This is a genomic window from Pseudoalteromonas sp. SWXJ133 (genome assembly GCF_015864365.1).
GTDB lineage: Bacteria > Pseudomonadota > Gammaproteobacteria > Enterobacterales > Alteromonadaceae > Pseudoalteromonas > Pseudoalteromonas arctica.
Map to the genome: position 1 here is coordinate 1 of NZ_JADYXJ010000018.1, position 91,640 is coordinate 91,640.

At 39.4% G+C, this 91,640-nt stretch carries 78 protein-coding genes; 46 read left to right on the top strand and 32 right to left on the bottom strand.

What is annotated here, in order from left to right; all coding sequences use genetic code 11:
• Nucleotides 1-192: 192 nt before the first annotated feature.
• From I6F40_RS13255 to I6F40_RS13270, 4 genes are all read right to left on the bottom strand, one after another.
• Nucleotides 193-693 (bottom strand): RDD family protein, encoded by a 501-nt coding sequence (locus I6F40_RS13255; RefSeq protein WP_166378172.1) that lies wholly within the window; start codon nucleotides 691-693, stop codon nucleotides 193-195.
• Nucleotides 694-864: 171 nt separating this feature from the next.
• On the bottom strand, nucleotides 865-1,629 hold the full coding sequence (locus tag I6F40_RS13260) for a DUF6515 family protein (protein ID WP_024589716.1): 765 nt from the start codon (nucleotides 1,627-1,629) through the stop codon (nucleotides 865-867).
• A 380-nt stretch (nucleotides 1,630-2,009) separates the two neighbouring features.
• The gene (locus I6F40_RS13265; RefSeq protein WP_166378170.1) at nucleotides 2,010-2,267 is read right to left on the bottom strand and encodes a hypothetical protein; all 258 of its coding nucleotides are present in this window, start codon (nucleotides 2,265-2,267) and stop codon (nucleotides 2,010-2,012) included.
• A 377-nt stretch (nucleotides 2,268-2,644) separates the two neighbouring features.
• The gene (locus I6F40_RS13270) at nucleotides 2,645-3,784 is read right to left on the bottom strand and encodes an alkene reductase (protein ID WP_166378168.1); all 1,140 of its coding nucleotides are present in this window, start codon (nucleotides 3,782-3,784) and stop codon (nucleotides 2,645-2,647) included.
• Nucleotides 3,785-3,864: 80 nt separating this feature from the next.
• Here I6F40_RS13270 and I6F40_RS13275 point away from each other — a divergent pair, with 80 nt between their 5' ends.
• Complete coding sequence (locus I6F40_RS13275) at nucleotides 3,865-4,782, top strand: LysR family transcriptional regulator (RefSeq protein WP_197152594.1); 918 nt, start codon at nucleotides 3,865-3,867, stop codon at nucleotides 4,780-4,782.
• Here I6F40_RS13275 and I6F40_RS13280 read toward each other — a convergent pair.
• From I6F40_RS13280 to I6F40_RS13290, 3 genes are read right to left on the bottom strand one after another with little or no spacing between them, the layout of a single operon-like run.
• Nucleotides 4,777-5,847: a cytochrome-c peroxidase gene (locus tag I6F40_RS13280; protein ID WP_166378166.1), complete on the bottom strand. Its 1,071-nt coding sequence runs from the start codon at nucleotides 5,845-5,847 to the stop codon at nucleotides 4,777-4,779. The genes I6F40_RS13275 and I6F40_RS13280 overlap by 6 nt on opposite strands.
• On the bottom strand, nucleotides 5,840-8,518 hold the full coding sequence (locus I6F40_RS13285) for a TonB-dependent receptor plug domain-containing protein (protein ID WP_166378165.1): 2,679 nt from the start codon (nucleotides 8,516-8,518) through the stop codon (nucleotides 5,840-5,842). The genes I6F40_RS13280 and I6F40_RS13285 overlap by 8 nt, the downstream gene beginning before the upstream one ends.
• Nucleotides 8,519-8,531: 13 nt before the next feature.
• Nucleotides 8,532-11,276, bottom strand: coding sequence for an Ig-like domain-containing protein (locus I6F40_RS13290; protein ID WP_197193047.1), 2,745 nt, complete (start codon nucleotides 11,274-11,276; stop codon nucleotides 8,532-8,534).
• 406 nt (nucleotides 11,277-11,682) lie between these two features.
• Here I6F40_RS13290 and I6F40_RS13295 point away from each other — a divergent pair, with 406 nt between their 5' ends.
• Genes I6F40_RS13295 through I6F40_RS13315 form a run of 6 tightly spaced genes read left to right on the top strand, consistent with a single transcriptional unit; the run spans nucleotide 11,683 to nucleotide 19,338 of the window.
• Nucleotides 11,683-12,795 (top strand): TolC family protein, encoded by a 1,113-nt coding sequence (locus I6F40_RS13295; RefSeq protein ID WP_269435499.1) that lies wholly within the window; start codon nucleotides 11,683-11,685, stop codon nucleotides 12,793-12,795.
• Between the two features lie 46 nt (nucleotides 12,796-12,841).
• On the top strand, nucleotides 12,842-13,045 hold the full coding sequence (locus I6F40_RS19820; protein ID WP_331460309.1) for a TolC family protein: 204 nt from the start codon (nucleotides 12,842-12,844) through the stop codon (nucleotides 13,043-13,045).
• Nucleotides 13,042-14,178 carry an efflux RND transporter periplasmic adaptor subunit gene (locus tag I6F40_RS13300; protein ID WP_197193048.1) on the top strand — a complete coding sequence of 379 codons (1,137 nt, stop codon included), beginning with the start codon at nucleotides 13,042-13,044 and terminating at the stop codon, nucleotides 14,176-14,178. The genes I6F40_RS19820 and I6F40_RS13300 overlap by 4 nt, the downstream gene beginning before the upstream one ends.
• Entirely contained in the window at nucleotides 14,178-17,366 is a 3,189-nt protein-coding gene (locus tag I6F40_RS13305) for an efflux RND transporter permease subunit (protein ID WP_197193049.1), read from the top strand. The genes I6F40_RS13300 and I6F40_RS13305 overlap by 1 nt, the downstream gene beginning before the upstream one ends.
• Nucleotides 17,366-18,049, top strand: a complete 684-nt coding sequence (locus tag I6F40_RS13310; protein WP_166378157.1) for a response regulator transcription factor — start codon at nucleotides 17,366-17,368, stop codon at nucleotides 18,047-18,049. The genes I6F40_RS13305 and I6F40_RS13310 overlap by 1 nt, the downstream gene beginning before the upstream one ends.
• Nucleotides 18,046-19,338: a sensor histidine kinase gene (locus I6F40_RS13315; protein ID WP_197193050.1), complete on the top strand. Its 1,293-nt coding sequence runs from the start codon at nucleotides 18,046-18,048 to the stop codon at nucleotides 19,336-19,338. Before I6F40_RS13310 ends, I6F40_RS13315 begins: the two co-directional genes overlap by 4 nt.
• 346 nt (nucleotides 19,339-19,684) lie before the next feature.
• On the opposite strand, the gene I6F40_RS13320 is transcribed toward I6F40_RS13315, so the two are convergent.
• The 3 genes from I6F40_RS13320 to I6F40_RS13330 form a co-directional block, all read right to left on the bottom strand.
• Nucleotides 19,685-19,918, bottom strand: a complete 234-nt coding sequence (locus tag I6F40_RS13320) for a hypothetical protein (RefSeq protein WP_166378154.1) — start codon at nucleotides 19,916-19,918, stop codon at nucleotides 19,685-19,687.
• 215 nt (nucleotides 19,919-20,133) lie between these two features.
• Complete coding sequence (locus I6F40_RS13325; protein ID WP_166378152.1) at nucleotides 20,134-20,991, bottom strand: MBL fold metallo-hydrolase; 858 nt, start codon at nucleotides 20,989-20,991, stop codon at nucleotides 20,134-20,136.
• A gap of 201 nt (nucleotides 20,992-21,192) precedes the next feature.
• Entirely contained in the window at nucleotides 21,193-23,076 is a 1,884-nt protein-coding gene (locus I6F40_RS13330; protein WP_166378150.1) for a propionyl-CoA synthetase, read from the bottom strand.
• A 186-nt stretch (nucleotides 23,077-23,262) separates the two neighbouring features.
• On the opposite strand from I6F40_RS13330, the gene I6F40_RS13335 reads away from it, so the two are divergent.
• Nucleotides 23,263-23,664 (top strand): nucleotide triphosphate diphosphatase NUDT15, encoded by a 402-nt coding sequence (locus I6F40_RS13335; protein ID WP_024589726.1) that lies wholly within the window; start codon nucleotides 23,263-23,265, stop codon nucleotides 23,662-23,664.
• On the opposite strand, the gene I6F40_RS13340 is transcribed toward I6F40_RS13335, so the two are convergent.
• A complete protein-coding gene (locus I6F40_RS13340) occupies nucleotides 23,665-24,762 on the bottom strand; it encodes a polysaccharide lyase family 7 protein (RefSeq protein WP_166378148.1) in 1,098 nt (365 codons plus the stop codon). It abuts the gene before it with no gap.
• Between the two features lie 630 nt (nucleotides 24,763-25,392).
• On the opposite strand from I6F40_RS13340, the gene I6F40_RS13345 reads away from it, so the two are divergent.
• A complete protein-coding gene (locus tag I6F40_RS13345) occupies nucleotides 25,393-26,580 on the top strand; it encodes a GGDEF domain-containing protein (RefSeq protein ID WP_166378147.1) in 1,188 nt (395 codons plus the stop codon).
• Between the two features lie 17 nt (nucleotides 26,581-26,597).
• On the opposite strand, the gene I6F40_RS13350 is transcribed toward I6F40_RS13345, so the two are convergent.
• Nucleotides 26,598-27,596 (bottom strand): AraC family transcriptional regulator, encoded by a 999-nt coding sequence (locus I6F40_RS13350; protein ID WP_166378145.1) that lies wholly within the window; start codon nucleotides 27,594-27,596, stop codon nucleotides 26,598-26,600.
• Between the two features lie 97 nt (nucleotides 27,597-27,693).
• On the opposite strand from I6F40_RS13350, the gene I6F40_RS13355 reads away from it, so the two are divergent.
• Entirely contained in the window at nucleotides 27,694-28,140 is a 447-nt protein-coding gene (locus tag I6F40_RS13355) for an SRPBCC family protein (protein ID WP_121955073.1), read from the top strand.
• Nucleotides 28,137-28,958, top strand: coding sequence for a sterol desaturase family protein (locus I6F40_RS13360; protein WP_166378143.1), 822 nt, complete (start codon nucleotides 28,137-28,139; stop codon nucleotides 28,956-28,958). The genes I6F40_RS13355 and I6F40_RS13360 overlap by 4 nt, the downstream gene beginning before the upstream one ends.
• A gap of 11 nt (nucleotides 28,959-28,969) precedes the next feature.
• Here the strand turns inward: I6F40_RS13360 and I6F40_RS13365 are convergent, their stop codons facing one another.
• The 4 genes from I6F40_RS13365 to I6F40_RS13380 form a co-directional block, all read right to left on the bottom strand.
• The gene (locus I6F40_RS13365; protein WP_166378141.1) at nucleotides 28,970-30,808 is read right to left on the bottom strand and encodes an Lnb N-terminal periplasmic domain-containing protein; all 1,839 of its coding nucleotides are present in this window, start codon (nucleotides 30,806-30,808) and stop codon (nucleotides 28,970-28,972) included.
• Nucleotides 30,809-30,887: 79 nt separating this feature from the next.
• Complete coding sequence (locus I6F40_RS13370) at nucleotides 30,888-31,370, bottom strand: DUF3015 domain-containing protein (RefSeq protein ID WP_024589733.1); 483 nt, start codon at nucleotides 31,368-31,370, stop codon at nucleotides 30,888-30,890.
• A 168-nt stretch (nucleotides 31,371-31,538) separates the two neighbouring features.
• Entirely contained in the window at nucleotides 31,539-31,928 is a 390-nt protein-coding gene (locus I6F40_RS13375) for a hypothetical protein (RefSeq protein ID WP_166378139.1), read from the bottom strand.
• Nucleotides 31,925-32,230 (bottom strand): hypothetical protein, encoded by a 306-nt coding sequence (locus tag I6F40_RS13380; RefSeq protein WP_166378174.1) that lies wholly within the window; start codon nucleotides 32,228-32,230, stop codon nucleotides 31,925-31,927. The genes I6F40_RS13375 and I6F40_RS13380 overlap by 4 nt, the downstream gene beginning before the upstream one ends.
• A gap of 273 nt (nucleotides 32,231-32,503) precedes the next feature.
• Between I6F40_RS13380 and I6F40_RS13385 the strand changes: the two genes are divergently transcribed.
• Entirely contained in the window at nucleotides 32,504-32,923 is a 420-nt protein-coding gene (locus I6F40_RS13385; protein WP_166378138.1) for a VOC family protein, read from the top strand.
• Between the two features lie 149 nt (nucleotides 32,924-33,072).
• Here the strand turns inward: I6F40_RS13385 and I6F40_RS13390 are convergent, their stop codons facing one another.
• The gene (locus I6F40_RS13390) at nucleotides 33,073-36,513 is read right to left on the bottom strand and encodes a PAS domain-containing hybrid sensor histidine kinase/response regulator (protein WP_166378136.1); all 3,441 of its coding nucleotides are present in this window, start codon (nucleotides 36,511-36,513) and stop codon (nucleotides 33,073-33,075) included.
• Between the two features lie 414 nt (nucleotides 36,514-36,927).
• Between I6F40_RS13390 and I6F40_RS13395 the strand changes: the two genes are divergently transcribed.
• The 12 genes from I6F40_RS13395 (at nucleotide 36,928) to I6F40_RS13450 (ending at nucleotide 50,979) form a co-directional block, all read left to right on the top strand.
• Nucleotides 36,928-37,191: a DUF4212 domain-containing protein gene (locus tag I6F40_RS13395; RefSeq protein ID WP_007377498.1), complete on the top strand. Its 264-nt coding sequence runs from the start codon at nucleotides 36,928-36,930 to the stop codon at nucleotides 37,189-37,191.
• A 10-nt stretch (nucleotides 37,192-37,201) separates the two neighbouring features.
• Nucleotides 37,202-38,926 (top strand): sodium:solute symporter family protein, encoded by a 1,725-nt coding sequence (locus I6F40_RS13400; RefSeq protein ID WP_166378134.1) that lies wholly within the window; start codon nucleotides 37,202-37,204, stop codon nucleotides 38,924-38,926.
• A 125-nt stretch (nucleotides 38,927-39,051) separates the two neighbouring features.
• The gene (locus I6F40_RS13405; protein ID WP_166378132.1) at nucleotides 39,052-40,890 is read left to right on the top strand and encodes a DUF294 nucleotidyltransferase-like domain-containing protein; all 1,839 of its coding nucleotides are present in this window, start codon (nucleotides 39,052-39,054) and stop codon (nucleotides 40,888-40,890) included.
• A 15-nt stretch (nucleotides 40,891-40,905) separates the two neighbouring features.
• Entirely contained in the window at nucleotides 40,906-41,529 is a 624-nt protein-coding gene (locus I6F40_RS13410; RefSeq protein WP_166378130.1) for a 3'-5' exonuclease, read from the top strand.
• 139 nt (nucleotides 41,530-41,668) lie between these two features.
• Nucleotides 41,669-42,397 carry an SIMPL domain-containing protein gene (locus I6F40_RS13415; RefSeq protein ID WP_166378128.1) on the top strand — a complete coding sequence of 243 codons (729 nt, stop codon included), beginning with the start codon at nucleotides 41,669-41,671 and terminating at the stop codon, nucleotides 42,395-42,397.
• 79 nt (nucleotides 42,398-42,476) lie between these two features.
• The gene (locus tag I6F40_RS13420) at nucleotides 42,477-43,139 is read left to right on the top strand and encodes a peroxiredoxin-like family protein (RefSeq protein ID WP_197193051.1); all 663 of its coding nucleotides are present in this window, start codon (nucleotides 42,477-42,479) and stop codon (nucleotides 43,137-43,139) included.
• A gap of 178 nt (nucleotides 43,140-43,317) precedes the next feature.
• Entirely contained in the window at nucleotides 43,318-44,334 is a 1,017-nt protein-coding gene (epd, locus tag I6F40_RS13425) for an erythrose-4-phosphate dehydrogenase (RefSeq protein ID WP_002961528.1), read from the top strand.
• Nucleotides 44,335-44,398: 64 nt separating this feature from the next.
• A complete protein-coding gene (locus I6F40_RS13430) occupies nucleotides 44,399-45,574 on the top strand; it encodes a phosphoglycerate kinase (protein ID WP_166378124.1) in 1,176 nt (391 codons plus the stop codon).
• A gap of 201 nt (nucleotides 45,575-45,775) precedes the next feature.
• Nucleotides 45,776-46,840, top strand: a complete 1,065-nt coding sequence (gene fba / locus I6F40_RS13435) for a class II fructose-bisphosphate aldolase (protein ID WP_007377491.1) — start codon at nucleotides 45,776-45,778, stop codon at nucleotides 46,838-46,840.
• A gap of 992 nt (nucleotides 46,841-47,832) precedes the next feature.
• Nucleotides 47,833-48,522, top strand: coding sequence for a phosphate regulon transcriptional regulator PhoB (gene phoB / locus I6F40_RS13440; RefSeq protein WP_006791869.1), 690 nt, complete (start codon nucleotides 47,833-47,835; stop codon nucleotides 48,520-48,522).
• Between the two features lie 65 nt (nucleotides 48,523-48,587).
• A complete protein-coding gene (gene phoR, locus I6F40_RS13445) occupies nucleotides 48,588-49,895 on the top strand; it encodes a phosphate regulon sensor histidine kinase PhoR (RefSeq protein WP_007587170.1) in 1,308 nt (435 codons plus the stop codon).
• A 115-nt stretch (nucleotides 49,896-50,010) separates the two neighbouring features.
• Nucleotides 50,011-50,979: a PstS family phosphate ABC transporter substrate-binding protein gene (locus tag I6F40_RS13450; protein ID WP_010554592.1), complete on the top strand. Its 969-nt coding sequence runs from the start codon at nucleotides 50,011-50,013 to the stop codon at nucleotides 50,977-50,979.
• Between the two features lie 70 nt (nucleotides 50,980-51,049).
• Here I6F40_RS13450 and I6F40_RS13455 read toward each other — a convergent pair whose 3' ends face one another.
• The 8 genes from I6F40_RS13455 to sfsA all read right to left on the bottom strand — a co-directional run bounded on the left by I6F40_RS13455 (nucleotide 51,050) and on the right by sfsA (nucleotide 57,487).
• Entirely contained in the window at nucleotides 51,050-51,286 is a 237-nt protein-coding gene (locus I6F40_RS13455) for a hypothetical protein (RefSeq protein ID WP_007587168.1), read from the bottom strand.
• A gap of 33 nt (nucleotides 51,287-51,319) precedes the next feature.
• On the bottom strand, nucleotides 51,320-52,168 hold the full coding sequence (gene panC / locus I6F40_RS13460; protein ID WP_007587167.1) for a pantoate--beta-alanine ligase: 849 nt from the start codon (nucleotides 52,166-52,168) through the stop codon (nucleotides 51,320-51,322).
• Nucleotides 52,168-52,962, bottom strand: coding sequence for a 3-methyl-2-oxobutanoate hydroxymethyltransferase (panB, locus tag I6F40_RS13465; protein WP_007587166.1), 795 nt, complete (start codon nucleotides 52,960-52,962; stop codon nucleotides 52,168-52,170). Before panB ends, panC begins: the two co-directional genes overlap by 1 nt.
• Nucleotides 52,963-52,992: 30 nt before the next feature.
• Nucleotides 52,993-53,478: a 2-amino-4-hydroxy-6-hydroxymethyldihydropteridine diphosphokinase gene (folK, locus tag I6F40_RS13470; protein ID WP_007587165.1), complete on the bottom strand. Its 486-nt coding sequence runs from the start codon at nucleotides 53,476-53,478 to the stop codon at nucleotides 52,993-52,995.
• 4 nt (nucleotides 53,479-53,482) lie between these two features.
• Nucleotides 53,483-54,964 (bottom strand): polynucleotide adenylyltransferase PcnB, encoded by a 1,482-nt coding sequence (pcnB, locus tag I6F40_RS13475; RefSeq protein ID WP_007587164.1) that lies wholly within the window; start codon nucleotides 54,962-54,964, stop codon nucleotides 53,483-53,485.
• A 78-nt stretch (nucleotides 54,965-55,042) separates the two neighbouring features.
• Nucleotides 55,043-55,987 (bottom strand): tRNA glutamyl-Q(34) synthetase GluQRS, encoded by a 945-nt coding sequence (gene gluQRS / locus I6F40_RS13480; protein ID WP_166378122.1) that lies wholly within the window; start codon nucleotides 55,985-55,987, stop codon nucleotides 55,043-55,045.
• A gap of 20 nt (nucleotides 55,988-56,007) precedes the next feature.
• On the bottom strand, nucleotides 56,008-56,451 hold the full coding sequence (gene dksA / locus I6F40_RS13485) for an RNA polymerase-binding protein DksA (RefSeq protein ID WP_024611520.1): 444 nt from the start codon (nucleotides 56,449-56,451) through the stop codon (nucleotides 56,008-56,010).
• Nucleotides 56,452-56,767: 316 nt separating this feature from the next.
• Nucleotides 56,768-57,487, bottom strand: a complete 720-nt coding sequence (sfsA, locus tag I6F40_RS13490) for a DNA/RNA nuclease SfsA (RefSeq protein WP_024593694.1) — start codon at nucleotides 57,485-57,487, stop codon at nucleotides 56,768-56,770.
• Nucleotides 57,488-57,610: 123 nt separating this feature from the next.
• On the opposite strand from sfsA, the gene pepB reads away from it, so the two are divergent.
• Both pepB and I6F40_RS13500 read left to right on the top strand, forming a co-directional pair.
• A complete protein-coding gene (pepB, locus tag I6F40_RS13495) occupies nucleotides 57,611-58,906 on the top strand; it encodes an aminopeptidase PepB (RefSeq protein ID WP_024589754.1) in 1,296 nt (431 codons plus the stop codon).
• 183 nt (nucleotides 58,907-59,089) lie between these two features.
• A complete protein-coding gene (locus tag I6F40_RS13500) occupies nucleotides 59,090-59,656 on the top strand; it encodes a phosphoribosyltransferase (protein WP_007377478.1) in 567 nt (188 codons plus the stop codon).
• Between the two features lie 47 nt (nucleotides 59,657-59,703).
• On the opposite strand, the gene I6F40_RS13505 is transcribed toward I6F40_RS13500, so the two are convergent.
• Nucleotides 59,704-60,360, bottom strand: coding sequence for a Crp/Fnr family transcriptional regulator (locus I6F40_RS13505; protein ID WP_002962665.1), 657 nt, complete (start codon nucleotides 60,358-60,360; stop codon nucleotides 59,704-59,706).
• Between the two features lie 288 nt (nucleotides 60,361-60,648).
• Here I6F40_RS13505 and I6F40_RS13510 point away from each other — a divergent pair, with 288 nt between their 5' ends.
• On the top strand, nucleotides 60,649-60,885 hold the full coding sequence (locus tag I6F40_RS13510) for a YgjV family protein (RefSeq protein ID WP_002962663.1): 237 nt from the start codon (nucleotides 60,649-60,651) through the stop codon (nucleotides 60,883-60,885).
• 376 nt (nucleotides 60,886-61,261) lie between these two features.
• Here the strand turns inward: I6F40_RS13510 and rdgC are convergent, their stop codons facing one another.
• Entirely contained in the window at nucleotides 61,262-62,179 is a 918-nt protein-coding gene (gene rdgC / locus I6F40_RS13515; RefSeq protein ID WP_007587156.1) for a recombination-associated protein RdgC, read from the bottom strand.
• Nucleotides 62,180-62,547: 368 nt separating this feature from the next.
• The gene (locus I6F40_RS13520) at nucleotides 62,548-64,317 is read right to left on the bottom strand and encodes a sensor histidine kinase (RefSeq protein ID WP_166378121.1); all 1,770 of its coding nucleotides are present in this window, start codon (nucleotides 64,315-64,317) and stop codon (nucleotides 62,548-62,550) included.
• Between the two features lie 364 nt (nucleotides 64,318-64,681).
• On the opposite strand from I6F40_RS13520, the gene I6F40_RS13525 reads away from it, so the two are divergent.
• The 14 genes from I6F40_RS13525 to I6F40_RS13590 all read left to right on the top strand — a co-directional run bounded on the left by I6F40_RS13525 (nucleotide 64,682) and on the right by I6F40_RS13590 (nucleotide 80,748).
• Nucleotides 64,682-65,050, top strand: a complete 369-nt coding sequence (locus I6F40_RS13525) for a response regulator (protein ID WP_166378119.1) — start codon at nucleotides 64,682-64,684, stop codon at nucleotides 65,048-65,050.
• Nucleotides 65,051-65,278: 228 nt separating this feature from the next.
• A complete protein-coding gene (thrA, locus tag I6F40_RS13530; protein WP_197193052.1) occupies nucleotides 65,279-67,696 on the top strand; it encodes a bifunctional aspartate kinase/homoserine dehydrogenase I in 2,418 nt (805 codons plus the stop codon).
• Nucleotides 67,697-67,705: 9 nt separating this feature from the next.
• Entirely contained in the window at nucleotides 67,706-68,641 is a 936-nt protein-coding gene (gene thrB, locus I6F40_RS13535; RefSeq protein WP_197193053.1) for a homoserine kinase, read from the top strand.
• An 11-nt stretch (nucleotides 68,642-68,652) separates the two neighbouring features.
• Nucleotides 68,653-69,936, top strand: a complete 1,284-nt coding sequence (gene thrC, locus I6F40_RS13540; RefSeq protein WP_197193054.1) for a threonine synthase — start codon at nucleotides 68,653-68,655, stop codon at nucleotides 69,934-69,936.
• A gap of 269 nt (nucleotides 69,937-70,205) precedes the next feature.
• Complete coding sequence (gene glyA, locus I6F40_RS13545; RefSeq protein ID WP_024593690.1) at nucleotides 70,206-71,462, top strand: serine hydroxymethyltransferase; 1,257 nt, start codon at nucleotides 70,206-70,208, stop codon at nucleotides 71,460-71,462.
• Between the two features lie 104 nt (nucleotides 71,463-71,566).
• On the top strand, nucleotides 71,567-72,016 hold the full coding sequence (nrdR, locus tag I6F40_RS13550; protein WP_002961761.1) for a transcriptional regulator NrdR: 450 nt from the start codon (nucleotides 71,567-71,569) through the stop codon (nucleotides 72,014-72,016).
• Nucleotides 72,017-72,182: 166 nt separating this feature from the next.
• Complete coding sequence (gene ribD, locus I6F40_RS13555; RefSeq protein ID WP_197193055.1) at nucleotides 72,183-73,307, top strand: bifunctional diaminohydroxyphosphoribosylaminopyrimidine deaminase/5-amino-6-(5-phosphoribosylamino)uracil reductase RibD; 1,125 nt, start codon at nucleotides 72,183-72,185, stop codon at nucleotides 73,305-73,307.
• 26 nt (nucleotides 73,308-73,333) lie between these two features.
• Nucleotides 73,334-73,987 (top strand): riboflavin synthase, encoded by a 654-nt coding sequence (locus I6F40_RS13560; RefSeq protein WP_197193056.1) that lies wholly within the window; start codon nucleotides 73,334-73,336, stop codon nucleotides 73,985-73,987.
• A gap of 29 nt (nucleotides 73,988-74,016) precedes the next feature.
• Nucleotides 74,017-75,129 carry a bifunctional 3,4-dihydroxy-2-butanone-4-phosphate synthase/GTP cyclohydrolase II gene (gene ribBA, locus I6F40_RS13565; RefSeq protein ID WP_010554580.1) on the top strand — a complete coding sequence of 371 codons (1,113 nt, stop codon included), beginning with the start codon at nucleotides 74,017-74,019 and terminating at the stop codon, nucleotides 75,127-75,129.
• A gap of 100 nt (nucleotides 75,130-75,229) precedes the next feature.
• Nucleotides 75,230-75,694 (top strand): 6,7-dimethyl-8-ribityllumazine synthase, encoded by a 465-nt coding sequence (gene ribH / locus I6F40_RS13570; RefSeq protein WP_007587130.1) that lies wholly within the window; start codon nucleotides 75,230-75,232, stop codon nucleotides 75,692-75,694.
• A 15-nt stretch (nucleotides 75,695-75,709) separates the two neighbouring features.
• The gene (gene nusB, locus I6F40_RS13575) at nucleotides 75,710-76,120 is read left to right on the top strand and encodes a transcription antitermination factor NusB (RefSeq protein ID WP_007587129.1); all 411 of its coding nucleotides are present in this window, start codon (nucleotides 75,710-75,712) and stop codon (nucleotides 76,118-76,120) included.
• Nucleotides 76,121-76,166: 46 nt separating this feature from the next.
• A complete protein-coding gene (gene thiL / locus I6F40_RS13580) occupies nucleotides 76,167-77,141 on the top strand; it encodes a thiamine-phosphate kinase (protein ID WP_007587128.1) in 975 nt (324 codons plus the stop codon).
• Nucleotides 77,138-77,623, top strand: a complete 486-nt coding sequence (locus I6F40_RS13585; RefSeq protein ID WP_197193057.1) for a phosphatidylglycerophosphatase A family protein — start codon at nucleotides 77,138-77,140, stop codon at nucleotides 77,621-77,623. Before thiL ends, I6F40_RS13585 begins: the two co-directional genes overlap by 4 nt.
• A 38-nt stretch (nucleotides 77,624-77,661) precedes the next feature.
• Entirely contained in the window at nucleotides 77,662-80,748 is a 3,087-nt protein-coding gene (locus I6F40_RS13590; RefSeq protein ID WP_166378108.1) for a ligand-binding sensor domain-containing diguanylate cyclase, read from the top strand.
• A 73-nt stretch (nucleotides 80,749-80,821) separates the two neighbouring features.
• Here the strand turns inward: I6F40_RS13590 and dxs are convergent, their stop codons facing one another.
• The 3 genes from dxs to I6F40_RS13605 form a co-directional block, all read right to left on the bottom strand.
• Complete coding sequence (gene dxs, locus I6F40_RS13595; RefSeq protein ID WP_197193058.1) at nucleotides 80,822-82,684, bottom strand: 1-deoxy-D-xylulose-5-phosphate synthase; 1,863 nt, start codon at nucleotides 82,682-82,684, stop codon at nucleotides 80,822-80,824.
• 105 nt (nucleotides 82,685-82,789) lie between these two features.
• Complete coding sequence (gene ispA / locus I6F40_RS13600) at nucleotides 82,790-83,677, bottom strand: (2E,6E)-farnesyl diphosphate synthase (protein ID WP_166378104.1); 888 nt, start codon at nucleotides 83,675-83,677, stop codon at nucleotides 82,790-82,792.
• A gap of 2 nt (nucleotides 83,678-83,679) precedes the next feature.
• Complete coding sequence (locus I6F40_RS13605) at nucleotides 83,680-83,922, bottom strand: exodeoxyribonuclease VII small subunit (RefSeq protein ID WP_166378102.1); 243 nt, start codon at nucleotides 83,920-83,922, stop codon at nucleotides 83,680-83,682.
• Between the two features lie 321 nt (nucleotides 83,923-84,243).
• On the opposite strand from I6F40_RS13605, the gene pomA reads away from it, so the two are divergent.
• The 4 genes from pomA to I6F40_RS13625 all read left to right on the top strand — a co-directional run bounded on the left by pomA (nucleotide 84,244) and on the right by I6F40_RS13625 (nucleotide 88,714).
• The gene (gene pomA, locus I6F40_RS13610) at nucleotides 84,244-85,011 is read left to right on the top strand and encodes a flagellar motor protein PomA (RefSeq protein ID WP_166378100.1); all 768 of its coding nucleotides are present in this window, start codon (nucleotides 84,244-84,246) and stop codon (nucleotides 85,009-85,011) included.
• A 2-nt stretch (nucleotides 85,012-85,013) separates the two neighbouring features.
• Nucleotides 85,014-85,934 carry a flagellar motor protein MotB gene (locus tag I6F40_RS13615; RefSeq protein WP_166378098.1) on the top strand — a complete coding sequence of 307 codons (921 nt, stop codon included), beginning with the start codon at nucleotides 85,014-85,016 and terminating at the stop codon, nucleotides 85,932-85,934.
• A 283-nt stretch (nucleotides 85,935-86,217) separates the two neighbouring features.
• Complete coding sequence (locus I6F40_RS13620) at nucleotides 86,218-86,703, top strand: hypothetical protein (protein WP_166378096.1); 486 nt, start codon at nucleotides 86,218-86,220, stop codon at nucleotides 86,701-86,703.
• 70 nt (nucleotides 86,704-86,773) lie between these two features.
• Nucleotides 86,774-88,714, top strand: a complete 1,941-nt coding sequence (locus tag I6F40_RS13625) for a DNA topoisomerase III (RefSeq protein WP_197193059.1) — start codon at nucleotides 86,774-86,776, stop codon at nucleotides 88,712-88,714.
• A gap of 93 nt (nucleotides 88,715-88,807) precedes the next feature.
• On the opposite strand, the gene I6F40_RS13630 is transcribed toward I6F40_RS13625, so the two are convergent.
• Complete coding sequence (locus I6F40_RS13630) at nucleotides 88,808-90,118, bottom strand: M20 metallopeptidase family protein (protein ID WP_197193060.1); 1,311 nt, start codon at nucleotides 90,116-90,118, stop codon at nucleotides 88,808-88,810.
• A gap of 111 nt (nucleotides 90,119-90,229) precedes the next feature.
• On the opposite strand from I6F40_RS13630, the gene I6F40_RS13635 reads away from it, so the two are divergent.
• Nucleotides 90,230-91,087: a tetratricopeptide repeat protein gene (locus tag I6F40_RS13635; protein WP_010554572.1), complete on the top strand. Its 858-nt coding sequence runs from the start codon at nucleotides 90,230-90,232 to the stop codon at nucleotides 91,085-91,087.
• Nucleotides 91,088-91,640 lie beyond the last annotated feature (553 nt).

The window sequence follows — 91,640 nt, forward strand, 5'->3', positions numbered from 1 at the left end:
AATATTACCGGAGAAAAGAAAGCGAAAAGCTTATCCGCGAACGGTGCTCGCAAAGACACAAAAATATCCAGTTAGGTATAAACGAAAAAACACCACTCGTTCTTAAACGAGTGGTGTTAGACCACTGGTCACCCTTTTTGCTTTTTAACTACTGCTTAATTACCGCTTAACTCACGATTTGAAAAGTTGGTATTAATCAAGCTCACTATAAATACGTCTGTTTTCTTCTTTAGTAAGTGCAATAACTTCTGTTTTAGAGATGTAATCTTGCAGTGCTTTTTTGTTTTTAAAATCTACTAACACCACCAAATTACCTAAACCGAGTAAAGCGCTAACGCTGCGGATAATTGATTGCGGCCAGCTAATTAAATTACCCTCAAGAGTTTGTACTTTTAAACGCCATGCACGCATGCCAATGGTTTGCCCGCTTTTAGTCCAAAAGTAGCCAAAAAATACTAAGGTAACAATAATTAAAAGAGCGGTACGAATACCCGAAAGAAGATTTGAGTTCTGAATAAAGGCAGATACATCCTCTGTGCCATTTAAACTAATTACATCGAGAGAAATAAGCCCTTGAACGGCAAATAAATACAGCACTACAGTTAACATCGCAAACGCAATAATGGCTAACGTATCGTAAACTAACGACGCAAAACGGCGCCAAAAACCAGCACGTGGAAACTCATCCGACATAAATACACTCTCACTATTAATATGCGAGCTAGTTTAGCAAAAAAGCTTACAAATACTAAGACATGTTAATGCTTAGAGAGGGAATTGATTTTATTGCTTTAAGTTATTACCTACAGGGGAAATGAAAAAGACCCTGCTATTGGTAGCAAGGTCTTTTAATTTATAGCGGATTTAACCTAGCTTGATAGCAAGGTATTTGATGTCGTCACCACTTATTTGCGGTAAAAAATAAATATCGCCGTATTTAAAATACTGCTGCGAGTTAATTATTACGGCCTGTGCTGCCTGAGGCAATGAATCGTAAGTTTGGCCCAAGCTATAATCATTCACATTCCCCACTTTTATTGCCTGATTAAGACGGGTTGGTGGCTCATCAACCACTGTATAACCGTCATTATTTGCGACGTAATACACGTTTTGATATGTGTAGTAGGTGGTATTGTGATGCTTAAAATGCCTGTAATTTCTTGGTAGCGTATTTATACGCAGGCCTCTAGGTGGCGTAACTACATGGTAGCCTCTTTTAGCTTTACGGTAGTAAAGGCCGTCGTTAAACGTAAACGAAATACCATTAAATCTAATCGATGCGCTATTGCGTGGTAAATGGTTTATAAATCGATTTTGTCTGTAAGCGACTGAATTATTATGGTTTGTTAAGTAGTTATATTTGCGCTGGTTGTAGCGGTATTGTTCACGCTTTTCCTGCTTGTACTTAGCAAGTTTACGTTTTTCTTGTTTACGGTCTTCTCGTTTTTCTTTTTTATGCTCAATACGCTGCTTTTTTTCATGGCGGCGTTCATCGCGTTTATATTCAACACGTTTGTCGTGGTCACGTTTAAAGCTTTTATCATTCTCTCGCTCGTTTTGTGCTCCAAGCGCAGAGCCTGATACTGCGCCAATGGCGAGCAGTGCAGGTAGTAAAAAAGTAAGTTTCATAGTATTGCCTCGTTTATGTTTTTACATAACTGGGTTCAATACTAGCGGTTCAAACTGAATGTTAACTGACATACAACAGCAAACGGAGCTATGCTTACAGCTTTTTACATTTTACTGACGGTTCTTGACATAATCTCTAGTTTTTGACGATTTTTAAGGGTAATTCTGTTCTTTTTAAGGGGGGGGGTATTACGAGAGATATTTTAATAATATTGCTATTAAATTATGTGTTTGGACTTTTTTGTTGTGCTTAGAAAACGTTATTTCCGTGCATTTTAGATGGGAAAATACCAATAATAGAGTTTAAATAGTGTAAAAAGCTAAGTTTGCGGCGCGTTGTTTATTGCCGCAAACATGACTTTATATTTTAAAGTACGCATTTATCTTTTAATAAATTTAAGGTTAGGGTGATACGTTATGACATTAACTTTAACAAATGCTGTGTTATTAACGTTTCTTTTAACAACTTTAACGGGAACGTACTTGATTACCTTAGTCTGGTTAATTTTTTTCAGTTCTCGTTTTAGCTGAACCTTTTTATATTCTTGCTTTGTATATCTATCATGTGGTGCTGCAAATGCAGAACTAGATAAAGTGCCAATAACTAATAGTGCAGGTAGTATAAATGTAAGTTTCATAATATTGCCTCGTTTGTGGTTAACATGGCTAGTATTGACGTTTGAAACTGAATGCCAACTGCATATAGGGGCAACTGTAGGGAGGCTTTACACCCTTTTACTTATCTTTACTATTCTTGACGCTAATACCAATCCGCAGTAATACTTAATCAATTTGAGAGATTCAATCTAACGCTAACTCTATTAAAAAATGACTGATATATGGCTGCATAAATGCAGAAGGTAGGGCAATGAAAGAGCAATTGTCGAGAACAATTAATAACAAATTCAGCAGTGTTATCAACACCTTTTCTTACTTCAAAACAGGCAGCTTAATTAAGCTACCTGGTATAAAACCGTATTGGTTCTATACCAATTCCATATATCGTTTAGGTTGACTACTTTTGATAAAAAGGATAATCGCTATAACCTACTTCAGTACCGCCATACATAGTGGCTGCATCGGCCTCGTTAAACGTCCAATTATTCGCTATACGCTCTGGTAAATCAGGGTTAGCTATAAATGGGCGACCAAATGCAAATAAGTCACCGTAACCTTCACCTAAAATACGCACCGCTTTTTCTACTGTGTATTTACCAGCATAAATAATGCGACCTGAAAATTCAGCTCGTACTGCTTTATAAAATTCTTGTGGTAAATCAGGAGCATTTTCCCAATCAGCTTCCGCTATTGATAAGTAAGCAATGCCAGCTTGCTCAAGCACTTTAACGGCTTGTACATAAGTATGATGAGGGTTTGATTCAACAAGTCCTAGATACACTCGTGTTTCATCTGTGCTTTCAAATAAAGGAGCAAAGCGAACACCTAAACGATCAGAGCCTACAACGTCACTTACCGCTTCAACTATCTCTTTTAAAAAGCGCAGACGATTATTAAGCGTTCCACCGTATTGATCGTCACGGTTATTAGTATGTTCAGAAATAAACTGATTAACTAAATACCCGTTAGCACAATGAAGCTCTACGCCATCAAAGCCTGCTTCTAGAGCATTACGTGCAGCTTGCGCATACATGTTTACCAGCTCGCCAACCTCAGTAGTACTTAGTGCACGGGGGGCACTTGGGTCAGCCAATGCGCCTTCACCAGGTGCGGTTTCAATAAATACTTTTACATTGTCAGCAATAATATCTGAAGGGCCAACCGGTTTACCTGAATTTGGTTGTAGCGTGGTGTGCGATACGCGCCCTACATGCCAAAGCTGAGCAAAAATAACACCTCTTTTAGCGTGTACCGCGTGTGTTACTTTTTTCCAGCCTTCAATTTGTGCTTGCGAGTGAATACCTGGGGTCCAAGCGTAACCTTGTCCACGAGGTTCTATTTGTGTGCCTTCGGTAACCATAAAACCAGCCGATGCGCGCTGTGCATAATACTCAGCCATTAATTCATTAGGAATATTGCCAGGCTGAGTACTACGAGAGCGAGTAAGAGGTGGCATCACAATACGGTTTTTAAGTGTAAAAGGGCCAAGCTCAATTGGTGAGAATAAAGGGGCGGTATTAACTAATTCTGATTTCATTTTAAATTCTCTTATAAAGCAAACAAAGGCTTAAATAGTGGTTAAGCAACATTGGCAGCATAGAGATTTAAAGATACAATTTGAAACAACACTTTTTTGTGCAGCATACAATTATGAATGGTATTAGTCGGCTCGATATAAAACAGTTAAGAGTACTCAGTAGCTTATTAGAATTGCAAAATCTTTCGCAAGTAGCCAAAAAAATGGGGTTAACGCAACAAGCTATTAGTGAGCAACTACGAAAACTACGAGACTTATTTGACGATCGCTTGTTTATTCGCCAAGGTAATAACATGGTTGCTACTCCTAAAGCGCAAGGACTCAAGGCGCCTGTTAATCATATTTTAAAGCAATTAGAATCGTTACTAGAGCCCGAGCTGTTTAGTCCGCAAACTTATAAAGGTGTGTTTACCATAAGCGCAACCGACTACGCCACGCAGGCTTTACTACCGCAATTATTTAATATTACCCGCCGCGAAGCGCCAGGTTTAAAGCTGATTGTGCGCGACTTTGCATCCGACAACGTTAATCAACTTATAACGGCCGGTGAGCTTGATTTGCTGATAAGCTTTCCAGAATTTATACCCGACAACCTTTCTTATATCACTTTGTTTGAAGAACAGCATTTGTGTATTACCGGTATAGGTAATACTACTTACACTGAGCCTTTGAGTTTGGCGCAATTTGCAAAGCATTCACAGCTAGTGGTGTCGCCATCGCGCGCTAATTTGCGTGGTTCGCACGATCAGTGGTTTGAAAGCCAAGGGCTAAAACGTAATATTGTAATGTCGGTACCGAGTTTTTCAGCAGTGCCCGACATTTTACATACTACTGATATGCTCGCGTTTTACCCATCAAGATTATTACCAAACAGCAAAGTTAAACAGCTAAAAATAGAAGCTCTGCCTCCTACCTTTAAAGTAATAGCCGCATGGCATCCTCGTACCAATAACAGCCCAATCCATAAATGGTTGATAGAGCAGCTGCAAAACTTATAAAATTCTTAGAAATGCAACGAGATCTAAACGCTCTTGCTTAGTTAATTTTAATGGTTTTAGTAGTTTCGTCGTTTTAGGAAAATGAGGATCGTTTAACTGGGTTTTTCTGGGCTTAGGTCTTGCTCCACCATGGTTGTACATGCTTACTATGCCCAGTAGATCATCAAAAAGCCCATTGTGCATCCAAGGAAATGTTTGTGTTAAACCAAGTAGAGAATGGGTTCTAAATAACCCTATATCACTTGGATTATTTGTAAAATTAAACCGGCCTTTATCTTCAAAACTACGGCCGTAGTAATGAAGGCCAGTGCCATGAAATTGGTTGTCACTTAATAGTGCGCCATTGTGGCAAGTCATACATTTTGCTTTGGTTCTAAATAAATGTAATCCGTTTAATTCACTATCTGATAAGCGTCTAACCGCTTTTTTTGGATTACTCTGAACCTCATTAATAAATGATTTAAAACGAGTATTAGGTGCAATGAGTGTTCGCTCAAATGCAACGAGGGCTTCTGCCATTTGTGCCATGGAGAGCGTATTTGAATTAAAAGCACTTTTATTAAATGCCGTATAGCTTTTATCTTTATTGACCCGCATTAAAGCTTTTTGTGGATCTAAGTCCATTTCAATTGGATTGCTAATGGGCATAAGTGCTTGTTGCTCAGCTGTTTTAGCGCGACCATCCCAAAAAAAACTTTGCCACTGATCTATACCAAAAATTGCAGGGGTATTACGGGTGCCCACTTGATCATTTATACCGATTGCAGTGGCACGACCATCATGAAAACCCTTATCTCGTTCATGACAACTTGCACAGCTTACGGTTTTATCGCGTGAAAGCTGTGTATCATGAAAAAGCTTATTGCCAAGTGCAACGTGCTCTGCCGGTGGAGTGGCTATTGGCAATAGCGAAAGAGGCTCAACTATACGTCCGTCACTGGTTTGAATTGGGGGCCAATTTACTTGGCTCTTACTATACAAACCACGTAGCTCTTTGTCGCTGTATTGTTGAGCGTGCATACTAAGGGGGAGTAATAATGTTATTAAACCAAGTAGCTTAATCATATTTATAAGTTACTCCAAGCCAAAACATTCGGCCAGGCTCAATGCCCGCGGCTCCTTCGTTTACATTGTAAGTGCGTGCGTTTAAAAGGTTAGATACATCAGCGCGTATTTCTACGTTGTGTTTTTCACTAATTTTAGGATTATATCGTAAGCTTAAACCGACCATAGTACGGGCGCGAATAACGCGTTGCTCATAAATATCCACCAAAGTAGATGTAATAGGGCAACTTATACAGCTCTTGTCTAGCTCAACGCTTTCACTTGCGCCTGTGCTAACAGCTGTATCAAAGCTGCCACTATAGGTAATGTTCAAGCCTGTACTAAGTGAATCAAGCCAGTCAACATTCCAACCCATAGCACCGGTTACGGGAGTTCCAAAATTGGTGCGAATTTGAGATAACTGGCTAAGTGTAACGAGCTCACCTTCCTCTTTAGCATTAACGTAATAAACTAGCTCATCGAGAGGGGTGTTATTTGCGGTTGCATTGTAACTGTCGTTTGACACTTTATTTTGCGCATATGAAGCATTTGCCCAGAGTGAATGTGCTTTAAATTGTGCACTCCATGCAATCGAGTAACGCTCAGAGCTACCTGTACCGCTGTTTGTTATTTCAATATATTTGAAGCCATCTTCACTTGGCGTATCAGCAGTTGAGCGAGACAATTGTTGATGCTTTTTCCGTTTTACATACTTAAGTGAAAAGTTACCAATTTTTTCAAATGAGTGAGCTATACCAAAAGCTAACTCGTCATCAAAAGGTGTTTGCACATCGTTAAAACGATATTTAAATGCGCCAGTGTAATTAGAGGGTAACCAGCCTTGTAAGTAGCCGTTTTCGATAGGGCGGTATTCGTTATACGAAAAGCTTTGTTGCTCTTTTATTTTATAACCAATAATTCCTGAATCATAATAACGGTTTACGCCTGCGCTTATTATTGTACGTCCATCATTAAACACATCGTAACCAAGCGAAATACGCGGGGCTAAGTTATGATTTTTTAAAAAATCATCATAGTTATAGCGTATTCCTAAGTTAATATTTACATGACCAAGCGTTAAATGATCGGTCATATATAAAGCGCTACGGTTAAGTCCTACATTTATATATTCAGCAGGTGTAACTTTACGACCATTAAAATACTGTGCAGTACTTACAATGTTATCGCTATAAGCTGCAATATGTTCAGGGTTATTAAAATCAATACTCCTTCCCAATTGCTCGGTAAGTTGCTCTATAGAAATAGCAGATTCAAGCGATTGGCAATCAAGCGTGTAACCGCTGCAATTAAGTGGTGCACTGGCGCTTGACCAAATAATAGGAGAGTCGTATGTGTAACTATTTTGAAAACGTTCACGTTTCACTTCTTGGTGTATAAGCTCTATACCAGCTTTAATATTGTGCTCTACACTCAAAAATTTAAACGTATTAAAATCGAGAGTGTTTTTCCAACTAGTGGTCAACTGTGTGTTATCGATCGCCCCATATCCACCTTGCTTTGAGTAACGCGTATTAGATAATCCTTGGTCCGCAAATTCTCCCCATTGCTTTCCTTTTGCCTGCAACCAATTATAAAAGTGATCTGGGGACTCTCGACTGCTATCGCTTAAATTTACATTAAGGTTACTGTGCCATGTAGCAAAGCTTAAATTTTCTGTTAACGATATTACGCCGCCCACTGCTCCACCTTCTAAGTGAAAGTTACTGTCTTTGGTATCAACAATAAAGTTATCAACTTCGTAAGGGGCGTACATTAAACTAATATCAAGCTGATCGACCCAGCCATTTTTGTATCCATATTTAACTAATGCATTAATATTTCGGCGACTTTGCGTTTTTGGTTGACCCAGTGAAAAATCACTAATGTCGCTGGTAAGGTAATTAACGCTTACCATAAGTCCGTGGCGTTCATTGAGTTGTTTATTGGCGCTCAATGAGTAACTTATTTTTTTAAACTCAGGGGCTTCTAGCGCTTCATCATCAACATTTCGTTGTCCAGACTCTTCATCAGCTTTAAGAAAATGGTATTCTCCCCAGCTACTTTGATTCCCACGCACACCAAAGCTAAAGCTGTCTTTTGCAAAAGCACTTTTGGTTTTAGCATCAACAATCCCGCCTGAAAAACCACCAAATTCGGCTGGAATGTTATGGTCGTACACGGTTATTGATTCAACAATATCTGAATTTACATTCATGCTTTGCACACCGCCCGACACATCATTACTGGTAGCTGTAACTCGCGTAGCACTGGCGGGATCAATACGGTTGTTGTAGTTCATGCCATCAATCGAAAACCCTGTTTGCCAAGGTTGCGCGCCAGAAATAGATATTTCGGGTGCGCTAATTTCAGCCAAGCTTTCAATACTAAAAGCGTCGTTACTGAGTTGTACTCCAGGAAGGAGGGCAATTAACTCATTTATATCCCCATTACCTTTAGCGGTCGAGGTTATAAAGTTACGGTCGAGGTATGAGCGACCAATTACTTCAGGCACTTCAATACCTATGTACTGACCTTTTACTTCTATGTGTTCTAAGGCTTCACAACGTTTTTTTTCTTCATTTTGTAAAGTACTGCATATGGGTTTTGACTGGTCGGTCTGCTCTTGCTCGTTCGCTGCATAAGCGTTTTGGGTAAGCAAAAGCAGACACGCTAAGGTGCTAGGTGTCTGCATTTAAATCTCTTAATTAATTACCAAGTGGAGTACTGTCTTCGCTATCAATAATGCCGTCATTGTCGGCATCTTGATCGGCTATTAAACCTGAGGCTGTTATGTCGTCTTCGCTTACATTTGGTAGGAAAAAGTTAGGAAGTCCGTCGTGATCGGTATCTACACTGGCAACTGCTTTTTCTCTAAAGTCATCACGGGCAGCTATTAAACTTGCCATTTCAGTATAAAGGTTGAGTTTATCTGCTGAGCCATTTACGCTATTTTCAATTAACGAAATTGCTTTAGCATTATCACCAAGAAGCACATGAGCAGAAACTAAGTCCATCATATTACTTTGTAATGCGGTGTCTGAAAGCGCAGTAATGCGTTCCTCTAAAGTATTAATTAACGTAGACGTTGGTGCTTTAAATCCTTGGTATTTAGCTTCATAGTCATTAATGTTTTGAGCATTAGCCCCCATAGATGACAACGCACTGTAAATAGTGAAATACCCAGTTTTAGGCGCTTCAATATCTAAAATATACTCTTTTAAAAGCTCAACTAGATCGGTTAATTGGTTGCTATCAAACTCTGAAATTAAAGGCGTAATTTCTTCAACCGATAAAGTAAATGTGTCTAATGCTTGTGTTGAATAACCCGCATCAATCATAAAACCAAGTGTTTCTAAGCGGTTCTCAAAGCGATCTTCAGGGGTTTCTAGTTCTGATATATAGTTAAGTAATTGCGTATATATAGCTGGGATATCATTCGTTGAGCCAGATCGAGTTAGCGTCATTATTACATTGCTATGAACTGAAATTTGGCTGCTAGATGAGAGTGTTTGTAGCTCACCGCTTTGTAGTTTTTCGAGCATAGTAATGCACTTTTCAGCTTGAACTTTTTCATCCATACCAACGCGACCGCTTATTTCAACAAAAGCAGAGCAGCCTCTAAAACCAGTAAGATACGTTGCATAACTCTCGGCTTGTATGTACTCATCTGAAATAAGTAAATCACCGGCATAATTCATTACTTGTTGAGCTAAATCATTTCGATTAAATTGGCTCAAAATAAGTGCAGTACCAGGTAAGTTTGTAGTATCGGTTAACCCCTGAAATAGCACGTTATATTCATCTTTATCTTTAAAAGGTTGAGCAACTTCATCGAGTACTGTTGTGGTATCTTCGCCTGCTAATAAACGCTGCGCCACAATAAATGAAACCATTGAGCGTTGTGCAAATGATTGCTCCCACTCAGATGTAATTAGTTCATATGCAGGGTTTTGAGTTGTGTCGTACAGCGCCTCGATAAGTGTAGCCAAATTACTTAGTGCATACGGGTAGTAGCTAAGAGTTGCTTGTGAATAAGGTGAGGCAGCATAATTATAATTACTATCGAAATTAGTAATACCATAAAGAGCGAGTGCTTTATTAGTATATTCACGGGCAAGTTCTAACTGATTAGTTTGTAATAAAAACTCTGCCGACCATGCTAAATATAGTATACGAGAGCGGTGAGTTGGCTCTCCTTTATAATCACCATTTTTTGCTATTACGTAGCCTGTTTTATTACTTAATTGAGCGAACGATTTGGCGAATAACTTTGCAGTTTCTAAGTTTTCAGCAGTGGGTGTCGCTGCATATGATTCAAGAGTTGAGCTTGCAGCACTTGAAAATGCAGTAATAAAGTACCCAAATGTAGTTGTAAACTCATCCTGTGCTGCGTTTAATGCATAGCCTTCAATTTGTTCAATTAAGCTAGTTGCTTGCGACAGTTGTAATGCATCTAAATAGTCTCGTGTAATAGTTAACAACCAAGATGCATCATTTCTGTCTATATTATCCAATCCTTTTTCAGCAAGGTATTGGTTATAAGATGTTAAAGCTAGCTCTCTATATTCTATAGCTTGCTCAGAGCGATTAATCGTATCCAGTGCACTGGCTACTTTTAGAAGCCCATCGGCATAGGCTGTTTGCTCATTAATGAGTAATAAATACTCTTGTGCGGTAGTTAAAAAACCAGCGCGCGCATAAGCTGCAGCTTGAGTTTGATAAATACTATAACGAGATAGTTCATCGTTAATATTTTCTGTTATTAAATCGGCTTGTTTTAAATGAGACTTATCTGAGCTGTAGTAGTAGTTACGTTTGTCTTCATTTGTTACATAAGAGGGGCTAAGTGAAATAGTCGCAGTTAATGGCTCACTTATAATGCCGTCGGTATAACTAACGGTAAATTCATCATTTTGCGTAGTGAGTGTTTGTGCCTCATAGCTAAATTCACCAGTTTCACTATTTATAGATATTACACCACTACTTGGCGGTGTAAGTAGCGTAATGCTCACTGCATCGCCATCAACATCACTAGTATTTATTTTACCTACACTTGTTGTTGAGGTAGTAAATGTAACATTAGTTGTTGAAATAGTAGGTGCATCATTAATGTTTTCAATAATAAAACGTACAACAACATCAGCGCTTAAACTGCCGTCACTTGCTGAAATAGTCGTGCTATCTTCACCAAAAAAATCAGCGTGTGGTGTGTAAGTAAATTCACCATTAGCCTCTAATGTAATAATGCCGTTACTTGGCGATTGCGCCAAAGTATAACTAAGCGGGTCGTCGTCAGTGGCTGAAACCTGTCCTGAAAAAGCGGTATCTTCATTAAGCGTAAAACTTAAATTTGATTGGGTAAATAATGGTGCACTGTTGCCCGAGCCGCTTCCACAACCTGCTAAAGCGAGTGCGCATAAAATAGGGGTAAATTTAATAAGTCTGTTCATTATTGTTAATATTAGAAGTTAATAATGTTGCGAATGATAACGCATATCAATTGTGTTTCACAGTTCAAGGTCGGTATTTATGTTAAAAATAAGAATGTTACCTTTAACTAATCAAGGGTTTAAAAAGTAAAGAGACGTTAAAGCAGAAAGGTGTATAGCTAATGTAAATATTTTAAGTTCAGCTAAAAAGTATTTATATACTTAACTAATGAAAGCTTTTCTCATTATTAAATGTAGGGGCTGAACAAAATTACCACCTATAAAATAGCTTAAAATATGAGTTTGCATCGGCTTAGTATTTTTAATAAATTTATTAATCAAAATTAAATAGGTTAATGCCATTTAACCTCTCCTTAACCCTCGACCGAATAAGCTATGTGCAATGGTATGAATTAGGCATAGTTAAATGGTTTATTTTAAAAAGCACTCAACCGGTTTTTTACTTGCACTTAGTTGCACACTTGCTGCATGCAGTAGTCAGCCAAGCTATCAAGGTAATAGTACTGAGCAGTCGCTAAAGCAACATGCAAACTGGCAGTACACGCAAAGTAACGCACAGCAAGTAAATTACATTACCGATTTGGTGAATATAGAAGGGCTTGATTCGCTTATTGATCAAGCTGTTACTAATAACCCATCGTTTAATCAAGTGCATGTTGCATTAAAACTAGCTTATGCGCAGCGTGATGTAACCGCTGCAAGTCAGTGGTTTAGTGTAGATGCAGGATTTGACGCGCAGCGCAGTAAAACCGAAGGTACGCAATACAGCTCATCAGTAGGTATAAGCTGGGAAGCCGATATATGGCAAAAAATTGCTGACAACGTAGCCGCGCAAGATATGACTATTGCCAGTAATCAAGCTACTTATCAAGGCGCTAAAGACACATTAGTAGCGAGTGTTATTCGTACTTATTTAAATATTATTTTGCAGCAAAATTTGCTCGATATAGAGCAGCAACGTTTAGTTGTTTTACAAAATAATGAGCAAAGTATTGTAGAGCGCTACCAATATGGGTTAGGTGATTTAGAAGCGCTTGATACCGCCCGTACTAGCACGGCATCTACCCGCGCGACCATTGCCGATTATCAAGAGCAAATAGCAAAAGCAAAGCGTGCTTTAATGCTAATTGTAGGCACTGATAAACTTCAAAACCTGCCAAGTAAATTAACACTGCCAAGCGTTATTGAGCCATTAAGTACATTACCAGAGCAAGATTTGGCACGCCGACCTGACTTACAAAGTGCCTATTACAACATTCAGGCAAAGCATTACTTGGTTGATGTATCGTACAAAGAGCTACTACCGAGTATTTCGCTTTCGGCATCACTGAGTGATTTAGCAAGCACGCCAAGCCAAGCATTATTAACTAGCCCTGTGTGGAGTTTATTGGGGAGTTTAAGTGCCCCTTTATTTGAAGGTGGAGCACTGCGTGCGCAAGTTGATATTGCAAAATTAAATGCCGAGCAAGCGTTTTGGCAGTACCAAGATACGCTGCTAAGTGCGGTAAACGAAGTTTGAAAATGCACTCGGGCAGGAGCAATCATTAACCGAGCAACAACTGCAAATTAGCAATGCACTTGCCAGCGCTCAACGCAGCTTTAGTAACTATCAAAGTAAGTATCAACAAGGTTTGGTTGATATTTTAGATTTGCTAACAGTGCAACAAAAAGTATACGACCTGCAAGCCCAGCTTAGCCAAATAAACTACACCCTTTTAACTAACCGCATAGATTTAGGCCTCGCTTTGGGCCTTGGAGTATCGTCATGAAAATTTCGCCAACACCGGTTGTTGTAACGCTTGTTGCTATTGTTTGTATAGGGCTTGCTATTATGTATAACGGTCAAAAAATGGCTGAACAAGCAAATAGCCCACAACCTCCCGCTATTGCCCCAAATGTATCGGTAATTAATGCAGTTCCGAGCACTTATCAGGCTTATGTTAGTGGGCATGGTGAAGCTAAAGCGCATTGGTCACTTAGCTTAAAAGCACAAGTTAAAGGCGAAGTAACCAGTATGAGCGAGCAATTTGCGACCGGTAACTTAATAACTAAAGGGCAGGTGTTTGCACAAATAGATAATACAGAATACTTACAAGCTCTAGCTAGCGCAAAAGCAACATTGGCTGATGCAAAACTAGCACTGCAAGAAGAACAAGATTTAGGTGAGCAGGCAAAACGTGAATGGGAACGCTCAGGTGTTACGCAAGCACCAAGCTCGCCGCTTGTATTTAGAACGCTGCAATTAGAAGCCGCGCAAGCTACGCTCGATAAAGCACAATATGCACTTAAAACCGCACAGCGTGATGTAAATAACACCCAGTTAAGTGCACCATTTGACGCTGTTATTTTATCGCGCGATATAGATTTAGGTACTTATGTAGGTATTGGCGATACGCTTGCCACGCTAAACAGTACCGACAAAATAGAAATAACCGTGCCGCTTTCATTAAGCCAGTGGCAAAACTTAGCAAATAATAAATCAGGCGAGGTTATTTTAAGTGATGTAACCACTAATACTAAATGGAATGGTTATATTGCACGTTTTGAGCAACACCTCGATGACAGTTCGCGTCAGCGCAGCGTAATTGTCGCCTTAGATAAACCGTTTGAGCAAGCAACGCCGTTATTGCCAGGCACATTTTTAGCGGTAGAAATTGCCGGTAAGCAGTTAAGTAACGTAATTAAATTACCTGCTTCTGCGGTATCTCAAGATGGTTCAATTTGGTACGTAAATGATCAAAACAACTTAGTAAGCATACAAGCCAATAAAGTATTTGAGCGTGGTGATTACGTATATATTTCGCCAGTTGCAGAGCAAAGTACTTTAAAAGTAGTAACGCGCCCATTAGTAAGTTACCTAAGCGATATGAAAGTAAATCCAATTGTTGAGGAGATACAATAATGAGCCCTCATCAAGCACCTCAATCACCCAGTAATAATAACCCGCTGCACGGTATTATTAACTGGTTTGCAAATAACTCTGTTGCCGCTAACTTATTGTTAGTTAGTGTGATTGTAATGGGTATTATGTCGCTTACGACTTTACGTAAAGAGGCATTTCCGAGTTTAGAGCCAGATACTATTTCGGTATCGGTGGTTTATGACAGTGGCGATGCATTGCAAGCCGAAGAAGGAATAGCGTTAAAAATTGAAGAAGCGCTCGAAACCGTATCGGGTATTAAACGTATTACCTCTACATCCGATGCTAGCGGCAGCCATGTAAGCATTGAAAAAAGTACTGATTACTCACTCGATGAGTTACTTGTTGACGTTAAAAACCAAGTTGACGCTATTAATAACTTTCCGGCAGATGCCGAGCAACCTGTTATTGATAAAGCCCGTAGGCAAGATCATGCATTAACGCTGCAACTTTTTGGGGATGCCGATCGCCATATATTACAAAACCTGGGCGAAAAACTTAAAGCCGATTTATTAGCGCAATCAGGCATTAGCGACGTAGCGCAGTCGGGTGTGATTGACCCGATGATGTCCATAGAAATCGACGAAGGTAAACTCCAAGCCTATGGCTTAAGTATTAGCGATATAAGCGAGGTCATTAATAATGAGTCATCAAGCCCGCTTTCGACTAGTTTGCGCGATAGCAGTAAAATTATACGCTTAAAAGCCGCCGATCAAGCTTACTGGCAGCGCGACTTTGCCAATATTGTATTGTTGAGTACTGCATCAGGTACACAAATTAAGTTAGGCGATGTAGCAACCGTTACCGACTCATTTGCCGAAGATAGCAACTCATTAAGCCGTTATAACCAACAAAATGCCGTAGGCGTTGAAATTTTAATGGGCGATAGCAGCGATATAACTACCATTGTTGAGCAAGCTAATAGCGTAATAGATAAATGGCACGAAAGCGGTTTATTACCCCAAAATGTAGAGCTTGAAAGCTGGCACGACAAAAGCACCATGATCACCGAACGTTTATCGCTACTTACTAAAAATGCCGTGACCGGTATAATTATGGTGTTTGTAATACTTGCCATATTTTTAAACGTACGCGTAGCGCTGTGGGTGGCTGGTGGCTTGCCGTTTGTATTTTTTGGCACCCTTTATTTTATGACCGATGGCTACACCGCACTGACCATAAACGAAATGACCACCTTTGGCTTTATTATGGCGCTGGGCATAGTGGTAGACGATGCCGTTGTTGTAGGCGAGAGTATTTACACCACACGTAAAAAGCATGGCGATACACTAAATAATACGGTTTTAGGCACCATGAAGGTTGCTGTGCCAACAATATTTGGGGTGTTAACCACCGTTGCCGCGTTTGTGGCGCTTTCGAATGTGTCAGGCAACTTAGGTAAAATTTACTCTCAATTTGCTACCGTAGTGACCATTTGTTTACTGCTTTCGGTTGTTGAATCAAAACTTATTTTACCATCGCATTTAGCCCACATTAGTACTAAACGCCAAGTTAAAAAAGGCTTAGGAGGTCTGTGGTCAAAAATACAACATGGTGCTGATAGTGGCTTAAACTGGTTTAGTAAAAACATTTACTGCAAGGTTATTGAATTTTCACTGCGCTTTAGATACGCCGTAGTCGCTGCGTTTATCGCCTTTTTTATATTAGTTATTGGCATGCCAATGACAGGCACAGTAAAGGTTGGTTTCTTCCCAAGTATTGCAGGCGACACCGTAACAGCCGATTTAGTTATGCAAAACGACGCTGCTTATGGGCAAACAAACACAAATTTACTAACGCTTGAGCAAAGTGCATTACAAGCAGAGCAAAACTTAATGACCAAGTTGAGCTCTGACAAAAGCGAAATAACCAGCCTACAAGTCATTAGTAGTAGCGACACCAGCGGTGAAGTAAGCGTTGAGCTATTAAACGAAGGCGCTTTTACAGCAAGCGAATTTGCTCAAGAGTGGCAGCGCGTAGCAGGTAGCCTTGAGGGCAGTAAAAAATTACAAATATTAGCCACGCGTAAAATGGTCGATAACTTTAAAGTTGAGCTTAAAGCGTGGGACGACGAAACCGTAATGGCGGCGGGCGCACTATTTAAGGAGCGCTTACAAAATACCGCAGGCGTTAACGGAATAGACGACAACTTAAACCCAGGTCAGCCACAGCTTAAATTTACCCTAAATGCACAAGGGCGTGCACTTGGAATGGATACAGCCAGTTTATCAAAGCAAGTACTTCAAGCCTTTGGTGGTGCAGTTGTACAGCGCTACCAACGTAATAAAGACGAAGTTAAAGTGCGTGTACGCTACCCAGAAGATGCTCGTAAAACACCTGCGGATATAATGCAGTCGCGTATTCGCCTGCCTGATGGCACCGTTGTACCGCTAGTAAACGTAGCCACAGTAAGCAGTGAATATCAGCAAGATGAAATAACCCGCATTGATGGACTACGTGCAATTTATTTAAGCGCACAAGTAGATAAAAACGTGATTGCTCCAAACGAGTTAGTTGCTAATTTAAAGCGCGACTTAATTCCTGAGTTAACACAGCAATTTCCTAACTTAAGTGTGTATTTTGCAGGAGAGGCAGAGCAACAAAGCGAAACCACCAGCTCAATGAGTACTATGTTTGTAGCGGCTTTATTAGTTATTTACGTGTTGCTGGCTATTCCGCTTAAATCGTACATTCAACCAGTACTAATCATGGTGGCAATTCCGTTTGGCATTGTGGGCGCTATTTTAGGACATTGGTGGAACGACTTAACCATTAGTATATTGTCATTAAATGGTATTTTGGCGCTCAGTGGCGTAGTTGTAAACGACAGCCTATTACTTGTTTCACGCTTTAACGAACTAGTAAAAGAAGAGGGCATGAGCACACACGATGCCATAGTTGAGTCGTGTACGAGTCGTTTGCGTGCGGTATTACTTACCTCAATTACAACTTACGCAGGCTTAGTGCCGCTACTTAGCGAAACCTCAATGCAGGCACAGTTTTTAATTCCTGCTGCGGCATCACTTGGCTACGGTATTTTGTTTGCTACGGTTATTACCTTAATACTTATACCGGCATTATTGATGATTCAAACCGATGCTAAACGCGGTATTGATGCTGTGCTAAAATCGCTAGGTGCTAAAAATAAAACGCAGGAAACAGCCTCTTAATGATAAACGTACTACTGGTTGAAGACGACATAGACTTGGCAACCACCATTGTTGATTATCTCGAAATTGAGTCAATAGAGTGTGACCATGCAAGCAATGGCGTAATGGGTTTAAATTTAATAGAACGTAATCAATATCAAATGATTATATTAGATGTAAACATGCCCAAAATGGACGGTTTAACCATGTGTAAAACATTGCGTGAGCAAGGCATTGATATACCAGTATTAATGCTGACAGCGCGCGATAGCCTCGACAATAAGCTTGAGGGGTTTGCAGCCGGTAGTGACGACTATTTAGTAAAACCATTTGCTATGAAAGAGCTAGTAGCGCGGGTTCAAGTATTAGCAAAGCGTAAAAGTGGAGAGGTAAAGCGACTTACATTTGCTAACTTAACACTTAATTTAACCGCGCATACAGCAACAGTGGCAGAGCACAGTTTAAAGTTATCACCCATTACTTTTAAGTTATTAGAAGTGCTTGTACGAGAGCAGCAAAAACCGGTAACCCGACAGGTAATTATGCAAGCAATATGGGGCGACGATCAGCCAGACAGCAATAGCTTAAAAGTGCATATTCATCATTTGCGCAAACAGCTAGAGCAAGCGCATTGCCAAGCCGTACTTGAAACAATACCCAGTGTAGGGTTTGCGCTAAAATTAAAAAATGAGACACAAGCATGAAAATTAGACCCAGCCTGAGGTTGTATTTTTTTGCCACCGTGGTGCTTTTAAGTTCATTAATGGCAATTGGCTTTTCGTTTTTAAGTGTTAATTATTTTATTGATGGCTTAGACCGAGGGTTAAACGGAGTTATGTTTGAGCTTTCGCAAACCACTGAGATTGAAGATGGGCAGCTAAAAAATATTGTTGGATTTAATGTGGCGAGCCGTTGGGAAGACATGCCAGAAATAATACAGCAAAAATTTGAAGTAGCGCCAAATGAAGCCGGTGTACTACAAAAAGTGAAAGATAATACCTCGTTGTTTACCATGCCTGCAGACTTGTTTTTTGTTGTTTACTATCAAAACCCAAATGGCGAGGCGCGTTATATATCGCGCATTATGCTTGAAAAAAATCGCCCTAAAAGAATGGGAAGTGTAAAACCAATACACCGCATGACATTGATAGCCATTACTGGTTTTGCAGCCATTGCCTTATTTACCTTCTTTTTGTTTATGGTAATGAAAAAAATAGCCAAGCCAGTAGAGTCACTACGTGGTTGGGCTAAGTCGTTAAATCAAAAGAATTTACAAAACACGCCGCCCGATTTTACCTATAACGAACTAAATACCTTGGCAACGTTAATACGCAGTAGCTTACTTTCAGCTCACGACAGCCTTGAGCGAGAACAGCGCTTTTTAAGTTATGCGAGCCACGAGTTACGTACACCAATTTCGGTTATTCGCAGCAACGTTGAGTTACTTAACCGTTTAAGCGAAAAAGCACCTTTAAGCGATAAACAACACCTTACACTGCAGCGAATAGAGCGCGCCGGTTTAACCATGAGCGATTTAACCGAGACGTTATTGTGGCTTAGCAGAAATGACGACCAGCAAAGTTCACCAGAGCCTGTAAACCTAGCCGAAAAAATAACGACCTTGGGTAACGAACTCGACTATTTACTCAATTCAAAACAAGTTGATGTACTTATAAATACCGATAACCAAAATACGACTATTAATACCGAAGCCACTGCATGCCACATTGTGCTTACTAACTTAATACGTAATGCGTATCAGCATACGCAACAAGGGCAAGTGCGAATTACTCAGCAGGGCAGCCGTGTGATTATAGTAAATAGCAGCGAACAAACTGATACGTCACACGCGACTAATAACACAAACAAGCCTGCCAATATTGGCTACGGTTTAGGGTTGGAGTTAAGCGAAAAAATAATAAAACGACACGGTTGGGTATACGAAGTAAACGACATGCCTGGGCGTTATGAAGTGGTGGTCGATTTTAGTTAATACGCTTTTTTTAATACTTAACCTGAACTCTGGTTAAGAGATTTACTAACATATTGAATCATAGTGATATTTAAATTTATATTCTCTAGCCAGAAATTTTCAGTGAAAACAAGGCGAATTTACGCGTCAATAGCTGGTCTATTGCAAGTAAATTCAACGCAGTTATCGCTGAAAATAGCTGCTTGAGATAGATTTATTATCCAGAGTTTAGGTTACTTGGATTTGAAATATAAAAACCGCACTAAGGCACTTTTAAAAAAGCTTTAGCGCGGTTTTTTATATTCAAAAATATTTAATTTAACGCTGAGAATATAGAAACTTAGTGATTTATTTAGCAAAGTATCTGTTAACGAGCCTTGCAATGCCAATGATCATCGTGTTTAGTGCAGGCTTGTTTTGTGGGCTTGGCTTTTACGATAATAATGTTTGGAGAGTTGTGCTCAGTTACTAAAACAGGCGTAACTACTTTAACTGCTTTTTTATGTGGTTTATGCGCACTGGGACCATGTTGATATACAGTGCAGCCGCTCATAATAAGCGCGGTCGTCATTACTAAAACTATTTTTAAAGATAAGTTCATGTTTATTAGTCCTATGTAGCTTAATACAAAGCCTAGGATAAACTTTTTTTTGTATAGTGCTGTAAGCAAACGTAAGGATATTGTAAAGGTGGTTTATATGGCTTTTGATATCATTTAACTAATTAATAGGTACATTGGTACTGCGTTAAATACGCCAATACCAATGCTTATAATATTGAGTTTAGAGCTCAGAGCTTAGTCCGCTGAGTTCAAGCTTATAAATCGCTGCGCCAACCCATACCAGACTCTTCCATTAAACGCTCGTACACGCCTTCTATGTTAAGTGGTAACCATGCATCAAACTGTTTAAAGTCACTAAATTGGTCTAATTTTACATTTTGTTTAATTTCGTCAAGCGTATTACCGGCTAAAACGCCTGCTGTTACTTGGCTATACAAAAGCTCTAAATAACTTAAGTAACGTGCTACATCGGCTTTATTACCCATATCGGCATGTCCGCCTACAAAAGTATTAAAGTCGTATTTGAATACCGCTTGGGTTGAGTTAATCATGCCTTGAATATCGTAACTCCACAGTTTTTGCCACGGCATTCTACCAATAACAATCCAATCAACCACAAACAACGTTTTTTGCTTTTCGAATAATATACTAACCGAACCACGACCATCGTTTGGACCATGGTAGTTAAGCTTTACTGTTGAATCACCAAGAGTAAGTAGTAGCTCGTCATCAAAAGCAAGGCTGGGCATTACCGTTTTCATTTTTGTGTTTTTAATATCTTGCGCAGCGAGTTTATGCGCTACAAACGTGGTGTGCGGGCTTTTAAATACCTCAGCGCCGTAAATATGATCGCTGTGATTATGGCTATAAATTACATACTTTACCGGTACGTTAAAGCGGGTTTTAATTTGCTCACTTAACCAGGTGGCGGCTTTTTTATTAAGTGGGTCGGTAACAATTGCGCCCTCAGGAGTGATTAAAAATACTGAGCGGTGTCTGTCGTCTATAAAGCGGTGTAAGCCGTCCCCTAAGTCTTCTATTTCATAGGCTTGTGTGGCAAAGCCTATAAATAATAAGGCTGTAGTTAATAGTTTTTGTAGCAAGCGGGGCATACACCATTCCTTTTAAAATTGATTAAATTAATAACGCTATTAAAAGAAGAAAGCATAAAGCTGTAAAAAATTTCAGTTGCTAGTTAAATTAAAACTTAAAACTTAAAACTTAAACCTAAGCCTAAACCTAAGTAAAAGGATCAAATATGAGGATGAAATAAAAAGCCATTATAAAAATGGCTTTAGATAGGTTGGTTGGGTTTATCTTTGTGTTAGTTGTTGGTTTATTTCTTCAAAGATACTTGCATCATCTATGGTTGAAGGTATTTGTAGCTCTTCGCCATCAACTAGTTGACGTAAATTTTTACGCAGTATTTTACCCGAGCGGGTTTTGGGCAACCTATCTACGCTAACTATATTTTTAAGACACGCAATCGCGCCAATTTGATTACGAACACTTAAAACAAGCGCTTGCTCTACGTCGGTACTTGAGCCTATAAAATCATTTTTGAGCACGATCATTCCCATAGGGAGTTGCCCTTTTAGGGGATCGTTCACACCAAAAACAGCGCATTCGGCAACAGCAGGGTGCGCGGCTACTATCTCTTCCATTTCGCCAGTAGAAAGCCTATGCCCTGCTACATTTATAACGTCGTCGGTTCTGCCCATAATAAATAGGTAGCCGTCTTCATCAATATAACCACCATCGCCAGATAAATAATAACCTTCGTATTCATTTAGGTAGCTTGCTTTAAAGCGCGGGGTATCTTGCCAAATTGTTGGTAGGCAACCCGGTGGAAGTGGCAGTTTAATTACCACGGCGCCTTGCTCGTTAGCTGCGCATTCATTGCCATCCATATCTAATATTCGCACGTCAAAACCTGGAGTAGGCACGGTAGAGCTGCCAGGTTTTGTTGCTAAGTACTCAAGCCCTACAGGGTTACAAGCAATAGCCCAGCCAGTTTCGGTTTGCCACCAATGATCGAGCACTGGCAGTTTGGTTTTTTCTTTAAGCCACTCATAAGTGGGAGGATCTAACCGCTCGCCAGCTAAAAATAAACGTTTTAAGCTTGAGGTATCGTATTGATTAAAACCATCGGCATTTGGATCTTCTTTTTTAATTGCTCTAAAGGCGGTGGGGGCACTAAATAATGCATTTACTTTATATTCTTCAACCACGCGCCAAAATGCACTGGCGTCGGGGGTTTTAACCGGTTTACCTTCATATAATACGGTCGCGCAGCGATACATTAGCGGCGCGTAAACTATATAAGAGTGCCCAACTACCCAGCCAATGTCAGACGCTGCCCAAAATACGTCGCCGGGCTTCATACCATAAACGGTTGCCATGCTGTACTGCATTGCCACTGCGTGACCACCATTTTCGCGCACTACGCCTTTGGGTGTGCCTGTCGTGCCTGAGGTATATAAAATATAAAGCGGATCGTTACCATTTACAGGCACCGGATCTGCGATTGCAGCTGTTTGCATTGCCTGAGTCCAATCTATGTCTCGTTTAGGCTTAAGAGTGGCGGTTACTTGTGGACGCTGATAAATAACGCAGTGTTCTACTTTGTGCGTAGCTAAGTCTATTGCGTTATCAATAAGTGGTTTGTATTCAATAACGCTGTTTACTTCAACACCGCATGAGGCGCTAAGTATAAGCTTGGGCTTGGCATCATCAATGCGTACAGCTAATTCGTGTGCAGCAAACCCACCAAATACCACAGAATGAATAGCACCAAGGCGAGCACACGCCAACATACCAATAACCGCTTGTGGGATCATTGGCATATAAATAACAACGCGATCGCCTTTTGTAACACCTAACGATTGTATTACGCCTGCAAATTTAGCAACTTCTTGTTGTAGTTGTGAGTAGCTATAAGTTTGCTTTGTATTAGTGACTGGAGAGTCGTAAATAAGTGCAGTTTGCTCGCCAAATCCGGCAATAACGTGTTGGTCTAGTGCTAAAAAACTGGTGTTTAATTGCCCGTCGCTAAACCAATGGGAAAGCCCATCGTCGTCTTGTGTGTATGCTTTTGTGGGAGCTTTGTACCACGGAATATTTTTACTTTGTTCGAGCCAAAATTGGGCTGGGTTTTGCTTAAAGGCATTATATTGCTGTTGATATTCGCCTGACATGTAAGGCTCCTGAAACTAAATTTGTGTGTGAGAGACCTTACAAAATGTAGGCTTTTTTTAGCAAGCAAGCTATTCGACCTTGGTCGGCTAAAAGTTAATCAATACACTGGTTTTAAAAATACAAAATTGACAATACAAAGCGTGTGGTTCAGCATGGCGGGCAGTAAAAACAAGAGAAAACACGATATGAGTAACGTAGTAAGAGTAGGGGTTGCGGTTATCATAAAGCATCAAAACACAATTTTACTAGGTGAGCGCATTGGCGCGCATGGTGCTAATACATGGGCAACACCTGGTGGACATTTAGAGTTTGGTGAAAGTGTTGAGCAATGTGCAATACGAGAAGTGTTTGAAGAAACAGGTTTAAAGGTAAGTAAAATTACTAAGCTTGATTTTACCAATGATATTTTTACAGCAGAGAACAAACACTATATTACGTTGTATGTAAAAGCTGACTTTGAAGGCGGAGAGCCTGAACTTAAAGAGCCTAATAAATGTTTAAAGTGGCGCTGGTGCGATATTAATAATCTACCAACGCCACTGTTTACATCACTAAAAAATTACTTATCTGAGGCTGTACTAGCCTAGTTATTTTGTTGGCTTAGTCGCTGGGCTTAATTCTAGTTTACTAAAGCTTACTTGAGCGTAATCGCCATTTTGTTTATCTGTAGTCCAATCGCCAGTACCTAAACATGCGGCATACCAACGACCTGGGGCGTCTTTGGTACTACATTGATTGTATGCACCGGCTTTGAAGTAATTAGAATCACCAGCATAACCAAGGGGATGATCTTTTTTGTCTACTTTGCCATAAGCATCAACGTTATTAGCAAGATTTATCGAGTAATTTACGTCTGGCTTACCTTCTGCAGTGAACGTTAGATACATTGTATTTTTATATACATTTACTGTGTAGCTAAAATCTTCACCTAACGCAATACCTTCAGAACCAGGTTCATTAGGATTTTCCCATGTGTTACCCCATACAGGGTAAGCAATGTCTGTACGGTCAGGATCTGCTTTTGGTAAGTTTCGCTCGTAGTTCCAAAATACAGAGCCTGTTTTATGGTTTGGCCATTTCTTATAGTATATTTTAAGTGGTTCATTACCCCAGCCAAATCCAGAATTTTCTGCGACAAGAGCTTTGTTCTTTTCTGCATGTATTTGCCCAACTACAACAGAAAATGCAGCATCTCTATCTGAGTTTTTAGCTCTTAATGCAACATGGTCTACTTTTAATGTAGCCTGCATTTTTCCGCCTTCAGCACCAAACTTTTCAGCTAAAGGATGAGCAGTCAACGCAAAGTTATTACCCGGGTTATTTGTTTTAATTTTAGTATTTGATCCCCGGATCATTTGTCTCAATTCGCTACGGGTATTGGTAGAGTTAGCGCTTGTAAGTGCTTTATTAGGGGAGGTAAATACCATGTAGCCTTTTTCATCAAGATAGAAAAAATCAGGATGTGCGTAAGTCTGAATTTCTGCTACATCTATTTCATCAATTTTACCGTCGTTGTTTAAATCTACTGGTACATTTATTTTCCAGTGAGATAAATCAAATTTAGTTGCAGGTACTGGCGCATTGCTTTGCTGATTATTACTTGGAGTACTTGTACAAGCTGTAAAAAATAAAGGCGTGATAACGGCTAGAGCCGTAAGTTTAAATTTAGATGTATTTTTTGTCATTATTGTCTCTGTGTGATGAAGTAAAAATTGTACGGTTCTGGCATCGCTCAATCTCAATCTAGCATACCAATTTAACAATTAAAACTTACCAATTAGTGATTTTAATTATTTTTTAATTGTATTTTTGTTATACCAATTTTCTTGGTGTGTTGTTTTACGGTTTTTATGAAAGTGTTTTCGGTATGAGTTTTTACATGCTTGGCTATCCACTTACTCATGTTTAGCGTGAGCTTAGGAACAAAGATATAGCTTGTTCCTTGGGTTGTTTTTAGTTTTGTAGTTTGCTTTTAGAGTTAATAAAAGTAATTAAATAGTCACTGCCGTGAATAACTAATATTGAAGTTTTTGCAAGTAGCTAATGCTGCTAATTGGCGCTTATAGTTTATTGGGTTATGTGAACGGCCCGTCATTTTTTATTTTATGAGTGCGTAGAGAAAACCGGGCCATGTTCGAAATTTAAACTAAGTATGAAATTACTCTTAATAAAATTTAGAAATATCATAATTTTTTCTTCAAAATCAAATCCTAAAGTATGTGTTTTTGTTTTTAGTTTAATATAAAAGTAGAAAAAAATATTCATATCAATACAATAATGTATCTATTTTTCGGTTAGTGTTGTTGGAGTTTCAGTTGTTGGATTTTAAAGGGATTAAGTCTACTTTTTTAAGCGCTCTTGGTATTTCAGGTCTTTTTTTTGGTTTAATACACTTTGAGGCTTTATGGCAAGACAAACTAACAATTATAAATTATTTAGTATTTCCCTTACTTATTATTACAGCTGTATTTGCAACTCAGTTTAATCGAAGTCGCATTGCTATTTTGTGTTTATTATGGGGACTATATTTAATAAGTGAGCACTCTACTTTTACGTGGTCTAAATGGTTGGTTGGTAACTCCCAGTGGCTACTTTTATGCGGAGCAAGTTTATTACTGCTGCTTGCATTCATGAAAGATAGGGCTATCTTCTCAGTACACACCCTTACTCGTGTCGTACTTATTGTTTTTTGTGGTGGGATTACGTTTGCTTGGCTTAAAGTAAGTGGTAGTTTTATAGAGTTATTTCCTAACACTGAAACATGGAAACAGATAACGCCATATATCCCAATTTTTTTGCCATTAAGAGTAATTGGAATTGTATTATTATGGCGAAGCTTACGAAATCATGACTTAACACAAACGATATTACTAGTAACTTTTGTTGTTTGGTATTTAAATCAACTTCATGTAATTACATTACCTTGGTCTGTTATTGCGGTTGCCATGTCATCTATATATTTGTTGGCGGTAAGTACAGATTCATATTATTTAGCATACAGAGACGATTTAACGAGCCTTCCTACACGTCGAGCTTTAAACCAACTCGCATTGTCTTTAGGAAGAAAATACACAGTTGCTATGCTTGATATCGATCATTTTAAAAAGTTCAATGATACTTACGGACATGACATTGGTGATCAAGTACTAAAATTAGTTGCAGCAAAAATGGCAGGTGTAAAAGGTGGTGGTAAAATTTATCGCTATGGGGGAGAGGAGTTTACGGTAGTATTTCCTCGTAAATCTATAGAGCAAGCAATCCCTGAATTAGATGCCTTGAGGGAAAGTATTGCAACCTATGACATGGTTATACGAAATCCTAAACGGACTGACAAAAATTCCAGAAAATCAAAAAAGCCCAGTGACTATAAAACAGTTAATGTTACTGTTTCTATCGGTGTAGCACAAAGAGAGCCTAAGCAAACTTTTGATCAAGCCTTAAAAAATGCTGATTTAGCTTTATATAGAGCTAAGAAAAATGGCCGTAATAATGTAAGCAAATAACTTAAGTCACTTAAATATTAAGTTTTTTCATTTAAATATTTACTCGGAGAATGGCCATACCATCGATAAAAAGCACGATTAAACGAACTTTGATCTTGAAAGCCTAAGATATCTGTCAGTTCTATTAAAGGTATATTGCCTATTAAAGTATCTGCACGTTTTTTTCGTTCTTTTTCAAGTAACTGAACAAAGGTTAAATCTTGCTGTTTTAAGCGTCGTTGTAGCGTTCGGGGTGTTAAATTAAGCGCATCAGCTATGCCTATTAGGTTGCAGTTTTGCAAAGTAGTTTTAGCTGTAAGTAACTGATTAACTTTATCGTCAATACACTGCTGGCTTTTAAAGTTAGAGAGTTGCTGCTCTGACAATTGCTTAAAAGTAGAATTAATAATGGCGTTATCGGTTTTAAAGGGCAGCGTCAAATAATCGCTCGGAAAGCTAATTTGATTATATTCAGCACTGCTTTTTACAGGGCATTTAAACCATGATTCAAGGGCGCGCCTTTGCGATGGCAACCAATTATAAGTGAAACTAATACTACTTGGCGAAAGCGTTAAATTTATTAACTGGCGAATAACACTTACCCACGCGGTCATGTTTCGTAAAACAACATGCTCATTACAACTTTGGTGAGCAACCCAACGAATAGTTGCTGTATCAGTATTTAGTTCAAACTTGGCTTTACCAATATCAGCCACCAAGCTGTCGTAGCTTAACAATGCTTTAATGGCACTGCTTAAGTTATCGCTTGATTCAATTAAGTAACCTAAAACGCCGTAGTCAGCAGTGCGAATTTGCTGACCTAGGGTAAAACCAAAAAGAGGATCGTTAAGTGTTTTTTTGCCATAAACTAATAAGGCATTGTAACTATTTAAACTAATACGCGGCGCTAATTGATGGGTACGCTGATTACTAAATTCGTCAAAGCTAATAGCGTGCAAAGCCGTTTTAGTACTAATGCCTTGCGCTTGTAAGTAATCAAGAATACTTGAAAAGTAATGATCAGCTAATGTGTGCATTTGTCATCTAAAGCTAAAAAATAGTCGTGTATTAGCAAGTTTGCCACGTTAAATTTTTATATGCTAGTTGAATGCCTAATAACCTCTTGCTGTAAAAATGATACTTATAACAATTAAACAAACGCTTAATGCACAGCCAAAGCAAATAATAAGCACACTATTGGATCATCAACAGTTGCATCGATTTTTTAATGCCAAATTTACGCTGCTACAAGCACAAGACGAAGGGCAAATAGAAGGCGGAAAAGGATCTGTTAGGCAAGTGAAAATAGGTAAAATAACTTTTTCAGAGCAAATAATCAGTGCCGATCAAAATCAGATCAGTTACCAAATAGTAGGCGATAAACCAGTAGCTAATCATCGAGGCGACATATACCTCAGTGCAAATAAAGACATCAATACTTTAGTTACCGAACTTAACTATTGCATAAGCTGCTCAGCTCCATGGTGGATGCCAAATGCATTACTTAAATATGTTATTACAAAAGATATAACCCAAGCGTTAAACAATTTAAATAATTATTTTTTGGCGGGTAAAGTATGAACTCAGAAATTATTTTGCTCGCTCTTAGCCCGTTATTTTTGATATTTGTTTGCTGTGAGTTTATTAAGTTTAAGTGCTATTACGACATAAAAGATAGCCTAGCAAATACAGTGTTAGCGCTATTACACCAAGGCGCAGATGCTATTGTGTTACTGCTGTTAATGCCTTTATTTAATTGGTTGTATGACTATAGATTGTTTGATATTGAAGTGAGTGTGTTAAGTATTGCATTTGCATTTTTACTACAAGATTTTTTATATTATTGGTTTCATAAAGCATCGCATCATGTTCATTGGCTGTGGGCCGCGCATGTGGTTCACCACAGCTCAACTAAAATGAATTTCACCACCGCATTTAGGCAAAGCTTAATGTACCCCGTAGCCGGTATGTGGGTGTTTTGGCTACCTATGATTTTAATTGGATTTGAACCGCTAACAGTATTTAGCGTGGTTGCATTAAATTTAGCGTATCAATTTTTTGTACATACTCAAATAGTGGGTAAGTTAGGCTGGTTTGAAAAAGTATTTAATACGCCTTCGCATCATCGAGTTCATCACGCAATAAATGCAGGCTACCTTGATAAAAACTTTGCTGGTGTACTTATTATTTGGGATAAGTTATTTGGCACCTTTGTAGAAGAAGATAAATCAAAGCCTTGTAAATACGGCATTATAGGGCAGCTTAATAGCAATAACCCAGTCGTTATTACGTTTCATCAGTGGGAGCACTTATTGAAAAGTGTTTATAAGGCATCGGGAATAAAAGCTAAATGTAGAGTGCTATTTGGCTACCCTACAAGTAGCATTAAATATAAATAATATTGAGAAAGTTAAAAGTAAAACTGCATAGCTAAACTCATTGATGAATTATGGCTATGCCATTGAGCATGCTGTACTTTGCTGCGCAGCGATACATTGCGAGAAACAGCGTAATTCCATGTTATAGCTATTTCGCTGTGCTTACTTGCTGCGTTATCAGTTAGCCATAATATATTGCCAGTTAAAGCGAGTTTATGGTTATTGTTTATTTGCCAAATTACACCGGCTTCGCTGCCTATTCCTGTACTAAGTTGGTCGGTTATATCGCCTGTATTTAGCTCAAATTGACCAAGAATATAGCCGTGTACATTATTAGGATCGCCATAAGATTTACCATAACCTCCTTTTGTAAAAAAGCGGCCTAAACGTTTATTGTCACTTGGTTGTCGGTCAAAGCCCATTTTAAAGTTCCACGACCAGCTATCAAATACGCGGTTATCGGGTGCAAGCGACATAGCATCTAATAAGTAAAAATGTTCAATATCTGCATTTCCTTCGTCAGTAATAGCGGCTTCCAAATCAAAAAAACTAATTTGTGCACCCGCTATAAAACCTTCAGGCCTATCTAGTAAGTCATGATACGCAAGCCTATAACCAAAATTTGTAAGGTTTGCTTGGTTATTATTTTGTACCCTACCTAGCGATACTTTAGAAGAACCATGACCTTGCTCTGGGGAAGCAATAGGGCGGTTTGGCTTAGTAAATGGCGAAGCTACATTATATTTGCTGCGCATTAGGAGTAGCTTAGTTAGTCGCGGGGCAATTTCTTTACGATTTAATGCTTTATCGTAAAATTCAAAATTTAACCATTCATACGCCATTTCTAATATAGCGACTAATTGCGACTGTGAGTAATTACGAGTATTGAGAGAGCCACCTTGCATTAACTCTCTTGCATCATCAAGTTGTTCGTCAGTCATTTGAGTAGAGTAATGGTATAGCTTAGTGCCAAAAGCAGGGCGGTAATTAGGTGTTTGTAATAAGTTGTTATTTCTTAGTACTGCAACGGTATCTGATGGAATAGCTTGCATATTAAATGACGATGTTAAATCAAGGTCCTCTTGTGCAAGTTGTAATAATGCAAGTAATTGGTAAGAGCAGTTTTCATCAATAAAAAAGTAATCGAATGTAGCTAATTGTAGCTCCCACAAGTGCAATAAAATAAGCTCTACCTGTAGCTCTGATAAATTAAGTTTGTATTCCCAAATATCACGAGATTCTAAATCATTATATTCGCGTACTTTTTTATAGTACGGCATAAGCGAAAACTTACCTGGGTAGCTGCCAATCAAGCCTTTTAGTGCATACATAGCTGCGTTATCTGAGCCGTCTGGCTCTGCTGCAAAATTAACGGCGAATGCGAGCAACTCTTTATGGCGAGTCTGATCTTTTGCATCAATACGAAGTAAAGTGTGGCCAAACATTGATGATGGGCTATTCATAAATGCAGTTGGAAAAACTAACGTAACCCCTTTAGGGTTTATTATTTTTTGCCACGCCTGTAGTTCTGGGCAATTAAGTTCGGGCCAGTTATTTTTAACTTTTGTTTTTAGCCATTTATAACGTGCAGGAAACTGACAACGATATTGTGCTGTTTTTGGGTGAGTATTTTTACCACTAAATGCGGCTATAGTGGCTTTTAGTTCGTCATATGGGCTTGTTTTACCTGAAGGAGATAAAAAAAACTCAGCACTGTCTACTTCACTTTTCCAATCACCTAATGTGGCCAAGCGGTAGTGACCTAATTTAAGCCAGTAAGGGTGTGTTGCTAATGTATTTGTTTCAATACTTTGAGCGTTTGAGTAAGTACTAAAAAGTGCGAGCAGTAAACCAAATAATATTTTTTTCATAATCACTAAATTACAAAAGCCGCTAGAGAAATACTCCAGCGGCTTTATTTATACGTATAAAACCGGCTAATTTAGCTGATTAAGAAAGAGTATAAGAAGCAAGTTGTGCGTTACTTGCAAGAACAGTGTTTAGGTTTTCTAAAACTGTTTGTGAAGTCACGTTTTCAGAAGTAAATACTGAAGAAAACTGTGCTTGAGCAAGCTTATTGAACGCTGCTTTATCTTGATCTGCAACACCCCAAGCTTCAGCTAGAGTAGCTAAAGTTTCGCCTTCACCTTTTGACATATCACGAGCAAGTTGCTCCATGTTACCGTCAATGAATAAAGCGATTTTTTCTGAAGAAGTTACTGTACCAGTACCATCACAACCAAGAGTACCAAAAGTGATACCAAAAGTTTGGTTACCAGATGTACCATTTGTTGTAGCGCCTAAAATTTTAACGCCTTTACCTTGCTGACCAGCAAATAACATAGAACCAAGACCACAACCAATATCTTGGTCAGCCATTGCGTTTGAGAAAGGAAGTAAAGATAGAGCTGCTACTGCGATTAGTTTTTTCATTTTCATAAATCCGTATATGATTGTCTTTATTTAGAGTAAATAAAGTTCACGGAAGATTTTAGCAGACTTGCAGAGAAAAGGAACAGGCTAAAATATGAATATTTTACACTCTAATTTTTAAATATATTAAAGTTAATGTCAGGATGAAAATTAGCCTAATTTCACTTTTTATTGAACTGGTGGCGGTTTTTTACTTCTTGGGGCGCCTAATAAAATACAAGTATGGCAAATGCATACAGATAAAAACGCACTAATACCCAATGCACCGCCATAACCGTCAAGTTTTGGTACAAGGAATTCAAATAATACTGAAAACAAAATAGATGAGCTTGCTACAGTATAAATACCAAATCGATGTGGGGCGCTCATACCTATGAATGTGCCGCCAAAAAATACAATTGCGTATAAATCGGGGTTTAAATTTAAGGCGCTAAAAATTAAATAAGCAATAATAGACAGTGAAGATGATGCTCTTATACCATCAAAGCGGCTATGTTTAGCTAAATAAAATGTTAAAAAAGCTCCAAGCAGTACAAGTAATGGATATTCAATACTCATAATACAATTCCTTTGGCTAATACAAAAAGTGCCACGCTTGCAAAAGCTACACTGCCAAGCTTGCCACCAAAACCTGTAAACATATTAATAGTAAGCACATACAAACTTGAGCCAATAAGCGAAATAATAGCAATTTCCCAGTAACTGGTAATTAAATGAGTTGAACACATACCTGCAAAGCTACCAGCATAAATTGCAGCATACGGATGGTTTTTATAATGTGCAGGAAAAGGAATAAACGAGCCAATAAGCCCCGTTAGCGCAGCAGAAATCACTAAAGGTAATGCAAAAGTAGTGTGCATAGCAAAGCAAGCTACAAAGCCTAAAAAGAAAGTGATGAATTTTAAAAATAAGAATTTAATCATAGCGGCGCATTTTAAACTAATCCTTTTGCGCTTTCTAATACTCTCTAACAAATAAATGTTATAAGTAATTACAAACTTTAAAAACGTGTTTTTTAAACGGCTTTTAGGTATTAAATATGCTTAATAGTGCCGCTGTTAATGTTCTATAAATCACAAGTTATGTATAATGGCGATAATTTAATGTATTAAAGTGTTAACCAAGGGTTATTTATGTCTAACTGTTTACATCTGGCTATTCCGGCTGGCAATTTAAAAGTGGCTAAAGCGTTTTATTGTGACGTACTAGGCTGTAAAACGGGCAACAGTGAAGAAGGTCGCTGGGTAGATATAGATTTTTGGGGTAATGAACTTACCTTACACCAAAGCGTTGAGCGCCTACCAACAGTTCGCCATGATGTAGATATGGGAGCTGTAGCAGTACCTCACTTTGGGATTCACTTATCTGAAGATGAATTTAACGGGTTAAAAAAACGTATTGAAGATGCGGGTATTGAATACCTAGATAAACCATACCGTCGTTTTATTGGTGATGAGTTTGAACAAGAAACGTTTTTTATTGAAGATCCAAATGGCAATGTGCTTGAAATGAAAACAATGGTAAACCCTGACGTTTTATTTAAAAAAGTATAAATATTACTTTGCTCATAAGGCTAAAAAGCCACCTTATTGAGTAATGTTGATTGTTTTCGATCGTTGTTCGACATTTCAAACTTTTTAAAGTAGGCCCTAACAATTGTTAGAGCCTACTTTTATATGCCTGTTAAAGCCAGCTACTGAAATTAAGTACTGTGGTTAAGTAGTGATTTTAGTTTGCCAGGCTTAATTGGCTTACTTAAATAATGAATATTAGCGGCTTTGGTTTCTTGTTTAAGCTCGGTGTCGCGCACTGCGGTAATTAAAATAGCGGGTACTTGGCTTTGCCAAATTTCGCGCAGGGTTTTAATTAGCGTTATCCCATCGCAATCACTACCTAATTGATAGTCCATTAAAATAACATCGGGTGCACCGTTTTCTTTAGCGTGCGCCAGTACATTATTTACATTATCAAATAGTGTGTAATTAGCTTGCCACTTTTTAAGTAAGCTTGCCATTGCTGCTAGGTTTTCAGGGTCGTCGTCTACGGCAACAATATTAATTGCTGCACGGTTTTCTATTAAGCTGTTTGTAGTACTTTTTTGTTGTACAAACTGCTCGTCTCCATAAGGTACTTCAATACTAAAACGGCTACCTTTATTAGGCTCAGAATGCACATCAAGCGGCAAACTTAATAAATCAGCCATACGTTTTACAACACCTAATCCTAAGCCTACGCCTTTGTTATCGCCCGACTCAACACGGTAAAAGTCGTTAAATATTTTAGCTTGCTCTACTTCGCTAATACCAGGGCCTGTATCCCATACTTCTATTCGTAAATTGTGTTTACGGTTTCTACAAGCAATTAATACACGGCCATTATCGGTGTATTTAACTGCATTAGAGACCAAGTTTTGAATAATTCGGCGTAAATAGGTTATATCGCTGTGCACAATTTGCTGGTGTGAACGCACACTAAGCTTAAGGCCTTTATCACTTGATAAAATAGCGTATTCACTTTGCAGTGGCGCTAAAATATCTTCAATATAAAAGTGGCGAGGGGTTGGGGTCATAGCGCCTTGTTCTAGCTTGGCTATTTCAAGTAGTGCCGACATTAAGTGCACGGTTGAATCGAGACTGTCGCCTAATTTTTCAAAGCTGTTTTGGTTAGTGCTGTCGAGTTGCTTTTCGTCAATGGCAGCAAGGTATAAACGTGCTGCGTTTAACGGCTGTAAAATGTCGTGGCTCGCCAGTGCTAAAAAGCGCGTTTTACTGTCGTTGGCTTGCTCTGCTTCTCGTTTTGCTAAAGTAAGTGCTTGCTCGGTTTGTACACGGCTATCTATTTGAGCTTGTAAGTCTCTATTAATGGTTTGCACTTCTTGAGTTCGCGCTTCTATGCGGTTTTCAAGATCCATGTTTACTTCTTCAAGCGCATTTTGCGTACTTATGTGATTGGTAATATCTGAAAAGCTGGTAACAAATCCGCCATCGGGCAGCGGATTACCAATCATTTCGTATACTTGGCCATTACGACGGTGGCGAATAAAGTGATGCGAGCTGCCGTATTTTAAATGCTGCACACGTTTTTCTACTTGGCGTTCTATTTCGCCAGGGCCACATTCACCTCGATTAGCGTTGTATCTAATAATATCTTCTATGGGTTGGCCTACTTCTAAAAATCCTTCAGGGTAGCCGAACATTTCGCTGTAGCGTTTATTCCAAGCTACTAGCTTTAAATCTTTATCGACAACTGAAATACCATGGCTTAAATTTTCGAGTGAGGTAAATAACAGATTTTGATTAAATTGCAGCGCTTGTGTGGTTTCGTCAAAAAAGTTTACAACTTCTTCAAACGCCATACGCTTACCCGACGATACCGTATGTATTAATGCTTGTGCGGAAGATGCGCCAAGCACGCCTGTTAACGCGCGTTCGCAGTAGGCTATAAATTCAGGCTCTGGGTGTGCGTTGTTATCGCTTAAGTGATGGGCGAGTGCGTAATGCGCCAATACTTGTTGGCTGCGCTGAATACCTAAAAAGGTTTGCAGTAGTATTTTAAAGTCGTAAACAGTGGCTTTTACGTCTTTATTTAAGCGCCTTGATAAAATAGCCTGATCTTTAGGGTTAACAAAAGCAGCTGCCTGAATCTTATCAATTAAGCGCTCCTCAGCCCCAAGTGAAAAACTAATATAACACCCAATATTGGCAAACAAAGCTATCAAGGTTCCACGCGTTATAAGCGTTTGTTGTAGCTCGCTATCAAGCGTTGCTCCGGCATCGAGTATTGGCAGCATTAAAAATAGTACCCAGCAAATAAAGCCCGCTACTAAACCTGCATAAACCCCATAAGCATGGCCTTTTCGCCAGTATAAACCGCCCACAATAGCGGGTAATAATTGAGTAACAAGTGAAAAAGCAACTAAGCCCATACTTGCCAGTGCGCTGCTATGGCCAAACCATTGCTGATAGAAATAGGCCAAAATTAATATGCCTGCAATAGCAAAGCGCCTTACAAGCAAAATACGAGACTTATAACTGGTGGTAATTAAGTTGCGTTTAAATTTACGACGTAGCATTAGGGGTAATACCACATCGTTTGAAATCATCGTGCTTAGCGTCAGTGTTGCTACCACTATCATTGCGGTGGCGGCCGATAGTCCACCTATAAATACAAAGGTGGTTAAAAAGGCGTTGTCGTTAATTAACGGTAGGGCAAGTACAAAGCTATCTGGCGAATAGCCGCTGCCAATTTCAGGATGAATTGCCGCAGTCGCAATAGGTAAAATCATTGCGGCAGTTAATAGTAAATACAGCGGAAAAGCCCAGCGAGCGGTAAGTAAGTGGCGTTTGTTTTGATTGTCGACCACGGTTACATGAAACTGGCGTGGTAAACATATAATAGCGGCCGCAGCCATTAAAGACTGGCCAATAAAGTTAAAACTAAAAAAGTTAAAGTCGCTCCAATGGGCCCAAATCGACTCGGTTACTTTATTTGAAGTAGGCTCTGGCATATTAAATAAGGTGTAAACAGCAAGGCTTGCTACAGCAATAAGTGCAATAAGTTTAATCATTGATTCAAACGCGACAGCAAGCATTAACCCAGAGCGATACTCTGTTACGTCCACTTTGCGGGTACCAAAAAATATTGCAAATAAGGCCATAATTAATGTTGCAGAAAGCGCGAGCATATCGCCTGATATTTTATTACTGTTTTGCAAAAGTAAAAAGCTGGTACTAAGCGCTTTTAATTGCAGTGCAATGTAGGGAATAGTCGCCAGTAAGGCGATTACAGTAACCATAATCGCGGTAGTTTGGCGTTTGCCGTAACGAGCTGAAATAAAGTCAGCAATAGTGGTTATGTTTTGTTTTTTGCTTACCAGTACCAGCTTACGTAAAAACCCTTGGCCGAATAAAAACAGCAGCGCAGGGCCCAATAATATTGGCAAATAACTCCAACTGCTGGTAGCGGCTGTACCCACTGAGCCGTAGTAAGTCCAAGAGGTACAGTAAATCCCAAGTGAGAGTGAATACACAAAAGGGTGATGGCTAATACGCTTTGCCAAAGGGGTTGTTTTATCGCCCCAATTGGCGAGCCAAAACAGCATACCTATATAACTTAAAGCAACAATAATGAGTACGGCAGTCATGTTGTTATTAAACCTTATTATTTTAAATAGTCCCTCAACCCTATGAGGGATTAACACAATACCAGAACTGAGGTTAAGTGTGAGGCTTGAATTTAAAATAAAACTTTCATTTTATTTCTATCTTATTGAATATTAATAACAAAAATAAAATCATCTCAAGCATTAGACTAATGTCGCATTAATAATCAACTTACCAATTTAATAGTAAAGCCAATTCAAAAAATTAAGCTAACCAATTGAAATAAAATGAAAATGTATAAAATACGTTTGAATGATAAATACAGTTTACGTAAACGTTAACAGGCTGTTACGACTATGGTCTCAATTCAATATGTAACCAGCGTTGCTAAATTGGTAAGCGAAGATAAAAAACCACTCATCGCGATATTGCGGTGCTTAAAGGGGAAAACAAAAATGGCTTTTAAAGATGAAGAACAAGCAAAAGCTTATTGGGCAGAAAACATTTCGCTGTTATTTAAACTGTTAGCAGTGTGGTTTATCGTGTCTTTCGGCTTTGGCATATTACTGGTTGATGTACTTAATGAAGTACGTTTTTTTGGGTTTAAACTTGGCTTCTGGTTCGCCCAGCAAGGCGCGATTTATACCTTTGTTGCTTTGATTTTTGTGTACGTTTTCAAAATGAATACGTTAGATAAAAAATACGGCGTAGACGAATAGGAGCTAAGCAATGGATGTTCAAACACTCACGTTTATAATTGTTGGTTTAAGCTTTGCGCTTTATATCGGCATAGCAATTTGGGCCCGTGCGGGTTCAACTAAAGAGTTTTATGTAGCAGGCGGCGGCGTACCTCCTCTTGCTAATGGTATGGCAACGGCTGCCGATTGGATGAGCGCCGCGTCGTTTATTTCAATGGCGGGTATTATTTCGTTTGCAGGTTACGATGGCAGTGTTTACTTAATGGGGTGGACAGGTGGTTATGTACTATTAGCCATGTGTTTAGCGCCTTACTTACGTAAATTCGGCAAGTTTACTGTGCCAGACTTTATTGGCGACCGTTACTATTCACGCACTGCGCGTTTAGTAGCAATTGTATGTGCCATATTCATTTGTTTTACTTACATTGCAGGGCAAATGCGTGGTGTAGGCGTCGTATTTTCACGCTTTTTAGAAGTAGAAATTGAAACCGGTGTTTACATTGGTATGGTGATTGTATTCTTTTATGCGGTACTTGGCGGCATGAAAGGCATTACCTACACACAAGTAGCGCAGTATTGTGTACTTGTATTTGCCTACCTTGTACCTGCTATTTTTATTTCGATGATGATGACGGGTCACTTCTTCCCACAAACCGGTTTTGGTGCCACATTAATTGGCAGCGACGGCGTGTACGTACTTGATAAATTAGACGGCTTAAGCGCTGAACTTGGTTTTGCGCAATATACCGAAGGCTCTAAGAGCATGATAGACGTGTTCGCTATTACTGGCGCGTTAATGGTAGGTACTGCTGGTTTACCACATGTAATTGTTCGCTTTTTCACTGTGCCTCGCGTAAAAGACACGCGTATTTCTGCAGCATGGACACTTGTGTTCATCGCGATTGTTTATACTACAGCACCTGCAGTTGCAGCTTTTGCTCGCGTAAACATGGTTGATACTATTAATGGTAAAGACGGTAGCGGTACAGCTTACGCAGAAGCACCAGGATGGATTAAAAACTGGGAACGCACAGGTTTAATTACATTTAATGATAAAAACGGCGATGGCAAAATGTTCTACACGGCGGGTAAAATCACCGATCCGAACAGTGCTAACGAAGTAAACGTAGACCGCGACATTATGGTATTAGCTAATCCAGAGATTGCTAACTTACCAGCATGGGTAATTGCACTTGTAGCTGCTGGTGGTATTGCCGCTGCACTTTCTACAACAGCAGGTTTACTACTGGTTATTTCGACCTCCGTTTCGCACGATTTACTCAAGCGAACCCTCAAGCCCGATATTACCGACAAGCAAGAGTTACTTGCAGCGAGGTTGGCAGCCATGGTCGCTATTGTTATCTCCGCGTACTTTGGTATTAACCCGCCTGGGTTTGTGGCATCGGTAGTGGCATTTGCATTCGGCTTGGCGGCAGCGAGTTTCTTCCCAGCAATTATTATGGGTATATTCTCTAAAACAATGAACCGCGAAGGCGCAATTGCAGGCATGGTAACGGGTATTGGCTTTACCGCTGCGTATATCATCTTCTTCAAGTTTGTTAGCCCAGAGCTAAACAGCCCTGAAAACTGGTTCTTAGGTATTTCGCCTGAAGGTATTGGCTTAATTGGTATGATTATTAACTTTGGAGTAGCTGCAATTGTTCTTAAGTTTACTAAACCTACACCGGTTGAAATTCAAGAAATGGTTGAAAGCATTCGTAACCCTAAAGGGTCTGCAGAAGCACACGACCACTAGGCTACAATTTATAGATATAGTTTACAAAACATAAAGCACCAAAAGCCCGACTTTAGTCGGGCTTTTTATTTGTTTAATAAATAAGTACATTAGATTGGTACATCATCATTTAAAGAGCGAATACAATGAGTGTAGAACAACAAGAAATAGCCCAATACGTTTGTCTGCAAGCGCCTTTTACACTGCTTGATAGCAGCGCATACGAATATTTTGTAAATCATCTTGATATTATTTACCTCACCCGCGAAAACCAAACTCAGTGGTTACAAAGTGAAAACCCTAAACTGTTTTTAATTCGCTCTGGTTTGTATGACCTAGTTGATGGCAAGGGCGATGTTGTTACACGCTTGGCGCAAGGTGATTATTTTGGTTTTCCGTCGCTGTTAACCGGCGAGGCAATTCAAAATAGGTTAGAAGTACAAAAAGAGGGCATTGTGTATATGCTCTCTCAAACGCACTTTGATTTTTTACGCAGAGAATATAAATTGTTTGAGCAATACTTTGTACGCGCTCATGCTAACCGGTTGTTGTCATCGCATTATAAAAGTAAAAACGATAGTTGGTCTGAGCGTAAAATATCAGAGCTGATGACCCGCACCGCCATTACGCTTACGCCCGATGCAAGTATTAGGCAAAGCGCTAAAAAAATGAAAGAGCATGGCGTGTCGTCAATAATGATAACGCAGCACGCGCACTTAGTAGGGGTGGTAACAGACCGCGATTTACGTAATCGAGTACTTGCCGACGAGGTAGATCCACAAGATGCAGTAAGCAGTATTATGACCGCCAAGCCCAAGTTTATATTTGAAAATAACCGGGTGTTTTCAGCGCTGCACTTAATGCTTAAATATAATATTCATCATTTGCCTGTGCTTGACGAAAGTCACAACCCGATAGGGATGATAACCAGCACCGATTTACTACGCCAACAAAAAAGCGACCCCGTACAGCTTATTGGGCGCATATATAAAGCGCATACTGTTACTGATTTAAAACGCTACGCTAAAGAAATTCCCGAACTTTTGCGTGGTTTTTCGTACAACATTGACGACATATCGCTAATTGGTAAATTACTCAGTGGTTTAACCGATGCGCTTACATCGCGCCTGATTCACTTATTTCAAGAAGAGCATGGCGCAGCGCCAACCAGCTTTAGTTTTATTTGCTTTGGCTCGCAAGCACGCGAAGAACAAACCCTGCATTCAGATCAAGACAACGGCTTGTTACTCCCTAACGACTTAACCACCGAGCAACACGCTTACTTTAAAAGTATGGGGGAGTTTGTATGTGAGAATTTAGTTGAGTGCGGCATTAGGCGTTGCCCAGGTAATATTATGGCAAGCAGTGATGAGTGCCGAATGAGCGTAAACGATTGGAGCGAGCGCTTTTTTAAATGGATAAAAAGCCCCACACCGAATGCAATGCTTAACTGTAAGATATTTTTTGACCTGCGATTTATTGAAGGTTCAAATGCTTTATATACCGCTTTTTGCGAGCAATTAATTCGTATATCGCGTAACGACTTATTCTATGCCGCAATGGCAACCGACATAAGCAGCAACAGCGTGCCAATTGGTTTATTTAATAAATTTAAAACCGAAAAAACAGATCAAAATAATAAATACATAGATTTAAAAAAACGTGGTGTCGTAATTATAAATGACATAGTGCGGTTATACGCTTTAAAAGCGGGTATTAGGCGCGCCAACACACAAGAGCGGTTGGATGCACTACTAAAACATAAACTGATCAGCAAAGAAGATATATACAACCTAAAAGACTGCTGGCGGTTCTTAACGCAGCTTCGTTTGAGTACACAAATAAACGAAGAGGGCTTACCGAGTAATTGCATTAACCCTAATAAATTAAACTCACTAGAGCGCCATCAACTAAAAGAAGCGTTTTACCTTGTTAAACAAGCGCAGCAAGCCGCCGCGTTTAAGTTTGCTCGCGGCAGTTTATAATGATGGATTACTAACATGGTAAAAAAGCTGCTCACTCGGTATTTAAAGCGCCGTAAATTACTAGGTAAAAATGCCTTACAACAACGTTATTTGGTGATTGATTTAGAGCTCACTGGGCTTGATGCAAAGCAGCACGAAATTGTATCGGTAGCGTGGGTGATAATAGATAACCAATGTATAAAAATGAGCGAGTCACAGCACATTATAAATAAAGACGTAAAAAGCCTTGAGCAAAGTCCTGTTTTTCATGGAATTAGCGATGATGCTATAACAAAAGGACAGAGCTTGTGCAGTATATTAACGCAATTGAGCTGCCATTTTAGCGACTGTATTTTAGTGTTTCATAATGCCATGCTCGATTGGGGGTTTTTAAAAATAGGGCTTAAAAATGCCAATATAACTATACGTCCTAAACTTATAATCGACACACTCCATATTGAACAAAAGCGCTTACTCCATCATTCAACTGAAATAAAACAAGACGATTTAACCCTTAATACATGCCGCACACGTTATGAGTTACCAAGCTATCATTGCCATCATGCACTGACCGATGCACAAGCCACCGCCGAGTTACTGCTAGCCCAGTGCCATCAAATAAGCCGTGGCAAAGAGTTAAAAGTAGCCGAGTTGACGTAGATTGGCTGTAGGCGGGGCTTTATGCCGCGCGAGATAAACTCCCGCCTACAGTAAAGGACAGTTTACTTTTATTGTTGTCCGTATAACTATAGGTACGGTTGCGTAATCATTATCTAACTAATCACTTCAAGGAACGATCATGAAGCTCATCACTACTATTTTCTTAACCTTATTCCCACTCATCACTTTTGCTAATTCAAGCTTACCTACAAGCCGTCAAATTTCGGTTCAAGGTAGTGCAGAGGTGCTTGCCAATCCTGATATCGCTAAAATACTATTTCAAATTATAAGTATTAAAAACGAACCTTTAGCAGCTAAGAACGATCTTGATAATAAAGTTAATTTACTAATTGACGGACTAAATCAATTTGAAATAACTGCCGATGATGTAGTTGCCTCAAGTGTTAAAGTTGAAAAAACGGGTATGGATTACATTGAAACAGGGCATCAAGCTCCCGCTGAATACGCAGCTATAAGGACCTTTGAAGTAACACTAAAAAATATTGAAAGAGTGAATGATTTAAGTGATTTTTTATTGAGTTTAAAAGTAAATGCGATTCAAAATACTGAGTTTTTATCTTCAAAAGCTGAGCTGTTACAAGCACAAGCTACACAACAAGCACTTAATAACGCAAAAGAAAAAGCAAATGTGCTTGCTAACTCCTTTGGTACAAAAGTGGGTGAAGTACGGACTATTAGCTCAACTCAAAAAAGCGTTTACAGTGGCTTTGGTGCAGCGGTTAAAAAAATAGATAGAGTAAATCCAATGAGCGATTCATTTCCTAAAGCTCGCAAAAATTATTTACAACAAACGGTAAGCTTTAAATCATCAATAAACGTGGTGTTTGATTTAGAGGTAAATGAATAAGCTAAAATTTTCATTCCAAATACACTTTCGTACTGTAAGCTGGCTTTAAGTTTTTGATTAATTTGAAGGTAACCATATTATGAGCGATGAAAATAACACGTTAAAAGCACAAACTGAGGCAAAAATAGCAGCAGGGCGTAAAGGTAATCCTGATTTTATGAAAGGTGTTGATGAAACGATTGCACAAGCAAAAGCGTTTCAACAAGGTGCTAATGCACTTGATTTAAACCAAATCGCACCAAGTTTTGAGTTACCAAATCAACATGGTCAATCGGTGCAGTTAACCGAGTTACTTGCTAAAGGGCCTGTACTTGTTACTTTTTATCGTGGAAGTTGGTGTCCGTACTGCAATTTACAGCTCAAAGCGCTTCAAGCACGTTTACCTGAAATTCACGAATTAGGCGCACAATTAGTGGCTATTAGCCCGCAAGTACCCGATGGCTCACTTAGTGATGATGAAATAAGTAAAATGGATTTTTTAGTGCTGAGTGATCAAAATGCGGATGTAGCAGCAAGCTACGGCGTAGCATGGCAAGTACCCACATTTTTACTAGAGCATATGCGAGTAGACAGAGGCCTAGATTTAGAGTCGGTTAACAATGGCAATAGTAGTGTTTTACCGATCCCTGCCACCTTTGTTTTAGATAAACAAGGTAAAGTGACTTGGCGTTATGTTGATGTTGATTATCGTACTCGTTCTGAGCCAGAAGATATAATTAACGCATTGAAAAATTTAGTATAAAAAACTTAATTTAAAAAGTCAGAACCATCGAAGAGCTTGCAATGCGTAAGCTCTTTAACCTTAATTTAAAGTTTCTAATGCTACCCTCTTATAATAATGCTCAAGGTCGATTACAATACAGCCATCTAAAAGGCGTATTGCCTTTATCTGCACGCTAAAAGAGTGGATTTTATATTTCATGGCAATCAAACTTGCAATTAATGGTTTTGGTCGTATTGGTCGAAATATTGTCCGCGCGTTATACGAGTCTGGTTTGAGCGACGATATAAAAATTGTTGCGATTAACGAACTTGCTGATCCTGAAGCTATTGCTCATTTATTAAAATACGACACATCCCACGGTCGTTTTTCTTTTCCTGTAAAACTTGGTGAAGACACCATTAGTGTTGCAGGCGATACCATTGCACTTTTTTGTGAAGAAAACCCAATTGAATTACCTTGGCAAACGCTCGATGTAGACGTTGTACTTGAATGTACGGGTGTTTATCACTCGCGTGAACATGCGCAGTTACATATTACTGCAGGCGCTAAAAAGGTGTTGTTTTCGCATCCGGCTGATAACGATGTTGATGCTACGATTGTGTATGGCATTAACGACGATGAGCTTAAAAGCGAGCACACAATTGTGTCTAACGGCTCGTGTACAACTAACTGTGTTGTGCCGGTTATTAAAGTATTAGATGATGCATTTGGTATTGAGTCGGGCGCTATTACAACTATTCATGCGTCGATGAACGATCAACAAGTGATTGATGGTTATCATCATGATTTACGCCGTACTCGCGCTGCAAGCCAATCAATTATTCCAGTTGATACAAAGCTCGCCCGTGGTATAGACCGTATTTTACCTAAATTTAAAGGCCGTTTTGAAGCCATCGCCGTACGTGTACCGACTATAAATGTCACGGCAATGGATTTAAGTGTAACGGTTAATACCGATGTAGATTTAAACGCAGTAAATAACGCACTTAAAGCACAAGCAAAAGACCGCTTAGAAGGTATTTTAAGTTATACCGAAGAGCCGCTTGTGTCGGTTGATTTTAATCACGACCCACATTCTTGTATTATTGATGGCACACAAACACGTGTTAGTCACAAACGACTGATAAAGTTATTAGTGTGGTGTGATAACGAATGGGGTTTTGCTAATCGTATGCTCGACACAGCGCGTGCTATGATGGCAGTGAATAAGTAATTTATTAATATAATAATTTTAAACGTATTTTTCAGGTTCAGTATCGTTAACTAAGGAGATGTTCATGTCGGTCATAAAAATGGCAGATTTAGATTTAAACGGCAAACGCGTATTAATTCGTGAAGATTTAAATGTACCAGTTAAAGCAGGTAAAGTGACGTCAGATGCGCGTATTCGTGCAGCACTACCTACTATTAAATTAGCGCTTGATATGGGTGCTAAAGTAATGGTTATGTCACACCTTGGCCGTCCTACGGAAGGGGAATACGATGAAGCGTTTTCGCTAGCACCTGTAGCTGATTACTTAAACGATGCCCTTGAGCAAACTGTACGTTTAGAAAAAGATTACCTAAACGGTGTTGATATTGCTGATAACGAAGTTGTTGTTTTTGAAAATGTGCGCTTTAACAAAGGCGAGAAGAAAAACGACGAAGCGTTATCTAAGCAACTTGCAGCACTGTGTGATGTATATGTAATGGATGCATTTGGTACGGCTCACCGTGCACAAGCATCTACGCATGGCGTTGGCTTATTTGCTGATGTGGCGTGTGCAGGTCCTTTATTATCGGCTGAACTAGAAGCGTTAGGCAAAGCACTTGATAACCCAGCTCGTCCATTAGTGGCGATTGTTGGTGGTTCTAAAGTTTCAACTAAGCTAACCGTTTTAGATTCACTTTCTAAAATTGTTGACCAATTAGTTACCGGTGGCGGTATTGCAAATACCTTTATTGCTGCATCAGGTAGCCCAGTTGGTAAATCGCTTTACGAACCAGATTTAATGGATGAAGCGAACCGTTTATGTGCTGCAGCGATTGCTAATAATGGTGAAATTCCGGTACCGACTGACGTAGTTGTTGGTAATGAGTTTTCTGAATCTGCTGTAGCTACGCTTAAAGATGTAAGCGAAGTAACAAGCGACGATATGATTTTTGATATTGGTCCTGATACAGCGAGCAAGCTTGCAAAAATTATTGCAAATGCGGGCACTGTTGTATGGAATGGCCCTGTTGGCGTGTTCGAGTTTGACCAGTTTGGTAATGGCACACGTGCTATTGCACAAGCAATTGCTAACTCAAATGCGTTTTCAATTGCTGGTGGTGGTGATACCTTAGCCGCAATTGATAAATACGGCATTGCCGATAAAGTTTCTTATATTTCTACTGGTGGTGGTGCGTTCTTAGAGTTTTTAGAAGGCAAAAAACTTCCAGCAGTTGAAATGCTAGAGTCGCGCGCTAAGTAATTTTAGTAGCGTAAGGTGAGGGGGTAATAGCCCTCACCGACAATTAATTATTAAATACCTCTCACCCTAATTTAATAGTTAATTTAGACGGAATATTACTGCAAAGCAGTGGTTTTTCGTGGCGTTGTTATAACGCCAAACTAACACATCCGTTCAAACTAGATGGTAGGGAACTACTGTCGATAAATTGGAGAATACCCAATGGCTTTAATCAGTATGCGACAACTTTTAGATCATGCAGCAGAGCATGGTTACGGCGTACCTGCTTTTAACGTTAACAATCAAGAGCAAATGCGCGCAATAATGGAAGCGGCTGACAAAACAAACAGCCCAGTAATCGTTCAGGGATCAGCTGGCGCACGTGCTTATGCTGGTGCTCCATTTATTCGTCATATGATTTTAGCAGCCGTTGAAGAATGGCCACATATCCCCGTTGTTATGCATCAAGATCACGGCACATCGCCAGGTGTATGTCAGCGTTCAATTCAGCTTGGTTTTTCATCAGTAATGATGGATGGCTCGTTAATGAGCGACGGTAAAACCCCTTCAAGCTACGAATACAATGTAGAAGTAACGCGCGAAACTGTTGCTATGGCTCATGCTTGTGGCGTATCGGTTGAAGGCGAGCTAGGTGTACTTGGTTCACTGGAAACAGGTGAAGCTGGCGAAGAAGATGGTGTTGGCGCTGAAGGTATACTAACCACTGAGCAAATGCTAACAGACCCTGAAGAAGCGGCTGACTTTGTAAATAAAACACATGTTGATGCACTTGCAATTGCCTGTGGTACTTCGCATGGAGCTTATAAATTTACTCGCCCACCAACAGATGACATTTTAGCGATTGACCGCATTAAAGCTATTCATGCACGTATTCCTAACACGCATTTAGTGATGCATGGTTCATCTTCAGTTCCACAAGAGTGGTTAGAAATTATTAATCAGTACGGTGGCGAAATTCCAGAAACTTATGGTGTGCCAGTTGAACAGATTGTTGAAGGCATTAAATTTGGTGTTCGTAAGGTAAATATTGATACCGATTTACGTTTGGCATCTACCGGTGCAATTCGCCGTCATATGGCGCTTAACCCATCTAACTTTGATCCACGTAAATACCTAGCTGAAGCTACAAAAGCAATGACAGAGATTTGTGTTGCGCGCTATAACTCGTTTGGTACTTCTGGTCAGGCTAGTAAAATTAAGCCAATTTCACTTGATGAAATGCACCTTAAATACTTAAGCGGCGAACTAGACCCTAAAATTAGATAATAGATCAATTTATAATTGATCATTATTAGGGCCTGTTTATCTTTCGAGGTTAAATTTGCAGCAGTATGTTTGGTATTTAGGCAAGGCAGAGCCTATGCAGTGTGGTTATTCCCCATAAATAGGCGATAACGTGGAATAAATGCCAAACATGCGCTGCCCGAAGGGTTCTGCCTAGGGGCAATTTACTCTTTGTTGCTCGGTTTTTACTTAGCCCGCTAGGTTACAAACCTCACGCCGCGATTAAATCGCCCCTAGATTGAACAAATTTTAATCCTGAAAGGTCAACAGGCCCTAAGCCAGTAACTTTGTTGCTGGCTTTTTTAATGTCAGCCCTTTTTATATTGTAGGTTACGGCTTCTATTGATCAGATCGCTGTACTATCAACGCCGTACTATGGGATCACGCATTTACTAACACAGCCTTTTCGGATCATTACTTTACTAAGCCAAATACACTTTAATGCTATTTTGGGCTCTGAGATAATTTGATCGTTATTTATTTGTATAAACAATCAACAACTTATGGCTTTGACTAGGTACAACTCTGATCTGAGAGTGGATCGGCTTGGTAAAAATATGATCCTTTATTTAGGGCTTAGTAAAATTTAGATCTATTTTTAAACGTATTGATTGTTACACAGGCGGGTTTATTGATTTTAAAATGGCTTTAAAGCTGCTTTTAAACGATCGATCTGTAAAAATGTCTTGGTTAGTAAAACAATGATCCCAACTAATTTTGTATTATTTAATGATTTAACTAGCGACAAAAAGCAGATAATTTCAAAAATTAGCTATTTTATAAATTTATCGTAAATCTCTTTTTATTACGTTAAATATTAAAAAGGTTTTAAAAATATGACGTTAATGAGGTTTTTTGTCACTAATTTGTGTTTTTTTTACCACCATTTTAATTTACACGTTACACTTTCATAAAAATGTCATACTTAGTCATAATAATGAAAACTAATTCGATAGCGTAAGAGATAAATTGGAATGTCACGTAAAGTACTAGTCGTAGATGACGAAGCTCCTATCAGGGAGATGTTGGTTTTTGTTTTAGAGCAAAATGGATTTCAAGCAATTGAAGCAGAAGATTACGACTCTGCTATTGCAGCTATGGTTGAACCTTACCCAGATATGGTTTTACTTGATTGGATGTTACCAGGTGGAAGCGGTATTCAAATTGCTAAAAAGTTTAAGCAAAACGAACACACCCGCCAAATCCCAATTATTATGCTTACAGCCCGCGGCGAAGAAGAAGACAAAGTACGTGGCCTTGAAGTAGGTGCTGACGATTACGTAACTAAGCCGTTTTCTCCTAAAGAGCTTATGGCACGTATTAAAGCGGTTATTCGCCGTGTATCGCCAACCTCATTAGAAGAAGCTATTGAAGTACATGGCCTGCGTTTAGACCCTATTTCGCATCGTGTTACCTCAGAAGGTAATGAGCTTGATATGGGGCCAACCGAATTCAGATTACTGCACTTTTTTATGACTCACCCAGAGCGTGTTTATAGCCGTGAACAACTGCTTGATCATGTATGGGGAACTAATGTTTACGTAGAAGATCGCACGGTTGATGTGCACATTCGTCGTCTGCGTAAAGCAATTGGCCCACTTGGACATGACCGTTTGGTGCAAACTGTACGTGGTGCTGGATATCGTTTTTCAAGTAAGCTGTGATCAGCTTAAAGCTTAGCTAATGTATGAAATACGCATGTATTACTACTCTAAGGTAAAGTGAGTGTATGTATCGAGTTGTTAATAAGCAGGCGTTAGTAAAGCGCCTGTTTATCTATTTTTTACCCTTACTATTAATTGGTGTGCTAGTTGGCGCGCCATTTTTGCTTTTATTTTTAGGATCTTTTTCCCTCCTTATTTGGCACTACCATCAACTTTATCGTTTGAGCGATTGGCTACTTAATCAACGTAGCTTTAATCCACCTGAGGGCGAGGGTGCATGGGAGCAAGTGTTTGAAGGTATTTATCATCTACAGCACCGTAATCGTAAAAAACGTAATGAGCTTGCTGATTTAATTCGTCGCTTTCGCGATGGAGCTGAAGCAGTACCTGATGCGGTAGTGGTATTACAAAACGATTTAAGTATTGTGTGGTGTAATCAATTAGCCCTTAAAGTGCTTGGTTTGCAGTGGCCAACCGATCATGGTCAGCGTCTTGATAATTTAATTCGCGAACCTAAGTTTGCCAAATACATGCACAAAGGTGAATTTGACGACGCGCTTGAGCTGGATAACGGCCATAGCATTGAGCAAGTACTAGAATTTAGGGTAATGCCTTATGCAAGCACGCAACTTATGGTTGTTGTGCGTGATGTAACGCGCTTAAAACAGCTAGAACAGATGCGTAAAGACTTTGTAGCCAATGTGTCGCATGAACTACGTACACCGCTTACAGTGGTTACTGGGTATCTTGAGATGATGGATGGCGACATGATGCCGCCGCCAGCAATGTGGAACAAAGCGCAAAATACTATGCTTGAACAATGCAAGCGCATGGATAGCTTAGTCAGCCAATTATTATCGCTTTCGCGTATTGAAGGTGCACGGCGCCAAGACAACGATAAAGCTATAAATGTGCCGCAATTACTTGGTTATATTCACACTGAGGCAAACTCAATTAATCAAGACAAAGGCCATGAGCTTATTTTTAATATTGATAAAACCCTCGATATTAAAGGCTCTGAGGATGAACTGCGTAGTGCGTTTTCTAATTTAGTATTTAACGCCATTCATTACACTAAGCCCGGTGGCAAAGTGGAAGTGTGTTGGCAGCGCAAAAACAATAAAGCGTGTTTTAGTGTTACCGATAATGGTGATGGTATTGCGCCAGAGCATATTAACCGTTTAACTGAGCGTTTTTATCGTGTTGATAAAGCCCGCAGCAGAACAACAGGTGGCTCAGGTTTAGGGCTTGCGATTACAAAACATGTACTAACGCGCCACGATAGCAAATTAAATATTAGCAGTGAAGTTAACAAAGGTTCGTGTTTTTCTTTCGAATTTTCAATAGATAAGATAGTTTCGCTAGCTAAGTAATTAGGCTGAAAAGCAAAGTCATAAAAGTGTCATTTAAGAGTAATGTAACTGTCATGTACTCACTTTAGAGTGGGCAGCAGTTAGAAAATGGGACGAACAAACCGGAGAACCCTACATGAAATTTAAAAACTTAGTTGCCGCAATGGGTGTGGCTGTTACAACTTTCGTATCTGCACAAGCAGTTGCTTTAGACCAAGATATTCCTGAGTATCAAAAAATTAGTGGTGTTTCAGGTAACTTCTCATCAGTAGGTTCTGACACTTTAGCCAACATGATGACGTTCTGGGCTGAAGAGTACAAACGTATTTACCCAAATGTAAATATTCAAATTCAAGCAGCAGGTTCTTCTACTGCACCACCGGCACTTACCGAAGGTACAGCTAACCTAGGTCCAATGAGCCGTAAAATGAAATCTAAAGAAATCGAAGCGTTCGAAAAACGTTACGGTTATAAGCCAACAGAAGTTCGCGTAGCTATTGATGCACTTGCTGTATTTGTACATAAAGATAACCCAATTGAAGGTCTTCGTATTGACCAAGTAGATGCTATTTTTTCATCTACTCGTAAATGTGGCGCACCAGAGCAAGTTAATCGTTGGAGCGATGTCGGCCTAACAGGCGATTGGGCTGCTAAAGACGTTCAGCTTTATGGACGTAACTCAGTGTCAGGTACTTATGGCTACTTTAAAAAGAAAGCACTGTGTAAAGGTGATTTCCGTAATAACGTAAATGAGCAACCGGGTTCTGCATCGGTAGTACAGTCAATTTCATCTTCATTAAATGCAATTGGTTACTCTGGTATTGGTTATAAAACATCAGGCGTACGTACAGTACCGCTTGCTAAAAAAGGCGATAACTTTGTTGATGCAACACTTGATAACGTTGCGCAAGGTAAATACCCGCTATCGCGCTTTTTATATGTTTATGTGAATAAACACCCGAATAAGCCACTATCACCTATGGAAGAACAATTTTTAAGAATGGTACTTTCAAAAGATGGTCAGCAAATTGTAGAAAAAGATGGTTATGTACCACTTTCTGCAAAGCTAGTAAAAACAGAACTTAAAAAGCTTGGTTTAAACTAATAAACCATAGGCAATAAAAAACCGCTCACTGAGCGGTTTTTTTGTGCCTAAAACTAAAAACTTTAAGGAATTAAATATTACCTAATTTTTCGGCTTGTGCTTTACATTGATTATAGCTCTCAACACATTTTCCAGAGCATACTTGTTGCTTTAAGCCCTCAGCAGTTGTTTGCTGTTCACATGTACTTTCGCATTGGTAATTTTGTTGAGCACACTGATTCATTTCAGGGTTTTCAACTTGGTTTTGACAACCTACTAATAGTGCAAAAGTAAGGGCGACTACGCTTGTTTTTATTAAAGTGTGCATGCTTCTTATCCTTAAAATGGAGTCGCAATAATATTAAATTTCGACTTGAATATTGTCGATCAATCTAACACCACCAAAATAGGCTGCGGCTAAAATAACAAATTGAGTATCTTCGATTGTAGCAGTTTTTAATGTATCTCGTTGAGCAATCTCAAAATAGTCTGGCTTTAGGCCAGCTTGCTCTAAGCTCTGTTTAGCTAAGCTTTCAAGTTTTACGAAGTCTTTTTCGCCGCTTTTAAGTTGCTCAGCGCATGTATTAAGTGCTTTAAATAATACGGTTGCAGTCGCTTTTTGCTCATCAGATAAGTAACCATTACGCGAGCTCATAGCAAGGCCAGAAACTTCTCGCATTGTAGGTACACCAATAACTTCAACCGGAATTGATAGGTCGCGCGCCATGGTTTTAATTACTTGCAGTTGCTGAAAATCTTTTTCACCAAAGCAGGCGTAATCGGGTTGTACAAGATTAAATAATTTTGTAACTACCGTGGCAACACCTCTAAAGTGACCAGGGCGTGAGCCACCACAGTAACCTAATGAAATATCAGGCACATCTACAAAGCTCTGTGCGCCAAGTCCATTTGGATAAATTGTCTCTACACTTGGGGTAAATACAATATCAGTGCCTAGTTCTGCAAGGCCTTGTTTATCTTCGTTTAGTGTACGAGGATAGTTATCTAAATCTTCGTTAGCACCAAATTGCATTGGGTTAACAAAAATACTCACAACGACTTTATCGGCTAAGTTTTTTGCTTTTTCTACTAGCGAAAAATGCCCACGGTGCAAGTTGCCCATCGTTGGCACAAGTGCCACGCTAAGACCCGCTTGGCGCCATGCTTTAATTTGACTACGTAACGATCTGATTTCAGTAATTGACTGCATTATTTAAACTCGTGTTCAGCGCTTGGAAACGCGCCATTTTTAACGTCTGTACAATACTTTTGAACGGCTGCAGGCATATTGCCTGTTTCGAGCAAAAAGTTTTTAGAAAATTTAGGAATGTAACCTGCTGAAATACCAACCAGGTCATGCATTACCAGTATTTGGCCGTCAGTTAAACTGCCCGCACCAATACCAATAGTTGGGATGCTTAGGGCGTCTGTAATGCGTTTTGCCAGTGCACTTGGAATACATTCAAGTACTAATAATTGCGCGCCAGCAGCTTCTAGTGCTTTTGCGTCATCAATCATTTTTTGTGCTTTATCTTCTTCGCGACCTTGTATTTTAAAGCCGCCAAATACATGTACTGACTGTGGTGTAAGGCCTAAATGCCCGCAAACTGGAATACCTTGTTGAGTAAGCGTTTTAATGCTCTCGTAAAGCCATTCTCCGCCTTCAAGCTTAATCATGTTTGCGCCAGCGCGCATAAGCTCAGCTGCATTTTTACAAGTATCACTTACGCTTGAGTAGGTCATAAAAGGTAAGTCAGCAATTACAAATAATTCGCGGCTACCAGCGCGGACACAGCGGGTATGATATGCGATATCTTGATTGGTTACGCCAAGGGTGTCATCGCCGCCTTGTAGTACCATGCCCAAAGAGTCGCCCACTAAAATAACTTCAACGCCGTTATCATGAAATAACTTTGCAAAACTAGCGTCGTAGGCTGTTAATGCAGTAATTTTGTTATTTTCTGCTTTCATTTTATTTAAAGTAGAAACGGTTATTTTAGACATAATATCCTCGCAGGCAAAAGCCTAGGTTAATTACAGAGGTAATTGTTGTAAGTCGTTGAGCGGTAAATTATTTGCAATGGTTTTTAATGCAATGCCGCTAGGTAAAATAAGTTCAGGTGCAAGCTCTAATAGTGGATAAACCACAAACTCGCGATTATTCAAACCATAATGAGGCACAGTTAAGCGCACCGTATTTATAATTTGATCATCAAATAATAGAGTATCTATATCAAGAGTGCGTGGACCCCAACGTTCAGCCTTTCTTACTCGACCATGCTCAAGTTCAATACGTTGCGTTAAATCAAGTAATTGCTCTGGCTCAAGGGTCGTTTTAATGCACGCTACTGCATTGATATAGTCTGGTTGATCTTGTGGGCCCATAGGCTTACTTGCATAGTAATGCGATACGTTTATAAATTCACAATTAGGCAGCTTTTTAAGCGCGATTACCGCGTTATCAAGCTGCTCTTTTGGTGAGTTTAGGTTGGCACCTAAACCCAAATAAACACAGTGCATGTTATTACTCAGCTGGCTTTTTAGTAGGTCGACGGCGCTTTCGAGGCTTAGGACCACCTTGGTGACCTAAGTTTTTAACCATCTCTTTTTGGCCGTTTATATCTTGGCTTAAGTATTGTGTCCACCACTGGGCAAGCTCAGTGTGCTGTGTTTCGCCTGCATCTACGCGTAAGAGTAAAAAGTCGTAGGCGGCTTTAAAGCGAGGTTGCTGCGTTAGTCTGTAAGCACGTTGGCCTGCACGTTTATCCAAACGGTGCTGAATATGCCAAATATCGCGAGCACCTAAAGTAAAGCGTTTAGGAACCGCAATGTGTTGTGAGTTATCGCTTAGTACTTTATTCATTGCTTGTGCGAAAGCATCGTATTCTGCAAGTTGTTCTTGGCTTTGAATCTTTTTAGTACGTTCAAGCAGCGGGAACCAAAGTAGTGCGGCAAAAATAAACGCTGGTGTTACTTTTTTATCTGCATTAATACGTTTGTCGGTATTTTGAAACATTTGCTGAATAAGCGTGTGTTCTAAGCCACTTGGATTTTTATCTAAGATTTTATCAAGCTCAGGAAACAGTGAGCGGAATAAGCCGTATTTACGCAGCATTAAAAAGTTAGCTTCGGCCTTGCCGTTTAAAAACAGCTTAAGAATTTCTTCAAATAAACGTGCTGGCGGAATGTTATCAAGCAAACTTGCAAGCTCGCTAATTGGCTTTTCACTTTTAGGCGCAATACTCATATCAAGTTTAGTAGCAAAGCGAACTGCACGTAACATACGAACAGGGTCTTCGCGGTAACGCGTTTCAGGGTCGCCGATTAGCTCAATTTGTTTAGCTTTAATTGCCGCTAAGCCGTTGGCGTAATCGTGAATACTAAAATCTTTGATTGAGTAATAAAGTGCATTGATTGAAAAGTCGCGGCGTTCTGCATCTTCTTCAATACTGCCAAATACGTTGTCACGTAGTAATTGGCCTTCATCGCTTGATTGGCTTATTTGATTTTTGTCTTCTTGGGCTTCGTGGTGGCCACGCATAGTCGCCACTTCAATAATTTCACGGCCAAATACAATATGTGCTAAACGAAAGCGACGACCAATAAGGCGACAGTTTCTAAATAGTTTTTTTACTTGATCTGGCGTGGCATTAGTAACTACGTCAAAATCTTTTGGCTGTTGGCCTAACAATATATCGCGAATACAACCACCAACAAGGTAGGCATCGTAGCCACCGTCTTTTAAACGGTATAATACTTTGATTGCATTTGGGCTAAATTGTTTGCGAGAAATACCATGCTCACCACGAGTGACAACAATAGGTTCACTGCTTACAGAAGCGCTTTCGGCACTGGTATTCGGGCCGATTATTTGTCGGCAAAATTGAAAAAGCTTGGAAATAATAGTCTGTCTCCTAGAAGGTGTGATTGACTCTGCATCGCAATCAAAAGTTACAGCAAATGGGGCGGTTATAGCCCAGTACAAGCTGTTTGACGTAATTAGCATATATTTAGGCGGCTATCATATACCAGCAGGGTTTAAAAATTAAGTTGATGTGTTGAAATTAAGCCGTTTTTAGCTATTTTATTTACTTAAATGTGTAAATTGGACTTTCTGACTACGTGGATGCTGAGAAATTTGTATTTCGGATACTTGTGGTACCTGTTTTAAGCTAAAGTTTTTAATTCCCCAAGCGATTAATTGTTCAATATTTAAATCGATTAAATCAGCTATAACAGGCAATCCTAAAAATTCAAATGCACTAATTAAAGCAGGCTTTGGATTTTGTTTGCTAATGGCAGGAGCATAATTTTGTTTAGACAATTTGAAACCAGGCTTGGCAACCGCTAAAGGTAAATGAGCAAATTCAGGCACAGGGCTATCGAGTTGTTTAAATAAACTAATTTGCCGTGCGGTTGGCTCAATTAAATCAGCGCCTCTTACAATTCGATTAATCCCTTGATCAATATCATCGACGACCACAACAAGTTGATATGCAAATAAGTCATCGCTGCGTTTAATTAAGTAATCTTCATGGGAAAGGGCGCTATTTACCGTTATATCGCCTTGAATTAAGTCATTAAATTGAGTCGTTGGATGTTGCTGAACTAAGCGAAGCGCACCGGATTGAGTATTATGATTAAGTGCTTGGCAATGCCCCTGATAAATACCGCCAATGGCTTTTATTTGTTTGCGAGTACAGGTGCAACCATAAACAAGTTTTTGTTTTAAAAGTGAGTGGGTAATATCTTGGTATAAAGGCAGGCGCTGCGTTTGATATACAACAGATTCATCCCAGTGCAGGGCGTAGGCTTGTAAGGTATTAAGAATATCGGAGTCGGCGTTTTTAACCACGCGCGTAGTGTCAATGTCTTCTATACGAACTAACCAATCTCCTTGGTTAGCTTTTGCATCTAGATAACTACCCACAGCCGCTACAAGTGAGCCAAAATGTAATGGCCCAGAAGGAGACGGTGCAAAACGACCGCGATATTTACGCATAGGCGCAGTAACGGCTGTAGGAGACATAACTAATTAATAAATATTAATTAGCCACGTCCAGATTGCTTTTCTTTGATTTCTGCAAGTGTTTTGCAGTCTACGCATAAATCGGCAGTAGGACGTGCTTCTAAGCGACGTATGCCAATTTCGATGCCACAAGACTCACAAAAGCCAAAATCATCTTCTTTAATCAAATTAATTGTTTTTTCAATTTTTTTGATTAATTTACGTTCGCGGTCACGAGTACGAAGTTCTAAAGAGAACTCTTCTTCTTGTGCAGCGCGGTCAACCGGGTCAGGAAAGTTAGCAGCTTCGTCTTGCATGTGCGATTTAGTACGATCAACTTCGTTACGTAAATCATTACGCCAAGTTTCTAAAATCGTTCTAAAATGAGCACGTTGTGCATCATTCATGTACTCTTCGCCTGGTTTTTCTTGGTATGGTTCTAAACCGGCTTGAGCCAATAAACCATGTTTCTTTTGGTCTGGCATAACTCTCTCCTAAATCCTTAATTTAATGCCTCAGCATTAGCCGGCGGTATAAATAACAGAATCTTATATCCTAGGCAAATTTATTTTTAATTAATCGAATTAGCTTCAACCATGCTTACTGAGTGAAAAGTGTATTAATAGTCTATTTACACTTTTAATTAATTCACATATTCGCTTTCTAAAACTTGCCTTGTTATGTGGGCAAAAGCTTTAAAAACAAGTTAATTTTTATAATTCACTTTGTATAACTTTTTTTAATTTGAGTACTTTGCTTATTTTTCAAATTACGCTTAGTTCAATCCCTTGGTTTAATACACTATTGTGCAAATACTATTTTTTTATGAAGTAAAACTTCATTAGCAGAAATTGTGGCCTTGTATGCTAATACTTCAACGCCGGCTATTATTGCTTGGCTTAATAGCGTGGCGTATTTTTTATCAATATGCGCAGCTGCACTTACTGTATTTATTCCTTCATGCAAAACAGCGAACAGTAATACTGCTCGGTGGCCTTGTTCGATCATTTCTATTAGTTCGCGAATATGTTTTTGTCCGCGCAGTGTTTGCGCATCAGGAAAGTAGCCTTGCCCGCTTTGTGGTGCATCTTCGCTTAATAATGTGACTGATTTAACTTCTACGTAGCAATCAGGCTTATTTTCGTCTGTGAGTAAAAAATCGATTCTGCTGTTTTCGCTGCCGTACTTTACTTCGCTTTGCAATTGACTGTAGTCGAGTAGCTCGCTTATCACATTATTGTTTATTGCTTCTTCTACTACTTTATTGGCCACCGCTGTATTTACACAAATAAGCTGCAATAAGTTATTTTGCGTAAGCTCTAATGAATGCGGATATTTTCGTTTTGCGTTATCGCTTGTGGAATAAAAAGCAGCAAAACCCGGCTCTGCGCATCCCGTCATTTTACCTGTATTAGCACAGTGGGCGGTAAATTCACTGCCATCACTTAATTGTAAATCAGCTAAAAAGCGTTTGTAGCGTTTTAATAAGGTGGCAGGTTGCAGAGTTGGCGTGTACTTCATGATAACTTCCAAAGCGTAAATACTGCACAGCAGTGTGGTTTATGTTATTTATCTCAAGCTGTTGGGAACTTAAGCGCTCTATAGTAAACTCGGTGGCACATTTAAGTGCAAGGGGATTCTAACATGAGTGAAAAATTTGTTGTTCAACTAAGCGAACAAGCAGCAGCGAGTCATTGGGGCGATAATGCGTCATTGTCTTTTAATGAGCGCGGTGCAACTGTTCATTTGTCTGAGCAAGAAACATTGAAAAATGTTCAAAAAGCTGGTCGTACTATTGCAATCCAAGGTATTAAAAACGTTGAATTAGCAGGCGATGCTTGGTGTACAGAAAGCCAATGGGCTTTTTATCAAGGCTTTGTAACACCAAAATCGTTAAACGGTGTTGAGTTTGTTGATAACGCACAATCAGATATTAAAGAACTTGCTCACTTAAAAACGTCAGCAATTTGGGCACGTGAAATGGTTAACGGGACTGCCGATGACATTTACCCAGAAAGCCTTGCTGAAAAAGCGGCTGAGTTTATTCAATCATTAGCGCCTGAGCATGTAAGTTACCAAATTATTAAAGGTGATGCGTTACTAGAACAACAGTGGATTGGTATTCATGCTGTTGGTCGCGGTAGTGTTCGCCCACCAGTATTGCTTGAGCTTGATTACAACCCAACAGGCGACGAAAATGCACCAGTAAGTGCAGCGCTTGTAGGCAAAGGTATTACGTTTGACTCAGGTGGTTACTCAATTAAATCAAGCGAAGGTATGCTTGGTATGAAGTGCGACATGGGCGGCGCTGCAACAGTAACTGCAGGTTTAGCATTGGCTATTAACCGTGGTATTGAAAAACGTATTAAACTGTTTTTATGTTGTGCTGAGAACTTAATTTCGGGTCATGCATACAAATTAGGTGACATTCTTACTTATAAAAATGGCACGACAGTTGAAATTGTAAACACCGATGCTGAAGGTCGCTTAGTACTTGCAGATGGCCTAATGGCAGCAGGGGAGACTGGCGCTCCACTTATTATTGATGCAGCAACACTAACTGGCGCAGCGCTTGTTGCTGTTGGCCAAGAGTACAATGCATTATTTGCACTTGATAAAGAACTTGTACGTGAAGTTGAGAGTTTTGCATCTCAAGAAATGGAAGCTGCTTGGCCACTTCCTCTTGAAAAATGGCATCAACAAAACTGCCCATCTCCTTATGCTGATACGGCGAATAGCCGTGCACAAAAAGGTGGCGGTTATGGCGGTGCATCGAATGCTGCAGGCTTTTTATCGCGCTTTGTGCCAAACGATGGCAAAGGCTGGGTACACATCGATTTAGCGGCTGCATTTAACATGGGCAGTACAAGTCAATGGGCAGCGGGTGCAACAACTCAAGGTATGCGTACAGTTGCTCGTACTTTACAAGAAAAAGCATAATATTTACTAAATTACGCTTTTTACGCTAAAAATAGGCACCTTTTGGTGCCTATTTTTTATTTTACAGGCAAGCAATTTTATTTCATTTACGGTAAAATCAGTAGCCAATACCTGTTTGAGTTTAATTTTTGCTTAACTCTAAGCTGCGCTCAAATCTTATATCCACCACTGGGGTTTCTAATTATGTCAGATAAGTGCTACATCACAGCTCAACAGCTGCTTGAAGATTCGTTCCGCGTAGCGGCACAAGTATACCAAGATGGCTTTCGTCCTGATTTTATTATTGGTATTTGGCGAGGTGGTGCACCGATCGGTATTGCTGTTCAAGAATATTACGATTACAAAGGCATTGAGACTGACCACATTGCAGTACGTACATCGTCTTATTACGGTATTGGTAAACAGTCGAAAGAAATTAAAGTACACGGCTTACATTACATTGTAGAGAACGCAAATGCAGGTGATTCATTATTAATTGTTGATGATGTATTTGACTCAGGTCGTAGTATTGTTGCATTAAAAGAAAAGCTTTCAGAGCTTATGCGCTTAAACTTACCACGTGATATTCGTATTGCATGCCCGTACTACAAGCCAAAAAACTCAAAAGTAGACACTGTTCCAGATTATTATATTCATGAATCTGAAGAGTGGTTAGTGTTCCCGCATGAACTATCGGGTTTAACACCGGATGAAATTATTGCTGGTAAATCTGATCTTGCGAAAATTCATGACATTTTGCTAGAGAAGTAATTAGTAATTTGCATAAATAAAAAAAGGCCGTAAGGCCTTTTTTTATTTTAAAGCTGAGCAAAGCTATCTACGTACTCACTTAGTTTTGGTATATCGACTGCTTGTAAGCCATCGTTACTTCTAAGTACCAAGCCTTTTTCTACAAGTTCTGTAACAACACGCCTGTAAGCTCGCTCAGTGGTAGCAAAACGTTCAGCTTCAGCATTTACAGTTGGGTAGGCTCTAAGTAGCGTAGGGTTGTTGTTTTCGGCTCTTAGTAAGCAATCTTTAGCTATGTTATAGCTAAGTGGTAGTAATAACTTATCTAAATTGATTTTTTGGTTTTCCTGAAACTTAGCCGCAATAGTTTGTGCGGTGTATAAGCTTAGTTCTGGTTTTTCAAGCAGTAGAGCACGCCAATGCCTTAATTCAATAAGGTTATAAGTTACATCGCTAAAGCACGTTACCGTATAAATACATGGATTATTATTTAGCGCTTCTATTTCACCAATAAGGGTGTTGTTACAATCCAATTGTCCTAACAGCAGGCGTCGTCCATTACCTACGTCGTAACTAAACGACACAGTGCCACTGCGTACAAGCACAAGCTTGCTTAAAGGCTGATCTTGATGGATCAGAACTTCTTTTTTTGATTGTTGATAGCTGCTACCGGCAAAGGTTAAAAGCTGATCAACAAGGTAACTAGAAAAATGGTATTGAAACATCAATGTGCTCTTCGGACATTTGTCCTATTTATTACATCTTAATGACGATAGCATTAAGACACTAAGAATTTACGCTAACTTGCTACTAATATTATTAGCTTTGCTAAGAGTATTATTTTACCTTCATTTCCCGTGTAATGATTTAAGAATTTGCTGGTATTTTCTGGCAAACTTTTTCAGGTTTTTTAAGCAGGTTAGCTTTTTTATTTTGTTGTAACTTTGCAATACTTACAAGTGCCATAAGATAGCAGTACATGTAATGCTAACCTAAAGGCTAGGAGAGAACAATTGAGTTGGGAATATTTAGGTTATATTGCATCAGCTTTATTGGTTGCATCGTTAACAATGACAGATGTAGTAAAACTGCGTTGGTACAATATGTTTGGTTGTATTGTATTTACTGCATACGGTGTTGCCATTGGCGCAGTGCCTGTTATTTTTACCAACGGCTTATTGTCGCTTGTAAATTTATATCACATTATAAAAATATATCGCCAACCTAAAGTTGAAGACGCTAAAAGCTAAAATGAGCTATCTGCACAAAATAAGTTAATGATTTCAATTAAAATCAAAACTTCAGTTTTTGTGCAGTCCAGCTTGAAGCGCATATAGATAATCTCATATCACTCTACATAACTTACCTTGATGAACCTTTGAACCTTTGAACCTTTGAACCTTTGAATCATGCTGTAATCTCCTATTCGAAAGATGATTACCTTAGGTTTTAATACGTCGATCGTTAGCTAAATTCTGTTCGCGGTTAAGATATAAATAAGTGCTTCTAAATTTCATAAAAAAATCCGATAGCAGTAAACCGCTATCGGATTTTTATCTGTTATACCAACCTGCTTATATGCTATTTAAATTGCTTAAATATTTATGTAGGTTGGTACTATGGTATTTACGCTTTTTCTAAATCCTCAACGTCACCTAAACCTGCAGTTAGTTCTTCAAGTAATTGCTTTATTTCTTCAGAAGCTAAAATAAAGTCAGCATCAAGTTTTAAAGCCATATCTTCTTTAGGAATATCTGCGTTTTCTTCTTTTAGAGTTTCAGAGTAGCTTAAACGTTTGATAGAGCCATCGTTTTGCAGCATAAACTTAAGACGCTCTTGCCAGTCAAGCGCAAGTTTAGTTACGCGTTTACCACTTTCTAAATGCGATTTAACTTCATCACACGATAGATCATGACCTTTAAGCTTTACTTGCGCGCCGCTGTCGTCTGCTTCTTCAAGTTCAGCGTCTGAGCCAATAGCAAAACCTTCTGGTGTACTAAAGTTAGTTAACCAATCAGTTAAAAACACATCTAGATCGTAGTTAGCAAACGCAGGTACAACCGGAAGCGTTCCTAACGATTTACGAAGTAGTGCTAGTAGCTCTTCTGCTTTATTAAAGCTGCCACTATTTACAACAACCCAACCGTTTTCTTGGTCAATAAAGGCAAATTGTAAGCTCGACTTTTTAAATGCTTGAGGTAGAAGAGTATGAAGAATGTTTTCTTTTAATTCGTCTTTTTCTTTCTTTTTAACTGGGCGGTTTTCTTCAGCTTCTATCAGATCAACTTTCTCAGCAACTAGTTCATTAATGACAGAAGCAGGGAGTACTTTTTCTTCGCGTTTAGCGCAAACTAGAATACTTTTTTGAGAAAAATGCGATAGCGTATCGCCATGTTTTCCAAACGCTTTTGTCCAACCAAATGTTGCAAGCTCTTGACCAGTACATGGGCGAAATAAATCTTGCTCTAATGCTTTATCAAAGTCTTCTTGAGTATATGAAACGTCTTGCTTAAAGCGGTAACAAATAAGGTTACTAAACCACATAGGGGAATTGATCCATTTGAAAAATTTGTACAATCATAGCAATAAAAACAGTATCTCGAAATGACTGATTTGTTACTAGGGCGTGTTGAACTTTATGGATTGAAATTTGTTCAATCTAGGGGCGATTAAATCGCGGCGCGAGGTTTGTAACCTAGTGGACTAAGTAAAAACCGAGCAACAAAGAGTTAATCGTCCCTAGAAAGAACCCAAAGGGCAGCGCATGTTTGGTATTTATGCTGCGTTATCGCCTATTTATGGGAAATAACCACACTACATAGGCTCTGCCTTGCCTAAAAACCAAATATGTTGCTGCAAATTCAACCACCAAAGATCAACACGCCCTAATAATTTAATGCATATACTTTTATTTATTCATATTTATCAAAAATAGGCAGTGGCTTAGCCATGTTCTTCGGAAATTGAATATAGTAACGCAGACCTTTGCCCGGTTCACTCGTTGCATCAATAGAGCCACTAAGGGTTTGCTTGACCAAATTAAGCATTATATGGGTGCCTAATCCGCTACCGCCTTCATCGCGTTTGGTAGTAAAAAATGGGTCAAATAATTTTTTTAATTGCTCGTTAGTAACACCGTTACCGTCATCTTTGTAATCAATAGTTAAGTTGGTGTCATCAGCGCTTATTTTAATATCCATTACACCGTTGCTTTTACCTTCAAAGCCATGAATAAGTGAGTTCATAATTAGGTTAGTAAAAATTTGGCTTATAGCCCCAGCAGGTAGATTTAAAACTAAATCATCAGGACATTCTAATTTTATAGTATGGGATGTCTTTTTTAGTTTTGGGTGCAGTGAGCGTATTACTTCGTTAGTGTAATCTTTAAAGTTAATGGTTCTTACTGCTTCACTGGCTTGATCGACCGCTATTTGTTTAAAGCTAGCTATAAGCTCCGAAGCTCTATCTAAGTTAGTGGTTAGTAAGCTTGTGCTTTGTTTTGCTTCGTTAATGAATTCTTCTAGTGCTTTTGGCGAAAGTGTTTTTTCGGTATAAGCATTTTCGAGTTTATTTAAGCGTTCTTGTAAAAATGATATTGCCGTTACACCTATCCCAATAGGGGTGTTTATATCGTGTGTAATACCTGCCACAAGTCCGCCTAGCGCAGCCATTTTTTCTGTGCCTAGTAAACGTTCCTGTGCAAGGCTCAACTCTTCTATATAGCGCTGAGATTCAGTTTGCTTTGTAATTAACTCTTGCTCTGTGCTGCGGCGTAAGTCTACTTCTTCGGTGAGGACAATTTTTTGCTTTTCGAGTTCGTATTTTTGCTGCTGTAAATCCATCATTGCTTGGCTTAAGTTGGATGTTTTACGGGCTACGTCTTGTTCAAGTTGTATGTTGTGATGATCGAGTTTTTCGTTACTTATAATGAGTTCTTTTTGGGTGTGCTCAAGCTCTTTTCTATACTGAACTACTTTATCTATAAGATTGTTAAATGACTGCTCCATCACTTTTAATTCATTATGTTCTTCTGTTTCTATTTCTATATGTTGACCTTCTAGCTCGTCTAGTTCTAAATTTTCTAGTTGCTCAGTGAGCTCAGCTAGAGGGTCTGTTAGAAGTTTTCTAAATGCCATTAAAAATAAAATGATCAAAAAAGTGGTTTTAATCATCGCATTACCAATCAAAAAGTAGATTGATACCATAATGCGACTAAATACAACTTCTCGACTTGAGAATAAGGTAACGTCGCCGACTTGGGTAGCACGACCTGAAAACTCAAAAATAAGTGGGAAGGTGTAACCAAATAAACCTGATTTACTATCTTCTAAAATAACTTCCTCTTGTACTAACTGTTGGTTATAAAGCTTGTGTATATCGAGCGAGCGTCCTAACTGTGAAATAATTTCGCCGCTGTCGTCACGAACAATAATTCCCTCAATCATAGGGATGGCGAGTAAACCTTCTGCCGTTGTAATTGTTTGCTTAGTATTAAGCTCCCAAATTGCACGCGTTAAGCTACGGCTAAAAGTTTTTTGTAATGTACTCAATTCGTCACGAATATAGTCTTTAGTGTTGAGGTACTCGGCAAGCACCTGTCCGCAAGTCACTACAAAGGTAAGTAAAAAATAAACGGATAAAACGCTAGTCAGTAGCTTTTTTGAAAGGCTTTTCTTTAACATGGGTGACTTGTACATCCTTTGTTATTTTTATGACGTTACTATAATTATTTAAAATTTAGTCAATAAACCTCTAAAAATAAATAAAAAAGTTAATGTTTAGTAACTTTAATTAGTAAAACTGGTATGTAAGATCAAAGTAGCCAAACGAAGTTATAGATTAGTCATTTAGTTACCTGCTAAGGATTGTCGCTTTGATTCGTTAACCATAAAAAAATAGATTTATTCTATATCTATCATTGAATTGAATTATTAATGTGTTGGGTATTTAGGAACGTGTTAAAGTATCTTAAGTGCAAAAGAAGGCATTATTTCAATAACCTTTTAATAGCCTTTTAATAACTTTAATGGTTGTGTAGTAGTAAACATGATGAAATTTTCGATATTAGTTTGTGATGATTCTGCAGTTGCTCGTAAGCAAGTTGTACGGTGTTTAAACGAATGTATAGACGCAGAAATACAACAAGCTATAAATGGAGCGTACGCTCTAGAACTTTTACGAGCACAAAGCTTTGATTTACTGTGCTTAGACCTAACCATGCCTGAAGTTGATGGTATACAAGTACTCGAGACTATAAAAACAGAAAAAATAGAGTGTTTTGTGTTAGTGATTTCTGCCGATATACAAGAAAAAATGAAGTTCAGAGTTATAGAACTTGGAGCTATAGACTTTGTTAATAAGCCTATTAATAAATCTAGGCTGAATGAGATTCTGCATAAATTTGGCATTCATTAGGTTTTTTCATGTTAAAAAAGGCTGTTTTATCTTTTAATTTAGGGTTGACAGCATAGCCTTTGTTAAGGCAGTCTTAACATATGAAAACAATTAATCGCGTACTGACCATTATTATTACAACCATCATTCTTACTGGATAGTGGCATAGGTCGGTGCAACAAATTTAAAGGCCTGTGTTCACTTAGAACACAGGCCTTTTTTCGTTTTATGGGATGAGGAACATAAACAATGCGAGTTTTAAAATTTGGTGGGTCTTCGCTTGCCGACTATGCATGCTTACAACAGGTAGCTCAGCTAGTTAAAGTACAATTAAAAGATGAAATGCTTTTGGTACTTTCTGCTCCCGGTGGAATGACCGATTCGCTAGTCGCACTTGCAAGTGCTGCAGAACAAGGCTTAGATTTTTCGCAGCAATGGCAAACATTAGTTAGCCGCTGTGAAGGTTTGAAAGCTGACGTTGAAAAAAGTGGTGTAGTAGTTACAAGTTGGCCAAACTTAAGGGAACTTAAAAATAAACTAGATGGCGTGTCACTTATACAATGTTGCCCTGATCAGGTTCGCGCATTTGTGATTAGCTTTGGAGAGCGCGTTAGCGTTTCTTTAATGCAGGCTTTATTGAACTCGCACGATGCAAGATACTTAGAAGCAACAAGCTGTATAGCTTCAACTGGCGGTTATATTGACGCCGAGGCTGATTTAGTAACAAGTAAAGCGCGCTTTCAAGCTGTGCTCAAAGAAAGCCCTGCAACTATTTATATCATGCCTGGTTTTACAGCGAGTAATGATAAAGGTGAGCTTACAACGCTTGGCCGTAATGGCTCAGACTACTCAGCAGCAATTGCAGCAGCATGTTTAGAAGCTGAAATTTGCCAAATTTGGACAGACGTTGATGGTGTATACAGTGCTGATCCTCGTTATATTAAAAAAGCGACTAAAGTAGATTTTTTATCTTATAAAGAAGCGATGGAGCTTTCTTACTTTGGTGCAAAAGTACTTCACCCTAAAACAATTTTACCGTGTGCTAAAGCAGGCGTGCCGTGCGAAATTAAAAATACGCATAACCCAGACGCACAAGGCTCATTAATTGGTAACGATTATTCATCAGATGAGCCAGTAAAAGCGCTTTCGAGCCTACAAGACCTTGCAATGCTAACTGTCTCAGGGCCTGGTATGAAAGGTAAAGTAGGCATGGCGTCTAAGGTATTTAACGCGCTTGCTCACGATAATGTATCAATTGTATTGATCACGCAGTCATCATGCGAATTCAGCATTAGCTTTTGTGTACACGAAACAGACCTAGCACTTGCACTTGATGCGCTACAAACTGCATTTGAGCTTGAACTACAAGCAGGGCTTATTGAGCCTGTACAAGTGCAGCGCAATTTAGCCATTGTTACTTTAGTGGGCGATAACATGCGCGCGCACCGTGGCTTAGCAGCTAAGTTTTTTGCATCGCTTGCACAAGCTCAAGTAAATATTGTGGCAATTGCACAGGATTCTACAGAAAGCGCTATTTCAGCCGTGATTGATGGTGAACTTTGTAACGACGCCGTAAAAATATGCCATGAAAACTTTTTCACGCATATGCCGTCAATTGATGTGTTTTTACTAGGCTGTGGCTTAGTAGGGCAAGAGCTTATTAATCAGCTTGAGCGCCAGCAAGCGTGGCTTGAAAAACGTAATATTAAACTTAACTTGTATGGTGTTGCTAACTCTCGTCAATTACACCTAGATAGCGAAGGTATTGCTTTTGGTGATTGGCAGCAAAAACTAGCCTCATCTGAGCAGGCGTTTGATTTAAAAATTGTAGAGCAGTTTGTTAAGCAAAATCATTTAGTAAACCCAGTGCTTGTTGATTGTACGTCGTCGGATGCACTTGCTGCGCAGTATGTAGACTTTTTAAATGCAGGTTTTCATGTGGTTGCTGCCAATAAAAAAGCAACAACAAGCACATACACGTATTACCAAGATTTAATTGCAGCAACGCAAAAGAATAATCGTAAACTTTTATACGAAACAAACGTTGGTGCAGGCTTACCTGTAATCGACAACTTACAGTCATTATTTGGTGCCGGTGATGAGTTATTAGAGTTTAGCGGTATTTTATCAGGTTCACTTTCGTATATGTTTGGCGCACTTCAAGATGGTTTATCACTTTCTGAGGCAACTATTAAAGCCAAAGAAAGTGGCTTTACTGAGCCAGATCCTCGTGATGATTTATCGGGTACCGATGTAGCACGTAAGTTGTTGATCATTGCTCGCGAAGCCGGTATGAAATTAGAGCTAAGCGATATTGAAGTTGAGTCTGTATTGCCACAAGGTTTTGCACAAGGTGATAGCGTTGATGAGTTTATGGCAAAACTACCAAGCTTAGATGCTGATTTTAACGACCGTATCAAAAGCGCTGCGAACGAAGGCAGAGTACTTCGCTATGTAGGCACAATTAAAGAAGGCCACTGTAAAGTAGGTATTGAAGCGGTAGATGCAAAGCATGCGCTTAGTGTCATTCGTGATGGCGAAAACGCACTGGCTATTTTAAGCCAATATTACCAGCCACGTCCGTTTGTAATTCGTGGTTATGGCGCCGGCTCGGAAGTAACAGCCGCGGGTGTATTTGCTGATATTTTAAAAACGTTATCGCGCTAGGAGCTCGTTATGATTGAAGTATATGCTCCGGCGTCTATTGGTAATTTTGCAGTGGGTTTTGATGCACTTGGCGCAGCGCTTGCGCCAATTGATGGCAGTTTATTAGGCGATGTAGCCGTTGTAAGCGCAGCACCAAGCGACGAGTTTATTTGCACAGGCGAGTACGCTCACAAGTTACCAAGTGATGCTAATGATAATTTAGCGTACCAGTGCTTAGTGCATTTTAGAGCGCATGTTGCGCCTAATATGCCAAGCGTAAAGCTCGAGCTTAAAAAGAACTTACCAATTGGATCTGGACTTGGCTCTAGTGCGTGTTCGGTCGTGGCTACTTTTGCTGCCCTTGATAAGTTTGCAAAAACTAATTTAAGTCAGGTTGAGCTTATTGAACTGATGGCTGACTTTGAAGCTGTAGTAAGCGGGGGTCGTCATTACGACAACATCACGCCATGTTATTTAGGTGGCTTGCAGTTAACAGGTGATTTAATTCCTGATAAATCGATTGCACTGCCTGTTGATGAAAACTGGTACTACGTTGCTGCGTTTCCTGGTTTTTCGCTTAATACTGCAAAAGCGCGCTCTGTTTTACCAAAAGAGTTGAGCATGCATGCAAGTGTTGAGTTTGCTCAGCGTTTGTCGGCATTTAGTAGCTTGCTGTTAACTAATCGTTTTGACGATGCGCTAAGCATAATGAAAGATGAAATAGCAGAACCTTACCGCGCACCGCTTATAAAAGGCTTTAGTGAAGCCAAAGCAAGCTTGCCAGCGCTGGGCGCTGAAATAGTCAGTATTTCGGGCGCCGGACCCACCTTGTTTAGCGTATGTAAAACACTTGAAGCTGCACAGCAATGCGCGCAGTGGTTAAAAACCAATTACATTAACGAGCAAGGCTTTTGCCACATTTGTAAATTAGATAACGACGGCACGCGTCAATTAACAGTTTTATAGGATAGGTAGTCATGCAATTACATAATTTAAAAGATAGCTCACAAAAAGTGTCGTTCGTTGAAGCCGTAAAAACAGGTTTGGGTCGTAACCAAGGTGTATTTTTTCCAGAATCACTAGCCCCACTGTCCGATGTTGATGCATTGCTTGATATGGACTTTGTTACACGCAGCGGCAAAATATTATCTCACCTAATTGGTGATGAGTTACCAAGCGATACTGTGGCACAAATGGTTAAAAATGCATTTAACTTTCCAGTTAAGCTGGTGGAAGTTGAAGAGAACACATACTGTTTAGAACTGTTTCATGGTCCTACACTTGCGTTTAAAGACTTTGGTGGTCGCTTTATGGCAGAGTGTTTAACGCAGTTTAATAAAGACGAGAAAGTAACTATTTTAACAGCAACATCGGGCGATACCGGTGCAGCTGTAGCGCATGCTTTTTACAATAAACCAAATATCGATGTTGTTATTTTATACCCTAAAGGCAAAATTTCACTTGCTCAGCAAAAGCTATTTACTACGCTTGGTAATAATATTCATTGTTATGCAGTTGAGGGCAGCTTTGATGATTGCCAAGAGCTAGTTAAAAATGCCTTTTTAGATGAAGAAGTTAAATCAACACTTGGGCTTAACTCAGCTAATTCAATTAATATTAGCCGTTTAGTTGCTCAGGTTTGTTACTACTTTGAAGCCATCGCACAGCTACCAAAAGAAAAACGCGCAACAGCACATATATCAGTACCTAGTGGTAACTTTGGTAATGTGTGCGCCGCAATGATTGGTGCGGTTATTGGTTTACCTGTAGGTAAATTAAGCGCAACAACCAACCAAAACGATACTGTGCCGCGCTTTATGCTTGATAAAAACTGGACGCCAAACGCAACGCTTGAGTCGCTTTCAAATGCGATGGATGTAAGTAAGCCAAACAATTGGCCGCGTGTACAAACAATGTTAGATAATAACTGGTTTAGCTACGATAATTTTTATTCAACAAGCGTAAACGAGCAAGACACGCAAGCCGTGATGAAAAAAATTCAACAAACGGGCTATGTTGCAGAGCCCCATACTGCTATTGCTTACCAAGGTCTTGTTGAAAATCGGGCACCTGGTGCAGCGGGTATCTTTTTAGCGACAGCTCATCCTGCTAAGTTTAAAGAAAGCGTAGAGGGTATTCTAAATATTGAATTAGGTATGCCAAAACCACTTGCTGATGCACTAGTAAAACCATGCCTAGCAAGCGACATGAACGCCGATTACGACGCGTTACGTACCGAAATACTCGCTAAATTAGGCTAAGTTAAATTACAAGGAAAAGCGGCTTGAGCCGCTTTTTTTATAACTTTATACGGATGATTACACTTAGTTATATTTACTAATTAAATGTAGTAAATATAATTCATTTAAAATTATTATGGCTTTATAAAAAAATATCATCTTAAAAGAGCTGTGAAATAGTTTCAATCCCTGTTTAAATATCCTCAACTTAAGAGCGTAGGCAAAGAGTCGTTTAAAGCGTACAATAAAGCCTCTAAAAAACACCATACACGTTGCCCTAGGAGACCCCAATGTTAGAACGTAGCATGAATATTTCGGATTTTGATCCAGAGTTATTTGACGCGATAACCAAAGAAACTGCTCGCCAAGAAGAGCATATCGAACTAATCGCTTCAGAAAACTACTGTAGCCCACGCGTACTAGAAGCGCAGGGTTCACAGCTTACAAACAAATACGCAGAAGGTTACCCAGGCAAACGTTATTATGGCGGTTGTGAGCATGTAGATGTTGTTGAGCAATTAGCAATTGACCGTGCTAACGAATTATTTGGTTCTGACTACGCTAACGTGCAGCCACATGCTGGTTCGCAAGCTAATGCTGCTGTTTTTCTAGCATTATTAGACGCTGGCGATACTGTATTAGGTATGAGCTTAGCTCATGGTGGTCACTTAACTCACGGTTCTCACGTAAGCTTCTCTGGTAAGCTTTACAATGCAATCCAATACGGACTAGATGAAGCAACGGGCGAAATTGATTACGCACAAGTTGAAGCACTAGCACTTGAGCACAAGCCAAAAATGATTATTGGTGGTTTCTCAGCGTACTCTGGTATTGTTGATTGGGCTAAATTCCGTGAAATTGCTGACAAAATCGGTGCTTATCTGTTTGTTGATATGGCTCACGTTGCGGGTTTAATTGCGGCAGGCGTTTACCCAAGCCCTGTTCCTCATGCACACGTTGTAACTACAACTACGCATAAAACACTTGCAGGCCCTCGTGGTGGTTTGATTATTTCTGCATGTGGCGACGAAGCAATCTACAAAAAGCTTAACAGCGCTGTTTTCCCTGGTGGCCAAGGCGGTCCTTTATGTCATGTTATTGCAGCAAAAGCAGTGGCATTTAAAGAAGCACTTCAACCAGAGTTTAAAGTATACCAAACACAAGTTGTTAAAAACGCAAAAGCAATGGTTGCTGTAATGCAAGAGCGCGGCTACAAAATCGTTTCTGACAAAACTGAAAACCACTTATTTTTACTTGATTTAATCGATAAAGATATCACTGGTAAAGATGCAGATGCTGCCCTAGGCAACGCTAACATCACAGTTAATAAAAACTCAGTGCCTAACGATCCTCGCTCACCATTTGTAACATCTGGTTTGCGTATTGGTTCTCCTGCAATTACTCGTCGTGGTTTTACTGAAGTAGAATCAAAAGAGCTTGCTGGCTGGATTTGTGACGTACTAGATAACATCACTGATGAATCTGTACAGGCGCAAGTTAAAGAAAAAGTAAAAGCAATTTGTGCAAAGTTACCTGTTTACGCTTAATTGCATAAGCGGCAGTAATTTAGAGCACATAAGCCCTAATTTTTGCTAAGATAAAAGACCGCTATTTAGCGGTCTTTTTTGTTTTAAAACGGAAGTACCGAGCTATGCATTGTCCATTTTGTACCGCAAAAGATACTAAAGTAATTGACTCACGCCTTGTTGGCGGAGGCCATCAAGTTCGCAGGCGTCGTGAGTGTAACGACTGCCACGAGCGCTTTACTACATTTGAAGGCGCTGAACTGGTTATGCCTCGTGTTATTAAACAAGACGGCAGCCGCGAACCATTTAACGAAGATAAACTTTTAAATGGCTTAAACCGTGCACTCGAAAAACGCCCAGTGAGCACCGAGCAAGTAGACGAAGTAGTGAATATAATAAAATCGCAACTACGCGCAACGGGTGAGCGAGAAATTTCAAGCCATTTGGTTGGTGAATGCATTATGGAAGCCCTCAAAAAACTCGATAAAGTAGCGTACGTAAGATTTGCCTCTGTTTATCGCTCGTTTGAAGATATACGCGAATTTGGCGAAGAAATTGCCCGCTTAGGGGAGTAATACCAATTTTATTAAAAACATGATCATTCTATCGCATTAAATAGCGCACTCACTGCGTTAAAAATTATTCATATAGAACAACTATATGTCATAATTTTCGCCTTGTTATTGCGCTATTTTCTTAGCGCTATAATAGACCACTTATTTAACGCAATTGGTATAATAAATGCTTAACCAAGTTCCTTTTACAGAACATGATGAAATGTATATGGCACGCGCCATAGAACTTGCCAAAAAAGGCCGGTTTACTACCACGCCTAACCCTAATGTTGGCTGTGTATTAGTTAAAAATAATCAAATAATTGGTGAGGGTTTTCATCAATTAGCAGGTCAAGGCCATGCTGAAGTAAATGCACTGGCAATAGCTGGTAATAGTGCACAAGGTGCAACGGCTTATGTAACGCTTGAACCGTGTAGTCATTATGGGCGTACGCCACCGTGTGCTGAAGGCTTAAAAAAGGCGGGCGTTGTAAAAGTAATTGCCGCTATGGTTGATACAAACCCACAAGTTGCAGGCAAAGGCCTTAAAATACTGAGCGATGCCGGTATTGAAGTTGCTTATGGATTACTTGAATCACAAGCTCGCGCACTTAACGTTGGCTTCTTTAAGCGAATGGAACAAGGCTTACCTTATGTGACCTGTAAAATGGCAGCAAGCATAGATGGTAAAACAGCGCTTAAAAATGGGCAAAGTAAGTGGATCACAAGTCCCGCTGCTCGCCAAGACGTACAATTATACCGAGCGCAAAGCTGCGCTATTTTAACCGGTGCCGATACCGTGTTAGTAGACGATGCTAAACTTAATGTGCGACTAAGCGAGTTGCCTTGCACGCTACCTACCGATTTACCGCTTCGCCAGCCCGTGCGTGTTATAATTGATTCACAGAATCGTTTAACGCCCAACCTTGCTTTATTTAAAATCCAAAGTGATGTAATAATATTTACGACTAAGGTTGATAAATCACTGCAATGGCCGCATTTTGTAAAGCATATTGAAGTAAGTGAAAGTAACGGCAAAGTTGATTTACAGGCTGTTTTAGAAAAGCTTGGGCAACTGCAGTTTAATAATGTTTGGCTTGAGAGCGGAGCAACACTTGCTGGTAAAATGACAGAGCTTGATTTAGTTGACGAGTTTGTTTTTTATTTGGCGCCTAAATTAATGGGCCATGATGCAAAAAGTTTAGTTAATTTTCCTGAATTGACGAGTATGCAAAACACCGTTGATTTAACATTTAATGAATGTGCGCGCATTGGTGACGATTTACGTATCACCGCGTTAAAAACTCATTAAAATCACTTAATAAAAAGAGTAGCGCTATGTTTACTGGGATAATAGAAGCCACAGGCAAAATTGCTTTATTACAAAAAAAACAAGGCGACTTAGCCATTCGTATCCAAAGTGCTGACCTTGATATGGAAGACGTAAAGCTAGGCGACAGCATTGCAACCAATGGCGTTTGCTTAACCGTAATTGATAAACATATTGACGGTTTTAGTGCTGATTTATCTAACGAGACGATTGGTTTAACCGGTTTTGCTCACTATGCTTTAGGGCAAACGGTGAATCTTGAAAAAGCCATGCAACCTGTTTCGCGTTTAGGCGGTCATTTAGTATCTGGCCATGTTGATGGCATAGCAACTATTACAAGCATTACAGCAAACGCTCGAGCAACAGAATATTGGCTTACAACCGAAGAAAATTTAATGAAATACATCCCGTACAAAGGTTCGGTATGTATTGATGGTATAAGCCTGACAGTAAACGCTGTAGAAGGTAATAAATTCAAATTAACAATTGTTCCACATACGAGTGAGCAAACCACAATTGCTCACTTTAAAGTAGGCACTCAAGTTAATTTAGAAGTCGATCAAATTGCACGTTATTTAGAGCGCCTTATAAAAGGTGCAGAGCAACCAACGGGCTCTGATATTTCGATGAGCTTACTCGCTAAAGCGGGTTTTATTAAATAACGAAACTGATAACTTACACGAGCAAATTTATGAATTTACACAGCGCACAAGAAATCATCGACGATATTAAAGCCGGTAAAATGGTTATTTTAATGGATGATGAAGATAGAGAGAATGAAGGCGATTTAATTATTGCCGCAGAGCATATTAGTGCACAAGCTATTAATTTTATGGCGACTCATGGCCGTGGTTTAATTTGTTTAACTATGACGCAAGAGCGTTGTGAGCAACTTGATTTACCTTTAATGGTTAAAAATAATGGTGCTGCATTTTCGACTAACTTTACAATGTCGATAGAAGCATCAAAGGGTGTTACTACAGGTATTTCAGCAGCAGATAGAGCGCGTACAGTGCAAGCGGCTATAGCTAAAGGCGCAGTACCAAGTGATATCGTGCAGCCTGGTCATATTTTTCCAATTATGGCACAACCTGGCGGCGTATTAACTCGCGCAGGACATACTGAAGCTGGCTGTGATTTAGCGCGTTTAGCTGGGCTTGAAGCATCATCTGTTATTGTTGAAATACTTAATGCCGATGGCACCATGGCGCGTCGCCCTGATTTAGAAGTTTTTGCGAAAGAGCATGATATTAAAATTGGTACTATTGCTGATTTAATCGAATACCGTAACTTAAATGAAACAACAATTGAGCAAGTTGCAAAATGTAAGTTACCAACTATTCACGGTGAATTTGATTTAGTTACTTACAAAGACACAATTGACGGCCAATTACATTACGTATTGCTTAAAGGCGATATAAAAGAGCAAGAACCGACAAATGTACGTGTACATTTGCAAAGTACTTTTAACGATATCCTACTTTCAGACAGAAGTGCTGACCGTAGTTGGGGCCTTTCTGAGGCAATGGCTTATATCGCTAAAAATGAAGGTGCTTTAGTTATTTTAGGTAAGCAAGAAAGCACTGAAGAATTAGAGGCAACTGTAAAAGCATTCGCAGCAGCTGATGCTGGCGAAAGCGTTACGCCACGTAAATTCAAAGGTACATCTCGTACTGTTGGCGTAGGCTCGCAAATACTTGCAGATCTTGGAATTAAACAAATGCGATTAATGAGTCGCCCTAAAAAGTACCATGCACTTTCGGGCTTTCATTTAGAAGTTGTTGATTATGTTGAGCCACAATAAGCATCACGCTTAAACTAGGCTATTATTTTATTTTTATGGTATGATGCGCAGCAATTTTTGCGCAATCGCAACCGCTTGAACTTATTTTTAGGGTTATCAAATGAAAATTATTGAAGGTAGTAAGTACGCTCCTGGCAAAAAGTTTGCCATTGTCATTTCTCGTTTTAATGACTTTATCGGTAGCAGCCTCCTTGCAGGTGCTGTTGATGAGCTAAAACGCACTGGTGGTGTATCTGATGACGATATTACCGTTATTTATGTACCAGGCGCGGTAGAATTACCTTTAGCGGCTAAACGCGTTGCGGCAAAAAAAGAGTATGATGCAATCATCGCATTAGGCGTAGTGATCAGAGGTGGTACACCACACTTTGACCTAGTTGCTGGCGAATCAAACAAAGGTCTTGCGCAAGTATCACTTGAGTATGATATCCCGGTTGCATTTGGCGTATTAACCACAGAAAGCATTGAACAAGCAATTGAGCGTGCTGGCACCAAAATGGGCAATAAAGGCGGCGAAGCTGCTTTAGGCGCGCTTGAAATGGTTAATGTGTTAGATAAAATTTAAGTTTAAGGAATTTTTGTGAAACCAGCAGCAAGACGTAAAGCACGTATCTTAGCACTCCAAGCCGTTTATTCTTGGCAAATAAGTGGCAATTTAATTGCCGATATCGAACAACAAATGTTGATCGAAACAGACGTTACTAAAATTGATGTTGAATACTTTAAAGATTTAGCGACGGGTGTTGCTGTAAATTATAAGCAACTAGACGAAGCTGTATCACCACATTTAACACGTCCGTTTAATGACTTAGATATGGTTGAGCGCGCAATTTTACGTTTAAGCAGCTATGAGCTTAAGTTCCGTGAAGATGTACCTTATAAAGTTGCTATCAACGAAGGTATTGAGCTGGCCAAAATATTTGGCGCTGAAGACAGCCATAAATTTGTAAACGGTGTACTTGATAAAGCTGTTAAGCATTTACGCAAGTAAGTAAACCGTTAAAGAGGGGAGCCGGCATAGGCCGGCTTTTTTGTGTATGAAGGAATTTGAATTAATTAACCGCTACTTTAAAGGTCGCGGGATCACCCGTCGTGATGTAAACCTAGGTATAGGGGATGATTGCGCTTTAGTAACCGTTCCACAAAACTGCCAACTTGCCGTTACAACAGATACTCTTGTTGCTGGCGTACACTTTTTTGATGATATTTCCCCTCGTGCATTAGGTCACAGAGCGCTTGCTGTTAATTTAAGTGACTTAGCGGCAATGGGCGCTGAGCCAACATGGGTTTCAGTTGCGTTAACCTTGCCAAGTATTGACCCACAGTGGATTGAAGAGTTTACTGAAGGCATGCATGAAATTGCAGAATACTTTAATGTGCAAATTATAGGTGGCGATACCACGCAAGGCCCATTAACTATCACTATTTGTGCAAAAGGGACTGTACCAGAAGGTACTGCACTTCGCCGTAGTGGTGCGAAAGTGGGTGATTGGATTTATGTTACAGGTCCGCTAGGTGACGCTGGACTTGCAATTGAGTCTCGCAAACAAGGTATAAGTATTGAGCCAGAGCATTTAAAGTACTTAAATAAGCGCTTTGACTTTCCAACACCGCGTGTTGCTGCAGGGCAGGTATTACGAGGTCTTGCATCATCGGCTATTGATGTATCGGATGGTTTAATCGCTGATTTAAGTCATATACTTGATATGTCGCAAGTAAATGCAGTTGTGAATATTGAAAGTATTCCGACTTCAGATGCAATGCAAGCAAGCCTTGATTTTAATCAGCAGCTGCCATTTATTCTCAGTTACGGTGATGATTACGAATTAATTTTTACTGTACCTGATAGCAATAAAAGTATGCTAGATATAAAACTGCGTCAATATGGTGTAGATGCAACATGCATAGGCCAAATTAAAAGTGGCGATGGTCAAATTGAACTTTTACACAACGGTGAAAAGTTTGATTTTAAGCAGCAAGGTTTTGAGCATTTTGCAAAGGAGCTGGTTTGAACAAAAACCGAAAGTTTAATTTAAAGCGCCCACATCAATTTTTTGGTTTGGGTTTTGGTACTGGGTTAGCCCCTAAAGCACCTGGTACATTTGGCACTTTTGCTGCACTGCCATTCATTTTTATGACTATGTATTATCCGCTATGGTTGCAAATTGTGTTTGCCGTAGTGATCAGTATATTTGGTATATGGGCCTGCGGTAAAACGGCTGATGATTTAGGCGTGCACGACCATCCTGCTATTGTATGGGATGAAGTGGCAGGTTATTACATTACAATGATTGGTGCAGCACTTAGCTGGCAAACATTACTCGTTGGTTTTTTGTTATTTCGCTTTTTTGATATAGCAAAACCTGGCCCAATCCGTATGCTAGACAAACGAGTACATGGTGGTTTAGGTATTATGGCCGATGATATACTTGCGGGCGTTTTTTCGCTTATATGCTTACAGGCGCTAATAAAAGCGGGTTTACTACCCTTTTAATTTTTTATATTTGATTTGTTTAACTAGGTGGCAGCAATATGATGCGATTTTTACTGGTTTGTGTACTGATGTTGTGCGCGACACCAAGTTGGGCTTCAATTAGTGATTACGTAGTTAAGCAATGGAATATAAAAGATGGTCTACCTTCGCAATCACTTAAAAGCGTAGTACAAGACCAGCAAGGCTATATGTGGCTTGGTACTCAGTTTGGCTTAAGCCGTTTTGATGGCACAACATTTACAAACTACAACACGCAAAATAGCCCGTTCTTGCCTAGTAATGGTATTAATAAACTTTTAGTCGATTCTAGTGGCTTATTATGGGTAGGTACTAAAAGTGGCTTGGTAGTTATTAATCCAGCCACATTTGCAGCACAAGAGTTTAATATTAAAGGTCCAGTAATAGATATTCTTGAGGACTCTAAAGGCAGCATATGGATTGCGGCCAATGGTTTATACTATGTAGATAGAGGGCAAGTTGATTTACGCACTGAAGTAAATGGGCCCCTACCTATTGTTAATGCTACCGTAATTACCCAAATTGTTGGCTCTGTTAGCCAAATGGCACTCTCTCCTGAAGGTATTTGGCTGGTTAATGACCGTCATTTATTGCGCCTTACAAAAAACTCATCAGATTTTTCTAAATTACGTTTAGAGCTTACCGCAAAAATATCGTTACCAGAGCGCTTAGCGCAAACCATAGTGCACGATTTATCATTTTTAAATGGTAATTTGTATATAGCCTCTGAGTTAGGTGCTTACTTTTTAGATTTAGACGATGAACTAAGGCCTTTTCCTTTACCTAATGCAAATAACTCAGCCGTTTATAAGTTTATGAGTGATACCGATGGTGGCTTGTGGATTTCGACTTATGGACGTTTATTGTTTAGAGATAAAACCGGTGAGTGGCAATGGGTAGAGCCAAGCCAACTTGATCAAAGCATATGGTTTGCTGATATTTTTAGAGATGATAAAAATAACGTTTGGTTAGCAAGTTTTAGTGAAGGCTTATGGCTTGTCCATGAAGGGCGAGTAGAAAGGCATTCAGCGGTTTCAAATATGACCGAATCTGTTATGGCTATTAGCCAAGCTCCCGATGGGAAACTGTGGGTTGCTAACAAAAGCGGCATTGGTTATTTCGATTTAGATAAAAGTTTTATTAATTTAGTTCCAAGTAGTAAATATGGATACGCGTCAGTACACGATCTACAATTTGATGGTGAACGATTATATATAGCTACAGGACGTGGCTTATTTGTTTTTGAAAACAAGACACTCTATACCGTCCCAGGTCGAGCGCTTCGCGATAATCCTGTGTTTGCAATAAGTCGCTCTAGTAAAGGCGGTTTTTGGATTGGTACCGGACGCGGTTTATATCGATTAAATTATGCTGGTTTAACACCTTTTGCATATAATGCTTTTTTAGGTAGTAAGTTTATTACCTACGTATTGGATAAAACAAACTTTGGTGTGATTGGTACTAGTAAAGGCGCATATTACTTTACAGACCGCGGCATTGAAAAAATTGGTGACCAAACAACACTTGAAAGTGCATACGTAACTAGCGTGTTACATATAGATGGCGTGGGTATTTTGATCGGCTCTCTTAACGATGGGCTTTTTTACAGAAGTACGCAAGGGCAGTGGCGTCAACTCGATGCAGCTAATGGTTTACCGTATGGGTCTATATTTAGCCTAGAATATGATGAAAAGTTAAAGCATGTTTGGGTAAGCACCATGAAAGGTGTTTACAGAATGCCTGTAGAGCAATTTAAAACAGAAATAAAAAGCTTAAAAGTTGAAGAAGTCATTTCATCTTTTGACCGTCAACTCGATGGTAAAGCGAATCAATGTTGTAGTGGACTTGGGCATGATGCGGTAGCAGACACCGGTAATTCTATTTGGTACCCAAGCTTACAAGGTGTTGTTGAAATACCTAAAAACGTAGAGCTATTTGGTGTGCTTGCATTAAAGCCAACAATAGAAACAATAACAACGCCACTTCGTCATTTAACTACCGCTGCGCTTGGTAAAAAACCATCATTAGAAACAGACGAGCGTGATATAACGCTAACTTACACAGCTATTGATTACTATGCACCAAACAGTATTGAATTTAGATATAAACTAAGTGGCTTAGATAGTGATTGGCGCTATGCTAATACGCGACGTGAAGCTATTTATACTAACTTGCCTCCAGGCTCGTTTTTGTTTCAATTAGAAGCTAAGCGCCAAGGTGAAGACTGGACTAAAGCGCAAGAAGTAGAATATGGTTTTGTAGTGCCTGAGCGATTTGATGAAACTATTTACTTTAGGCTTTTAATTACCAGTGGCTTTATTTTACTTTTTTATCTCATTTTTTGGGTGTTTAGAGCGCAAGAGCGTAGAAAACAAGAAGCATTAGAGGGCTTGATCACCGAGCGTACCTTAGAGCTTCGTCAAGCTAATGATAAATTAGGCCAAGTGAATTCACAGCTTAAATTAGTTAGTCACTCAGATGAGCTAACAGGGCTGCGTAGCCGTCGCTTTTTGTTTGATCAACTCCCTAAAGATATCGAACACTTTCAACGTAATTCACAATCGCTGCAGGCACAAGGCAAGTCACTGGTGCTGGTAATTATTAACTTTGATAACTTCAGCCGTATCAATGATGCCTATGGCCCAATTGCAGGTGATAGCTGCTTACAGCAAATGGCTGCATTATTAAATTCGCGTACGCAGGGTTCTGACTATGTGGCACGTTGGAGTGGTGATGAGTTTTTACTATTATTACGTGATTTTAAATGCAATAAAATAGACAGCTATGCTTCAGATCTTTGTAAAGTAATAGCGGCTAATTCATTCCAATTACCAAATGGAAAAACAACTAATATCACGGCATCAATTGGTTGGTCATTTTATCCATTACCACTTTTGGGTGGGCAGGTAATTAGCTGGGAGACATCTATTAACCTAGCAGATATTTCACTACACCAAGTTAAAAAGCGCGGTGGTGATGGTGTTGCAAATATTACGTTTGATGATCAGCTTGATGCATTTGAGTTTGAACAAAATTCTAACGTTGATCAACAATTAGGTATTTTACAAAGCAATGGCCTAGCTGATATTAAAGTGTGGATGCGCTGATCAGCAATATTTGATATTAAAAAAGGAGCCTAGGCTCCTTTTTTAATATGCTCAACTTTAGATGTATAGGAAGTTAATTAATAAACGCTTTAATAGCGGTTAATATTCCTTGCTCGCCTAATCCCATTTCATCGTGCATTTCATCTTGGGTGCCGTGTTTAATAAACTCATCAGGAATACCTAAGTTAAGGATATTAATATCAGCTTTTTGCGTTGCTAAGAATTCGTTAACTGCAGAGCCGGCACCGCCAGCAATCGCATTATCTTCAAGCGTAACAATTACATCGTGGCTAGTTGCAAGCTCATTTAAAAGTGCGGTATCAAGTGGTTTAATAAAACGCATATTAACAAGCGTTGCATCTAATTCATCTGCAGCAAGCTGTGCATTTTCAAGTAATGTACCGAACGATAAAATGGCAATTTTACTGCCTTTCTTAATTGTATCTGCCTTACCTATTTCAAGCAGTTGCATAGTGCTTTCAATGTCTGCAGTACCTGCACTACCGCGAGGGTAACGAACAGCAACTGGGCAATTTGCTTTATAGCCGGTGTACAGCATTTGACGGCACTCGTTGGTATCGCTTGGTGCCATAATTACCATATTTGGAATGCAGCGCATAAAGCTTAAATCGTACGCACCTTGGTGAGTTTCACCATCGGCTCCAACAATACCAGCGCGGTCAATGGCAAATAATACAGGTAAGTTTTGCAGTGCAACATCATGTATTAATTGGTCATACGCACGTTGTAAAAAGCTTGAGTAAATAGCAACAACAGGTTTTAAACCTTCACAGGCAAAGCCAGCGGCTAAAGTAACGGCATGCTGCTCAGCAATAGCTACATCAAAGTATTGATCTGGATGCTCTTTAGAAAAACGTACCATGCCTGAACCTTCGCGCATTGCAGGCGTTATAGCCATTAACTTGCTGTCTTGTTCGGCCATATCACACAACCAATCGCCGAATACTTTTGAAAAAGTAGCAGCACTAGGTTTAGATTTAGGTAGGCTAGTTGTGCTCGGATCGAATTTTGGTACACCATGGTAGCCAATAGGATCGGCTTCAGCCGGTTTGTAGCCCTTACCTTTTTGCGTTTTTATATGTAAAAGCTGTGGACCTTTTAAGTTACGCATATTACGTAATGTATCTACAAGCATGTTTACATCGTGGCCATCAATAGGGCCGATGTAATTTAGACCTAATTCTTCAAAGAAGGTACCCGGGATCATCATACCTTTAATATGCTCTTCCATTTTACTGGCAAGTTGCTTTACCGGAGGCACACCTGAGAGTAACTTTTTACTACCTTCACGAATGTTAGTATAAAAGCTACCTGATAAAATTCGAGCAAAGTGATTTGTTAATGCGCCAACATTTTCAGATATCGACATTTCGTTATCATTTAAAATAATAAGCATGTCTGATTTTACATCGCCTAAATGATTCATCGCTTCAAATGCCATGCCTGCGGTTATAGCTCCGTCACCAATAATGGCTACAGACTTTCGACCTTTACCTTCTTTTTGTGCAGCAATAGACATACCTAAAGCAGCTGAAATAGATGTGCTTGAATGGCCTACGCTAAACGTATCGTATTGGCTTTCATCGCGAAAAGGAAAAGGGTGCAAACCATCTTTTTGGCGAATAGTGTGCATTTGGTCGCGACGACCAGTAAGAATTTTATGCGGATAAGCTTGATGACCCACATCCCAAACTAGGCGATCGTCTGGAGTGTTATAAACATAATGCAGCGCAACGGTTAGTTCAACCGTCCCTAAACCAGACGCTAGATGACCGCTACTTTGCGATACTGAGTTGAGTAAATAATCGCGCAGCTCATTGCTAAATGCAGGGAGTTTGTCTTGCGCTAAGTCACGCAATTGGGCTGGCTCGTCAACCAAATTAAGTAATGGATACTTGCTACTATCAAGTGTCATGGTTTTATATATATCCTTCGCTAACATTAATTAATTCAAAGCTTTTACGAATAATTAATGTTGAGTAATAATGTCAGTGCTAATTGCAATACGTATGAGCAAAAATTAGTGGTCACGCTCAATTAGGTAATTTGCTAGCGACGCAAGAAGTGTTGTGTCAGCATCTATATTTGCTAACGCTTCATGGGCTTGTTGAATTAAATTATGCGCCTTTTCTTTAGCGCCTAGCATACCTAATAATGCCGGATATGTCGCTTTATTCGCGGCAATATCGGAGCCTTGTGGCTTTCCTAAAGTAACCGTATCGCCTTCAACATCTAAAATGTCGTCGTGTACTTGAAATGCTAGCCCTATAGCATACCCAAAAACACTTAAATTTTCTAAGGTTTGTTGATCAGCCTTTTCACTGCAAAGTGCACCAAGTGTAATTGCGCAATTAATTAGAGCCCCGGTTTTTAGTTTATGTATTCGCTCCAGTTCTTGTACGGTAATTACTTTATCTGTTGCTGCTATATCAAGCCCTTGTCCGCCAACCATACCCTGAAGACCTGATGCATGGGCAAGTTGCGCAATCATTTTTACTTGTGTTTGCGATGAGCATTCAAATTTGTGATTCGCAATAAGCTCAAAAGCAAGAGTTTGAAGAGCATCACCGGCTAAAATTGCATTTGCCTCGCCAAACTCTATATGGCAAGTAGGGCGTCCACGGCGTAAATCGTCGTCATCCATTGCCGGCAAGTCATCATGAACTAACGAATAGCTATGAATACACTCAATTGCAGCAGCAAGTACGTTTAAGTCTTGATGGTTTACGCCGAGCATTTTACCTGTGGCATAAACTAAAAATGGACGTAATCTTTTACCGCCATTAAATAATCCATACTGGGTGGCGTTCTTTACCGTTTCTTCTGTATCGAGAGGCTGGTTAAAATGCTGTTGTAAGGTCGCTACTACATCTTTTTGAGCACGTTCAATATGATTTTTTATGCTCACAGCTATTCCATATCATTATCAAAATTTGTAAGTACTGACTTTTCGCCATTCCCTAGCAAAATTGATACTTTTTGTTCTGCTTGCTGTAATTTCCCTGATGAAGCACTTGCTAATGCAATTCCACGCTCAAATTGCTTTAACGATTGCTCAAGCGATAAGTCACCTTGTTCCATGTCACTAACGATTGTAGATAATTCTTCTAGTGCTTGTTCGAAACTTAAGTTTTCAGGTTTTTTAGTCGCCATCTTTATTTCAGCTTACATAATAAATTTAGGGGTCAATTTTAGGGGGAATGCTAAACTAGGTCAAAGGATGATATTGGTTTTTTACCTTTATAACGTTAAATTATATTTCAAGTGCATTAATAAAGCCTTAATAGCGGTCTGTTGGTTTAATAAATCAATTGATAATTAGGTAGCCCTTAGAACTTCATCTAAGATAGTGTTTAAGGCTGCTTTTTATGTTTGTTTATAAAAATGGCTCAAGCAATTCAATATGTTGCCGATAAGCAGTTAATAATAAAAGTTTATGATAAGGCCATTAAGCATGAAACTTCTGGAGGAAATGTGGATTTAGCAACCATTATAGGGATTTTGGGCGCAGTTGGCTTAATTGTTATGTCCATGTTCATGAGTAGTAGCGGCGAAGTCGCTATGTTTTATAATACCCCATCTGTAGTTATTGTATTTGGTGGTTCACTTTTTATTGTTTTATCTAACTTCACTATGTCGCAATTCTTGGGTATAGGTAAAGTTGTTACTAAAGCGTTTATGTTTAAAATTGAAACGCCAGAAGAGCTTATAGAAAAAGCAGTTGAGCTTGCTGATTCAGCTCGTAAAGGGGGGTTTTTGGCACTCGAAGAAGCTGAAATACCAAATCCCTTTATGCGCAAAGGAGTCGACATGCTCGTCGATGGCCATGATGCAGATGTAGTTCGCGCAACACTTCAAAAAGATATTTCTCTAACCACTACTCGCCATGAAATGGGGGCGGGTTTATTTAAGTCTTTAGCTGACATAGGGCCTGCAATGGGCATGATTGGTACTTTAATTGGTTTGGTTGCGATGTTATCTAACATGGATGATCCAAAGGCAATTGGTCCGGCAATGGCTGTAGCGTTATTAACAACCCTATATGGTGCATTCTTGGCTAATGTTATAGCTATACCTATACAGGTTAAATTAGAGCTACGTAAAGATGAGGAAGCTATGAATCAGCGATTAATCTTAGATGCAATTCTAGGTATTCAAGATGGCCAAAACCCGAAAGTAATCGAGGGTATATTGAAAAATTACTTAGCTGAATCAAAACGTAAAGTAGATACCGAGGAGTAACTATGTCTGATCAAGAGTGCAAATGTCCGCCACCAGGTCTACCTGCATGGATGGGAACTTTTGCCGATTTAATGTCACTATTAATGTGCTTTTTTGTACTCTTGTTGGCTTTTTCTGAAATGGATGTACTCAAATTTAAACAAATTGCAGGCTCTATGAAGTTTGCTTTTGGTGTACAAAACAAAATTGAAGTAAAAGATATCCCTAAAGGAACTTCTGTGATTGCCATGGAATTTACTCCAGGTAAACCAGAGCCCACCCCAATTGAAACTATTCAGCAACAAACAGTAGAAATGACTCAGCAAATGTTAGAGTTTCAAGCTGGTGATGAAAGCTCAGCTGGTGGTAGGCAAGAGCAGCGTGGTGACAAACGAGGTGGTGAATCCAGTAGTACTTCGCAAGGTCAAGGAGCTGAACAAGCAACGTCTTCGGCCGATCAGGAGCAAACTAACGAGTTAGTCAAAAAAATAGCCCAACAGTTAGAAACTCAAATAATCGATGGCGCAATTGAGCTCGAGTCCTTGGGGCAGCAAATAATTATACGTATCAGAGAAAATGGTTCGTTTCCTTCAGGTAGTGCATTTCTACAGCCTAAGTTTAAACCTATAATTAAAGATATTGGTGTGCTTTTAAAGGATGTGCCAGGGGAGATAACGGTGTCTGGGCACACGGATGATTTTCAGGTGTCGAATGAGTTATACATAAACAACTGGGATCTTTCTTCTAAGCGAGCTGTTGCTGTAGCAAGCGAGTTACAAAAAGTATCTGGCTTTGACAAAACTCGGATGATGGTTGTTGGGCGAGCTGAAACAAGACCACTTGTACCAAATGATACAGATGAAGACCGCCGAAGAAATCGTCGTGTCGAGATTTCTATTTTACAAGGTAAGGCAAAAGAGTCTGCACCTATTGATGTAAGATAACTTTACTTGGCAAATACGTTTATTTATCATAAAGTAAGCTTTCAATAACAAATGTAACGGAGTCAGCCATGAAGAATATCGATAAATTTAGTTATATGCTGGGTAATGGTGATGATGATGATAAAACAGATAGCCAAACTCAAGATTGGTGGAAGTTTTTCTTCTAAACAATAATAACTTTTACTTACAGGATATCAATTATGAAAAAGTTAGATAAATTTAGCTACATGCCTGGCAATGGAAATGGACAGGATGATGACACAAAACCAGATTAGGTAACTCTATGCCTACATGGTTTAATAGTAGTATGCAAATACTCGAAATTAGCTGGGTGCTATTTTTACTCCCAGCTATTTTTGTATTCTACTTACGTAAGGATTATCTGGCACTTCGCTTTGTGTTAGTTACCGCTGCTTTTTTTTTGTACGGTACTTTAATTTACGGTGATCTAATAACTATTGATGACCCTTATATTTGGCGTTATGTTGTCTGGGCATTTAATGATCTGGCGTGGATGGCTCTGATTGCCTATTGGGGTCTTAAAGATAAAGTGCATTTGTGGCAGTGTGTTATCGGTCAGCTTGTTGTTGTAAGTGCCCCTATTTTACAACTTTTCAGATTAGTTGATCGCCATTTATGGGATCTTTCTTATAGTACATACATTTATAAAACCTTATTGCCATTTATTAATATAGGCACCGTTGTTGTTTGTTATCTTCCGCTTATTTATATTTTAACAAAAGACAAAAAAAGCCCAGCTAGCCAATAGTTACAAAAAGTTCCCTCCTTTAAAATAGCTGTGCTAGACTACTGTTTATATAAACAGTGATGAGCAGGCTATGAAACTCTACATTGCAGAAAAACCTTCACTTGGACGCGCTATTGCTGATGCGTTACCAAAACCACATAAAAAACATGATGGTTATATAGAAGTCGCTAATGGCGATTGTGTATCGTGGTGCATTGGGCATTTGCTAGAACAAGCAGAACCTGATGACTATGATGAGCGCTTTAAAAAGTGGCAGTTTGAACACTTACCTATCATACCTGAACAGTGGAAGTTAAAAGCCAAAACCAAAACACGCAAACAGCTCACTGTTTTAAAAAAATTAATTAAACAAGCCTCGCAACTTATTCACGCTGGCGATCCAGACCGTGAAGGCCAGCTACTAGTCGATCAAGTAATTGAAGAAGCTAAAATAAGTCAGGCTAAAAAGCAGAGTACGCAACGTTTACTCATTAGTGATTTAAATTTATCGGCGGTAAAAAAATCACTGGGTACTATGCGTTCTAATCGAGATTTTATTCCGTTAAGTGTATCTGCTTTAGCGCGCTCTCGTGCTGATTGGCTATTTGGTATGAATTTAACACGTGCATACACACTAGCTGGGCAAAAAGCAGGGTTTGGTAATGTGCTTTCGGTAGGGCGAGTACAAACCCCTATTTTAGGTCTTGTTGTTAATAGAGATAACGAAATAGCACACTTTGTATCTAAGCCTTTTTACGATGTACTGGCGCATTTACTTACTCCAGATGACCAGCCATTCATAGCTAAGTGGATTCCTAGTAAAGCATGTGAGCCACATCAAGATGAAGAAGGGCGAATACTTAACAAAGCACTCGCACAAAATGTTGCTTCACGCATTACAAAGCAAAGTGCTGAGCTTACTTCACTTGACCAAAAACAAAAAAAACAAAGTGCTCCATTACCGTATAATTTATCTGCACTGCAAATAGATGCGGCTAAAGCATTTGGTATGCCAGCTCAAAAGGTGTTGGATATTTGCCAAATACTTTACGAACGTCATAAACTAATTACTTACCCACGCTCTGATAATCGTTATTTACCTAAAGATCACCATCAAGATGCATCTGCTATTTTTAAAGCTATAAGTGCTAATGGTGGGCAAAGCACCGAATTGGTAAATGGGGCTGATGTAAAAAAGCGTAGTAAATGTTTTAACGATTCAAAAGTGGCTGCCCATCATGCCATTGTGCCTACGGCTAAGCAGTTAAAGTCAGCGAGTTTGAGCGGTGACGAAGCGAAGGTATATCAATTAATAAGCCGCCATTACTTAATTCAGTTTTATCCCGACTATATATATAACGAAACTAAAGCAGAGATAACAATCGCTGGCGGATTATTTAAAGCAAATGCAAAACAAGATGTAAGCCTGGGCTTTAAGGTATTAATGGGTAAGTCTGAATTAAAAGATGAAGCTACGTTACCTCCTTTAACAAAAGGTATGTCTCTTTTTTGTGAGCAAGGCGAAGTAGTCGAAAAGCATACATCACCCCCTGCTTATTTTACCGATGCTACATTATTGGCTGCGATGACCGGTATTAGTCGTTATGTTAAAGATCCACAAATTAAAAAAGTATTAAAAGACACTGATGGTTTAGGTACGGAGGCAACACGTGCGGGAATAATCGAGTTGCTATTCAAGCGGCGCTTTTTAAAACGTGAAGGTAAGTCAATTAGAGCGACCGAAACGGGACTTGCTCTAATTAGCGTATTACCGCAAGGTTTAGCTAGTCCTGATTTAACCGCAAAGTGGGAATCAAGCTTAGGTGATATTGCGCAGCAAGTAATGAGTTATCAGCAATTTTTACAGCCTTTACTTGCTGACTTAAATGGGTTTGTACAATTAGCAGCAAACTGCGATAGTAATGCATTTGCAAGGCTACCAAAAACCTCACCTAAAAAACGTTTTGCTAAACGAGGTGGAAAAGCGACCTTTAAAAAATCGAGTTATAAAAAAAGCTCTGTTGCTAGTTAGCTACAGAGCCATAGCTGGCCTATTGCAAATAAATTCAACGCAGTTAGCGCTGAAAATAGCTGCTTGAGATAGATTTATTATCCAGAATTCAGGTTACTTATTAAATAAAGCTACAGCAGCGTTACTCATTGCTTTTATTCCGGTAGGGATAGCAACTTTATAATCTGGTGCAAATTTACTAGAGTGTAGGGAAGGGAGTACTTCACCTGTTTTTATAGAATCTGCATATTGTGCTTGGTTTACACCACCTAGCCAAAATAAGGTAATCGGGATATTTTCATCGGTGCGTCCGTATAGGCCAAAGTCTTCACCCGCCATTACAGCTTGTGTTTCAAGCACATTAGTATCACCAATTGCGCTGGCAATAGAGTGTCTAACAATGTCTGTTTGTGCTGGGTTATTATAAGTAGATGGAATAGATTCATCTTCATGTACATATACTACAGGGTAGTTTGATTCATTTAGGCCAGCACTTTGTGCAATACCTGCCGTGATTCGTTTTATTGCTGCTATTTGAGCACTTCTAACATTTGGGTTATAGCTTCTGAGAGTGAGTTGTAGTTTTACTTCATCCGAAATCACATTATGTTTTGAGCCACCATGAATAGACCCAACCGTAATAACCGAAGGCTCTAGCGGTGAAAGTTCTCGGCTTGTGATTGTTTGCAGAGCAAGTACTGTGCGTGCAGCTATAATCACAGGGTCTATAGTTGTATGCGGATAAGCACCATGACCACCTTTACCTTTTATTGTAATATCGACAGAATCTACACTTGCCATAGTGTATTCATTTTTCATTGATACCTTACCAGCGGGGACGCTAGCACTTACATGCAAAGCAATTATATGATCAGGTTTTTCATATTTACTAAATAGTCCTTCGCCTAACATGGCTTTAGCACCCCCACCAACTTCTTCGGCAGGCTGTGCAACCATCATCAAAGTGCCTTTCCATTGATCTTTGTGTACTATTAATTGCTCAGCAGTACCAATAAAAGAGCTCATGTGAATATCGTGGCCACAACCGTGCATTACACCTACTTTCGCACCATGCTCGTCTATTACTTTAACTTTTGAGGCATAGGACTTTCCTGTCTGCTCTATAATAGGTAAGCCATCGGTGTCAGTACGGATCATCACGGTTGGACCGTTTCCGTTTTTGTAAATGCCGACAACACCAAAGCCACCTACATTACTTGTTACTTTAAAACCCAGCTGAGTTAATTTATCCGCTATTTTATTACCCGTTTCTTGTTCGTGATAAGAAAGTTCTGGCGATTGGTGTAAATCAAGGTAAAACTTTTCTATAGCTGGCATGGTTTTGCTTAAATTCAAATCGAGTCCATTTGCTTGTACTAATGGGCTTGCTAATAAAAGTATTGCACTTAGATAAGTTAATTTCATGTTTTCCCTCATTGTTGAATATGTATACCGGATGATTTAGATATATGACTTGTAATTATTATGTTCACCACCATATAAAAACCTAAATAGATGAATATGGCAATCAATTCAATGAGCAACATAGTTAGTATTAATGCGCAAAACCTTCAACAAGTACTCGGTGAAACATCACAGCAAAAATTGGTGTTGCTTAACTTTTTCTCTCCTCAAAGTCCTGACTGCATCGGACAGGCTGCAATTTTAGATAAAATAGCGGCTGAATATGCAAGCTATATAGTAGTAGCAAACCTAGATTGCGATGCAGAGCAAGCACTCGCTTCTCAACTTGCGCAGCAAGTTGGTCTTCAAACTCTGCCTACGCTTGTATTATTAAAAGACTCTGCACCAGTAGATTTACTTGCAGGTGTTCAAAGTGAGGCACAAATACGCGAAGCCCTAGCAAAGCATTTACCTGCGCAACAAGACTTACTGTTAGAGCAAGCAAAACAAGCGTTATTAAAGTCAGATTTAAATGCTGCTTTCAATTATGCAAAGCAAGCTTATGAAATAGACAGCGGTAATGCACGCATCAAATTAGTGCTTGCAGACATATGTATTCAAATTCACAAGGTAGATGAAGCCCAAGCGCTTATAAATACAATAGACGTACAAGAGCAAGATGCTTACTTTAATAATATAAAAGCAAAATGCGAAGCTGCGCTTGAAGCAAAAGACTCACCAGAGATTAAAGAAAAGCAACAACAAGTAGAAAAGTACCCAAATGACCTAGAATTAAAAGAAGAGCTCAGTATTTTACTTAATGAAGCGGGCAGAAAAGAAGAAGCATTGGATATACTATTTACAGTGCTGCAAAAAGATCTGAATTTCAATGAAGCGAAACCAAGCTTTTTAGCCATTATTGCCTCTTTACCTGATGGCGACGCACTCGCAGCAAAGTATCGTCGCAAGTTATATAGTATTTTATACTAGGGTCTGTTGCTCTTTGCGGATTAAAATTTGTTCAAACTAGGGGGTGTTTAATCGCGGCGCGAGATTTGTAACCTAGTGGGCTCGGTAACTGCTCCTGCGTTACCCTACTGGCTTACATCCATGTAAGAATAAGTAAAAACCGAGTAACAAAGAGTAAATAGCCCCTAGGAAGAACCCTTTGGGCAGCGCCTGTTTGGCATTAATGCTACGTTATCGCCTATTTATGGGGAGTAACCACACTACATAGGCTCTGCCTTGCCTGAATACCAAACAGGCTGCTGCAAATTTAACCTTGAAAGATAAACAGACCCTAGATTCTAATAACTATTACTTTTGAGAAGCACCTAAATAAGGTGCTTTTTGCATTTTTAAGGTTTTAATTAAAAGCTATAGAATGGTTTAGCTATGTAAAAACAAGAGTTATCAACAGGTTTTTGTGGGTAACTTGTGCTTATCATGTGTGCTTGCTTGGGGCTTAATTTTAATTACTATTTTATGCAAATAACGCTTGCGTAAAATCCGCCGCTCCCTATAATGCGACCCCACTGAGACG

Coding starts and splice junctions, on each gene's coding strand:
- I6F40_RS13255 (WP_166378172.1), bottom strand. CDS start 693: ATGTCGGATGAGTTTCCACGTGCTGGTTTTTGGCGCCGTTTTGCGTCG.
- I6F40_RS13260 (WP_024589716.1), bottom strand. CDS start 1,629: ATGAAACTTACTTTTTTACTACCTGCACTGCTCGCCATTGGCGCAGTA.
- I6F40_RS13265 (WP_166378170.1), bottom strand. CDS start 2,267: ATGAAACTTACATTTATACTACCTGCACTATTAGTTATTGGCACTTTA.
- I6F40_RS13270 (WP_166378168.1), bottom strand. CDS start 3,784: ATGAAATCAGAATTAGTTAATACCGCCCCTTTATTCTCACCAATTGAG.
- I6F40_RS13280 (WP_166378166.1), bottom strand. CDS start 5,847: ATGATTAAGCTACTTGGTTTAATAACATTATTACTCCCCCTTAGTATG.
- I6F40_RS13285 (WP_166378165.1), bottom strand. CDS start 8,518: ATGCAGACACCTAGCACCTTAGCGTGTCTGCTTTTGCTTACCCAAAAC.
- I6F40_RS13290 (WP_197193047.1), bottom strand. CDS start 11,276: ATGAACAGACTTATTAAATTTACCCCTATTTTATGCGCACTCGCTTTA.
- I6F40_RS13295 (WP_269435499.1), top strand. CDS start 11,683: ATGGTTTATTTTAAAAAGCACTCAACCGGTTTTTTACTTGCACTTAGT.
- I6F40_RS13300 (WP_197193048.1), top strand. CDS start 13,042: ATGAAAATTTCGCCAACACCGGTTGTTGTAACGCTTGTTGCTATTGTT.
- I6F40_RS13305 (WP_197193049.1), top strand. CDS start 14,178: ATGAGCCCTCATCAAGCACCTCAATCACCCAGTAATAATAACCCGCTG.
- I6F40_RS13310 (WP_166378157.1), top strand. CDS start 17,366: ATGATAAACGTACTACTGGTTGAAGACGACATAGACTTGGCAACCACC.
- I6F40_RS13315 (WP_197193050.1), top strand. CDS start 18,046: ATGAAAATTAGACCCAGCCTGAGGTTGTATTTTTTTGCCACCGTGGTG.
- I6F40_RS13320 (WP_166378154.1), bottom strand. CDS start 19,918: ATGAACTTATCTTTAAAAATAGTTTTAGTAATGACGACCGCGCTTATT.
- I6F40_RS13325 (WP_166378152.1), bottom strand. CDS start 20,991: ATGCCCCGCTTGCTACAAAAACTATTAACTACAGCCTTATTATTTATA.
- I6F40_RS13330 (WP_166378150.1), bottom strand. CDS start 23,076: ATGTCAGGCGAATATCAACAGCAATATAATGCCTTTAAGCAAAACCCA.
- I6F40_RS13335 (WP_024589726.1), top strand. CDS start 23,263: ATGAGTAACGTAGTAAGAGTAGGGGTTGCGGTTATCATAAAGCATCAA.
- I6F40_RS13340 (WP_166378148.1), bottom strand. CDS start 24,762: ATGACAAAAAATACATCTAAATTTAAACTTACGGCTCTAGCCGTTATC.
- I6F40_RS13350 (WP_166378145.1), bottom strand. CDS start 27,596: ATGCACACATTAGCTGATCATTACTTTTCAAGTATTCTTGATTACTTA.
- I6F40_RS13355 (WP_121955073.1), top strand. CDS start 27,694: ATGATACTTATAACAATTAAACAAACGCTTAATGCACAGCCAAAGCAA.
- I6F40_RS13360 (WP_166378143.1), top strand. CDS start 28,137: ATGAACTCAGAAATTATTTTGCTCGCTCTTAGCCCGTTATTTTTGATA.
- I6F40_RS13365 (WP_166378141.1), bottom strand. CDS start 30,808: ATGAAAAAAATATTATTTGGTTTACTGCTCGCACTTTTTAGTACTTAC.
- I6F40_RS13370 (WP_024589733.1), bottom strand. CDS start 31,370: ATGAAAAAACTAATCGCAGTAGCAGCTCTATCTTTACTTCCTTTCTCA.
- I6F40_RS13375 (WP_166378139.1), bottom strand. CDS start 31,928: ATGAGTATTGAATATCCATTACTTGTACTGCTTGGAGCTTTTTTAACA.
- I6F40_RS13380 (WP_166378174.1), bottom strand. CDS start 32,230: ATGCACACTACTTTTGCATTACCTTTAGTGATTTCTGCTGCGCTAACG.
- I6F40_RS13385 (WP_166378138.1), top strand. CDS start 32,504: ATGTCTAACTGTTTACATCTGGCTATTCCGGCTGGCAATTTAAAAGTG.
- I6F40_RS13390 (WP_166378136.1), bottom strand. CDS start 36,513: ATGACTGCCGTACTCATTATTGTTGCTTTAAGTTATATAGGTATGCTG.
- I6F40_RS13395 (WP_007377498.1), top strand. CDS start 36,928: ATGGCTTTTAAAGATGAAGAACAAGCAAAAGCTTATTGGGCAGAAAAC.
- I6F40_RS13400 (WP_166378134.1), top strand. CDS start 37,202: ATGGATGTTCAAACACTCACGTTTATAATTGTTGGTTTAAGCTTTGCG.
- I6F40_RS13405 (WP_166378132.1), top strand. CDS start 39,052: ATGAGTGTAGAACAACAAGAAATAGCCCAATACGTTTGTCTGCAAGCG.
- I6F40_RS13410 (WP_166378130.1), top strand. CDS start 40,906: ATGGTAAAAAAGCTGCTCACTCGGTATTTAAAGCGCCGTAAATTACTA.
- I6F40_RS13415 (WP_166378128.1), top strand. CDS start 41,669: ATGAAGCTCATCACTACTATTTTCTTAACCTTATTCCCACTCATCACT.
- I6F40_RS13420 (WP_197193051.1), top strand. CDS start 42,477: ATGAGCGATGAAAATAACACGTTAAAAGCACAAACTGAGGCAAAAATA.
- epd (WP_002961528.1), top strand. CDS start 43,318: ATGGCAATCAAACTTGCAATTAATGGTTTTGGTCGTATTGGTCGAAAT.
- I6F40_RS13430 (WP_166378124.1), top strand. CDS start 44,399: ATGTCGGTCATAAAAATGGCAGATTTAGATTTAAACGGCAAACGCGTA.
- fba (WP_007377491.1), top strand. CDS start 45,776: ATGGCTTTAATCAGTATGCGACAACTTTTAGATCATGCAGCAGAGCAT.
- phoB (WP_006791869.1), top strand. CDS start 47,833: ATGTCACGTAAAGTACTAGTCGTAGATGACGAAGCTCCTATCAGGGAG.
- phoR (WP_007587170.1), top strand. CDS start 48,588: ATGTATCGAGTTGTTAATAAGCAGGCGTTAGTAAAGCGCCTGTTTATC.
- I6F40_RS13450 (WP_010554592.1), top strand. CDS start 50,011: ATGAAATTTAAAAACTTAGTTGCCGCAATGGGTGTGGCTGTTACAACT.
- I6F40_RS13455 (WP_007587168.1), bottom strand. CDS start 51,286: ATGCACACTTTAATAAAAACAAGCGTAGTCGCCCTTACTTTTGCACTA.
- panC (WP_007587167.1), bottom strand. CDS start 52,168: ATGCAGTCAATTACTGAAATCAGATCGTTACGTAGTCAAATTAAAGCA.
- panB (WP_007587166.1), bottom strand. CDS start 52,962: ATGTCTAAAATAACCGTTTCTACTTTAAATAAAATGAAAGCAGAAAAT.
- folK (WP_007587165.1), bottom strand. CDS start 53,478: ATGCACTGTGTTTATTTGGGTTTAGGTGCCAACCTAAACTCACCAAAA.
- pcnB (WP_007587164.1), bottom strand. CDS start 54,964: ATGCTAATTACGTCAAACAGCTTGTACTGGGCTATAACCGCCCCATTT.
- gluQRS (WP_166378122.1), bottom strand. CDS start 55,987: ATGTCTCCTACAGCCGTTACTGCGCCTATGCGTAAATATCGCGGTCGT.
- dksA (WP_024611520.1), bottom strand. CDS start 56,451: ATGCCAGACCAAAAGAAACATGGTTTATTGGCTCAAGCCGGTTTAGAA.
- sfsA (WP_024593694.1), bottom strand. CDS start 57,487: ATGAAGTACACGCCAACTCTGCAACCTGCCACCTTATTAAAACGCTAC.
- pepB (WP_024589754.1), top strand. CDS start 57,611: ATGAGTGAAAAATTTGTTGTTCAACTAAGCGAACAAGCAGCAGCGAGT.
- I6F40_RS13500 (WP_007377478.1), top strand. CDS start 59,090: ATGTCAGATAAGTGCTACATCACAGCTCAACAGCTGCTTGAAGATTCG.
- I6F40_RS13505 (WP_002962665.1), bottom strand. CDS start 60,360: ATGTTTCAATACCATTTTTCTAGTTACCTTGTTGATCAGCTTTTAACC.
- rdgC (WP_007587156.1), bottom strand. CDS start 62,179: ATGTGGTTTAGTAACCTTATTTGTTACCGCTTTAAGCAAGACGTTTCA.
- I6F40_RS13520 (WP_166378121.1), bottom strand. CDS start 64,317: ATGTTAAAGAAAAGCCTTTCAAAAAAGCTACTGACTAGCGTTTTATCC.
- I6F40_RS13525 (WP_166378119.1), top strand. CDS start 64,682: ATGATGAAATTTTCGATATTAGTTTGTGATGATTCTGCAGTTGCTCGT.
- thrA (WP_197193052.1), top strand. CDS start 65,279: ATGCGAGTTTTAAAATTTGGTGGGTCTTCGCTTGCCGACTATGCATGC.
- thrB (WP_197193053.1), top strand. CDS start 67,706: ATGATTGAAGTATATGCTCCGGCGTCTATTGGTAATTTTGCAGTGGGT.
- thrC (WP_197193054.1), top strand. CDS start 68,653: ATGCAATTACATAATTTAAAAGATAGCTCACAAAAAGTGTCGTTCGTT.
- glyA (WP_024593690.1), top strand. CDS start 70,206: ATGTTAGAACGTAGCATGAATATTTCGGATTTTGATCCAGAGTTATTT.
- nrdR (WP_002961761.1), top strand. CDS start 71,567: ATGCATTGTCCATTTTGTACCGCAAAAGATACTAAAGTAATTGACTCA.
- ribD (WP_197193055.1), top strand. CDS start 72,183: ATGCTTAACCAAGTTCCTTTTACAGAACATGATGAAATGTATATGGCA.
- I6F40_RS13560 (WP_197193056.1), top strand. CDS start 73,334: ATGTTTACTGGGATAATAGAAGCCACAGGCAAAATTGCTTTATTACAA.
- ribBA (WP_010554580.1), top strand. CDS start 74,017: ATGAATTTACACAGCGCACAAGAAATCATCGACGATATTAAAGCCGGT.
- ribH (WP_007587130.1), top strand. CDS start 75,230: ATGAAAATTATTGAAGGTAGTAAGTACGCTCCTGGCAAAAAGTTTGCC.
- thiL (WP_007587128.1), top strand. CDS start 76,167: ATGAAGGAATTTGAATTAATTAACCGCTACTTTAAAGGTCGCGGGATC.
- I6F40_RS13590 (WP_166378108.1), top strand. CDS start 77,662: ATGATGCGATTTTTACTGGTTTGTGTACTGATGTTGTGCGCGACACCA.
- dxs (WP_197193058.1), bottom strand. CDS start 82,684: ATGACACTTGATAGTAGCAAGTATCCATTACTTAATTTGGTTGACGAG.
- I6F40_RS13605 (WP_166378102.1), bottom strand. CDS start 83,922: ATGGCGACTAAAAAACCTGAAAACTTAAGTTTCGAACAAGCACTAGAA.
- I6F40_RS13615 (WP_166378098.1), top strand. CDS start 85,014: ATGTCTGATCAAGAGTGCAAATGTCCGCCACCAGGTCTACCTGCATGG.
- I6F40_RS13620 (WP_166378096.1), top strand. CDS start 86,218: ATGCCTACATGGTTTAATAGTAGTATGCAAATACTCGAAATTAGCTGG.
- I6F40_RS13625 (WP_197193059.1), top strand. CDS start 86,774: ATGAAACTCTACATTGCAGAAAAACCTTCACTTGGACGCGCTATTGCT.
- I6F40_RS13630 (WP_197193060.1), bottom strand. CDS start 90,118: ATGAAATTAACTTATCTAAGTGCAATACTTTTATTAGCAAGCCCATTA.
- I6F40_RS13635 (WP_010554572.1), top strand. CDS start 90,230: ATGAGCAACATAGTTAGTATTAATGCGCAAAACCTTCAACAAGTACTC.